Here is a 115,343-nt window from a genome sequence, read left to right on the forward strand (position 1 = left end):
AAATGGACATCCATTTCACCCTCAAGCATTTTCTCCAGTACTTGGGCATGCAACTGTTTAAGAAACTTGCTCACATCGGCTTCTGTTTTGAACTGGCTAAGGAACTCCTTGCTTAATACCTCATCAGGCACTACGTGATTCTTTTCTTTCATAATCTTCTTCATTTTGCAAATGTATAAAATAAAAAATACGAGACTCAAACTTGAATCCCGTATTTCCATTTACACAAAATATTTTATAGTGCCTTGAAAATGGAAACGTCTATTGGGAGGTAGAGTATCATCATTTCAATAGTTAATACTAAGCTTCTTGTATGTTAACAACCTATATCTCAAGTATTAATAGTCTATACGTTGGCTATTAATACTTGAGATATAGGTTGTTTGTATTTTTTCTATTAAGAAATCCATTTATTAAAACGGTTCTATATAAAGAAGTAATTATTGAATTACCAATTATCGGATTCGTTACCAACCAGGCCATTTTTTACAGCCTCTTCAATTTTATCCATGATAACATTTGAATATGCGTGAGCCATAACCAATGCCTTCGATGAAGTCTTTTTAGCTTTATGCGCATCTTTTTCTACGAAAGGATAGCATGTTTCAAGTGCCCATTGTTCGTTAGATAGTGTAGGTTTTGTGGAGCCATTGGAAAAAGCAGACATAACGCCACCACCAATTGATTTTTCGACATCATAGCACTGTACAGTATAGGTCACACGAATTTTTTTGTCCTTGATGTCAACTTTTATAATTGGATGCATGCTGACAATATATGCGTTCATTCCGCCTGTATGACCAGCAATACCAGCAACATATCCTTTGCCAATAATAACTCCAGCTTCTTTGTCATTAAGTTGAATGACAGAGTTTGCATCATTAAAAGACTCAACAAACCAATGATTAAGAGTAACATATAATTTCTCTTTTGTTTGTTCTCCACACTCAATGACTTGTGTGTACGTCAAAGAATTGTTTTTATCTAATGATAATTGAGAGCCTATATTGGCTGCTGCGTTTTCCCACTTATCACCAAACTTTTCTTTGGCGTACTTTTCAAGTTCTTCACTGCGCATAAGTTGTGCGCTTACACTAATTGCCATAAATCCAATTAGAATACTGAAAATAATTCTTTTCATACAAAATGTTTTTTTCTTTCCCAGTCCCAAAAAGAAAGATGTTAATAATTATAATGTGTTAGGTTGGAATTGTAAAATTGTAGTTCAAATCCGGAAGATTTGCTGTCATTGATATATGTGATTACATTATTATTTTTGGAATATGCTGTAATTGATACAGAAGAATCAATAGAAAAGAATACTTGTGCTTTCATAACGTTTGTTTTGCTTTTTTTATTTCGTACAAAGTTATTACAAAAAGAAGATAATCGCAAATTTTTGATGAGTATAATTTATGTATATAACTCTTTTTTATTATAGAGAACTAAATTTTCCGTAATACTTATCTTCTCATGTGAATACTAAATTATATAATTTCATATTGGTGTCTGAACTTACTATAATCTTTTGATAGCCGTATGGCTACAATTCTGGCTATAATTCTTTCAAATGACAAGATTGAAGAGTTTATTCAGTATTTTGGAATAGATGCATTTGAATCTGAATATGTTATTTGCCATGCCATTACTACTTCGACTGGATGAATCACGAGTTCTTCAAACGTTTGAGAATGTTTTAATTTTGAACTATTCTTTTTTGTAACGAATGGAAGCTTCGCCTCCACTGTATTCGTTACTTGGTATTCCTGAACTTTGAGGGACTATGCGTAGATATTTGTCTTCCATCCATATAGCTTGTTTTCTTCCATAAGTATACATCTTAGTTGTGATAATAAGAAACAGTTCACATTTTGTTGTGTTTTTGGCATAATCTTCGTTTTTTAGAATAGAATATGTACCTTCGTAAGTAAATTTGGGTGAATGTATATCTGTAAAAGTCCCATCGGAATTAAATATATACTCTTGATCCCAAGCACCATAAGGAATAGCTTCCCACTCGCCACTCCATGTCCTGTCGAAGCGTTGTGCTCCTTTCCAATGCCCTACGATATCCTTCTTCATAGCTTGGTACATCTCTTCTTGATGCGCGAGTGCTTTTTCTTCATCGGTTAGTTTTGATTCGTCATTTTTAGAGCAAGCTGTGAATAACATGGTGAATGTTATTGCTACGAGAAATAAAAGATTTTTCATATTTTATAGTCTTTAGTTGTTTATTGTTTGTTGGATGCAAGTGTACGGAATATTATTAAGATAGCTAGAGATCTGAGAGTAAATATATATATTTTTTTTTGTTTATACGCAGAATGCTGTGAAGCCATCTCTTCTTGTGTATATTTAAAGAAAGAATTCAATTAGATTGTTGCTTCCTGATTACATAATTGAGCAATATTAGTAAAACTATTTCGTAATTAGTTTCAACCCTATTTGAAACACTTCGTTTCAAGGCATGAAACAAAGTGTTTCCAGTAGTGAAACGAAGTGTTTCACGCCGAGAAACTAATAGTTTCATACGGTGAAACTATTTTTGAAACTAATCGCTGTAGGTGAAGAGGCGGTGAGCTTGTTGCCCTTCACCCGCAAACTCTTTATTCATCGAAGATACAGAGAAAAGGTGAAAGAGGAAGTGGAAAGATTGAAAATAAATATCCAGTGGCAAATTTTATTCGATTCTGTAATGATTCGGTACTGTATTAGAAATGTATATACTCACTGTATCGGATATGGAATGGAAAATGGCAATATATCTTACAAGGAAGTCTTGTTCCGGTGCTACACCGGCAAATAAAGCAATACGGCATCACTGACTTTTGATACCGTTTGTAGGATATATAGATCCAACGTATTGGGTATATAGCTCCAATAGTTCAAGGATTAGTGCTTGACAACTAGGATATTAACTCCTTGATAGTAGATATTGTATAAGTATATCCGGATTAGCTATAATGATATTGGTTTTAGTTCAAGGGATGTTTTACAAAGACAAGGTGAAACCGATAATGTTCTGTTTCACCTGCATTTCCCCCTTGCTTTCACCCGCTATTGCCTTATTCATCGGTATTTCGAGAATTAGGTGGAATTGATGAACCGCATTATATTATAGTTACATTTTTGATGCCTAATTTATAAGGAAGGTAAGTTGCACAGTATTTCGTTACCGAATGATTCCATGATTCTTCTATTTTATCAAATTCGTGACTCTAACGTAAGTGTCACGGATTCAAAGAAAGCTTTTCTTTTGAGTGTTGCCTTTGATTCTATCCGGTTGGCTGTGGATTTGAAGAACGATTATGCCGAGATAAAAGGGTTCACAGTGCGTAATATGCAATACATGGTGCAGTTCTTCAACGAATATAATCAAGAACTTACAATGGTGAAAGGGGCTGTTGCTATCGGCAAACTCAATTTCTATTGTTCTGCCGTGGATGATATTCTTTGCCGTGAGGGTGATAACCGGACTATCGGACTGCTACTTTGTAAGAGTGAAGACCGCATCAAGGCTGAATATGCCTTACGCGACATTCAGAAGCCTATCGGCATCTCTGACTATGAGTTAGGGCAAGCCTTGCCGAAAGACTTCCGGGGTAGCTTGCCCACGATTGAAGAAATTGAAAAAGAGTTGGAGGCAAAATGAAAAAAATACTTATCCTAATTTTATGTTGTGTATTGTGAGATGTAGACTCTGAAAATCGACCATTTTTAGAAAACGACACTAATGGAATTGCAAGAACCATTAAAGTTGACAAGAGAATTTAATACCAAATAATTTATAAAACAACGTTTATATACCAAATAATCATATGCAAATATCAGCCCCTAAATCAACAGAAAAAGCTTTAGAAAAATTGCTTGATAAAATGTATATCAGCAATGTAAGTAAACGCTTGAGAGAACTCAATCAACCCAATGATATTGATAGGAAAAGATGGATTTGGGAGTTGCTGTAAAATGCAAAAGATACAATAACAAACAACCCGAATAGAGATAACATTAAAGCTCGAATCCTTATTGATGGCGGCCTGGTTAAGTTTCAGCATGATGGCGACCCATACCACCAGACCACATATATCTATCATGTCAATTCAGAATCGGGGCGTCGTGCAGTATAATTAGGCAAGGAGAATTTCAAAGAAAACATTGCGCAAACTCTATTATTCTGCAAAGAATTGTCTTCTGTAGAGTTAATAGACAATGGCGAAAGAACATCAATTGAACGTATAACAGATACTCCAATTACAGACGAACTTCATCAAACTTAGTTTAGAATTATTGCTGGTGATACATTATAAAAATAGGTTGCGGTGCTTTTCATAAGTCAGGTATTGAACATATAGTCCTCCCAGATAAGCCTGGTATAATAATAGATGGTGGAGCATTTGACCAATGTCCAAATTTAAAAAAAACTTCATTCCGGAAGGTTATGATATAAGTATAACATCTGGGTTATTCAGTTCTTGTGAAGCTTTGATAGAAGTGACAATTGGAGAGGGAGTTACTACAATACCGTCAAGTTGTTTTGATAGGTGTATTGCTTTGAAAAAGGTTATATTACCATCTACCATATCTATGATCCAAACGAATATATTATTTAATGATTATTCAATGGAAACCCTTGCTGTTAAAGCTGTAGTACCTCCAACAGTAGAAGGTAGTGATTTTGGATATAACTTTAGTAATGCATGTAAGATATATGTGCCTGATACTTCCGTGAATATTTATAAAGACAATAGCTGGTGGTCTCAATATGCAAGTAGAATACATCCTTTGTCAATGTTGTCAAAAGATTAGAAATGTAGATACAAGAAAATCGCCCTGCTTTTATTAAGTGGGGCGATTATTTATTGGGCGTGGATGCACGCATTTTGATTTCCGCGTCCAACACGATTGAATGATTGGGAGATGCCGGATTCTTTATTTTTTCTAAAATAAGTTCGGCAGCTTTTTTCCCCATTTGGTACAAAGGCGGTTCTACTGTAGTTAATTTGGGATAGACTATGTTGGAAAGTTCAGTTCCTGAAAAACTGGCTACGGCGATTTCTTCGGGTATTTTTTTTCCAAGTTCCCTCAATCTGTTCATAGCTCCAATCGCCAATGTTTCCGTAAAAGCGAAAATTGCATTAAAAGGAATATTTCTTTCCACTAATATATCCGCTGCTTTTTTCCCTTCCTCAAAAGTCATACCCGTTTTTATCAACATATTATTCTTATCAAAAGGAATCCCGAATTTAGCCAAAGCGTCTTTGTATCCTCTGACACGTTCTATGGAGTTGTAAATATCGTCCGGTCCCTGTATATGAACAATCTGTTTGCGTCCGCTTCGGATCAGACTTTCTACGAGAAAGAATGACTTCATATAATCGTCCACTATTACTTGCGGGACTTCAAGTCCATAGGGAATGCGATCGTAAAACACCATGGGCATTCCCGCTTGCTGTAAACGAGCATATTCCTCCTTATTCCTTTTATAACTGCAAAGGCAGATGATGATGCCATCCACCATGAATCCTTCCATCAGTTGCAGGTTTTCTTTCTCTTTTTCCGGATCTCCTCCCGACTCTGCAATAATCACCTTTATATTCTTGGTGTGAAGCACTTCTTGTATTCCGTTTATTACTCGTGAAGCAAATGGCGTAACCATTTCAGGCACTATCACTCCCACGGTATTAGTATGTCCGTATTTAAGGTTGATTGCTACAGGGTTTGGTCTATATCCCAATCTTTTAGCCGCTTCTATTACCTTTTCTTTTGTTTCTTTACGGATATTCTTGTCATCCCCCAATGCACGAGATACAGTGGAGACGGATATTGACAAATGTCGAGCGATGTCTTTTATGGTTATATACTTCATGCTGAATGATTGTTTAAATCAAAGCAAAGATATTGATTTCAAACAATAAATCCTAATATTGGAGTAAAATACGAATCCCATTTGCTTTTGTGCAATGCTTTTGTAACGTTTGCAGATTTTGGGAACGTTCCCGCAATCGTTTGCAGGCAAAAGAGTTAGGAAAAAACTTTTTTTCAAGCTCTCATTCTTTATCTTTGCTACATCAACGTGATGTCGAACTAAAGAAAAAGAACTATGAAAACACACCTCTTTTCTTGTAAGTGCGGTCGAAAGCACATCAAAGTTTACTATCTATTTGAACCGGTAATAATTAAGATATATGAGTGATTTTAAGGCGATTCATTTTGAATTTAGCACCAACGTTTAAATGAAAGGATAAAAAAACGGTCATGGACAAGAATGTACGAAGTATAGAAATTTCGAAACGGGTTCCAATTGTGGGCAACTATGATGTAGTTGTCTGCGGTGGCGGACCTGCTGGTTTCATAGCGGCCATTGCGGCGGCTCGCAGTGGTGCGAAAACTGCTGTTGTGGAACAATATGGTTTTTTAGGTGGAATGGCTACAATGGGGCTTGTTACTCCTTTGAGTGTATTCACCTATAATAATGAAAAGGTGATAGGCGGTATTCCATGGGAGTTTATCGAACGGCTGGAGAAGATGGGAGGCTGTATCATTGAGAAACCTCTTGGCAACGTAGCTTTTGATCCGGAGCTTTACAAGCTTTTATGCCAGCAAATGATGCTGGAAGCCGGCGTGGATATGTATATGCATTCTTACTTAAGCGGTTGTCAGGCAAAAGACGGCAAAATATCCTGTATCCTCTTTGAGAATAAGAATGGGACAGAGGCCATCAGTGCCGATATGTATATCGACTGCACTGGGGATGGTGACCTTGCCGCTATGGCGGGTGTTCCGATGCAAACAGATGAGTGTAAACCTCTGCAACCTCTTTCTACCTATTTTATATTAGGAGGCGTGGATACAGATTCGCCCATGATAATTGATGCCATGCACCATAATAAACAAGGGCAGAATTGTCATTGCATTGCAGTTCGTGAGAAACTTTTGGCAATGAAAGAGGAGCTTGGCATCCCCGAGTTCGGAGGTCCTTGGTTTTGCACCACTCTTCGTCCGGGTGAAGTAACTGTTAATATGACCCGTACTGCAGGAAATGCCATCGATAATAGAAATTTTACTGCAGCGGAATGTCGCTTACGGGAAGATGTATTTAAAATAGCACGAATCTTTAAAGAGAACTTTGATGAGTTTAAAAACAGCTATGTGACGACAGTCGCCGTACATGCCGGTATTCGTGAGACACGCCGTATCAGAGGTGTACATACCATTACAGCAGAAGAATATGTGAATGCTTATAAATATCCTGATAGCATATCACGAGGCGCACATCCTATAGATATCCATGTCGCAGCAGGTGCGGAACAGAGCGTAACTTTCCTTAAAAAAGCGGCGTATGTACCTTATCGCGCTCTTATAGCTGAAGATTTTCCGAATCTGCTCGTAGCAGGACGCTGTATTAGTGCCGATAAGACTTCCTTTGCGTCACTTCGCGTTCAGGCAAGTTGTATGGGGGTAGGACAAGCCGCAGGAGTGGCAGCCGTACAATGTATAAAGGCAGGTGTGACAGTACAAAAGGCTGATATTCACAATCTCATAGAGGAATTAAAGAAACTTGGAGCAATTATATAAAGAATATGGAACGATTAGATTATATTATTATTTTACTCTACTTTCTCGGATTGATTGCCGTGAGTGTTGTGATGTCCCGGAAAATCAAAAACTCCGAAGATATGTTTATTGCCGGACGAAATTCTTCGTGGTGGCTGTCGGGAGTCTCTTCCTACATGACCATCTTTTCGGCAAGTACTTTTGTCGTTTGGGGAGGTGTCGCTTATAAATCGGGACTTGTTGCAGTAGTTGTTGCACTTTGTCTTGGTTTAGCATCGTTTATTGTCGGTAAATGGATCTCGGGCAAATGGCGGGAGCTACGTATTAAATCGCCGGGAGAGTTTCTCACCATCCGGTTCGGACACCGCACAGTGAGTTTTTACACGATTTCAGGAATTGTAGCCCGTGCGGTGCATACGGCAGTGTCTCTGTATGCGGTAGCGGTTGTGATGTGTGCGTTAATCAAAGTAGATGGTGGCAGTATTTTGGCAAGTACAGGTATGGTGGGCGATTCACCGATGGGGTACCTTAGTATTTGGTGGGCGCTTCTCATTCTTGGTGCCATCGCTCTTGGATACACCATTGCCGGAGGATTTCTTGCGGTACTAATGACTGATGTTATTCAGTTCGGAGTACTTCTGACCGTGGTTGTATTTATGATACCTCTTTCATTTAACGCAGTTGGAGGCGTAAGTGTATTTATCGATAAGGCAAATGAGATACCGGGATTCTTCTCGGGTACATCTCCAACCTATACATGGGGGTGGCTTTTACTGTGGGTATTTCTCAATGTGTCCATGATTGGCGGCGATTGGCCGTTTGTACAGCGATACATAAGCGTACCTACTACAAGAGACGCGAAAAAGAGTACTTATTTAATAGGAATTCTTTATCTCGCCACTCCTCTCATCTGGTATCTTCCTACCATGATTTATCGTGTGATGGAACCCGGACTTGCGCTTGATTTGGATGCAACTACAATGACTTTCAACGGTGAACACGCTTATGTGAATATGAGCAAACTCGTGCTCATGAAAGGAATGGTCGGCATGATGTTGGCAGCGATGCTATCGGCCACATTGAGCAATGTTTCGGGTATTTTGAATGTATATGCCAATGTATATACCTATGATATTTGGGGACACAAAGAGAAAAACCGTCAGGCAGATGAGAAAAAGCGTATAAAGGTAGGACGTCTCTTCACATTTGCCTTTGGACTTGTGATTATCGCTTTGTCAATGCTCATTCCGTTTGCCGGAGGTGCCGAAAAGGTGGTAGTAACCCTTCTTACTATGGTGATGTGTCCTTTATATATTCCGTCGATATGGGGACTGTTCTCAAAGCGGCTGACAGGCAACCAACTTATTACCGCAATGATTCTTACTTGGTTCGTTGGTATTATGGCTCGTATCATAATTCCCGCCTCCGTTATTAGTCCAAGCCTTATAGAGTCTGTTTCCGGTTGTGTACTTCCCGTACTTATCCTTGCAATAATGGAAGTTTGGTCGGCACATAAAAAGTATGAGGACAATGGTTATCAAGCCATTTGTGAATATACTGATCCTGAAGCTGATCGCGAACCGACATTAAAAGAGAAGAAAGCGGTATTAATTTATTCGCATTTGGCCGTTAACTGCTTCTGTATCACCATTGGTGTCGTTGCGCTTTTGCTGATTGGTCTGCTTATTGTTGGCGATCCGAAGACGCTTGCGGTCAAAGGAATCGTAATAGGAAGCATCGTACTGATGGTTGCCATGATACTTGCTTATGTGATATACAGAATTATATATGCAAGACGTCTGAAAAATGTCTAGCTAGTCAATTATTAATAACCCTAAATACTAATCAAATGAATCTAAAGATGTTATTGTTTGCAAGTGTGTCGCTTGTGCTTTTTGCATCTTGTCATACCTCGGATGATCCGTATATGACACTCGCGACAAAGACACTTGATGTAGAAGCAGAAGGTGGGCTTTTCACCGTTGATCTTTCATCAAATGTCTATTACAGAGTCAATAACGATTGCCAGATCGATGGAAGTGATAGCCATTGGGCAGTTGTTGATTCGTATGAGACACAAGGTGAGATTACTAAATTTACAATCAAAGTCTCTGAAAATTCGTCGACTAGTTCACGTGTCGGTGCCATTCGTTTCATTGGCGATGATGTAACTCCTCTAAAGCTGGTTATTACCCAAAAGATGATTGTTCCTAAAGGCATCAGTCCTATAACCGAATCGGTCGACGCAACTACAACGGAATCTTCGTTCAAAGTCTTCGGTGATAAGGAGTGGAATGCTGTATGTACAGATGCAGATGTGACCGTTTCTCCTGCAAATGGGTTAGGTGAATGTGATATTAAACTTACTTTCCCGGAGAACAAGACATTTGCCAAACGGACAATTAAAGTAACAGTAACCATCCAGGATGATACGGACTATACCTATACTCTTGTACAAGATGCTTTCTCGGGCATTTTGGCTGATTGGGACTTGAATAGTTTAACTGCCAACACAAGTGGAACATTTGTTGATGATGAGGCACAATCGGTATTCCCGGGAGCCAATGGCAAGTATCTTGCTCCAAGTGCCGGAAGTGGTAAAATTGAGTATTGGGCATGTGACCGGACTGGTTATGTAGCGCAGAATGCCGTATGCAGCCGTGCTGTAGGTAGTAAGGGTGACCCGTATGTATCAGGAGCTATTCCCGGTGATTATTGGTATGTCTATGGGGATATGAAAGGTACGACCATTCCTGCCGGTACCAAGATACACTTCTATTTTGTGACCAAATTAGGAACGATGTGTTCCAACTACTGGATGATCGAGTTCAAGGATGGAGAAGAATGGAAACCGGCTCTTCCGACTTCGACTCTTCAGGAAAGTGCGACAGAGACACTGTCGGGTGCACCTATTAATTACTCGGCAACTATTACCTACAACTTTGCGGGAATGTTGCTCGATACCAGCAACAATGGTGCATATATCCCTGCCGAAGGAATATTTACCACGACTAAAGATATGGACGAGATTGTGTTAAGATTTGGACAGGCAGGCCGTTTATGTCTTAATGGCGCCAAATTCGCTGGAAAGTATATAGACTGGACACATGCAAGCGGCCAGACACGTTTTTCAGCGCAACATCCGAGTAACCCTGAAACAGGTGAGGCAATCAAAGAGTATAACGAACATGTATTGCTTGAAATCGTAGAATAAATAGTATGAAAAAAAGTATATTAAGCCTGTTATTGGCATGTTTCCTGCAAATCAATCTGGCTTTTGCACAGAATGTAATGAAGGGTGTCGTTAGCGATGCCAATGGTCCTCTTGTCGGAGTGGTGATCCACGATAAAGACAATGGAAAAGGTACTACCTCCGATATGTCGGGAAAGTATGCGCTCAATGGCGCAGAATCAGGGCATACAATAGAATTCCGTTATCTTGGTTATGTGACCGAGACTGTGGTATGGGATGGTAAAAGTGTAGTAAATATGAAACTTAAAGAGGATGCTGTACAACTTGAAGAGACGGTTGTTATCGGCTATGGATCTGTAAAAAAGAAAGATCTTACAGGTGCGGTCGGGGTAATCAACAGTTCGCTTATCGAGAAACAGAGTACTTCTCAACTTTCACAATCTTTGCAAGGACTGATTCCGGGACTGACGGTTACCCGTTCGAGCAGTATGCCGGGAGCGAGTGCTACGGTTCAGGTACGTGGTGTGACAACAATGTCTGATTCGAGTCCGCTTATCCTTGTCGATGGTATGATGGTCAGTAGTCTCGATAATATAGCAAGCGAGGATGTACAGCAGATTACTGTACTTAAAGATGCGGCTTCTGCATCCATCTATGGTGCCCGTGCAGCTGCCGGTGTTATCTTGATAACAACGAAGGAGGCAACCGAGGGACAACTTTCGATCGGTTATAACGGAGAGATTTCGTTGTCTTCTCCTACCGAATTTCCGAAATTCCTGACCGACCCTTATCACTACATGACAATGTATAATGAATGGTCGTGGAATGATGCCGGTAATCCTGCGGGAGGCGAGTTTGCCAACTATTCACAGGATTACATCAACAACTATGCTAACAACAATAGGTATGATCCCATTCAATATCCTATCTATGATTGGAAAGACGCCATTCTTTCGAGTACCGCTATGCGCCATAAGCACAACTTGACAATGACGTATGGCAACAAGGTAATCAAGAGCCACACTTCCGCTACCTACGAAAATGCCGACGCTGTCTATAAAGGTTCAAACCACGAAAGAATCTCTATCCGTTCGCGTAATAATCTGAAGATTAGTGATAAACTTTCCGGTTCTATTGATTTCTCGGTACGTTATGCTACGAAAAATGACCCGACTTCCGGTAGTCCGATTCGTGCAGCTTATATGTATCCTTCCATTTATTTAGGACTTTATCCGGATGGTCGTGTTGGCCCCGGTAAAGACGGCAGCCTTAGCAATACGCTTGCCGCCTTATTGGAAGGCGGAGAGAAGAAGACCGTATCCAACACAATGACCGGTAAATTCTCGTTGAGCTATAAGCCCATAAAAGATTTGACCCTTACTGCCAATCTGACTCCTACCGTCGGAACTGTTTCGATCAAGGAGATGAAGAAAGCCATACCTGTTTACGATGCATACGAAACCGATGTTATGCTGGGATATGTTTCGGGGTATACTTCTAATTCGCTAAGTGAAGAACGCCGTAACATCAAATCATTAGAGAAACAATTCATCGCTACATACGACAAGACCTTCAGCAAGGTACATAACTTCAATGCCATGGTCGGTTATGAAGATTATAGTTATACGTATGAAACGATGTCGGGATCGACAAACGATATGTCTTTGTCTTCTTTCCCTTATCTTGATTTGGCGAACAAGAATGCCCTTGCCGTAGCCGGTAATTCTTATCAGAATGCATACCGTTCATTTTTTGGCCGTGTCATGTATAATTACGACAGCCGTTACTATCTCCAGATTAATGCTCGTGAAGACGGATCTTCACGTTTTCACAAGGATCACCGTTGGGGATTCTTTCCGTCCGCATCGGTGGGTTGGGTAATCTCTAATGAGAAATTCATGCAAAACATAACCCCGATAAGTTATCTGAAGTTCCGTGCTTCTATCGGTACTCTCGGTAACGAGCGGATTGGAAATTATCCTTATCAGACATACATTTCATTCAATAATGCCATTATGTATGACAGTGCAGGTTCTACGCCCCAATCCTCAATGTCCGCCGCGCAACAGGATTATGCGTATGAGAATATCCATTGGGAGAAAACACAGAGCTGGGATATAGGTGTGGATGCCGCTTTCTTTAACAATCGTCTTGACTTTAGCGCAGACTATTATTATAAGAAGACAACAGATATGCTCTTGTCGGTAGCAATCCCGTCGTTTACAGGTTATTCGGCACCTGACAGGAATGTCGGTAAAATGCACACTCGCGGTTGGGAAGTGAAACTCGGCTGGTCTGACCGTATCGGAGATGTAAGTTATGCGGTAAGTTTTAATGTCTCTGATTACAAGTCTATAATAGATAACCTTAACGGCAAGCAGCAGTTTAACAGTGATGGTACCATTATTACTGAAGGTGCAGAATATAACTCATGGTATGGATATAAGACTGCAGGTTTGTTCCAGACCGCAGAGGAAGTCAGTGAAAGTGCTTTGCTTTCGGCTTCTACCAAACCGGGTGATGTGAAATATGTAGATGTCAGCGGTCCGGATGGCACTCCTGAAGGAATTATCAATGAGACATACGACCGTGTAGTGCTTGGCAGCTCATTGCCACATTATCTATACGGAGGTTCTATTAGTTTGGGCTGGAAAGGTCTCTCTTTCTCCCTACTCTTCAATGGTGTCGGGAAACAACTTTCACGCCTCACCGAAAGTATGATTCGCCCCATGCAGGGACAATGGCTTCCGGCTCCGTCAGTCCTTCTGAACGACAATGGCAGCCGTAATTATTGGAGTGTGTACAACACTGCAGAGCAGAACGCAGCAGCCAGCTATCCCCGTTTGAGTCATCAGGGCGGTGAATACAACAACTACAAAATGTCGGATTACTGGCTCAAGAGTAGTGCCTATATGCGTATAAAGAATATCAACGTTGGCTATACAGTTCCTAAGAAAATCGTCTCTAAAGTCGGAATCAAGGGACTTCGGGTGTACGTCAATATCGATGATCCATACTGCTTTGATAGTTATCTTTCGGGATGGGACCCTGAAGCAGGCGCTTCTACCTATATCACACGCACTTATACGTTTGGAGTGGATATCAAATTCTAATGGAGTATGAAAAAATTACATAATATGAAAAAAATACATGTATTGATTTGCATGATAGCTCTTCTATCTGTAACTTCTTGTGTGAACCTCGATCTGAATCCTCCTTCAGCTGCATCCAGCGAAAACTGGTTCTCGTCACCGGAGGAAGTTCGAATCTCATTGAACGATTTTTATCGCAGTACTTTCTTTGTTATAGAAGAAGGTTGGACGCTGGACCGTAATACGGATGACTGGGCGCAACGAACCAACATTTATACTATTGCGGCAGGTTCACTGAATGCGTCTTCTACAAGTAATCCTAACATCAAGACTGTTTGGAGTTACACGTATAAGAACATTAGTCGTGCCAACCGGATTTTGGAGGCACTCGACAAACTTGAAGGCAAATATTCCACCACTGAACTGAATACACTTCGTGCCGAAGCCCGTTTTTTCAGGGCGTTTGCTTATTCACGTTTGATTACTCTTTGGGGAGATGTTCCTTTCTACCTGACTTCGATTACTCCGGAGGAAGCATTTGAGATGGGACGTACCGACAAAGCTGTCGTTCTGAAACAAATTTATGAAGATTATGACTATGCCGCAGAAAATTTGCCGGCCGCAAATAATAATAGCGGCGCCACCCGTGTGGACAAAGGAACGGCTTATGCTTACAAGGCTCGTACCGCTCTCTATCAACACGACTACGGGACTGCCGCAAAGGCTGCGCAAGACTGTATGGATCTGGAAGTATATGACTTAGCCCCTGATTATGGAGAACTTTTCCGCGACAAGACAAGAGGAAGCAAAGAAGTTATCTTCTCTGTTGCTCACTCAAGCGACCTTGAGTTGGATGAAGACGGTAAACCTACTACACAGGCTATCGGTTCCTTTATTGCCCGTTCGGCAGGCGGTACACATAATGCACAACCTTCGTGGGAACTTCTTGCTGTCTACGAAATGACGAATGGCAAGACGATTGATGAACCGGGCAGTGGCTTTGACCCTCACGATCCATTTGCCAACCGTGATCCCCGTTGCCTGGAAACATTTGCAGCTCCCGGCAGCCGTATCTATGGTATTGAGTGGAATCCTGCGCCAAACGCACTCGAAGTAATGGATTATACGCAAAATCGCATGATTACAAACAAAGATTCCAAAGGCGGTTTGGATGCATCCAACTGCGCTTACAATGGTTGTTGTCTGCGCAAAGGCGCACAAGAGTCATGGCGTACTACTTTGTATAACGACAACCCCGTCATTCTCATGCGTTATGCAGATGTCTTGTTGATGTATGCCGAAGCTAAGATTGAGTTGGGAGATATTGACGCTACTGTTCTTGCTTGCATCAACGATGTCCGCGCCCGTGCTTATGGCACCACCCGTACACAAACCAACGACTATCCGTCCATTACGACAACCGATCAGACAGCATTGCGCAAAGTGCTCCGTCGTGAGCGTCGTGTGGAGTTTGCATGGGAAAATCTGCGTTATTTCGACTTGCTTCGTTGGCATCAGTTTGAGAATGCTTTCGGACACAATATGTACGGATTTACCCGTACAGCCAACAGGGCAAAGGAATACTTTGCGGCAGGCAACTGGTTTTGGCCGGAGACTCCGACATTTGACAAAGACGGATTTCCTTCTTTTGAAGCGATGGCCGACGGAACCTATATCGTCCAGCATGGTGAACGTAAGTATGATGAGAAGATTTATTTATGGCCATTGCCAAGTGATGATGTATTGATAATGAATGGAAAACTTGTTCAAAATCCAGGGTACTAACTTTATTAAATAAATGATATTATGAGCATTGGAGAAATTTTATTGCACAGTCGCTATCAACCATTGAAAAGGGTGTTGAGCTATGATGTATTCAACACCGGCTTTAACGGCTGGATGACATTGATGCCTAACTTTACGGAATATCCCGATTTTGATGTTCCCAAGACATTGGTCAATAAAGACCAGTGGCCACCGGTCATGCTTAGTTCCGCTACTTTCAGGTATCCGGGCACTCACGGGGCAATGTCCGGCACTTACTCTCTTAAACTTTCGACAAGACCTGTTGCCGCTCCTTATACGGAGATTCCGGCGGAAGGCTGTCTGGGACATGCCATTAAGCGGCTGTCGTTCTCTCGTCCGGGCTGCAAATATTTGCAGATAGAATGTTGGTTTACATACACGGCGGAGCAGGATGTGGTGGATGGCGGTGACCGTCCACAACCGGGTTTGCATGAGAGTTCCATCCGCGATTTTGGTCTGGGATTCGATGTACAGGAGGGTGGAAAACGCTACCATGTAGGAGTCCGCTATCTCAATGCAGTAGATGGCAAATTAATGCAGAAGTGGCAGTATGAACATTCCAATGAAGACATTACCGACCGTGATTGGGCTTATGGACTTGACGGAGACTGGTGTAAGAGGGGAGTTGATCCCTGGTGGTTCGGCCGCCGTTATCCTAATGGCGACCACGATGGGTTTAAGGATTTGAAAGATGGTCATCAGAAACTCATTTACAATGAGACCGACTGTAAACTCAATTGGCAATACATGCGTCTGAAACTTGACACACAGCTTCGTGAATATGTCGAGTTCCAATGTCAGGATAGAATTTGGGATATGCGTGGCATTGCAGCCGATACCGTTGACGGATATGACCGCATCGACAATCTTATCAATCCTCTTTTCTGGGTGGGTACTGATACCAATCGTCGTGTATTCTTTTATATAGATTCTGTTGTTGTTTCACAAGAATAAAAGGAGGTATGTAATATATGAAAATGTTTAATGATTCCCACCTTGAGGTAAAAAAGTTCTTTAAAGGCACTTTCTTCACTCATCCTTACGAGGCTGGTTGGGCAGATGAGGCTATATTCTTTGTTATGGTTGAGAAAATAGAAGGAGATCCCGTATTCGAAGGTCGTGTACAACTATCGCAAGACGGTATACATTGGGCTGACGATGGTAGTGAGCCTGTAATCTTCAAAGGACTTGGCCAACATATTATAAAGGTAAATTCAAATTTTGGTAATTATATTCGTCTTGCCGTCAGCATTGAAGGCGGAGAGATGTTTTTAAATCTTCATATAGCATGCAAAGGTTAATATTTATACTTAGTCTGTTCATCCTTGCGATTGTAGGATGCAGCTCCAATGAGTCTCACTCATTTTTGATTCGTCCGGATGGAGGTGGAGAAGATGCTGTCACTGAAATAGAGGTAGGTAAAACAATTCCTGCCTGGCAAGAGGGTATGATGGATATTCATTTCATCAATACGACTACCGGTGAAAGCATGTTTGTAATATTCCCGGATGGTACGCAAATGCTTATCGATGCCGCAAGTTCGAGTGTTACGACCAACTCTAATAGTAATACGACCAACACCGGTATCCGTAGTCGTTGGGATCCGACTCTGACTTCTACCCGTGGTTCACAGATTATAACTGACTACATCCGTAAGTGTATGGTATGGACAGGTAACAGTACGATTGATTATGCAGTACTTACACACTTCCATAATGACCACTTCGGCGGTTATACTTCCTCCTTGCCGAAATCTTCCAACTCCAGCACTTATTCGTTGATAGGTTTTGCCGAGATTTTCGACAATTTCAAGATTGGTACGCTTCTCGATCGTGGCTATCCCGATTATAACTATCCGTTCGACATGGCAACCATGGCAGACAATGCTCCAAGTTGTAGTAACTATATCAATGCAGTGAAATGGCATGTCGCCAATAAAAAGTTTGATGCTGCGATATTCAAAGCAGGGGCGAATAATCAGATCGTTCAAAAGTATAATCCTGTGAAGTATCCTACTGCAAAGGTGCAAAACGTGGCAGTGAATGGAGAGATCTGGACTGGTTCGGGCACTACCACAAAGAAAACATTCCCTGAACTCTCGGAGATTTCATACGAAAACAGCAAGAACATTACCTCCAGTGACAATTGTCCGCCGGAGAACATAACCAGTTGTGTGATGAAAGTTTCGTATGGCAATTTTGATTTCTTTGCCGGAGGCGATCTTCAGTATAACGGACGTTCGAGTCATGCGTGGAAAGATGCCGAACTGCCTTGTGCAAAAGCGGTAGGTCAGGTGGAACTGATGAAAGCCGATCATCATGGAACGAGCAACACCAATCAGGCGGATGCTCTGAAAGCACTCAATCCACAAACGATTGTTGTCAATTCGTGGGTAGATTGTCATCCCCGTACCGATATACTGAATTTGATGGAGACAACACTCCCTGCATGTGATATATTTATCACTAACTTTTGGCAGGGCGATCGTCCCAGCGGAGTAGACGACCGGGTAACGGCGGAAGAGGCTGCGAGAGTAAAGGGATATGATGGACATATTGTAGTTCGTGTGACCGACGGAGGAAACAAATACAGAGTTGTGACGATCACCGATTCTGACGGAGCAATGACCGTTAAGACTATTTCCGGTCCATATACAAGCAGATAATGAATACAAAATACTATGATGTAATAGTAGCAGGTGCAGGTCCTGCCGGGATATGTGCGGCTGTAGCCGCCGCCCGGCAAGGAGCACGTGTTGCTCTTATCGAAAGATACGGAGTCATCGGAGGTAACCTGACCGCCGGGTATGTCGGCCCTATTCTCGGTAGTGTAAGCAAGAACACGATGCGCGATGAGGTTTGTGCTATTCTTGGCGTCAAAGACAATGACTGGATTGGCGAACATGGAAATGCTCACGATTTCGAAGAGGCAAAACTTACATTGGCAGAATTTGTCGCCAGGGAAAAGAACGTCGATGTCTTTTTGCAATGTTGTGTGTCGGATGTTATTCGTGACGGAAAGGTGGTAAAAGGCATTAAGTGTGCAAGTAACGAGGGGACGCTCTGTTTTGAAGCCGCGGTTACGATCGACTGTACCGGTGATGCCGTGGTATCTTTTCTTGCCGGTGCAAAAATAGAAAAAGGACGTGCTGACGGACTCATGCAACCTGTAACCCTTGAATACACCATTGACGGAGTAGATGAATCGAAAGGGATTATCTGTATAGGAGATGTAGACAATGTCCAACTGAATGGCGAGTGTTTTCTTGATTGGTGCAAAAAGAAAGCCGATGAGGGCAAACTTCCCCGGATGCTTGCTGCCGTGCGTTTGCATCCGTCAGTCAGACCGGGTTGCCGTCAGGTAAATACGACACAAGTCAATAGGGTGGATATTACTTCGGTAAGCTCTATTTTCGCCGCTGATCTTGAACTTAGGCAACAGATACGTCTCCTGACTCAATTCTTGAAAGAAAATTTGCCGGGTTACGAAAACTGTAGAGTGATCGGAAGTGGTACAACAACCGGAGTGCGCGAAAGCCGCAGAGTGATGGGGGACTATGTGATCGATGCCGATGAGATGGCGGAAGGCTGTCGTTTTGCCGATGTGGTAGTACATAAGGCATTGTTCATTGTCGATATACATAATCCTGACGGAGCCGGACAGGCAGAACCGACCATACAATATTGCAAACCATACGATTTGCCGTATCGTTGTTTTCTTCCGTTGGGCTTGGAAGGGCTTCTTGTGGCGGGACGGTGCATATCGGGTACTCACAGAGCTCACGCTTCATATCGTGTCATGAGTATTTGCATGGCGATGGGAGAGGCCGTTGGCATTGCCGCTGCCATGAGTGCGTTGCAGCATTGTACTCCGCGGGCTCTCGATGTAGGAGAGTTGCAGAAACGGCTTGAATCGTTAGGCGTAGAGCTGTTTGATTAACGTAAAACATAATCATACTTTAAATTTATAGAGCATACTTATGAAGAAAATATATTTGTCTGTCGTGTGCCTATTGATCTCTATTCCCCTTATCGCGCAGTTATATGTAGAGCCGGAGAAGGAGGTAGAATGCTCTGTCTTCCTGACAAAGGAAGGACGGGGGCGAGCACAGCAAGGACTTGAAATATGGGATGATTACATATTCTCGTGCGAGGATGGAGGACACGTGAATATCTATGATTTCAAAAGTGCTGATCCGAAACCTGTGGCAGGCTTTGAGTTGGCGTCCTCCCATCCGGACAACCATGTAAATAATGTATGCTTTGGCGTCGAGACAAAACGCGGAGCATCGTTTCCTCTCTTGTATATTACAAACGGGAAGGTAGGAAGCGAGTTGGAATGGTTGTGTTTTGTGGAGAGTATCACCCGTCGTGGAAAACGTTTTAGCAGCGAAATCGTACAGACAATTGAACTCGATGGTTCGAAGTGGGCGGAGAAAGGATATGTCTCTATCTTCGGCGCACCAAGTTGGCTGGTCGATCGGGAGCGAGGATTTATATGGATATTCTCGGCGCGTAAACGCACTGTGGCGAAGGTGACAAAGCATGCATGGGAAAACCAGTATGTTGCCACCAAATTCCGTATACCGTCATTGAGTGAGGGCGCAAAGGTGCGCCTCGACGAAAATGACATTCTCGATCAGGTGGTGTTCCCCTATGATGTGTGGTTCACACAAGCGGGCTGTATGCATGATGGCAAAATCTATTTTTGCTTCGGAGTTGGGAAACAGGATGACAACCGTCCTTCCTGCATTCGGGTGTACGATACTGATAGGCGGACAATTGCTGCCCGATACAATGTGCAGGAACAGGTTATTTACGAACCGGAAGATATTGTGGTCAAAGATGGAGTTATGTATGTCAATACCAATACAAATGCGAAAAAGACGTCCGATCTTCCTTGCATATTCAAACTCTCTCTTCCGAAAGAAAAGCCGATGGCCGAAAATCCTCTCGACGAGATACGCCGAGACCCGGAACGTGCGGGCGGAGTGTATTATGTGACCGATCTTTCACATCCGGTTACGCCGGCACCCAAAGGATATAAGCCTTTCTATATAAATGGCTATTTCCGTCACGGAGCGCGTCAGATAGACGATGCGGTGACTTATCCTGCCATATACGGCGTATTGGAGAAAGCTCATACCACAAACAACCTTACCAATTTTGGGAAAGCACTGTACGAACGTCTTGAACCGTTCAAGAAGAATGTGTTTTACAAAGAAGGCGATCTGACACAAATCGGTTATCGTCAGACAAGGGAAATAGGCCGGAGGATGGTACAAAACTATCCGGAAGTATTTGAAGGTCATCCCTATTTGAAGACTAACGCAACGAATGTGCTTCGGGTGGCGGCTACCATGCAATCTGTAAATTCGGGGATTTTGTCGTTGCGTCCCGGACTTGAATGGGCAGAGATAGACAACTCCCGTTCGTTCCTTACCATGCTGAATCCTTATGGCAACGTATGTCCCGACAGGAGTTCGCTTGATAAGTATATACTTGGTAAAGAAAACAGTTGGTATAAAAAATATCGTTCATATATAGATGAAAAGTTGGATGTGGATGCTTTTTTTACAAGACTGTTTATAGACATTGCACAAATAGAAAGTGAGTATGACAAGTACGACCTGATCCACCGCTTCTGGTTAATGGCGTCGCTTATGCAATGCCTTGATCGCCAAGTGCCTATATGGGACCTTTTTACAGAAGAGGAAATATTGGCTTGGGCGGAAATTGAGAACTATAAGTATTTTGCGCAGAAAGGTCCTGAACCGGTCTCTCACGGGCGTAGTTGGGGACTTGCGTCACGCACGTTACGCCATTTATTAGATGAGTCTGCCGAAGATCTGGTTCGCAAGCGTCATGGTATTAATCTCAACTTCGGACATGATGGCGTTCTTATGGCCATCTTGACAAATCTGCAAGCCGGGACGTGGGCGCGTGAAGCCAGTAATTCCAAAGAAGCGTTGCGGAGTTGGAAGTATTGGGATATTCCGATGGGTGCGAATCTTCAGATGGTATTTTATCAATCGGAAGATAATCCGGACGTTTTAGTTAAGTTTATGCTGAATGAAAAAGACCTCCGATTGCCGTTGGAAGCGGTTGAAGCATCTTATTACAAATGGAATGAGGTTTATAAATTCTATATAGAACATTGCGACAAGGTGGAAAAATCACTTGCCGAAACATTGAAATTATCGTATGAAGACTTTTAATTATAATCGTGCTGAAATAAAGGCTGGAATAGTACATTTCGGCGTTGGAAACTTCCATCGAGCACATCTTGAAGCTTACACAAATCTTTTACTTGAAGATCCGGCACAAAGATGCTGGGGAGTATTCGGAGCCATGATTATGCCTACGGACGGGGTATTGTTCAACGCCCTCAAGAAAGACGACGGCATATATCAGTTGACGACATGCAGCCCTTCCGGCGAACAGGATAGCATGCTGATTGGTTCGCTTGTAGAACTTGCATGGGGGGAAATAGATAGTGAGCCTATCATCGCAAAAATAGCATCGGAGGAGATAAAAATCATCTCTCTCACCATTACCGAAGGGGGATATAAGGTCGATTTTAACCAGTCGCGCAGTGTGTTTTGGTATGTAGCCGAAGGACTTAAACGTCGGATGGCGAAGGATCTACCGATCACTATTCTTTCGTGTGACAACATGCAAATGAACGGTAACGCTGCCAAATGTGCGTTTATGTCATACTTCGAAGCGAAATATCCTGAGGTGGCAGCGTGGGCGAAAAAGAAAGTGACGTTCCCGAATTCGATGGTGGACCGAATCACTCCCGTAACAAAACCGGGTAAGGGCACTGATGTGTGTTGTGAAGACTTTATACAATGGGTGATTGAAGATAATTTCATTGCAGGCCGTCCTGCATGGGAGAAAGTAGGAGTTACATTCACCCATGATGTGACTCCGTATGAAATCATGAAATTAAGTCTTCTCAATGCGTCACATACCCTTCTTTCTTATCCTGCCTATATGGAAGGATTCAGGAAGGTCGATGCTGTAATGGCAGACGAGAGGTATCGTGCAATGATAAAGCTGTTTATGAATAGGGACGTTACTCCTTATGTTCCGGTTCCTGAGGGCGTTGACCTTGAAGCGTATAAAGCCCAGCTTATCGAACGATTTTCAAACAAGGCGATCAGCGATCAGGTATCACGGCTTTGCGGCGATGGTATTGCTAAGTTTGCCGTTTATGTAGTACCCATACTCAAACAGATGTTGCAGGATGGGAAGGATATTTCGATAGAGGCTTTCCTGATAGCTGTTTATTGCAAATACTTGATAGGTGCGCGCACCGAGTCCGGTGAAAATATAGCTATCTCCGAACCTCACATCACCCCGGCGGACAGGAAGTTGATTTCCGGAGGATCACCGGCCGAGTTCTTGAAGATATCACCTTTTGTGTCATTGGGACTGGACAAATATCCTGTGTTTATGGAAAAGTATGAGCAGTTTTATGCCATGCGGGTAGCGGAAGGGTTGAAGGTCTTATTACAGTAAACAACTAAAAAAATACAGGCTATGAAGAAGTTTTTCATAACGGTTGTTCTATCGCTTTCGTGTGTATTGTCGGTTTCGGCACAAAAACAGATGGAGGCATCAACGCTTAACCTGATAGGTAAGCCGTTTGAATCGACTCCCAATCCGTATCATAGAGTCGATACATTGGTTTATAAAGGTTTTAACAGAACAGAGAATCGACAACTCCGTTGTTCTGCCGGTATGGCTGTATTGTTTAAAACGAACACACGTAATATACAGATTACGACAAAGTGGGGGTATGTATATTCGAGCCATTCAACCATGCCGATCTCTTATAAAGGATATGATCTTTATATCAAAAATGCAAACGGTAGATGGCAGTATGCGGCAAGCGGTTCATTGAAAGCGTATAAAGGCGAGAAAACTGAGACATTCACGCTCATTGAGAATATGGATGGTACGATGCACGAATGTATGATGTATATGCCAATGTATTCGGAGGTCATTTCTTGCAAGATAGGGATAGATGACGATGCTGTTATCGAACCGTTGAAGTCCGATTTTCGTCATAGGATAGTGGTATATGGCTCTTCATTTACGCAAGGAGTAAGCACGGATCGATCCGGCATGAGTTATCCCATGCAATTTATGCGAAATACAGGTCTTCAAGTCGTGTCGCTCGCAACAAGCGGACGTTGTCTGATGCAGCCTTATATGCTCGACGTTCTTGCGGAAGTCAAGGCTGATGCCTTTATATTCGATACATTTTCAAATCCTGACGCAGAACTGATAAGAGAGCGCCTGATGCCGTTTATAGATCGGCTTATAGCGGCACATCCGGCTACTCCGTTGATATTTCAGCGTACCATCTATCGCGAACGACGTTCATTCGATACAGTTCTTGATGCGAAAGAACGGGCTAAGGCGGCAACCGTAGAGGAGTTGTTTGCAAAAATCCTCACGAACCCGAAATATAAAGACGTTTATCTGATTGCGCCTGATGCTTCCGATGCGCATGAGACATCGGTCGATGGAACTCATCCAAGTAGTTATGGATATGCACTTTGGGCGAAGTCAATAGAGACTCCGGTAATAGAAATTTTAAGTAAATATGGTATAAAATGAGACAAGCGGTATTAGTAGAACCAAAACATATTGAATTTCGTGAGGTTGAGGCGCCTAAGGCGTCGGACCTGAAAGGACATCAGGTGCTTCTGAATATTAAGAGAATAGGTATTTGTGGAAGTGAGATACATTCTTATCACGGATGTCATCCGGCAACTTTCTATCCGGTAGTTCAGGGGCATGAATATTCGGCAGTGGTAGTCGCTACGGGGACGGAGGTTACGATCTGCAAGGCGGGTGACGTTGTCACCGCACGTCCGCAACTGGTGTGTGGGAAGTGCAAGCCTTGTCAGCGGGGAGAGTATAATATTTGTGAAGAACTAAGAGTGCAAGCCTTTCAGGCAAATGGAGCTGCGCAAGACTTTTTTGTGGTTGATGATGACAGGATTGCAGTGTTGCCTAAAGGTATGTCGCTTGATTATGGGGCTATGATAGAACCGGTGGCAGTGGCTGCGCACGCAACCATGCGTGGCGGGGACTTGAAAGGTAAGAATGTGGTTGTATCGGGTGCCGGAACGATCGGTAACCTCGTGGCGCAGTTCGCTAAGGCAAGAGGAGCCAAACGGGTTCTTATTACTGATGTAAGTGATTTCAGACTTGAAATCGCTCGTAAATGTGGTATAGTAGATACGCTCAATGTAGCTAAGACGCCGCTCAAAGAAGGAGCGAAGAGGCTTTTCGGGGATGAAGATTTTCAAGCTGCGTTTGAGGTTGCCGGAGTTGAGTCGAGCATTCGTTCGCTTATGGAGTGTATCGAAAAAGGGAGTACCATCGTTGTAGTGGCGGTATTTGGCAAGGATCCGTCGCTTAATATGTTCTATTTGGGAGAGCACGAACTGAAGGTGAACGGAACGATGATGTATCGCCATGAAGATTATCTTACGGCTATCGATCAGGTAAGTTCGGGAGCTATCCGTCTCGAACCGCTTATTTCAAATCATTTCCCGTTCGAGCAGTATGACGAGGCATATAAATTTATAGACGAGAATAGTGCAACATCCATGAAAATAATTATAAAACTATAAAACCATGAAAATAATAGGTATAGGAGAAGTTGTTTGGGATTGCTTCCCGGAAGGTAAGAGACTTGGCGGAGCGCCTATCAATTTCTGTTTTTTTGCGAAGGAATTGGGAGCAGAATCATATCCCGTTACGGCAATAGGTGACGATGAACTCGGCGATGAAACATTTGCGGTGCTTAAAGAGACCGGACTTGATTTAGGATATATTTCCCGTAATATTTTGCCGACAGGTAAAGTACTTGTGTCGTTGAATGAGGCTGGTGTACCGCAATATGACATTGTTGAGAATGTTGCTTGGGATGCTATCGAGTGTAGTCCTGCGACCATGAAATTTGTCGGCGATGCAGATGCTGTTTGTTGGGGCTCTTTGGCACAGCGAAGCGAAAAGTCACGTGCTGCAATCTTGAGGCTCATAGATGCCGTGCCGGATACCTCTTTGAAGGTGTTCGATATTAATATCAGGCAACATTTTTATTCGACAGACTTGATTGTGGAATCCTTGCAAAAAGCAAATGTCCTCAAATTGAATGAAGACGAATTGCCGTTATTGATCTCTCTTCTTTCCCTTTCTACTGATTTTGTGGAAGCTATCGCAGAACTCATTGCTCGTTTCTCGCTCAAGTATGTTATATTCACACAAGGGGCAGTACGTAGTGGCATATATGATGCAAGTGGGGAAGTGTCATCCATAAACACACCTAAAGTCGAGGTGGCCGATACTGTAGGTGCAGGCGACTCGTTTACTGCTACCTTTGTTGTGAACATACTTAGAGGGGCGTCGGTTGCTGAATCACACCGCAAAGCGGTGGATGTATCGGCATATACTTGTACACAAAGAGGGGCAATTAACCCGTTGCCGGACAGTAAAAAGTAATTTTTAAACGAAGTGTGGTGGGGAAACTTTATGCCCGGAAAGGTTTAGGTGAATCACGGAAAGTGTCGCTCGAAAAGCGGCTCATACTGTTGTGAAGCATCCGTTCCGGGTAGCTGATCATTCTTCGATAAAATTCTTAAAGTCACTCCAAAAAGGTGATAATCTATATGATGTAATAGATCCTTTGGGAACATATATTTTACAAATGGATTTATCTTTTATCTTTAGGGTACTTGAATCCTTTATAATTGGTGGTGTGACTCTTTTTACGTGTATTTCCACTATGGGACAATATTCAAAAGCTGACGATTGGATTTCACTAACACTGTTGGGAATTTCCACATATTCTAAGGATTCGCAATTTCCGAAAGCATTTGCTTCAATTTTAGTAGGTCCTTCCGGTATTATTATTTTTTTTACTTTTCTACTATAATTCAAAAATTGTACACTGATAGTAGACAAGTTTGGCGATAGCTCAACTTCATCAAAACTTGTATATTGGAATACGCCTTGTTCGGTAAAAGTTACTGTAGTAGGTATAGTTAGTTTCCCTTTCATGAATGTAGAACCGAATGCAAAAAAATCGATTCTGGTTAGCCCTTCCGGGAGTTTTATAGTATTAAGATTTATAGCTCTATTAAAAGCAAGTCTCTTTATAATTTTTACTGTAGAAGGCAGGGACACTTCTTTCAAGTTACGACATGATAAAAAGGTATATGCCGGTATGACTGTTAGTTCCTTAGGTAGTTTTACTTCCTCTAATATTGAATTCTCAAAGTTGCGTTCAAGTAATTCATCGGAGTTGAAGGTTAAATCATTGGTTTTAAACTCATGTATCTTGGTGTCATTTATATCTAAGGTAATAAGTTGACTCATTTCTTTTAAAGTCATTAAATCCCTGGCATCAAGATTTCCGGTGAGTGTTAAATCTGTGATGGTTGTTTTATTTGTTTCTAAGATACTTTCTAGACTTCCGGGTATTTCTATGTTATAACTGGCTTTAATGATTTTGCGAGTAATGGTAAGTTCACAACTAGCTTTTGCTTTTGATTCCTTTAGTTGTGCTGTGATGGTTGCATTCCCTTCTTTAACTGCAGTAATGTTTCCATTATATACTGTTGCAATTTTGTCATCTGACGATGTCCATATTATATCTTTGTATGTTGCGTTGTCCGGTTCGATAACAGCAGATAACTGATGGGTTTCTCCAGCAATTAATTTAACTGCGTTTTCTGATAATTTGATAGATGTAACTTCAATCGGAATAACATTTACCTGACAGGTGGAGAGAGGACCGAAATCTTTGGCTTTAGCAGTAATAATAGTAACACCGATAGACAGTGCTTTAATTTCTCCGTGGGCATTAATTGTGGCAACGTCTTTATTGGAGGATGTCCAAATATATTCAGGAACGGGCAAGTCTTCTGGAGAGTGTTTTATGGTGAGCGTGTGACTATCACCAATATTTAAAGTTACTTCTTCTTCGGTAATTTTTATTGCATCAATCGTTTGTTGTATAATTTTATCTTCTATGTCATTCTTGTCACTACAACCATTTATGAACAATGTTAAAACTAGTACGGAGAGTAAATTTAATGATTTCATATTAAAATTATGTTTGTTTTGTTGCTCTGTTGATAAAGCATTAAAATTATTTTGTTGCAAAGATAGATATAATGTGTAAGTCTCGAAAGCTTTTAATCGCATTTTTATGAATAACTCCGATTTAATAGTTATTTTTGCAGAAATAGTCAAGGCTATGTTCATTACAGAAAACTAGAATGAGCCGGAGTTGCTTGTATATCTCATTGAATAATAATTTTACGAAATAAAGGAATCCATGTTGAAAATATTAGTAACCTACGCCGTACAAGGCGAATTTGTAGAGATTAAATGGCCGGATATAGAACCTTACTACGTTCGTACAGGCATTGGTAAAGTGAAATCAGCTTTTCATCTGGCAGAAGCAATCCGCCAGGTACAACCGGATTTGGTGCTCAATATCGGAAGTGCCGGAACAGTCAATCATCAGGTAGGAGACATCTTTGTATGCCGCAAGTTCGTAGACCGTGATATGCAGAAAATGAAAGAGTTCGGATTGGAGTGTGAGATCGATTCATCAGCTTTGCTCGAAGAAAAAGGTTATTGCACGCATTGGACGGAACATGGAATCTGCAATACAGGAGATGGCTTCCTCACCGAGTTGACCCACGTTAGCGGAGATGTTGTAGATATGGAAGCATACGCACAGGCATTTGTCTGCCGTTCAAAAGAAATCCCGTTTATTTCCGTGAAATACGTGACTGACATAATTGGTCAGAACTCCGTGAAACATTGGGAAGATAAACTAGCCGATGCCCGGCAGGGACTATCACACTATTTCAATGTCTTGAAAGAAAGAATATGATAAGTGACTCCTGCGGCTATCAATCCCAGGAGAATCTTTACCCATATAAAAGGAATCAGGAAGAAAATGCAATAAAGCATCGTTCCCCACATTAATACGAGGGAAATTATTTTGGCGCGGAGAGGAATCGCCTTGTTTTCGCGGAAATTGCGGATATAAGGACCGAAGTGCCGATGATTGAGCAGCCAGTTATATAATTGGGGTGACCCTTTGAAATAAAGGGCGGCGGTGAGCAATAAAAAAGGGGTAGTGGGCAGTAGCGGCAGAAAGATGCCGAGAATGCCGAGCGCAAGGGAAATACTACCTAAAACAATATAAAGAGTTTTCATGCGGCAAAGATAGTGCAAAAAAAGGGAAAAAATAACACTCTTTGCTGAATGAAAACTCTATTTTGTATTACCTTTGCCGTTGCATCGAGGTGACATTAGATGCGTGTAACTATTAAAATACATACACTCATGTTTACAGTAATCAAACGCATGGAGATCTCGGCTTCTCATAAGCTGGTACTCCCGTATCGCAGTAAATGCGCCAGTTTACACGGTCACAACTGGATTATCACCGTCTATTGCCGTTCCGCACGGCTCAACTCCGAAGGGATGGTGGTAGATTTCACCCGCATCAAAGAAGTGGTCACGGAGAAACTCGACCATCAAAATCTGAATGAAGTACTTCCATTCAATCCCACAGCGGAGAATATCGCCCGGTGGGTATGCAAACAGATTCCTCAATGCTATAAAGTAGAAGTGCAGGAATCGGAAGGAAACATTGTCATCTACGAGAAAGATTCCAGCGGCGCAGAAGGACAAGAGTAGCAAACCAAACAAATTTTGATGATGAGAAAGATTAATGAAATCTTTTACAGTTTGCAGGGCGAAGGCTACCACACCGGAACCCCGGCTATCTTCGTACGTTTTTCCGGCTGCAACCTGAAATGTGACTTTTGCGACACACAACACGAAGAAGGAAAAATGATGACCGACGATGAAATTATCGCCGAAGTGAAAAAATATCCTGCCGTCACCGTTGTCCTCACAGGTGGCGAACCTTCCTTATGGATAGACGATGAATTGATCGACCGTTTGCACCAGGCAGGTAAATATGTGACTATCGAAACCAACGGTACACGCCCCCTGCCGGCAGCTATCGACTGGGTGACCTGCTCCCCCAAACAAGGGGTGAAACTTGCCATCGACCGGATGGATGAAGTGAAAGTGGTCTATGAAGGACAAGATATAAGTATTTTTGAACTACTTCCGGCCGAACATTTTTTCCTCCAGCCTTGTTCTTGTAATAACACTGCTTCAACAGTGGACTGTGTAATGCGACATCCCAAATGGAGACTCAGCCTGCAAACACACAAATTAATCGACATCCGTTGAACAAAATAGACGGGTGATACGGAAGAAGCTTAAATTATTACAAAATATAGTATGAAAGTAGGTTTGTTTATTCCTTGTTATATTAATGCTATTTACCCCAATGTGGGAGTGGCATCGTATAGACTGTTGAAAAGTTTGGGAGTAGACGTCGATTATCCGTTGGATCAGACTTGTTGCGGACAACCGATGGCAAATGCCGGTTTTGAAGATGAATCGATGAAATTGGCACTCCGTTTTGACGATTTATTCCGGAAGTACGATTACATCGTCGGTCCTTCCGCCAGTTGTGTGGCTTTTGTGAAAGAAAATCATCCGGGCATCTTGGAGAAAGAAGGACATGTTTGTCAGAGTGCGGGAAAGATTTATGATATTTGTGAGTTCATTCACGATGTCCTGAAACCTTCCAAAATTCCTGCACGCTTTCCTCATAAAGTCAGTATTCATAATAGCTGTCATGGGGTGCGCGAACTGTTGATTTCCGCTCCCACCGAACTGAACATTCCTTATTACAATAAATTGCGTGACCTGCTCGATCTGGTAGAAGGTATCGAAGTATTCGAGCCCAGCCATATTGACGAGTGTTGCGGCTTTGGCGGAATGTTTGCTGTGGAAGAACAGGCAGTCTCCGTTTGCATGGGGCGTGATAAGGTAAAAGATCACATGGCTACCGGAGCCGAGTATATTGTCGGAGCGGACAGTTCCTGCCTGATGCACATGCAAGGTGTCATCAAACGGGAGCATCTGCCTATTAAGATTATCCATATTGTAGAAATTCTAGCGTCACAATCATGAGTACAAAACATTCAAAGGCTGCCGAAAAGTTCTTGCAGGACAGCAAGATGGCAGCATGGCATAATGAAACCCTTTGGATGGTCCGTGCCAAAAGGGATAAGATGAGCAAGGAAGTTCCCGAATGGGAAGAGTTGCGCAACAAGGCTTGCGAGCTGAAACTATACTCCAACAGTCACCTCGAAGAACTTCTGTTGGAGTTTGAGAAGAATGCTACCGCCAACGGTGCCATCGTGCATTGGGCAAAAGATGCTGATGAATACTGCGCCATTGTCTACGAGATACTGAATGAGCATAACGTCCACCATTTCATCAAGAGCAAATCCATGCTCGCCGAAGAGTGTGGATTGAATCCTTTTCTGATGGAGCGGGGGATCGATGTCGTAGAGTCCGATTTGGGCGAACGCATCCTGCAACTGATGCATCTCGAACCGAGCCACATCGTATTGCCTGCCATCCACATCAAACGGGAACAGGTAGGCGAACTATTCGAAAAGGAGATGGGCACGGAAAAGGGAAACTTTGACCCTACCTACCTGACTCATGCCGCACGTAAGAACCTGCGCCATCTTTTCTTGAATGCTGAAGCTGCCATGACAGGCGCCAACTTTGCCGTCGCTTCAACCGGTGACATTGTGGTCTGCACCAATGAAGGAAATGCCGATATGGGTACCTCATACCCGAAACTGAACATTGCCGCTTTCGGTATGGAAAAGATCGTCCCGGATTTGGACGCGTTAGGTGTGTTCACCCGGTTACTCGCCCGTTCGGCTACCGGACAACCGGTGACAACATATACTTCTCATTACCGCCGTCCCCGCGAAGGCGGTGAATACCATATTATCATCGTAGACAACGGCCGGAGTGCCTTACTATCCAAGCCCGATCATATCAAGACATTGAACTGTATTCGTTGTGGTGCGTGCATGAATACCTGCCCGGTGTACCGCCGGAGTGGAGGTTACTCTTATACGTACTTCATCCCCGGACCTATTGGTATCAACTTGGGTATGGCTCACGCTCCGGAGAAGTATTATGATAATCTTTCAGCTTGTTCTCTGTGTATGTCCTGTTCCGATGTTTGTCCGGTGAAAGTAGATTTGGCCGAACAGATCTACAAGTGGCGTCAGGATTTGGATGGACTGGGGAAAGCCAATACGGGAAAGAAGATCATGTCCGGTGGTATGAAATTCCTGATGGAGCGTCCGGCATTGTTCAACGCAGCCTTGTGGGCAGCCCCGGTGGTAAATGGTCTGCCTCGTTTCATGAAATACAACGATCTTGATGATTGGGGAAAGGGGCGTGAACTGCCGGAATTTGCCAGCGAGTCGTTCAATGAAATGTGGAAGAAAAACAAAGTACAGGGAAAGGAGGAATCCAAATGAGCAGTAGAGAAGATATATTAGCCAGCATCCGCAAGAATACGCAGAAACGTTATGATAAACCGGATATTGCGGATATGAAACGATTGTCATATCCTGACAAGATAGAACAGTTCTGTGCAATCAGCCGTGCAGTGGGTGGTACGGCAGTTGTATTGGGCGAAGGGGAAGATGTGAATGCGGTCATACGCCGGACTTATCCGGAAGCCATGCGTATTGCTTCCGTATTGCCGGATATTTCCTGCGCTACGTTCAATCCCGATAATTTGGATGATCCGAAAGAGTTGGACGGCACAGATGTTGCCGTAGTGAAAGGAGAAATCGGAGTGGCCGAAAACGGAGCCATCTGGATACCGCAGACAGTGAAATATAAAGCGATCTATTTTATTTCGGAGAAGTTGGTCATTCTGCTCGACCGGAATAAAATTGTAGATACCATGTATGACGCCTATCGGAAACTGGACGGACAGGAATATCTGTTCGGAACGTTTATCTCCGGTCCTTCAAAGACAGCTGATATTGAGCAGGCTTTAGTGATGGGAGCGCATGGGGCACGAGACGTGTTAGTGATATTAACATAATGTTTCCCTGTTGATTATTCTAAAATAAATTTGGTTTCAAAACAATGGAGTTTTATATTTGTTAGTACAAACGAAATGGAGACTCCGTTGACGCTGTAAAAACAGAGGCTCTATTGGTAGGAAATAGAGCCTTTGTTTTATATAAACAGAGCTTCCGTTTGATGTAAATAGAGGCTCTGTTTCTGTTTGTCCATAGTAGATAAACGAGTTTGTAGAATAAGAGTAGTAAAATGTTTAATAATAAATCGTATGTATGCCAATAAAGTAAAGAAAATAGCCGCCGTCCATGACCTTTCGGGAATGGGGCGCGTATCTCTGACCGTCGTCATTCCTATTCTTTCATCCATGGGTTTTCAGGTCTGTCCGCTTCCTACGGCTGTATTATCCAATCATACGCAATATCCCGGTTTCTCCTTTCTCGACCTGACGGACGAAATGCCGAAGATTATTGCCCAATGGAAGAAGCTGGAGGTAGAATTCGACGCTATCTATACCGGCTACTTGGGTTCTCCGAGACAAATTCAGATTGTTTCTGATTTTATCAGGGATTTTCGTCGACCGGATAGTTTGATCGTTGCCGATCCGGTGTTGGGAGATAACGGACGATTATACACCAACTTTGATGGAGAGATGATAAAAGAGATGCGCCACTTAATCACGAAAGCAGATGTGATTACCCCCAATCTGACGGAACTGTTTTATTTATTGGATAAACCCTATAAAGCAGATAACACGGATGAAGAGCTGAAAGAATATCTTCGTCTTTTGTCCGACAAAGGTCCGCAAGTGGTTATCATCACCAGTGTTCCTGTACATGATGAGCCTCATAAAACGTCTGTTTATGCCTATAATCGTCAGGGAGATCGCTACTGGAAAGTGACTTGCCCTTATCTGCCCGCACATTATCCCGGCACGGGAGATACTTTTACAAGTGTCATAACCGGTTCTTTGATGCAGGGAGACAGTTTGCCGATGGCGTTGGACCGTGCCACACAGTTTATCCTGCAAGGAATCCGTGCCACTTTTGGATATGAATATGATAACCGCGAGGGCATTCTATTGGAGAAAGTGCTTCATAATTTGGATATGCCGATACAGATGGCTAGTTACGAACTGATTTAAGATAGGCTTTGTGTTGTTATTACTATGCCAATAGGTTGGCATAACAATGCCACCTTGTTTGCATGTCCGTGCCACTGTGTTGGCACAAATGTGCCTTCTTATTGGTATTTATTAAGTTCAGAATCGTACTGTTACTCTTGCCGGGAGTTTTCCATCTGTCCACTTAGGTCCTTCTTTGACAAGCCGGATGGCTTCTTTATCAGCGAATTCACATAATCCATGAATAACAGTGATATTTTGTGGCTTTCCTTCTTCATCAACAAAGAAAGAAAGGACTACCTCCCCTTTAATATCTTTACACTTTTCATCTGTCGGACGAACGAGATTCTCCTTTAGGTATTTCTGATAGCTACGTTTACCGATGACAGGTTGCGGAGTAATCTCTTTCTCTGCCTGTTCCTTAACCGTCACAACATTTCCGGCAGTGGTTGACTTCTTATTTTTCTTGGTTCCGTATCCCACTACCACCACTTCATTGAGTGCCTGTTTGTTTTCGTTCATGGCAATGAGCATCGTCCGGCTGGTATCTACCCGGATTTCTACCGGATCATATCCGATATATTCCGCTGTCAATCGTTTCTTATCATCCTTTTTGACTAACGAAAATTCTCCATTCATATTTGTGATGGTTCCGATATTCGTTCCTTTATATGTCACACTGGCTCCGATAAGCGGTTCTCCTTTTTCGTCGGTCACTCTCCCTTTAATCATGTTATTTTGAGGAAGGACAGCCGCTACCTTAGCCAACTTCATTTTCTTATCAGATTCAGATCCGAAAGTATCCATCGTTGCTACTACTTCTTGCAATGCAGCAGTCTCTTCCGAGATTTCCTCCATCACCGGCACAGTTGCCACAGGCGTACCTTGTTGTGGTTGGGAAGTCGCTTGGATTTTGGCAACCATATCTTTCTTATCCGCTTGTCTCGCAGTAATTTCGGAAACAGGAGTGGAATCCGTTTTTATTTTTGCGGTAGCCAATGCGATTTCCTTTTGTGGAGTTGCCGGAACTGTTGGAGTTGCGGGAATAGCCGGAGTGGGCGGAACTGCGGGTTCAGCCAACTTGGTGGAAACACTTTCTTTGGCGATGAACACTTCATCCGTCATACTCTTTTTCAGGAACAGGAAATAACTACTGATACCGAATCCGATAACCAGACAGGCAGCGATGCTCCAGATGATAGCACGGGTGTTCTTTTTCTTTGCCGAATGAGCTGAAACTTGCATTCGCAGTTTCTCGATCCGTTGTTCGTGATTTCCCTCCACCTGGTTGTAACCATCCATAGCATCGGCCAGAAAAGGATCCTGCATCGACTCTCGTTCCAGTCGGTGTGCCTCTTTTCCTTTGCGGGGTCCTCGTATGTAGTCCAATAGTTTCATAGGGCTTGTTTCTTGATACAAATTTTTAAATTTCGCTTTCCGTTCTGGATATAGCTTTTCACATTGTTCAGAGTAAATCCGGTTTGTTCCACAATGTCGGCATACGACATCTCTTCGAGGAAGAAACGCGTAATACTGGTCCGTTGTTCTTCGGGCAACTTTTCGAGACAGTGATGTAATGCCTTCAGTTGTTCCTCCGAACTTTCCTCTTCACTTAATAGATGCAGAAATTCGTCAGATTCCATAATATTAACCGTATAATCTAACGGAATTTCTTTATTTTCCTTCCGTAAAAGTTGCAGGCAATGATTCTTCGCCACCCGGTAGAGCCATGGCTTGAAAACTTTTATCTCATAATTTCCCAGTTTAGGCAATAAATCTTCAAACAACTGCATGACTGCTTCCTGTGCCCGGTCTTCATCATGCAAGTATTTCAGGCAAAGTCCGTACAGTAACGGGATATATCGGTTATATAGTTCACCGAAATATTCCGTATCGCCGGACTTCGTATAGTGTATCAGTAATTCCTCGTCCGATAGTTTCGATATGTTTCTTTTGAAAAACAGACTGTTTTTGTTGTCAAAGATAGGGATTGGAACTAAAAATAGCAATAAACAGAAGAAAAATAAAAAAAACTTCAATCGGTTTATGGAATCAGTGTGAAATCTGCATCTCTATAGTAAAAGCGAACTATTAGTAACATTTTAAATAATGAAGTTATGAAAACAAATCAATTCAGAGCAATGATGCTCGTACTGCTGATGGCAGTTGTTTCTTTAGGTATGGTGAACGCGCAAGTTATTACCGTGTCGGGTACTGTGACGGATGCAAAGGATGGAACTCCGCTTGTCGGCTGTTCGGTACAGATAAAGGGTACTACGAAAGGTACGGTAACGAATACGAATGGTCGGTACACGATACAGGCTAAGAAAGGGGAAACATTGCTGTTCCAGTATATCGGGTATAGGCAAGAGAAAAGGGTGGTAAAATCGGCCACGCTGGATGTGAAGATGAAAGCTGACGAACTGGTATTGGAAGAATGTGTGGTGGTAGGATATGGGCATGAGACAAGGGCTGCAAAATTAATGTCTACTGCTTATATGGCAGTATGTCCGACATCAGGAGTCATGTATGATGCTGCAAATGCGGAAGAATACGGGGAGTTTCAGGAGAACGGTTTCAAGAGTGTGTCGGATGCTCCGCTTTCTACTTTCTCTATTGATGTAGACGCCGCTTCTTATAGTAATATGCGTCGTTTTATAAATAAAGGTGAACTGCCTCCGGTTGATGCCATCCGTACGGAAGAATTAGTGAACTACTTTTCTTATGATTATCCGAAGCCGGCAGGAAATGATCCTGTGAAAATTACGATGGAATCCGGAGCCTGTCCCTGGAATAGCAATCATCGTCTTGTACGTATCGGCCTGAAAGCGAAAGAAATCCCGACGGATAATCTGCCTGCGTCTAATCTGGTATTCCTGATTGACGTCTCCGGTTCTATGTGGGGAGCCAACCGGTTGGATTTGGTGAAGTCATCTCTCAAATTATTGGTGAATAACTTACGTGATAAAGATAAAGTAGCGATTGTGACTTATTCTGGCAGTGCCGGTGTGAAACTGGAAGCAACTCCGGGCAGCGACAAACAGAAGATTCGCGAAGCGATAGATGAATTAACGGCTGGTGGTTCTACGGCAGGTGGCGCAGGTATCTTGCTAGCATATAAAATAGCCAAGAAGAATCTGATCTCTAACGGCAATAACCGTATCATACTTTGCTCCGATGGTGATTTTAATGTGGGCGTTTCTTCCGCTGAAGGATTGGAACAATTGATTGAAAAAGAACGAAAGAGTGGAGTGTTCCTTACTGTACTGGGCTATGGCATGGGTAATTATAAAGATAAGAAGATTCAAGTATTGGCTGAAAAGGGAAATGGCAATCATGCTTATATAGATAACTTGCAGGAAGCCAACCGTGTTTTGGTAGGCGAATTCGGTGCTACGCTGCATACAGTGGCAAAAGACGTCAAACTGCAAGTCGAATTTAATCCTTCCCAAGTGCAGGCATATCGTCTGATTGGTTACGAAAGCCGTCTGTTGAAAGACGAGGATTTTAATAATGACGCTAAAGATGCCGGAGATATGGGTGCGGGACATACGGTGACAGCCTTTTACGAGGTGGTTCCTACAGGAGCAAAGAATGAATATGTGGGTAAAATAGACGACTTGAAATATCAGAAGAAAGAGAAAGTGTCTGTGAAGCCGACAGGCTCTAATGAACTCCTGACTGTGAAGCTGCGTTATAAAGCTCCGGATAAAGATGTCAGCAAGAAAATGGAACTTCCTTTCGTAGATAATAATGGAAATAATGTTTCTTCCGATTTCCGCTTTGCTTCTGCAGTGGCTATGTTCGGACAGCTACTTCGGGAGTCTGACTTTAAAGGAAATGCCAGTTACGACAAAGTGATTGATCTGGCCAAACAGGGACTGAATAATGATGATAAAGGATATAGAAGAGAATTCATTCGTTTGGTTGAGGCTGCTAAAGGATTGGAAAGAACGAATAAGAACTAGGACAGCAGATCACTGATATGAATAAACGTAAAATTCCAGATAGATAATCTTAGAAAATAATAGTGACGGTATATGCTCGGGATAGTGACGCTATCACTGTTGTATACCGTCACTATCTTTGTCGGATACCGTCACTATAATTAATTTCGTCCGAAATTCGTCTGACCTAAAACGAAAAATAGCCATAAACTTTTCGTTTATAGCTATTTAACTCTGCACGGGAGGAGAGGCTCGAACTCCCGACACCCGGTTTTGGAGACCGGTGCTCTACCAACTGAGCTACTCCCGTGTTTGCGGCTGCAAAGGTAGTAGAAACTTCTGAATCTCCAAACATTCGGGTAAATAAGTTTTGAATTATTTTAATTTTTTCCACTCATCGGGCTTAAAACCGACCAGAACGAAGCTGTCTGTCACTACCAATGGGCGTTTTACCAATTTACCGTTCGTTGCCAAGAGTGCTATCTGCTCTTCCTCACTCATTGTAGGTAGTTTCTCGCTTAGTTTCAGCTCTTTATATACTAATCCACTCGTGTTGAAGAATTTCTTCACCGGTAGACCGCTGCGTGGAATCCATGCTTTTAATTCTTCAACCGTAGGATTTTCTTCTACAATTAATCGGTTTGTGAACTCAATGTTATTTTCTGTTAACCATTTCTTGGCTTTCTGGCATGTGCTGCATGCCGGGTACTGCAAAAATAATGTTGCCATATTCATTTATAATTTAATTCTTACTATGTAATACTTAATACTTAAACTTCACCTCAATATCTGCAAATCCTGAAACATAATCCGATAAGCGGCTGCTTTCTTATCCAATGCCAGTGGGTATGCTCTTGATGAGGAAGGCATACGGTAAAGCCGCATGGCGCGTCCTTCGAAAACAAACTCGGAGTAATCGCCTACTTTCGGCTCTTCTATATCGAATTGCTGTCGGAGAGTGTCCGTTGCTTTTTGCCCCGTAGTGACGATGGCTTTGCATTCGGGAAGTTGTAGCAGTAATGCTGCTACATCGGTAGCCTCCACTACTTCGAGAAACTTATCCGATGCGTTATCCTGCAACCGGCGGATGGATGAAGCGGTATCGAACAGGGCAATTCCCTTTTCGTTCAAAAAGTCTATGATTTGCTCACGACAGAACGATTTTAGTGTCGAATTCAGAAAGTGATTCTTATCATTAAAGAATAAGATTCCGTATATACGCCACATATCATTGTTTAGGTTCGGATAATAAAAGTCCATCGACCAACGTTTTTTCTGTGGCGGAAAACTTCCCAGCATAAGTAGCTTTGATTTCGCTGGGAGAAATGGTTCTAACGGATGTGTTTCGATTTCCATATTTCTTTCATTTTTAATTTAGCACAAAAATAGTGATAATGTTTATTTCCCTCAAAATCAATGAGAAAAAATGCTAGATTTAAAATATTTAGTTATTTTTGCGGCATAATGAACAAACAATATTTTATTATATCATTGAAAAAAGAAATTTTAGTAAGTTGTTTCTTGATGAGCTTGTTTTTCCTGGAGGGTGGGAATTGTTATGCTTCGGAGCAACAGGTGTTAAGAGGGACAGTAGAAGCTCTTTCTGACAATTATACCGTGAGAGGGCGTGTTATTGATATCTATGGTGAACCACTAATCGGTGCTACAATACGAGAAAAGGGGGGAGCTAATGGTACTGTGACCGATATTGATGGACGATTCTTTTTATCTGTTCCGGATAGTGCTGTCTTGCAGGTTTCTTTTGTAGGTTACAAGACTTTAGAAGTCAATGTGACAGGTCGGACTATGCTTGAAATACGTCTTCAGGAAGACGCGGTGATGCTTGATCATGTCATCGTAACAGCCTTGGGACTTGAGAAGGATGAAGCTACACTGGCTTATTCTGCGCAGAAAATCAAGGGAGAGGAACTGAATCGTGTGAAAGAAATAAATATGATTACTGCGTTGGCAGGAAAAGCTGCCGGTGTACAAATCAATAAGAACTCTTCCGGTATGGGAGGGTCTGCAAAAGTCAGTCTCCGGGGAATCCGTTCGGTGTCCGGTGATAATCAACCGCTTTATGTGATAGACGGAGTGCCGATGTCGAATACCTCTTCCGAGCAGGCTTATTCGGCTATTGGAGGTACGGCGAATGCCGGCAACCGTGACGGAGGAGATGGGATTTCTAATCTAAATCCGGAAGATGTGGAAAGCATCAGTATCCTGAAAGGTGCTCCAGCAGCAGCTTTATATGGTAGCATGGCTGCTAACGGGGTCATTCTTATCACTACTAAAAAAGGAAATTCTGCCGGGCAAAGGAATATTAATTTCTCTACGGGACTAACTTTCGAGAAAGCATTCAGCCTGCCTGAAATGCAGAACCGTTATGGTGTCAGTGATGTGGTGGACAGCTGGGGTGAGAAAGAGAATCTGACGCTTCATGATAATCTGAATGATTTTTTCCGTACCGGATTGACCTCAATGACTTCTGTATCCGTCAGCTATGGAAATGAAACTCTGCAAACTTATTTCTCCTATGCCAACACCACCGGGAAGGGGATTATGGATAAGAATAAGCTGAAGAAGCATAATATAAACCTACGCGAAACGGCTACCATGTTCAACAAACGTTTGAAACTGGATGGTAATGTGAATGTAATGAAACAAACTGTCGAAAATAAGCCGGTATCGGGAGGCTTTTATATGAATCCGTTGGTAGGGCTTTATCGTTTTCCTCGTGGTGAGAATCTGTCTTATTATAAAGATCATTTTGAAACTTATGACGAAGAGCGGAATTTGAATGTACAGAACTGGCATACGTTTACTGAAGATTTCGAACAGAATCCATATTGGATAGTGAATCGTATACAAAGTAAAGAAACACGTACGCGCGTTATCCTTTCCCTTTCGGCAAACTTTAAGATAAATGATTGGTTGACGATTCAAGCTCGTGGCAACATGGACTACTGGGCTGACAAGTTGCGTCAGAAATTCTATGCGTCTACCGCTACTGCCCTGTGTGGAGTGAACGGCCGATATATTGAAATGGATTATCAGGAAACACAGATGTATGGTGATGTGATGGCGATGTTTAAGAAAACCTGGGGAGATTTTACACTGGATGCGGCTATTGGCGGTAGTATAAATGACCGAATCAGAAATTCGACCCGTTATGATTCCAAAAATGCTTCTCTGAAGTTTGCTAATGTATTTAATATTGCCAATATCATCATGAACAGTTCTGCCAGTATTGATCAGAAAATAGATGAGCATCGTCAGTTGCAATCTATTTTCGGTACAGCACAGATTGGCTACAAGGAAAAATTATTTCTTGATTTGACAGCTCGTAATGACTGGGCATCAACCTTGGCTTATACTGAACATGAGAAAGCGGGATTTGCTTATCCTTCCGTTGGTCTTTCCATATTGCTTGATAAATGGGTGAAGCTGCCCGAATGGATTTCTTTTGCGAAACTGCGTGGTGCCTATAGTAAAGTGGGGAACGATATTCCTGTATTTGTCACTAATTCCACTTCTCATATCGGTGCCGGTGGCGAGATGCAGGCGAATGATGCCGCTCCTTTCAAAGATATGGAGCCGGAAATGACTCATGCCATGGAATTCGGAACGGAATGGAGATTCTTCCAACATCGGTTAGGAATCAATCTGACTTATTATCGTACCAATACTTATAATCAGTTTTTCAAACTTCCTGCACTTGCAGGTGATAAGTTTGCTTACCGATATGTAAATGCCGGGAATATTCAGAACCGTGGATGGGAAGTGACACTGAACGGAACTCCGATACTGACTTCTGATTTCACTTGGAAAACTTCCATTAATTTTTCTGCTAACAAGAATAAGATTGTGAAGCTGCACGACGAATTGAAAGAATTAGTCTACGGGCCTACGAGCTTTTCTTCCAGTTATGCAATGAAACTGGTGAAAGATGGTTCTATCGGTGATATCTATGGTAAAGCTTTTGTACGTGATGCCGCAGGAAATATTGTTTATGAAACAGAAGGAGATTACAAAGGACTTCCATTGGTGGAAGGTGACGGAAACACAGTGAAAGTAGGAAATGCCAATCCTGTCTTTATGATGGGATGGGATCACACATTCTCTTACAAAGGATTCAGCCTTTATTTCCTGCTTGACTGGCGTTACGGAGGCAAAGTCCTTTCGCAGACACAGGCGGAAATGGATCTCTATGGCGTATCGGAAATTACGGCTGATGCGCGTGACAGAGGATATGTAATGCTTGAAGGTCAGCAGATCGATAATGTGAAAGGATTCTATAAAAATGTAGTGGGCGGGCGTGCCGGAGTGACAGAATATTATATGTATGATGCTACTAATTTACGGTTGCGCGAAGTATCGTTGAGCTATAATTTCTCAAAGAAGTGGATACAGAAAACGAAGGTTTTGAAAGACGTGCAGCTTTCGTTTGTGGCACGCAATCTATGTTTCTTATATAAGAAAGCTCCTTTTGATCCGGATTTGGTACTTTCCACCGGGAATGATAACCAAGGTATTGAAGTATTCGGAATGCCTACAACCCGTAGTTTGGGCTTTACTCTGAAATGTGAATTTTAAAGGTAGGAGAGAGAAATGAAGAGAAAATATGTATATCTATACTTGCTGGGCTTACTGCTCTTTTCTGTAGCATGTACCGGTCATTTCCGTGATTACAATACCGACTTGTCCGGTATCACGGATGATGACTTAATAATTGATGACAATGGTTATGGAATCCGTTTGGGCATTATTCAGCAGGGGATTTATTTTAATTACGACTACGGAAAAGGGAAGAACTGGCCTTTTCAGCTGATACAGAATCTGAACGCAGACATGTTCGGTGGGTATATGCATGACGGCAAACCCTTGAACGGAGGTTCCCATAATTCCGACTATAATATGCAGGATGGTTGGAACAGCGCCATGTGGACGCATATGTATTCTTATATTTTCCCACAGATATACCAATCGGAGAATGCTACCCGGAATACACATCCTGCCTTGTTCGGGATCACGAAAATATTAAAGGTGGAAGCAATGCATCGTGTGACGGATTATTATGGTCCCATCATTTATAAGAATTTTGCGAATGCGGAAAACCATTACTGTCCTGATAAACAAAAAGATGTTTATTATGAGTTTTTCAATGAACTCGATTCTGCCGTGGTTGCTCTCACCGGTTATATAGAGGAGAAACCGGAATTCAATGGATTTGCGCGTTTTGATATTTTGTTGGATGGGAAATACCCCTCCTGGATAAAGTTTGCCAATTCGTTGCGTTTGCGGCTGGCAATGCGTATTGCTTCTGTTGTCCCCGATAAGGCACGTGCTGAAATACAGAAAATAAAGGAAAACGATTACGGCTTCTTTGAAGCGGAAACAGGCGGAGCTGTTGTTTCTGCCAAATCCGGATATACCAATCCATTGGGAGAACTTAATCGTGTGTGGAATGAAACTTACATGAGTGCTAATATGGAATCAATCTTGGCCGGATATAATGATCCCCGTCTTGGAATTTATTTCGAACACTGTACGGATGAAGCCTTGAAAGGACAATATCGTGGAATTCGTCAGGGGACATGTTTTGCTCATAGTCATTATTCCGGATTGTCGAAGCTGTTTGTCAAGCAAAGCACCGATGCGCCTCTGATGACTGCTTCGGAAGTCTGGTTTCTGCGTGCCGAAGCTGCTTTGCGCGGGTGGACGGATGAAGATGAAGAAACCTGTTATCAGAACGGTGTAACTACTTCTTTCCATCAATGGGGAATCTATGGTGTAGAAGATTATCTGCAAAGTGAACGTACAGCCTCTGACTTTATAGATACGTATGATGAGGAAAATAATATAGAGGCCCGCTGTAAAGTCTCTCCCAAATGGGATCCGTTGGATGATAAGGAAACGAAACTGGAGAAGATCATTACGCAGAAGTGGATTGCTATGTTTCCGGAAGGTTGTGAAGCCTGGGCTGAACAAAGACGGACAGGATATCCCCGTTTATTCCCCGTACGATTCAATCATAGCAGAAACGGATCTATCGACACGGAGATTATGGTGCGCCGTCTAAACTTCCCTGGTACCTTGCAGACAGAAGACCCGGAGCAATATTCCGCACTTGTGGAAGCTTTGGGAGGAGATGATCATGGGGGTATAAGACTTTGGTGGGACACGGGAAATAATAACCTGGAATAAAAAAAGATAAAAGTAGTGTGTTTATATGTGTTGCTTTAACTATTTTTGCATCTTCATTTAAACACATTTACTTATGAAACAGATTATCTCTGCTCTTTTCCTTTGTATGTTGCTTTCTGCCGTACCGGGATTGCAGGCGCAAAACATCCAGTTACATTATGATTTCGGACGTTCTTTGTATGACAAAGATTTGCAAGGTCGTCCGCTGTTAACCTCCACAGTAGAGAAGTTTCATCCTGATACTTGGGGAAGTACTTATTTCTTTGTCGATATGGATTATACCTCCGAAGGTGTCGCTTCCGCTTATTGGGAAATAGCCCGTGAACTAAAATTCTGGAAAGGTCCTTTTTCTGCGCATCTTGAATATAACGGTGGATTATCCAAAGGAATGTCTTATAAAAATGCTTATCTGGCAGGAGCTACTTATACCTTTAATAATGCCTCTTTTTCCAAAGGTTTCACACTGACCGCCATGTATAAGTATATCCAAAAACATCCATCACCCAACAACTTCCAGTTGACAGGTACGTGGTACGTGAACTTCTGCCGCAACCTGCTTACTTTCTCCGGCTTTGCCGACTGGTGGCGTGAAGAAACGAACTACGGAAAGACTATCTTCCTCTCCGAACCACAATTCTGGGTAAACCTGAATCAAATCAAGGGAGTAAATAAAAATTTCAATCTAAGTGTTGGCTCCGAAGTCGAATTGAGCAACAACTTTGGTGGCCGCGATGGCTTTTATGTGATTCCAACACTTGCTCTGAAATGGACACTGAATTAAAAAACAGATTAAAAGAAATTGAATTAAAAGAAGTCGGACTAAAAGAATCTGAACTTCAGAGGAATCTCTGTTTACCCCTTTGCGGAACTTACAAAAATATATAGACAACCTATTAAATGAAAACTGATTTAATCTACGGTGTAGAAGACCGTCCCCCTTTTAAAGATGCCCTGTTTGCGGCTTTACAACATCTTTTGGCTATTTTCGTAGCGATTATTACACCTCCGCTTATCATCGCAAGTGCTTTAAAGCTGGATGTAGAAAAGACAAGCTTTCTGGTTTCCATGTCCCTTTTTGCTTCGGGAGTATCTACCTTTATACAATGCCGCCGTTTGGGTGCGATAGGAGCAAAGATGCTCTGCATCCAGGGAACCAGTTTTTCTTTTATCGGCCCTATTATCGCTACAGGAATGGTCGGCGGATTGCCGTTAATCTTCGGTTCCTGTATGGCTGCCGCGCCTATCGAAATGATTGTCAGCCGCACATTCAAATATCTGCGTAATATCATCACTCCGCTGGTTTCCGGTATTGTCGTACTGCTTATCGGATTGAGTCTGATAAAAGTAGGTATCGTATCTTGCGGAGGCGGATATGCAGCTATGGATAACGGTACGTTTGCTACCTGGGAAAACCTGTCTATTGCAGCACTGGTACTTCTTAGCGTCTTGTTTTTTAACCGTTGTGGGAACAAATACCTGCGCATGAGTTCCATTGTACTCGGTCTTTGCTTTGGCTATGGCTTGGCATTTGTTTTGGGAAAAGTGGATATGAGTGCGTTGAATGTGGAAATGCTGATGAACTTTAATATTCCCCAACCTTTTAAATATGGTGTTGATTTTAATGTGTCTTCTTTCATAGCCATTGGTCTGGTCTACCTGATAACTGCCATTGAAGCAACAGGTGACGTGACTGCCAACTCTATGATTTCCGGACTTCCCATTGAAGGAGATTCCTATTTGAAACGAGTTTCCGGTGGAGTAATGGCAGATGGATTCAATTCTTTCCTTGCCGGTGTATTCAACTCTTTTCCCAACTCCATCTTTGCGCAGAATAACGGTATTATCCAATTGACCGGAGTAGCCAGCCGCTATGTCGGTTATTATATTGCGGTAATGCTCGTTCTTTTGGGATTATTCCCCATCGTAGGTGCCGTATTCTCCTTAATGCCCGATCCTGTATTGGGCGGTGCAACCTTACTAATGTTCGGCACAGTAGCAGCGGCAGGAATCCGTATCATCTCCTCACAAGAAATAGGGCGTAAAGAAACTTTAGTATTAGCAGTCAGCCTCTCTTTAGGCTTAGGAGTAGAACTAATGCCGGACGTATTACAACAAGCCCCGGAAGCAATTCGAAGTATCTTCTCTTCAGGGATCACCACCGGAGGTCTTACTGCAATTATTGCAAATATAGTAATACGTGTAAAAGTTGTCGATTAATACTTGACACCTAATACTTGATACTTAAATTACTCATTTTATCGGTAGTGCGGAAGGGGAAATCAGGATACTCGTAAAGACTGAAGCGAGGTTCGGTTTCTCCTTTCGTATAATTCCAGATAGAAGCATAATCTTCCGGATCTTCTCCCATCTTGGCTAATTGGCGCAGATAAGCAGCCAGTGATTTATTTTCTACAATATAAATCTGTCCCATCTGGTCGATAATCGGGCTATGATGACGAGTGCCGTCATGTTCGAAGCGCAGAATACGTTTTCCTTCCTCCGTTAGTCCCACCACCTGAAAAGTCATACTCTTACCGATAGCCGGTAAATTCAGCACACTGCGATCCGTAGCAAGGAAAAGTAAATGATGCTTTCTCATGAAACGTCTTAATTGTTTGGCAACATCTTCTTTCGGCTCCTCTTCCGTTCCAACCTTCGTTTCTAATATCTTATATAATTCTTTTTCCTGTTCCGGCGTCATCCAGCCATAGATCTTTTCCTCTTGTTGTTCCTGCATCGAACGACTATTAGGAGCAAATACCGCATAATTTTCATTGAATCCCTTCACCGAGAAAGTATAATAACACATGACTCCCAATGAATTAAGCACCTGGCGAAGCCGCGTCGTATGTCCCCGGCGTGAAGCCGCCACGGTATATACCAACTGATTCGTGATAATCCATCCGGCAGAAAGAACTTTCCTGATTGCTTCTTTAGCTTCAGGCGTAACCTCCAACGGTGTCTGAAAATGAGTCTGGATAATAAACTGTTTCACCCCGATAGCCGAAGCCTTCTCCTTGAATTCCCGCAGAATATCCACCAATCCGTCATTGATACGCATCGGCAAATAAGCCAATAACCGTGACCCCAGCCGTACCCGTTGCAATTCCGCATATTTCTCTCCTTCCGGGCGTTCGAGATTCGCCCTCTGTTTGCGTGCCGCCATCCGATACACCGCATCCAGAATATTCTGAAGCGTCTTATTCTGACTCATCAGCGCATCGCCCCCTGTAATCAGGATATCCCGCAACTGCGTATCCTCTTCAAAATAAGTCATCAACCGGCGCAACTTACGATCCCATGATTCCTTCGGACGTAAAGACTCAAACTCGAAATTCAACCGTTCGCTTTGGAAATCATACATCCGCTGACAAGAAGCACAAAGTCCCCCGCAAGCTCGTCCCATCGTGTCAGGAATGAGAATAGCCACCTCCGGATACCGACGATGAATATTATGCCCGTCCGGCAGGAGCCATCCCGCAGCATTAGGCTTACCAGCCTCTACAATATCCTCCTTTTCCCACGCGCGAATATTTCCATACGTCTCCACCAACCGTGGCGAATAAAGAATATAACTCCGAATAGCATCGTCATTATACCCATATCCCGTGATATTGAGTAACGACAAATAATAAGGAGTCGCAAAAAATGGCATCCCCTTTTTTCGTGCCCGATAAAGCAAATACATAGTCTCCGAAGAAAGAGAATTCCCCAGGAACCGATTCAGTTCTCCCGGACTCTTCACGGCCATCGCCAAATGAAAGCGGAAATCATTCCACCATTCACTCACCAACCTGTATTTCTCCTCATAACTCATTCCCTCCTCAAAGTGGAAACGCACTGAAGGCTTCGACTTCCTGTTCTCAATCTTCTGAATCAGCAAGTGCAACATCCGTTCCTTATTTTCATCCCGTATCTCCCGTACCTCTTCATCCAGTCCGGTTTCCCACCGGTCATTCCGGCTTTTGATACGCTGCGGTGACGGCAAAGGCGTAACTTCTCCCTTCAACCGTTTAAACATCTGGTAAATTTCAATAAACAAATCCGTCGGCATCTCCATATTCTCCAACGTCCCCGTCAGAAACTCATAAAGCAGCCGAATAGTCTGTACTGACATATCCTGTCCCGTAGACAGTTCATGGACATTCTGCCCATCATAATGGAGTAAGAGTCGAATTTGCTCCCTTGCCTCCTCCGCAGCTTCGTTTTCTATCCTGCAAGTTTCCAACAACCGCAGTATTCCAGCCTTGAAATCCTCAACAGTAGAGCTCTTATCCGCTATCTCCACTATCTCCGGAATTTCCTGACCATAGATTTGTTTCAACTGTGAAAAAGTAAGTGTAAGCATTTTCTTTTGTTTCATAAGCAATCTATCAATTTTTAAATTATATAATAAGTATTTTAAGTTTGAACTACCCCGCGCCGCATGGTCTTCCGGCCTAGTCTGCCCTTCTTAACGCCGGGGATGAGACCGAAGTAGCCCGGCAGAAGCAGCCTTGTTTTTTTCTTTTTTGGTACTTTTTCTTTTGTATCAAGACAAAAGAAAAAAGTACATAAAGATAACAAAAAAAGCGGAAGTACAAAACCCCCGCTTTCTCTATCGTATTAATCTTTACGCTTTTCTAACATTTAACGCGACTCATTTTTTCGTTTCCGTGTCGTCATCCTTCCGTTTCGGCTCCTTCTTGGCAAGGAGAACGATATTATACACATAATCCGTCATCCACTGTTCCGAGTACCCCAGACGCTCTTTGTATTGACGGACAGCCGCAGCCGTTTTATGCACATCATCCGCCTTCCACACCATCTTGGTACAAACATCATGTACCGTTTTCTGCGTCATACCATACAAAGCCTTTTTAAAGATCGACGGCATACGGAACTTCCACTGCATCAGATTTCCCATCAACATCATCAGATCATTAGAAAATCCCTGATACATGAATAAATAAGATTGAATATCATTTTGAGTGCGGCAGTTACGTTTCACGGAAGCGTCGATTTCCTTGAAGAAATTCTCGTTCAACCCATAATCCTGCATCAGCATTTTGCGTGAGGCAGACTTTTCGGCCAATCCCAGTTTGCCGTTTTGAGTAGGCACTTTAAACAAACGTTTGAAGTTAGCTACGTCCGGCAGGAATCGGATATTGGTGATACCTAGGTTTGTGGCGATCACTGACTGGAAATACACCCGGGTCAGTGATATGAAATCTTCTACATTGCCGACTTTCGTTTCATCGGATTTTTTCTTGAATAAACCAAATAAGCCCATTGTTATCTCTACAATTTTATTATTTACAATTTACTATTTGAGCGCATGGAAGGTATATAACATAACTACCATCTGTCAATTTCCGTGCAAAGGTACAAAAACAGTTGGTTTTCACCAACATTCCAAGTCCTTTTCGATGTCCGGCATAGACTCTTTCTTAAAAACAGGACTTTGAATGCCGGCTTTCTTTTGTGCCCGGTAATCATTTAAATATTGTTTGTGGTTATTCGTTTTTTATTCGGAAGTAGAATTTATGATTTTCGAATACGGGTTCCACAATATCATAACGGACAAATTTGGCGAGCAGATGTTCAGCGGCACGTCGTGAAAGTCCGGTTTGGCGACAGTAGCGGTTGAGTGAGAGTAAAGTGCCATGTTCCAGTTGTTCGAGCAGTAGCTGTTCACGTTCGGTGTAACGGATCAGTTCGCCACGGGGGCTGTCGCTTTGTTGCCATACACGGAGATGTATAGGTGTTGCCAGAATGTTTTCATCCTTGATACGGAGATAGGCTAGAGGTTTCCCTGTTTCGTCTTTGGCGTAAACTGGTTTATGCGGAGTCTCTTCGATGGTCGCTACCAACACTTGCCGTCCCTCCACTATATATGTTTGTAATGTGTATTCCACTTCCGGTACGCAATAAAGTTGTGCGGCGGCCTCAATCATATATTTTTCTTCTTCGGAGCGTACTCCCGCAATTTTGCCATTGTCTTTTACGCCAATAAGTAATCTTCCTCCGTCCGTGTTGGCAAAAGCCGAGAGTGTTTTGGCAATTTTGCGTGCGTCGGAAATTTCGAATTTAAAGTCCTGTTGCTGGTGCTCTCCTTCAGCAATCAATGCATGTATATAATCGGTATCTGTAAGCAGTTTCATGGCTACAAAGGTAGGTAAAAATGGTGAAAAGCCCCTTTTTTAGATATTTTTCGAAGATTATTTCAAAAAAAATATTGATTTTATGCTTTTATTTCGGGAAACAGTGTATTTTTGCGGCACATTATTAACGAAAAAAATAAAAGGATTATGAAAGAATTGGTAGAAAAAGTAGCAGCTCTTTATGCTGACTTCTCAAAAGATGCTAACGCGCAGATCGAAAACGGTAACAAAGCAGCAGGAACTCGTGCTCGTAAAGCTTCTTTGGAAATCGAAAAAGCAATGAAAGAATTCCGTAAAGCATCTTTGGAAGCTTCTAAGAAATAATTAGAAGACTACTAAGATATCGAAAAAGAGGGCATATCGTGAAGCGATATGCCCTCTTTCTATTTTTATGCGAAATGACTTTTTAGTTGTTTTAGCACGGATAGTGATGATGATTTAGATAGAAAGGTGTATGTTTGTATGTGGCACCCCAAAAATATATGAGTAGTATTAAGCTTCTGCTTCCTTTTTATGTTAATGCTAAATACGGTGGAGTCTTCATTTGCAATATTGTTGTTTGTTGGGCTTGCAAAACTTTTTTCCTCTATGCGCATCTCAAATTAAATCGTATATTTGCGAAAAGAATCAAGATTGGGAATTATGAACGAAAACGTCTTAGCTAAACTGAAGATACTTGCGGAATCTGCCAAGTACGACGTTTCCTGTTCTTCCAGTGGTACGGTGCGCTCCAATAAGCCGGGCACGCTGGGAAACACTGTCGGAGGATGGGGAATCTGCCACAGCTTTGCCGAGGACGGACGGTGTATCTCGCTATTGAAAATCATGCTTACCAATTATTGTATCTACGACTGTGCTTACTGTATCAACCGTCGTAGCAACGATCTTCCCCGCGCTACATTTTCCGTTTCGGAATTGGTGGAACTGACGATGGAATTCTATCGTCGTAACTACATTGAAGGGCTGTTTCTTAGTTCCGGAGTGGTCCGCAATCCGGATTATACGATGGAGAGACTGGTGCGTGTAGCTAAAGATTTGCGGCAAGTGTACCGGTTTAACGGTTATATTCATCTCAAGAGTATTCCCGGTGCCAGTCGTGAATTGGTGAATGAGGCCGGGCTGTATGCCGACCGTTTGAGTGTCAACGTCGAAATTCCCAAAGAAGAAAACCTGAAACTCCTTGCGCCGGAGAAAGATCATAAAAGTGTATTTGCTCCGATGAAATATATTCAGCAAGGTGTATTGGAGAGTAAGGAAGAACGGCAGAAGTTTCGCCATGCACCCCGTTTCGCGCCTGCGGGACAAAGTACCCAAGTGATTGTGGGAGCTACCTCCGAGTCGGATAAAGATATTCTTTTCCTTTCGTCGGCTCTTTACGGCCGGCCGACCATGAAGCGTGTCTATTACTCGGGCTACGTTTCTGTGAATACGTATGATAAACGTCTTCCGGCATTGAAGCAACCGCCTTTGGTACGTGAAAACCGGCTCTATCAGGCTGACTGGTTATTGCGTTTTTACCAATTCAAGGTGGACGAAATTGTGGATGATGCCTATCCGGATCTCGACCTCGAGATAGACCCGAAACTCTCGTGGGCTTTGCGTCATCCCGAGCAGTTTCCTGTCGACATCAACAAAGCGGACTACGAAATGTTGCTCCGTGTGCCGGGAGTGGGAGTGAAGTCGGCGAAGCTGATTGTCGCTTCCCGCCGTTTTTCGCGACTGGGTTTTTATGAACTAAAGAAGATAGGAGTGGTGATGAAGAAGGCGCAATATTTCATCACCTGCAAAGAGCTGCCTCTCCAAATGCAGACCGTGAACGAACTTTCACCGCAACGGGTACGTAGCTTATTGCTGCCGAAACCGAAAAAGAAAGTGGATGAACGCCAATTGTTACTTGATTTTGGCGAATCGTAAATTATCAAATAGTAAATATAACAAGTGAATATTTATATCTACGATAAAACCTTTGATGGTCTGCTGACTGCCGTGTTCGACGCCTATTTCCGCAAGACCTTTCCTGATGACTTATTGTCGGAAGGAGATGCTTTACCCTTATTTTATGATGAGTTACATACCGTAGTCACCGATGAAGAAAAGGCCGGGCGTGTGTGGCGGGGATTGCAGAAGAAAGTCTCTGTTTCTGCTTTGGGCTGCCTCACACAAAGTTGGCTGTCGGAGCTTCCGGAGGTAGGGATGCTTATTTTTCGTTATATCCGTAAAGCGATCGACTCACCCCGTTCCATCGAAACCAATTTTGGCGATCCGGACGTTTTGCAATTGGCGCAAATATGGAAGAAAGTGGATGGCGAACGTGTGCACCTGATGCAGTTTGTCCGTTTTCAGAAAGCTGCGGATGGTACATTCTTTGCGGCTTTCGAACCGCAGTATAATGCGCTTCCTCTTACCGTCCACCATTTCAAAGACCGTTTTGCCGATCAGAAGTGGATTATTTACGACATGAAACGCCGTTATGGTTTTTATTATGACTTGCAAGAAGTGACGACCATCTCGTTTGATGATGACAGCCGTGAATCCCATCTGATTACGGGGATGCTGGATGAAAGTCTGATGGACAAGGATGAGAAGCTTTTCCAACAACTCTGGAAAACTTATTTCAAGGCCATTTGTATCAAAGAACGTATCAATCCAAGAAAGCATAGGCAAGATATGCCTGTACGTTATTGGAAGTATCTGACGGAAAAGCAGAAATAGAGTTCCATCCTTTCCAAATAGAAAAGACTCGGCGTGCGTTTATATAGACCATCGAATGAGGAGACAATATCCCCCTCAAAAAAGAACTGGAAAGTAATACCTTTCCCTTCATTATAGAAAAACAGCCTTTACGGATTAGATAGAGTTTTTCCGCAACTTTTTCTTCCTCCAAAAGAATTGCTTTGGAAGGAACAGACAGATATTCAAATTTTATCTGTGATTCAATAAAATGATTTAAATGGCTGTTTTCTATCATAATGCGATGTTGTTAGGGAACTCTTTCAGAAACGACGATAATCTTATATTGCTCCAAAGAACAATGGATTGATATAAAAACTGTCGCAGAGATGAAGAGATGGAGTTTATCTGCGCTTGTAAACAACCTCAATCACTCCATTATAATTTAATGTATTAACTAGCCTCAAATTTATCATACCACCTGTTTCTTCAAATAACTTTGTGCCTCCACCAAGAATAACAGGTATGATTGAGATATGGAATATATCTATTAAATCTTCTTTCATCAATTGATTTATAATATCAGCTCCTCCGCAAATCCAGATATTCTTTCCTGTTTCTTTCCTAAGTTTATTGACAAGTTGGCATGGATCGGCATTTGTAAATTTTATATCCATTGTGTCAGTCATCGATGCATCATGAGTAAAGACATAGGTTATAGTTCCCGAATACGGCCATCTGCTGGGTGATAGCTCCGTTGTTATTTGTTCATAGGTTTTTTTTCCCATGATGACAGTGTCTACATTGTCGAAAAAAGCCGAATAGGTATCCTGCATTTCTACGGAATCATCTTGTCCTTTTATCCAATTCACGGATTTTTTGCAATCTGCGATATATCCATCAAGACTCATTGCAATATATAACACAACCTTTTTCATGCTATCCAAAATGAATGTTTACTTGTTTTTTATACTTTTTCTTTTAATCGCCGCAAAGATACATAAAACGATTATAATTTCATTCCTTTGCTTTTCTTTGCTTCTTCTGTTTTTGTTTCTCTTTTATCTTTCTGTAAAGGGGCTTTTTGAGTTTTTCGATTCTTTATTTCTTCAATTATTCAATTCGCTGCACTGTTACCTCCGGAAACTCCTGTATCAATGAAAGCAAATGTCCTTCATCGTTATTTCGTTTCGACTTGATGACCATACTCACCTGATAAAACTCTGCTTCACCCTTATGCAATGTTTCCATTTCGTAAGAGACTATCAGGTAGTCTTTAGAGTTGAATTTGTCCGCTATTTGTTTCAGAGTGTCTTTGTTGGTAGTAGAGAAAGAAACCATCGAGCTTTTCATTCCGATGCTTTTAAACAGGTAAGTAAGTAATTCCAGTCCGATGAGGGTCAATACCATGGCAGCAATGCCGATGGTGTACATTCCTGCGCCTACTGCCAGTCCGATACCGGCTGTTGCCCAGATTCCTGCGGCGGTAGTCAGTCCGCGTACAATCTGCTTTTGGAAGATGATGGTTCCCGCACCGATAAATCCGATACCACTGACGACTTGTGCCGCCACACGACTGGGATCAAGCGTGACACTGCTTTCTTTTATAATCTCCTGAAATCCGTATTGAGAAACAATCATAATCAGGGCACTGCCTAGCGATACGAGGAAATGAGTACGGTATCCGGCCTCTTTGGCACGGTATTCACGATCCAGTCCGATGATCGCCCCCAGTATTCCGGCGACCAATAAACGAATTACGAAATCTATGTTCAACATCATGTGTTCAATCTCCTTTCTACTTTTTTATTGTTTGTGGAAAAATACTTGGAACTATAAATATACAATTATTTCTCCTTTAGGGGTCATTAATTTAGTAATATTTGAATGTATCCGTTTCATTTTATCGTATATTCGCAGACTCAAATGAATGTTTAATCCTGTGATTGAGTGAATAATGAAGAAAAGATTTTTTTATATAATCAGCTTTTTGCTGATCTTTTGTATAGAGGTGCTGATAGCTTTGTATGTACGTGATAATTTCATACGTCCTTATGTCGGAGATATGCTGGTGGTAGTCCTGGTGTATAGTTTTGTGAGAATATTTCTCCCGACAGGAATTCCTCGGATGCCGTTTTATGTCTTTCTTTTTGCTTGTTTTGTAGAAGTGTTGCAATACTTCCAGTTGGTAGAGATGTTGGGCATTACCAACCATGCAGCCAGAATCATTTTGGGCTCTACGTTCGATTGGGCGGATATAGCTTGTTATGCGGCGGGATGTGTATTTATTGTTTTATTCGAGCGTTTGTTTCAGCATAAGTCATAAAATTTATTTCTTTTCCACGTCTGTTTCGGATGGATTCAGATGATGTCCGCAATATTTGCAAAACTCGGCATTGTCTTCGTGTCCCGAACGATGGCAGTGGGGACATTCTTTGTCTCTTCTGCGTTTGTAGTCTTTCATCATGGAGGCGGATACAATCCCTGTCGGTACGGCAATAATCGTGTAACCGATTAGCATGACACAGGCGGAAAGGAACTTCCCGAGACCGGTGACGGGGGTAATGTCTCCATAGCCTACGGTAGTCATGGTGACGATAGCCCAGTAAATGCTGTTCGGAATGTTGTTGAACTGTGAGTTGGGTTGTGTTCCTTCAATCATATACATCAGTGTGCCGATGGAAGTCACCAGGATGACGACAAATAAGAAAAATACCGCAATCTTCTTGCTGCTTTCGCGTAAGGCGGTGAGCAGTCGTTCGCCCTCATTCAGAAAGTTGAAGAGCTTGAAGACACGGAATACCCGTATCAGGCGGAAAGCACGGATGATGAGCAGATAGCGTGCACCGGGGAAGAGCAGTCCGATGTAGAGAGGAAGGGTGGCCAGCAAGTCTACGATTCCGAAGAAGCTGAATATGTATTTCCGGGGACGGGGCGAGCAGTAGATTCTCGTCAAGTACTCGAAAGTAAAGAAGGCGGTGAAAAGATATTCCATAATAACGAACGGAGTCGTCAGAAAGCTGGGAAGTCCTTTCAGGCTTTCGATGATGACAAGCAGTACGCTGACCAGAATACAACCGATAAGAATCACGTCGAACAGTTTCCCGGCGGGAGTGTCCGATTCGAAGATGATGACATACAACTTTCGTTTCAGTTTTTCGTCATGTAAAAAACGATGGATTCTTTCTTTCAGTTTCATACTAAATGAAATTTTTGGAGAAGAGGTTAAGGAGAGGCTTTTCAGTCAATGACCCATTGTTTATTGTAAGCCTCTGTTTTTTTCGGATCGTAATACATTCCTTCTTGTGTAGGAATATAGAGGGTGTATGTCTTTCCGGTCCTGTTTTTTAATGAGGTGTCGCGCAGCCAGGGGTTGGCATCACGGAGTTGTGCATAAGTGATACCTTGTGATTTGGCATAATCATTCAAATCATCGATGGAAGTGGTGACAGTCACCTTTTTGTAAGGAATAGGCGGATATAGATGTTCCCGCTTCAGCAGAAATCCGTAACGTTGCGGGTTGTTGAGTATCTCTTTGGCTGCCAATAGGCGGAACATATAGCGGGAAGTTTCTTCTACCAGCCATAAGTCCATGGCATGACTTGCCAATTGCTTGTCGAGTTGGGAGGAGATACGTCCCTGTCCGGCATTGTAGGCGGCGGAGACAGCCATCCAGTCTCCATATTTGGCATACGCTTGTTTGAAATATTTGCAGGCGGCTACGGTTGCTTTTTCAATGTGGTAGCGTTCGTCTATGTTGTCGTTCACTTCCAGTCCGAATTCCCGTCCGGTGGCGGGCATAAACTGCCACAACCCTGCTGCTCCTGCCGGAGAGCGGGCGATGTTGTTCAGGTTACTTTCGATTACCATCAGGTATTTGAAGTCGTCGGGGATGCCGTTGGCTTTCAGTATCGGTTCTATGAGGGGGAAATACCGGTTGGCACGTTTTATCAGTAGCATGGTGGTGGAATGCATATAGGTGAAAGCCATCATTTCACGATCCATCCGTTCGCGGCGGTCATAGCGGCGGAGGTCAATGGTTTCCCCGTCAAAGGTAACCTGGGCGGGAACGGTGGGCGAGGTGACGCAATAAGGTACTTCCGATTTAGCGGAATGTTGTTCGGTCACCTGGCTGCTGCCTGTCAATATAGGCATGGATGCGCCGATGCAAAATACTAATATAAGTGTAAGAATATAGTTGATTTTAGTTTGTTTCTTCATTTATTTATTTCATTATTTCAGTTGATATAATTCAGTTTCTTGTTCAGACTTTGTTGGACTGTTCACATACTTGCCATTCTCGCCAAGCAGATCGCTTTCTGTATTCCGTCCGCCCTGTTTGTAGATGTCGTTCATCATCTCCTTTATTTGATAGAACAAATTTTCTCTCTCTTTGTCAGTCAGTTCAGAGATTTTTTTCTTTCAGTGCTAAAGTCTATCTTGCAAAGATAATCCCATTTTGTTTTTTTCAAAGAACTTTTCTTGCATTTTATACGTTTTTCTAATAGAGTTAAAATAAATAATGAATCAAGATGAATATAGCAATGACCGGAGCTACCGGATATATAGGTAAACATCTTTCCAACTATCTCACAGAAAAGGGCGGACACCGGATTATTCCCTTGGGAAGATCGATGTTCCGCGAAGGTATGTCCGGACATTTGATTCAGACATTGACGCATTGCGACGTAATCATCAACCTGGCTGGCGCACCCATTAATAAGCGTTGGACACCGGAGTACAAACAGGAATTGTTCAACAGCCGCATTGTGGTGACGCATCGTATTATCCGTGCATTAAATGCTGTCAAGACAAAACCGAAACTGATGATTTCAGCTTCCGCTGTGGGCTATTATCCTCCGGAAGTAGAAGCGGACGAATATACCCGTACCCGCGGCGACAGTTTTCTTTCCGATCTTTGTTATGCATGGGAGAAAGAAGCTAAACATTGTCCCGAACCTACCCGGCTCGTCATTACACGCTTTGGTGTAGTGCTTTCTCCGGATGGAGGGGCGATGCAGCAGATGCTTCGCCCTTTGCAAACCACAAAGGTAGCTACCACCATCGGTCCTGGTACTCAGGCTTTTCCGTGGATAGCCATGCACGACCTTTGTCGCGCCATGGAGTTTTTTATCACTCACGAAGAAACGCGAGGTGTGTATAATCTGGTAGCTCCGCAACAGATTTCACAATATTCTTTTACCCGTGAGATGGGAAAAGCTTATCAGGCATGGACAACGATTATTGCTCCGCAACGGGCTTTCCGTATATTTTACGGTGAAGCGGCCTCCTTCCTGACAGCCGGTCAGAAAGTCCGCCCGACACGTCTGACAGAAGCCGGGTTTCGTTTTTCCATCCCTACTGTCGAACGTCTTTTTAAAGGTACGGACCACAGTACGGTTACCTCTCTCGACTTGAACCGATATATGGGACTTTGGTACGAAATAGCCCGCTACGAGAACCGTTTTGAACACGGACTGGTAGATGTCACAGCCACTTACACGCTTCGTTCTGACGGCACGATTCGTGTGGAGAACCGAGGGTGCAAGCGCAATTCCCCTTACGATATCTGCAAGACTGCCAACGGACACGCCAAGATATCCGATCCCGCGCAACCGGGTAAACTGAAAGTCTCTTTTTTCCTTAATTTCTACTCTGATTATTACATATTGGAGCTGGATGAAGAGAATTACAACTATGCCCTTGTAGGTAGCAGTACCGATAAATATCTCTGGATACTAAGCCGCACGCCGCAGCTGCCCGAGGAAATCAAAAAGAAACTTGTCACTGCTGCCGAACGTCGTGGTTACGATACAAACCGGTTGCAATGGATAGAGCAACTTTGAAAACTTTTGAACAATATAGATTATGGATTACGAAATTATTCATCAACCCGAACAGAAACTGTTCAAGACTGAAGTAGACGGTCGCACCGCCTTTGTACAATATCGCCTCTTAGGTGATTCTCTCGACATTATTCATACCGTCGTGCCCCGTCCGATAGAAGGGCGCGGAATAGCCGCTGCGCTGGTAAAAGCTGCGTACGACTATGCAATAACCAATGAGATGAAACCAAAAGCCACTTGTTCCTACGCGGTAAAGTGGTTGGAACGCCATCCGGAACTGGGGTAAACCGTTGTCCGAATGGCGTCAACAGAATTGTTTGTGTTTTTATTGATATTTGGTAGAAAAAAGTCCTAATAATTGGCTTTTGCTTAATGGTTTGGTGAGGAATGCGTTGCAACCTGCTTCCATGGCACTCGCTCTGTCAGAATCGAATGCGTAAGCTGTCAGGGCGATAATCGGAACTGTGGTATTGAATTCCCTGATTTTTCGTACTGCTTCGAGTCCGCCCATAATCGGCATCTTCATATCCATAAGGATGATGTCATACTGTTCGTTGCGCAACTTCTCAAGCGCTTCCACTCCATTTTTTACTCGTGTGAGATTGTATTTGAAGAGAATGTGCTGCACTAAAGAAAAGTTACTGTCGTTATCTTCAGCAATCAGTACTTTGAAATCTTTCTTGTTGATTTCGCTCAATGAAGGTATTTGCTGTGCGGGAGCCGGTGTCGCAGACGTATTTTTACTATCTTGTATTTCACCATTCTCCTGTGTATCTATTTTACAGGGAACCCATGCCCAGAAAGTGGAACCGATACCTGGATTGGAAGTAAAGCCGATTTCTCCTCCTGCGCCCTCTATGATTGCTCTGGAAATGGCCAGTCCGAGCCCTGTGCCTTGTGCAAATTCGTTGAGCTTCTGGAAACGACCGAATACTCTATCCTGCAATTCCACCGGGATACCGACACCCGAATCCTGTACATAGAATCGTATTCCTTCGTTTTCTATACTATATCCCATTTTGATAAATCCTGCGTGGGTACATTTCACCGCATTGGTAAGGAAATTCATCCATACCTGTTTCAGGCGGTTGACATCGAGAAATATCCAGCAGTCCGAACAAGGATTGTCAACAAAGAGTTTCACGTCGGGATTAGTCATTTTCTGTTGAATCATCATATACAGCTCGTTGCAGACTTTCGACAGATTGAATTTCTCCCTTTTACGTTCGAGAATTCCCGATTCTATTTTGGAAAGGTCGAGGATATCATTAATGAGCCGTAGCAACAATTCGTTGTTCGATTCGATGATATTCATGTATTCTTCTTTTTCGGACGGGTCATCGCAGTGCACCATCAGACCGGAGAAGCCTACAATGGCGTTCAGAGGCGTACGTATTTCATGGCTCATATTGGCGAGGAAGGCAGATTTGAGCCGGTCGGAAAGTTCCGCTTTTTCTTTCAGCTCTTTCAGTTCCTGCGCCATCTTTTCCCATTTTGTATTGTTGAACTTGATACCGGTATAGCGGGTGACGTTTCCTTTTTTATCTCTTTCCACGGGGATTCCCGTTACAATCAGAGTTTGCCATTCATTCTCCCATTTACTTTTGGAACGGTACTGGAAACTGAATTCTTTGTCTGTTCGCCGAATCATATATTCGATATGTTTGCAAACACAGTCCCAATCTTCCGGATGGGTAACTTCCATGTAATCGTTCGGCGTGATGGTCCTTTCCGGGTGATAGTCGTTGACGGGGTCGTTGAATGCTTTGAACTGCCTGGTCAGGACATCAAAATCCCAGTAAGACATTCCGATAGTCTTGAAAGTGAGCTCCATTTTGTAGTTTCTTTCTTTTACTTCCTCGTCCAGTTGGTGAAGTTTGGATATGTTTTGGCGGAAACCGGTGAAGCGTATGTTGTTGCCGTCTTCATCCTTCTCAAAAGGTACGCCCAGGATGTTGCAGTACTGCCATGAATCGTCGTATTTTGTTTGTATGCGACAGGTGAAATTGATAGTGATCTCTTTTCCCGAAAGCATAGATTGCATGGCGTCATAGGCGGCAGAACGGTCATCGGGATGGATGACTTCCATATATTCTGTGATGGAGAGCAGTTTGTTGCTTGCGTAATCGTTGATAGGGTCGTGGTAGGACTCGAATTTCTGGCTACGTACATCGAAATCCCAGTGAATGATATTGCTCACCTGCATGGCAAGTTCGCGTTTGGTCATCAGTTCCTGCGTTTTCTTTACCATTTGTAATCTTTCGGTAATGTCCAGCTGGGTTCCGATAATCAATAATTTCCCCATGTGCTCGGCCGATAGACGCATTCTGCTTTCATAGTGGCGATATTGTTTTTCGGCTTCATCGAAGAAGCGTAAGGTGATTTGTCCGTTTTCGATTTCCTTATTTATTAGCTGTGAAAACACGAGGCGCAACTGTTCACAGTCCTGTGGATGCAATATATCCAATAATTCGTCCAATGTCATTTTTTCTTTCACAATGGACGTACCATGTAATGAACTGAATGTTTTTTTGCGGACATCATATACCCAGGAAGACATATTTGCGGCCTCCATCGCCATCTCCAGATTTTTCTTGTTTTCTTCTGTCCGGAATTCCGTTTCTTTTACCACTGTTTTGTCGTTGGAGAGCAGCATATGTCCGATGATGTCTCCTGCTTTATTCCATAAGGGGATTACCTGGACTTCGAAAATCATGCTGTTCTTGTTATGAGTCGTAAAATACTCGTCTTCATTGATGCGGTTGAAATCATACTCAAATTCCAGCATTATATTTTCTTCCCCACCTTGTATTCTGGCTTTGAGCTGCTCATCCATATAAGGACTGGAAAACAGGTTGACTGTGCCTACTACGCTATTCCGGTCATTCACTCCATACATTTTCAATGCGTGGTCATTGATGAAACGTAAAACGCCGTCCGTGTCATACATCTCTATGCTTATTGGCAGGCGGGCATATATACTTTCCGCAAACAGAACTTTCTCGTGTATTAATTCGGTTATTTCTTGTTCGAAGATTGTTTGGTTGTTTTCACTGGGAAGAGTTTCCTTTTCATTCATTTTAGTTGTTGTTTATTTTCGTCTGTCGGGTTAAATGGGAAATTTAGTTGCAGAGTGTACGTACATTGTTTTTTATCACTGCAATATACTCCTTACTTACAAATGTAATAAAAACAATAGAGAAAAGGAAATAATGAACGAAAAAACTGAAATAAGGGATAATTACGGTTTTGCTCAAATTCACAGGAATGTATCCTGATTGCTAACATATCTCTTGAATTACTGCATAATAGTGAAAAAAAGAAAGGTAATCTGTGATTGAATGCTTTTTGTGAATAAACGATTAGTAATGGGAAATTTAAGGATTTTGACTTGAACGCAGATGTCTATACGTGGAATATAGAATTTTAGCGAACCGGTGTATGACCGGAAGAGAAAAAACGCTTCGTTTTTTTTATATAAACTTTCAGAGATACGCTTCTCTCTGAAAGTTTATATTTATTACATATTATTTCCATCTCTTCAACTGTGGAAAGAACTCTTTCATCGTTTTACGTGCTTCTTCCACCGTGTATTTCACTTCCGAGTCTTTATTGAACTCATCCAGATAATTCAGGTTGAGTTCGATCATTTCGTCCATTGTACACTCTTTTGTGAAATGTCCGTCCGCATAGCAATAGTGGCAATAATCCTGATTCTTGCTACCGTCTGCTTCTTTTCCAAAAGTTGAGTCGTCTATCGGCATACCGCAACTTTGACAAATTTTTTGTTCCATCTTTTTGTTAGATTATAAATTTATGTTACAGGACAAATATAGGTAGAATTGTTGGAATAGGAGTTGTCCGATCTTGCTAATTACCTGTTCATTTCCTGGCTTGTTCACTTTTGGGGTTAATTTGTTTTCACCGGCAGGCGTTTCCACATCCAGCGGGGAATCATTTTCCAGAAAAACACCAGAATCCGGTAGCGCCAGTCGATTACTGCCACCCGTTGTTTCCGCTTCAGCGACCAGGAGATATGACGGCCCACTTTGGCGGCGTCCATCAGCAGTGGATAATGCGTTCCGTCATTCAGTAAATCGGTGGCAACAAATCCGGGACGAATATCGGTAAAACGGATATGTAGTTTTTGCAGGTATGACAGTTGTTCGAGCGCATCTATATAAGTGTTTTGAAAACGTTTGGTGGCAGAATAGGCAGGAGCAACTCCGAGGCCTTTCGTTCCGGCAATGGAACTGATAACGGCCAGGTGTCCGCCTCCGTTTTTCTTGAAGTACATGAAAGCGGTATCTACCATCCGGATAAAGCCTTCTACATTGGTACGTGCTGTATTCAGTTCTACTTCCATATTCATGTCCATATTCTGGAAACCGATGCCGGAACTAAGAAGAAACAAATCCATGCCGCCTAGTTTGTCGATGAGCAGATTCAGCTTTTCGCTTGCGTCCTCTTGGGTTACGTCCAATGCTTGGATTTGAATTTGATCCGGTGCTGCCCGTTGCAAATTTTCGAGAGAAGATTGCCGTCTGCCGGCTACTCCGATTTTCCAGCCTTCCAGTAACAGGCATTTTGCAACTTCTTGTCCGATACCGGAGGTGGCCCCTATGATAATGGCTTTTCTCATTACTGATTTTTTAGTAAGTTATAGGTTCAATAAATGTCGTATGGTTTGCCAGGGTGCATAGAACAACATTCTCGGTCCGGAAAAACGCATTACCTGTCGCATTCGTTCGCGCAGGACGGGCTTGTAACAATGTACCGTGCACTCTTTGCATGCACCCTTTTTCTCTCCAAACGGACAACGGTCGAGACGGGCATGCGCATAGCGAAGCAACTCTTCACAGTCGGTACAAAGAATGTTGTTTTTTTCTTTTTTCCGACAATAGAGGCGGATCATTAACTCTACTGTTTTCTTTTCGTGTGCGATGCGTGATTCCTTCATCTCTTTCTTCTTTACACTTTGGATTGACAAAGATAGCGAAGATTATGCAGAAACACAGGCGTATTCTGTTAAAATGTACCTTCTTTCTTTTTCTATTGGTTTTTTGAAACATCTTTCGAAGAGCTTGTTGTTGACGGAAACAATCTGTATCTTTGCGGAATGAAAAAGTTATTGTGTCCGCAATGTAAGATTGCGGCTATGTATGTGAAGAATGAGCAGGGTGAAAGGCTACTGGTCTATGTGCTCGAAAATGGTGAAGTTGTTCCCAAGTATCCGGAAGATTCGATGGAGGGTTTCGACTTGACAGAAGTTTTCTGTCTGGGTTGTTCGTGGCATGGCTCACCTAAACGACTGATGAAATGATTAACAGTCTGGTGATTAGTGATTGACAGTTTAGTGATTAATGATTAACGTACTACGCAATATTGAATTGTAGCACATACGCCGCATGGCATTATCACTAAACCGTTAATCACAATTATTTGATTTATGTCAACTAAAAGAGGAATGGAAATCGAGAACAAGTTCGTTTGATTTTCCGTATCTTTGCGCCCGATTTTAGAACATAGACGTATGGCAACTTCTAAAGAAATGACGGCAGGGCCGGCATTACCTCTCATTTTAAAGTTTACACTGCCGCTTTTACTCGGCAATCTGTTGCAACAAACGTATTCGCTTGTTGATGCTGCAATTGTAGGAAAGTTCTTGGGAATTAACGCGTTAGCTTCTGTCGGAGCCAGCACGTCAGTGGTGTTTCTCATTCTCGGGTTCTGCAATGGATGTTGCGGAGGGTTCGGGATACCTGTTGCGCAGAAGTTTGGGGCGCGGGATTACAGTACGATGCGTAGTTATGTGGCCGTCAGTTTGAAACTGGCTGCGGGAATGTCTGTGGTGATTGCTCTTCTCACCAGTATTTTATGTGAGGATATTCTTCGGATCATGCGTACACCGGAGAATATATTTGAAGGGGCTTATGCTTATCTGCTTGTCACTTTCATCGGTGTGCCGTGTACGTTCTTCTATAATCTTCTTTCGAGCATTATCCGTGCGCTGGGAGACAGTAAGACGCCTTTTTGGTTTCTGTTGTTTGCGGCTGTTTTGAATATCATTCTCGACTTGTTCTGTATTCTGGTACTTGACTGGGGAGTGGCGGGAGCTGCTGTCGCTACTGTCTTTTCGCAAGGATTGTCGGCTGTTCTCTGCTATATTTATATGTATCGGAAGTTTGAAATATTGCAGGGCACTCCGAAAGAACGCCGGTTTCAGTCGAAACTGGCTAAGACGCTGCTCTATATCGGTGTGCCTATGGGATTGCAGTTTTCTATCACGGCTATCGGCAGCATTATGCTCCAGAGTGCGAATAATGCATTGGGAACGGCGTGTGTGGCAGCCTTTACGTCTGCTATGCGCATCAAGATGTTCTTTATCTGCACGTTCGAAAGTTTGGGCATTTCGATGGCTACATATAGCGGACAGAATTACGGAGCGGGTAAACCGGAACGTATTTGGTTGGGAATCAAGGCTAGTGCTCTGATGATGATTATTTATGCGGCATTCACGTTCCTTCTTCTGATGGTAGGGGCTAAATATTTCGCGCTGATCTTCGTAGACCCGTCGGAAACGGAAATTCTGCTGGATACGGAGTTGTTCCTGCATATCTCCTGTATGTTCTTCCCGATGCTTGGTTTGTTGTGCATCTTGCGTTATACTATTCAGGGAGTAGGCTTTACCAATCTTGCTATGTTCTCCGGAGTGGCGGAGATGATTGCGCGTATTCTTGTCAGTCTCTATGCCGTACCGGCATACGGCTTTATTGCTGTCTGCTACGGTGATCCGATGGCTTGGATAGCAGCAGACTTATTCCTGGTGCCGGCCTTTATCTACGTTTATCGCAGGTTGAAGAAGCAGGTGTTTGTAAATTCGACTGTACAGCAGACTGTTGCATAATTATCTTTTCTCAGGCTAAGAATATTCCTTTGTTTGAATTTAGAAATCGGCCTCTTTCTGTATACGGAGAATGTCTCCGTATATGGGATGACGGAATTCTATATATTCGGCATGGAGGTATAGTCTGTCCGCTTTCTTTCCGTAGAGCTCGTCTCCAAGTATGGGGCATCCCAAGCCTTCCGGATGGGCGGCGTGTACTCTTAACTGATGTGTTCGTCCGGTCAATGGATAGAAGATTATCCGGGTGTGTTTTCTTGATTCATTGAAAGTGCTTCCTGATTCACTGATGATCCTATATTCTGTAATTGCCTCTTTTCCGTATTCTTTATTAACGATTTGTCGGGGACGGTCAAGGGGATTTAAACAGAGAGGGAGTTCGATCCTTCCTGTTCTTTCTGATAGTACTATTCCATCCAGCACAGCCACATAGCGTTTCTTGATACTTCTGTTTGCAAATTGTGCCTGTAAATCCTGATGTACCTCTTTTATTTTGGCAACGAGCAATAATCCTGAAGTAGCCATATCGAGCCGGTGTACAATCATGGGTCCGGTAGCTTCGGGATATTTCTTCTTCAAACGATGATAGACTGAATCTCTGTCCTCCGCTTTTCCCGGAACGGACAACATTCCTGCCGGTTTATTGACTACCAGCAACCATTCGTCTTCAAACACGATTTCCAGTTCTTTATCTTCATGAACAGGATTCAGCAGTGGATTTTCGTCTACCTCCAATCCTTGCAACATGTGTTGCAGAATCGGTTCACACTTCCCTTTACAGGAAGGATAATAATATCCGTGATGCCGGATTTCATTTTTAGGAGAGTCGCCCCACCAGAATTCAGCCATAGCCAATGGCTTTAATTGATGAAGATACGCATATTGCAATAACTTGGGCAAAGCACATTCACCTGCACCGGCAGGGGGAACTTTCTGAACCGTTTGCTCGAAAATAGTATACAAGTCTTTCACCTCTCCTTGGGCGTTTAGCAGCCGGAACTGCTCGAATAACTTTCTTTGTAAAGCTGCCGAACGTTCTTTTCGTTCGGTTTTCAGTCGCTCTATTTCAATATCGAAGTGCCTGACTTCCGTTTCGAGCTCTTCCAATCGTTTTTTCCATTCCTTTTCCAGTCGTTTGTATTCCGCCTTTTGGTATTGGCTTTCCCGAATCAGGGAGGCTTGTTCTTCTTCGGAAATCTCGGGGGGAGACTGGCGACGAATCTCTCTCGCTTTCTTTGCCATTTTAAGCTCCGCTTTTGCTTGATTCAAAACAGCGTTAGCCTGTTCCGTTTCTATCTTCCATTTTTCTTTTGAATCGAGATAAGAACTACTGTTTTCCAATTCACGAATACGGATATTAATGGCAGAAATCTGTTCTTCTTCAATTTTGAAGAATCCCTCCGGTTGTAATAAGTCATAAACGGGAGGAACGAAATAAGGATGCAGATTCTTTCCGGCCAGATTGCCGGAGAAAGCTGCAAGATAACCAATCTGATTTTCTTCGTTTGGATTTTCTTCGTTGTTTGTTATTCCGTTGTCCGTTTGTACAATCAACACTCCAAACATCTTTCCGGAAGCCAATTCTTCTTGCCATTCTTTCCGGCTTGCGATATATTTTTTCACTTCTTCCGCAGCCAACACACACAATGGATGAGGTGTATAATGGAAAGGATAAGTGAATTTCTCCGGCAGCGCAAGGTGAGAAACGGGTTTCTTGAAAAAATGTATCATCGGTTTATATATGAATGAATGTGATTACCTTTGCAAAAGTAACGTAAATCCGCGAATTTTATTCTATATTTGTTTGAGAGTTTGAGTGAGATAACGTGGACGCTTGAATGAAATTGTATGGATAGGATGGAAGAAAAAACAAAATTTGCCTTTCTTGGCAACAGTCACATGGCATTTTGGGCACTGGATATCTATTTCCCCCAATGGGAATGTCTGAACTATGGTGCTCCCGGTGAAGGACTGGCCTATGTGGAGTCTTTTGCGGTAGACACTTCCGATTGTCAGGTCGTCGTTCAATTCGGAACCAATGATATTTATCAGTTGAACGATGAAAATATAGATGAATATGTAGAGCGTTATGTAAAAGCGGTTCTTGCCGTCCCTTCATTGAAAACATATCTTTTCTGTATTTTTCCGCGTAATGATTACGATGATTACAGTACGGCTGTGAATAAATTTATCCGGATCCTTAACCGGAAGATACACGAGAAATTGCAGGGAACAGATATTGTCTATCTGGACGTATTCGATCGTTTATTGCAGGATGGCAGGCTGAATCCGGAGTTGACTCTCGACGATTTGCATTTGAATGGTAAGGGCTACAGTATTCTGACAGAAGCACTGAAACAGGCTTCCGGTTTGTAAAGTATACACAAATTCTTCATTCCTTGCTTTTATTTACGAATTTGGTGGCATATCGGTTTATTTTTCCTATTTTTGTCCCCAATTAAAAAATAAATAACCCCCATAAAAACGATAAGACTTATGGAACAAGTAATTATCAATTCGTACGAAGAATTCGAAAAACTAGTAGGCCAACAGATAGGTGTTTCCGATTATGTGGAACTCTCGCAGGAACGTATCAATCTTTTTGCTGATGCAACGCTGGATCATCAATGGATTCATGTAGATACGGAACGTGCTAAAGTAGACAGCCCTTATCATAGCACGATTGCTCACGGCTACCTGACATTATCCATGCTTCCTTATTTGTGGAATCAGATTATCCAGGTGAATAACCTGAAAATGATGATTAACTACGGTATGGACAAAATGAAATTCGGTCAGGCTGTATTGGCAGGACAGAGCATCCGTCTAGTGACTACTTTACACTCGCTGACTAATCTGCGTGGTGTGGCAAAAGCGGAAATCAAGTTTGCTATCGAAATAAAAGACCAACCGAAAAAGGCACTTGAAGGAATCGCTGTGTTCCTTTATTATTTCAATTAATAATAAGCTGAAAAGACACAGATTCTATCTATTTGTGATAGTGACGGTATCCGATAAGAATAGTGACGGTATATGACAACGATACCGTCACTATCGCAAGCAGATACCGTCACTATTTTTTTTCTGCATCAATCTCTTCTATATCAGTCTTTTCTGTATTATTTTTCTCTACGTCAATCAGGGGCTGACGTTTACTTATCGTGAGTACTAACAACAATTTTTATTTGGGTTATCAGTAAGCATAAATTTATGTATATTTCCGTTTACCCCTTTACTCCCATGAATCTGAACGGCTGTGCCGGTTTAAAGTCTTTGGTTGCATTTCCGTGATAGGTTTCGCCATTGGCGATAGATAATTTGAGTACCGGAGCTCCTTCTGACAAGTCGATTTCCCGGAGATTTACCCAGAATGTATTGGGAGTCAGGCTCGATTCGAAGAAATAGAGCAAGTTCTTGCTGTCCGACACCGTTCTCCATTGTGTGGTGGAAATTTCCGGAAATTCGGGTGTAGAGATGCCATAAGGAACAGAAGTGTTTCGGATAACGCTGAATACGCTTGCTATGGCTATTCTCACATCATCTGTTTGGGGTAGGGCATTAATATAAAAACTGGCTCTTGCAAAACGGTCGGACGGACGGTTGGTTCCGGGCAGGAAACTCAATCCGCCTATTGATTTCCAGTACTCGTTTAGTGCCAGTTGCTTGTTGTAGGTTGGAGAGTTGGTCATCACTTTGTATTCTTTGCTGTGGTAGACAGTCAGCTTTCCGTCCGTATATTCGAATATCGCACAATCACTCGTTGCGTCGGAAACGGACAAGTGTAAGGTTGCCAGACGGGAGCCATCCGGCATCATATCCGATACTACTTGAAAAGTGTTCTCATCAATGAAAGCTACAGCCTCATCTACGGTGGCGAAGTTGTCCAGCATATATTGCACCCATGCAGTAATGGCAAGTCCCGGTTTACTTTGATCCCTGACCGGATATTTTGCTTCGGGCAACCATAATAGATTGGCAACCAATCCTTTTTCATTCATCCCGTCTGTGCTGGCAATCTCGAAAGCCGAAGTTACTACGCTGCCATACTTGGAAGTCCATTTCAAAGAGTTGGTTCCCGTTTCTCCATTTCTCTCCATACCTTTGGGAAACACCCAAAGATTACTGTGCATTTCTGTTTTCCAATCCATAGACCGGCCGGTTGCCACCATTCCATTCTTTCCCGAATAAACGACTCTTGTACACATAATTTAATTTCTAGTTAAAGGTTTATTATAAGCTGCTTTATGGGGAATAATCCGACGGATGCGAATTCCTTCCGCAAAAACATATTCTCAAAACAATAACGTTCCATTTATGTTTTACATAAGTACCAGATATTAATAAAGTATCAAAAACAGGGATTATGTCATTAAGCAATCAGTTTTTCTTAGCTTTCATAGCCTTTAGGGTATTTCTTCGTACAGAGCGGATGGCAGGAACCAGTAAGTCGGGTTCCATGATTTCCAGCATGGTACGTAATTCCTGTTGTAGTTCCGGGATGGAGCGCGTCAGTTGATAAGCCAGTTTCATGCAGAGAGATTGCACACCGGCTGGTTCTTCACGCGATATCATGCGTTCCATGCAGAAATCGAGGAAATCCACTCGTGGCGGGTCGGCGGCAGGTTGCTGGCATATCAGGTTCAGGAGCATTCTCCGCTTTCCCGAATGTGGGCAGGTCATGGCGGCGTCAATCAACTCGTCCTGTCGCCGGCTCAACCATTCCACATCTGCTTTGGAGAAATGAGTACATACCCACAATGCCTGATAGGAAATAATGCGGTCTTCATCGAATATCAGCTGGTAGATTTCTTCCCTAAGACGCTCGTCGTCCTGTATGAAATGGAGTATTTCTCTGATATCTTCAATGTGTACACGTTCGGATAATCTGGCACGTAGGTTCATGTAGTTTTGTTTTTTGAGGGTTAATCTCTGTTACCGGTATTCGCTTCCGGCAGTTGTAAATGAAGAATGGGGAAAGGTTTACCCATACTGTCCGTTTCATCTCTGCCGATAATCTGGAATCCTAGATGGAGATAGAATTGGAGTGCCTTTTCATTCTGCTCGTTGACGTCTATTTTATCCATCTGTTTTTTGTCTCTTGCGTATTCTATTAATCGTTTGCCATATCCTTTTCCCTGTTCGTCAGGGTGTACGAACAACATTTCGATCAGTTCGTCGCTTAGTCCCATGAAAGCGGCAATCTTTCCGTTGGCATTGCGGATAACAAAAAGTTCAACGACCGGTAGATAATGTTCCCGCATCAGTGGTTTGTAAAACTGGATATCTTCTTCCGTCAGGAAATCATGCGTGTGACGGACGGACGTTTCCCATACATGGAGGATTTCTTCATAATCTTCCGGAGTAGGTTGGGAGATGCCGGGGAGATAATAACACTGGTGGTCGTAGGTATTTCCGTTGTAAGTCAGTTCCGCTTGGTGGAGGGTGCCTTCATAGATGAAACCGTTCTTTTTCAGGACTTTCTGTGAACGTTTGTTGTGTGGATAGCAAGTGGCGGTGATGAGGCTTAGTTTCAATTCCTCAAAGCCATATTTGAGAACGCTTTGCACTGCTTCAGTCATATATCCTTTGCCCCAATAGGTCTCGTCGAGCCAGTAACCCAACATTCTTACTTGTGGGTTTTCCCGTTTGGGATCGGGGATGATTCCTACGGAACCGATCAGTTGTTGCGTATCTTTTAGTATCATCGCCCATATACCTTCCTGATTGATAAATGTGGAATGGAGTATATGGCGAGACTCTTCCAATGTCCGGTGGGGCGGCCATCCGGCATTGTTTCCCAAATTCGGGTTTTGGCAACAGGCGAAAAATGCTTCTGCATCTTTTTCTTCAAAAGGGCGGAGGAGCAAGCGTTCTGTGTCGAGTGTTACGGAGGGAATATTTTCAGTCTTGGTGTCCGTTCCTGCTCGATATACACATTCAATCCGATTTCCATCAGGATCGAGCACAACACTTTCAAAGTATCCGTCTCCCGAAGTACGCGGTTCACCGGCGATGGTATATCCTTCCGAACGCATCTGTTCGGTGAAACGTAATACTTCTTCTTGGCTGGGAAAGGTGAAAGCAAAGTGTGTCAGTCCAACTCTGTTTTCTTCAATGGGGGTGTCTTGTACGTCTGTACGACTCATGAGTTCCAAGTCAGTTCCCTCACCGAAAGAGACAAAATATGACTCAAATCCTTTCTTGGGATTGATGTATTTCTCATTGCTTTTTCCTCCGAAGAAACGGACATAAAATTCTTTTAATTCTTCCAGCCGGAAGGTCCAAATGGCAATATGATGCAGTTTCATATAAATGTTTTTTTAATTCCTATTACTTTTTACTTTGTTTCAATCCTAATTCGTACCGAACGTGATTTGTGTCGCTCTTAATGCTGTATTACGTATTTGTAAACGATGCGGGAAATATCAGCGATAATCTGACTGTTCGCCTGACTGTTTTCTTCAGAATCCTTCACGAAGACAGCTATGCTATAAATACGTCCATCGGGTAAAAGAACGAAACCGATGTCATTACAACCAATCTGCTGTCCTTTCGCATTAAGGTCTCCCGTTCCGGTTTTGTGACCTACGGTTACTTTTTTATCAAGCAACGGAGCAACCAAACGATCTTTCCCGGTTTGACATTCCACCATTGTCTGATATATAAAGTCTTTGTACACTTTTGCAAACAAAGGTTTCTTGCAGAATATCTCCAATAATTCGGCAGCAGCTAACGGAGTGGTCCAGTTTTGATAACACAGATTCAAGTCTTCGTGCATCGCTGTTTCTGTTCCGACGATGACACATTCCTGAACTCCTAATGAATGGATATACCTATTCACAGCTTCCGGACCACCTTGATAGTTGAAAAGAATATCGCAAGCATTGTTATCGCTCTGCTGAAGTGTGTATCTTAACAGGTCGGCGATACTCATTTCAATTCCCCCTTGCGGATATTTATCTCGCAGCGGACTGTAAGTGTTCGGCTTTAAATCTGATTTTTTGATTGGCAACCGGGTGTCCAGTGATTGTTTTTTCTTTCCCATATAATCGGCCAATGCCAACGCCTGATGAAACTTGAATACGCTCATTAACGGGTAGTGAATGTCATTATTGACAGTTACCGTATCTTTTCCGTTAATGATAACGGCAATCCCTATTTCAGCTTTTTTATCTTTGATTGCCTGTTTCAACTGTGTTTCAAGTTTGTTTTGTTGGGCAAGCAGGAGGGTGGGTACTAAACAAAGAAGCACTATGAATGAACGCATAATCAATTTCCTCTTTTAACGGGTTACTAATTCTCTATTGAAGTCACATTCTCTATTGAAGTCACAAAGGTATAAATAGTAATTGCCTTTGCAAATTCTCATCCCAAAATAGTGATGTCGGATAAGAAATTCCTACTTTTGTGAATTAATCAATTAATGAGTAAGTGTTATGATAAGATGTCAGTCGGAATTATTTCAATCATCGGTAAAATTAGTAGATGGTTTGAAAATGAACACAAAAGAGGACTTAAAGCAGATGGCGAAAATTTTGCTTTTATCTGTTCCCACAAAACTACGTAAAGATGAATATGCGAAATTTTTAGCAGGAGCAGTTTTGGCTTGCCCGGATATGTGGCTTCCCCGATTGACACAGTATGAGCTGACTTTGCTTGATAAGTTGGTGAAAGCGGGAACTGATATGTATGTAGAAACGACCAATTCATTTATGGTGAGTACGTTGGAAATTCTGTCTTTCGTAGCGACGGATACTTGTCACTTGGAAGAAAGTAAAGTCCGCTATATGATTTGTGATGAATTGCGTGAAGCCGTAGCTCCTTATTTAAATAATTATTTGACTTCGGAAAAGCAAGCAATCCGTTTTATGGTAGAGCAGTATGCTTATGGAATCATAAATTTATATGGTTATCTGTCTTATTTCGATCTGTTAAGTATGCTAATTGATTATTTGCCAGATTCGGTGACAAGAAGTGAAATCACTGATAGCTTGACTAATTCGGCATTGATACAGCGGCTAACCTTTGAGGCAGTGGATGGTTGTAACTCTACTATTTGTATACAGTCTCCATTTTTGGACGATTTAGATGATTTGGAAGAAAAAATGTATGCTCGTCGTGAAATAACAAATAGGAAGAAGTTTTCTAAAGAAGAAGTCTTTGCCGCAGGAATGATGCCGTTAGTCGTTATTCCTAATCCATGTTGGGATGAATTGAAGGAGTATATGATGAAGAAACTGCGATATACGGAAGAAAAGGCGGATAGTAGTTTGGCATATTTGTGGTTTACTGCTCAAACGGAAGAAAATTCAATGTCTATTATTACTTCAATGATTAGCCACAAACTTTCTTCCATGCAGGAACTGCAAGAGGCTATTGAACTATTTATGGATTATGTGAATCATTGTCCCCGTTGGTTTCTGAAAGGCTATTCTTCGAATGAAGCATTCGTTTTATTTGAAAAAGACAAATTAAAAAAGAATCCTCCTCGCATTGTTGCAGGTCCGAATATGGAAGCTGCCGGTATGGACATTACTCCGGAAATGCAGGCAAGGATAGACAATCTGTTTCGTGGCATGCCTTCCAAACACACGGTCGGAAGGAACGATCCTTGTCCCTGTGGAAGCGGGAAAAAGTATAAAAAGTGTTGTGGCAGAAATAATTAAGAAAAGGACGATTGCGGAAGAATATGTAACATAAATACAGAAGGAGATACGAACAAGAGGGTTATATAAAAGAGTAAAATATTCATTATGATTACATTAGATAATTTTGAGAGCTGTGTGCCATATAGAATATTAGTGCGCGGAGAAGAGTATTATGAAACAGGGGCTGTTTCTGAATTGGAAGAAGATTCGCCCGGTGAATGGACTGCGACAGTAGAGGGTACGGAGAATTATAACGTAGAGATATCTATGGACGGAAAAGAAATAGAGTCTTGGTACTGTGACTGTCCGTATGATGGGGAGATTTGTAAACATGTAGTAGCCACCTTACTGGCAATTCGTGATAATGAGAAAAAGGTGAATCGCAGTGCCTTTTCCAAGATGAAAGTAGAGGTAGAGGAAGCCGTCGTTATAGATGAAACTGTGGACATACAACAATTGCTGTCATTCGTTAACCCACAAGAACTTTCACAATTTATATATGAATATGCCACTATGCATCCTGAGTTTAAAACAGTCCTTTTGAATCGTTTTATGGCTAAAGAGTTGTCTGCAACATCAAAAGAAAAGGATTACAGAGTAGAGATTCAGAAAGTGTTTAATGACTCTTATTATAACAAAAAGCCTCGTTATCATAATCGTTATGATGATTTCGCCTGTGATTGGGAAACTGTTTTCAATCGGATGGACACTTTTTTGGAGAAAGCAGACTTCTTTTTGAATGTGGGAAACATAGATACTGCTATTGATATAGCTCTTCAAACTCTTCGTTCAATCGGTGAGAATTATGAGGATGAACTTTTGTATAATAATGATCTCTATCCTTATGATTATTGTGAGCAGGCAGGAGATTTGCTGATAAAAGTAATTGAGCACCCTAAGACCCCCCAAAAGCAAAAGACAGCGATTCTTCAGGAACTAGGTCAGCTGGCTAAACTATCTACTTATCGTGATTATGACCTTTATGATATAGACGAATTGCTGATGCAAATAAATCTTTCCATTCAACCGGCAGAAAAAGCGTTGGAATTGATTGACAAACTCTTGGAAGAAAGAAAAGATACTTACGACTTATATCAAATCGTTCTTCGGAAAGTCAATCTGTTAACCGAACTGCATGAAGAGCAAAAAGCAGCTGATACGATTCGTCAATACCTTTATTTAACTGAAATTCGAGAAATGGAGGTGGATAAATTGATTGCCAGTTGTCAATATGATGAAGCTATCCGTTTGCTGAATGAAGGAATAGAGATTGCGGAAAAAGAAGAACATATCGGAACCATAGAGGAATGGTTGAAAACTAAATTGAGGATTTACGAGATGACTCATCGAACTTCCGATGTCATCGATACATGTCGTTTATTGTTTGTGTCAGGTGGGGATAAGTTAGAATATTATAGGAAACTTAAAACTCTTGTTCCGAAAGAAGAATGGAAGAGCTTTCTGGATGCAATGATGGAAGAGACTCATTTTAGTGAATATTTTTCTTTTGGCGCGAATGATGAGGCTGAAATTTATGTGAATGAAAGGGATAATGAGCATTTGTTCAAATTGCTATCATCAACCAGGTATCATCAACTGGAAGCATTGATGAAGTATTCTTATTATCTGAAAGACACTCATTCGGAGCAATTGATTGCTATATATACCTCTTTGTTGAATGATTACGCAGAACAAAATGTGGGGCGGACTCATTATGAATTGATAGCACAAGCGTTGTTGTGTGCAAAGAAACTTAATGGGGGACAGGCGGCAGTGAAAACGTTGGTTGCAGAGTTCCGGATAAAATATAAACGTCGTCCGGCAATGATGGAAGTATTGGCAAGGTTTTAAAAATACTTTATTTAAGTTTTTCTGTATCTCTGTTGTTTGGAGATAGCAAAGTTCGTACCTTTGTAAGGTTATCAAATAAGCTTGATTATGAAAAAGTCTATAAAACGTTTACCTAAACGTACACAGGAAGAATTGACAGTCTTGCTGGATTTAGTGTGTAAAAACATCGAGAATTGTCAGATGGTTATCCTGTTCGGAAGTTATGCAAGGGGAAACTATGTTTTATGGGACAGTAATATCGAATTTGGTGTTCATACTTCCTATCAGAGCGATTACGATATTCTTGTCGTCGTGACCGGACAGACTAAATATGTGGAAAGAAAATTGCACCGTATTACGAATCAATATCATGATTTGTTTGCAGGTCGTCGTCATGCTTTTCCACAATTTGTTGTAGAACATATTAATACCGTAAACCGTAATCTGGAAATCAGCCAATATTTCTTTACGGATATAGTAAAGGAGGGTATTATGCTTTATAATAGTGGCAAACACGAATTGGCTAAACCACGGAAGTTGAGTTTTAAGGAGATTCGGGATATTGCGCAGAGTGAATTTGATAAACTGTTCCCTTATGCCTGTGACTTTTTAGGTAGTGTGAAGGAGTATTTTGTGCCTAAAGGACAATATAACTTATCTGCTTTCATGCTTCATCAAGCTTGTGAGAAACTTTATAATTGTATCCTGATGGTCTTTACGAACTATCGTCCGAAGAGTCATAAAATCAAAGAACTTGGTGGGATGGTAAAGCGTTTTTCTATGGAATTAACTACTGTCTTTCCTCAAAATACGGATACAGAGAAAGAATGTTTTGATTTATTATGCCGTTCTTACATAGAAGCTCGCTATAACAAAGATTTCAGTATCTCACAAGAACAACTAGAATACCTTATTTCCCGTGTAGATATTCTGAAAGATATTACTGAACGCTTGTGTAAGGAGAAGATTGCGGAATATGATACAATGACTGGATAATTGTTCCCTGTGAAATAAGTCGGTGTCACATTTATAACTTGAACTCAGAATTCAGCTCTCTATGAAATGAAAAACAAAATATATCTGTCATCTGTCACAGACTATAATCTAACTTGCAGAGTATAAGTACTTAATGTTGTGATAGCACAAGGTGACAGCAGTGTGATAGCAATAATGCTATCACCTAAAAAACAAAGACAAAATAAAGACGCTGTTCGAAAATAAATGGTATTAGCCATAAATGGATAAGTCGTTCATTTTATTACCCCCGTACTTATGAATTGTGTCCTGCCTTGAAACCAACAGTTTCAAGGTGCGAAACTGTTGGTTCTGCGGTTTGAAACTTTAGTTTCATACGCTTGAAACTCTAGTTCCAATTACTTGAAACCATTGGTTTCTCACCGATGAAACTATAGTTTCCCTTCGCTGGAACTGTAGTTTCAAGCGGAGAAAACTAATTTGCCCCGTAATTAGGTGGTGACAATCCCGTTTCTTTCAGCTAAAGAGATGCTTGATATATCAATAATTTTCTGTATTAAAAACTTGTTTTCTTTGCTGGTTTCGGATATTATGACTAATTTAGCAGTCTCAACGATCACAAAGACGCTGACAAAACAAATTATTATCAAATTAATGAAAATTACTCAATTTCGTAAGAATGAAGATACGATAGCGCTCAGCGTAATGGATCTTGATATACTGGTAAATAAGATAAAGACAGAAATAAAATCCCGTCCTGTTTCTACATTCAGAGAACATCTGCGATATACCCTTTCCGATGAACGGTGTATGTTTGCCGACAAACTTCCCCAAATAATTCCTGCCGCCGAATTCCGAAAAGTAAACGGCCAGAAACAGATGAAAAACTACAACGGTATTGTAGAACTGACCATTGGCCCTTTATCCAATAAATCGGAAATCGCTTTGGTGAAACAAAAAGCCTGCGAGCAACCGCAAACCCGTTGTGTTTTCATGGGTTCAAGTGGAAAAACGGTGAAAATATGGACTACCTTTACCCGACCGGACAACTCCCTTCCCAAAACACGGGAAGAAGCGGAACTATTCCACGCCCACGCCTATCGACTGGCCGTGAAATGTTATCAGCCCCAAATCCCGTTCGATATACTTCCCAAAGAACCGACCCTGGAACAATATTCGCGCTTATCCTACGACCCGAACATCATATATCGTCCGGATTCAGTCCAATTTTATCTCTCTCAACCATCATCAATGCCCGAAGAAACCACTTTCCGTGAAGCGGTTCAGGCGGAGAAATCTCCATTGACTCGTGCCGTACCGGGATATGATGCGGAAAATGCCTTCCTGATGCTTTTCGAAGCCGCTTTTCGGAAAGCGTATGCCGATCTTCGGGAAGCGGGACTTGAATTGCGTGAAGGCACATGGCATCCTTTAGTCGTTCAACTGGCTAAAAACTGTTTTGCTTCGGGACTTCCGCAAGAAGAAGTCGTGAAACGTACCGTTTTCCACTTCTATATGTATAAACAAGAAGAGCTTATCCGGCAAATGATTGGCAATATATATACCGAGTGCAAAGGCTTCGGCAAGAATATCAGCCTAAGCAAAGAGCAGCAACTCGCCTTGCAGACTGAAGAATTCATGAAACGCCGCTATGAATTCCGCCATAATACCCAAATTGGTGAGGTAGAATATCGTGAAAGGCTTTCTTTCCGTTTCCGCTTCAATCCTCTCGACAAACGTGCGCTGAACAGCATTGCTTTGGATGCGCAAATGGAAGGTATTCCGTTGTGGGACAGGGATATTAGTCGTTATATTTACTCCAATCGCGTGCCTGTATTCAACCCGTTGGAAGATTTTCTCTACCGGCTTCCCGCGTGGGACGGTAAAGACCGTATTCGTGCATTGGCAGCCACCGTCCCTTGTAAGAATCCGTATTGGATGGATTTGTTCCACCGTTGGTTCCTCAATATGGTTTCTCATTGGAAAGGAAGCAATAAAAAGTATGCAAACAGTGTTTCGCCCTTACTTGTCGGACCGCAAGGAACACGTAAATCCACCTTTTGCCGGAGCATAATGCCGCCTTCTGAGCGTTCCTACTATACCGACAGTATTGATTTTTCCCGAAAGAAAGATGCCGAACTTTACCTCAATCGTTTTGCGCTTATCAACATCGATGAATTTGACCAGGTGAGTTCGACACAGCAAGGCTTTTTGAAACATATTTTGCAAAAGCCTGTATTGAATGTGAAGAAACCTCATGGCAGTGCCGTGCTAGAGATGCGTCGTTACGCCTCATTCATAGCTACGAGTAACCAAAAAGACTTGTTGACCGATCCTTCCGGCAGCCGTCGTTTTATTTGTATCGAAGTGACCGGAGTGATTGACACCAACCGTCCGATAGACTATGAGCAGCTTTACGCACAAGCTATGTATGAACTGGAACATGGCGAACGTTACTGGTTCGATCAGGAGGAAGAAAAGATCATGGTGGAAAACAATCGTGAATTTGAACAAGTCCCGCCGGAAGAGCAACTTTTCTTCCGTTATTTCCGTGCCGCACAGCCTGAAGAAGGGGAGTGGCTGTCTCCAGCGGAGATTATGGAAGATATTCAAAAAGGCAGTTCAATCCCGATGTCTGTCAAGAGGGTTAATTCCTTTGGAAGAATACTGAAAAAGCAAGAAATACCTTCCAAACATACGCGTAGCGGTACACTCTATCATGTCGTAAGACTAATAACCAGGTGACGGCAAAAATGCCATCACCCTGCCGTCACCTCTTGCTGTCACAGTCTTATCGGTTCATTACTAAACTATTAACCACTAAACTGTGACAGATGACAGCAACTTACCAAATATATTCTTCTGTGTAACGTTGGTAAGTTGGTTCTTCTTTTATCCCTTTATTACGGAATAGTTGTCTGATGTAGGCTTGGTCTTTAGGCATAAGCCCCCGTTCTCCACGATAGAATCGATAATATCCCGTTTTTCCATAGTGTCCGATCATTTGTATTCTGATACTGACCGCATCCTCATAGGGAATTCTGTTAAGCAACTGCTTAAGTCCCCATGCCACATGGACTTTTACAGTAGTTTTGAAACATTCGCACTGATTCCCATCTGCAGGATAACGTGCCGGATTAACGATGGAGATATAAAGGTAATCGGCTGTTTCACTTTGTGCAGCTACGTAGCGTAAGCATTTCAAGGCTTGTGGGCATTGGTCGTTGAAACAACGGGAGAAATTGTAGGGGACAGACGGGCTGTCGGATTCTTCTTTCATCTTGTAGGGTTTATTTTATTTGTGAAATACTGCTGTTAATACGTTAATATACGGGAAAATATTCTTCACAAAAGTAGGGCTTTATTTTGGGAATGGGAAGTGTTTGGACAAATATTACTGATATGCAAAGAATCTTTTATAGAGAAATTGTGTTGTGATGTATCAAAAAATCTCCATTTCTTTCTCAAATAATATCTTGAAATGAAATTAGTGCAAATAAATCACCTTTGTTACATTGTGTTTCAAAGGTGATTTTTCTGTTTAGATTCAATTCTTTAAAATATCAGTCATTTTATCTTAGGTGATATATAATGTGCATTTGCTATAAGAATAATGCTTGGTGCTTTGGTTTTTTCGGATTTTATGTTCACCTTTGTATTGCATTACAATATTTAAGTCGTTTATATGTCTTAGGAGATCCTTAGTTGTCGTCAGTTGCAGGTATATATATACTTTGCAGTTAATGATAGTACGGCTTTGTGTTCCTCGTGTGGTAGGTTAATTACCCCACTCATATCCTAGGCTGCGGCTAATAGATATGTAATGCAACGGGTCAGCAGGACCGTATTTTCTTATAATTGATTTAGAAAACTTGACTCTGTAAAGACTCTGTAAATGGCCCTGTAAATGGGAAAATTTAGCAATATAAATATTATTTTATGTATCGCTTATCGTATTGATTGAGTAATGAAACGTACGATATAGTTTAGTGATTATGTAGAGTACAATTCTCAAAGTTATGTTTTGACGTTCGGGATAAAACTCTTTTTCCTCTTACTGAACTATCTGAATTTTTCAGATAGTTGCATCTTCTTGTACTTCTTCTGATTCGTAATAATGGAAGTCTTTTTATCTTTTTGTATATTAATCTGAATATTGATTTGGGTAAGAGAGTGTACGTTAAATATAATTATGGTTTGAGATGGTTATTCTAATGTAAATGTAATACTTCGCTTAACTTATCCTCAATAATTTTCTTCTCATTACTACCAATAGTAGACAATCTCACTAACGGAATTCCGTACAACTCTAAAATATGATTCTTTTTAATATCACGTTCTGATTGACTTGTCCCCGATTTGTGGAGTGTATAACCATCTGTTTCAATAGCCAATACCGGTTGTTTGCTCACACGATTATAAATTAGAAAATCAATATGAGTATTTATATTTGCAGCATATTTGCTTTCCTCTTTATTCAATAGAGAATAATCCTGAATCAACATATAGAGTGGTAAATGGCAAATGATATTCAAATGACGCATATTGATATTTTCTTTCAGGATATCTTCAAGTAATGCAAATGTAAGATTCTCGGAATCGTATTCGGATATTTTCTTGTGTTTCTTCAAATAGGCAATTCGGGCATCTGTATATTGCTCATATAGATAATCGAATATAGAATGAATCTTACTGGTGGAAACAGTACCATTGTTATATTCGATATAAGCGATCAAATCGCTGATATTGCAGTCTTTGGGTTGTTCGTTTCCCGATACGACTAAATAGAATTGTGACTTAGCCCGCGAAACAGCAACATTGAGCAGGTTGGGATCGTCGGAAAAGGAAGTGATGACATCGTCGACAGTGGTCATAATGATAGCATCCTTTTCTCTTCCTTGAAACTTATGGACTGTTGCGACATCAATATCCTCTTCAAGTGCGGATTTTACTGCATCTACTTGTTTGTTATATGGAGCTATGACGCCAATTTCATCTGTTTCATAAGATAGATTCGGTAGTACTTCCTCTTTGATAACATCTATTTCCCGTTGATTCATGTGGCTGCGGGAGTGGTTACCTTTGGCTGTCCGTACAGCACAAATGACATCCTCTTCTCCTTTATCACGTGTCATGATGACGAGATCGCCACCATAAAATTTCTGATTACAGAAGTTGATGATTCGAGGATGGCATCGATAATGTTCCCGTAACAAGGTCTGTGGTACATTCGGAATAACTTTGCAGACGGATTGCAGAAAACTCATATTGGCACAATCATATTCCGGCTTAATCAGGCAGGCATTAGCGATAAAGTTTAGCTTTTCCTTATTTTCTTCCGTGACCACATTGGGAAGTTGCATGGTGTCGCCGACAATGATTGCATTTTTAGCACATGACAAGGCTAAAGCTCCGGTTTCAACGGAAACCTGTGACGCTTCGTCCATAATGATATAATCATATACGGCATCTCGTTGCAGACTGCTTAATGATGAAAAGGTCGTACTTAAGATAATAGGGTATTCTTTCTGTACCTCTCGCCAATTATTTTTTAGATCAGGGAGCGTAAAGATGGGCTTGTCATGGTTATTGCCATGGGTATGAAATAACTGATTCTTTAGATATTTCATTGATGTATCGGCCATTTGTCTAGCCATTTCTGCTGCATCTTTGTTGGCAAGCTCCTTTTCTAATGTGTCTATTTCGACTTCCAGCTCTGCATACTTTGTTTGGTAGAATAAGATTTGGAAGTCAGCGATAATCAAACTCATCTCCCGTTTATAAAAAACTTTATCGGGGATTTTACAAATCGCTTTGCTCCTGAATTTAAAGAAGAACCATTTCAACCGTTGAATAAAAGCTGCTATTCCCCGAAGACTTGATGATTGTTCTTTTTCTGCAAATTGCTGACATTCATTCCATAAATTCAGAAGGTCTGCCGAGCTGGAATTTTTCCGTTGTTGGAGAGTAAATTCTTTTGTTCCGAACTCTTGCAGATAATGTTGGCACTCTATTTTTAAAGCTTGTATTTCCTGTCTTGCCATGGCAAGGCGTTCCTGTTTGGAAAATATGCTTTTTAGTTCTTCTGTCTGATGATGTATCTGATTGAGAAATTGAGGTTGGTCGGCATCCGTATCATGCCATGACTCAAAGTTCTCCGGATATTGTTTTTCCTCTTCTTGAGTCTCGATGAATTTCTCTTTGTTAGCTGTGCTGCCAAGCAATGCAACAATGAATCCCATATCGTATTTGGATAACTTCTCAAGTACATTGACGATGGCGGAGTTATTATTAGATACTACCTGAACAGTCTTACCACGCACAAGGATATTGGCAATGATGTTCAGAATCGTTTGTGTCTTTCCGGTTCCCGGAGGTCCTTGCACAACACTGATTTGATTCTCAAAAGCTGCCTGGACTGCTTTTTGCTGGCTTGCATTACAACCAAAAGGAAAAATCAAGGTTGAGGCAGTCCGGGTCTGCATTTTATATTTTTGAGGATTCAGATATACAGCAATAGCTCTGTTGTTTGCGATGAAATGAATCTTTTCATATTGTTTTGCCAATAGCTTCGTTCCGTCATCAGTTTTCAATTCGTTCGCATCGGCAACTTTCTTCAAATATTCGAATATGCTTTTCGAACGACTCTCTCCCAAGCATGATTCGATAATTTCTAAGTCCTTTTCTCTGTAATCATACTCTTTACCATTTTGAAAACAAATGTGCCAATAGTTGTGTGATCCGGCTTTAAAAATAGATAAGGCTTTAATGTTTGATAAAGTTCTCCCTTTACTGATTATTTGATAATTATTGGGGTCCGGTTTGTCCGGATCAGTCAGCCAAAGGACATTTTCTTCTTTATAAGTATACGTACTAGGAACATTTCGGAATACTATCTTATAGCTGCCATCATAATTCTGGCAGCTTTCTATTTCGGGAGTCCTGATTTGACCTTTTATAATAATCAGATTTTCGGAAGTATCTATCATAGGCTTGTGGGTAAATATAATAAGTCGTGCTGCTGTTTTTATTTATTATTTGGGATATAAAAGTAAGAATATTTTCCAGAATATCAAAACTGAAGTAAAAAAAATGTAATGACTTTATTCAGTTTTTGCATCGTTCTAAATATAGAGTGGATTCGGTTTGAGAGCTTCGAACGTGATAAAAGAGATTTGTTTTGCCAATGAAATCATTATCTTTGCAAGGTATATATTAATGAACAAGGAGGATATTATGCTTGCATACACATATATTGAACACGGAAAGTTTGAGTTGCAGGAGAAAGCGAGACCGGAAATAAAGGATTCACGGGATGCAATCGTACGTGTGACACTTGGTAGTATTTGTACGAGTGATCTTCATATTAAACATGGTAGTGTGCCGCGTGCTGTACCCGGAATAACTGTCGGGCATGAAATGGTAGGTGTGGTAGAACAAGTGGGACCTAATGTCACTTCGGTGAAGCCTGGTGACAGGGTGACTGTGAATGTTGAAACTTTCTGTGGTGAGTGTTTTTTCTGCAAGCATGGATATGTGAACAACTGTACTGATCCCAATGGTGGTTGGGCTTTAGGATGTCGAATTGACGGCGGACAGGCGGAGTATGTCAGAGTCCCTTATGCAGATCAAGGTTTGAACCGTATTCCTGATACTGTGAGTGATGAGCAAGCCTTGTTTGTTGGTGATGTGCTTGCGACAGGCTTTTGGGCAGCACGTATCTCGGAGATTACCGAGGAGGATACTGTTCTGATTATCGGTGCCGGACCTACCGGAGTTTGTACTTTGTTATGTGCGATGTTGAAGCACCCTAAACGTATTATTGTCTGTGAAAAGTCTCCTGAAAGAATTCGCTTTGTTTGCGAGCATTATCCTGATGTGTTAGTAACGGAGCCTGAAAACTGCAAGGATTTTGTGATTCAAAACAGTGACCATGGTGGCGCAGATGTTGTTTTGGAAGTAGCGGGGAGTGATGATTCTTTCCATTTGGCATGGGCTTGTGCTCGTCCTAATGCTGTTGTCACCATAGTAGCCCTCTATGACCAGCCGCAACTTCTTCCTTTACCTGATATGTATGGAAAGAATCTGATCTTTAAAACAGGGGGAGTGGATGGTTGTGATTGTGCCGAGATTCTCAACCTGATTGAGGAAGGGAAAATAGATACTACTTCTCTTATTACACATCGATTTCCGTTGAATGAGATTGAGGAGGCTTATCGTGTCTTTGAAAACAAGTTGGATGGGGTTATTAAAGTAGCTATATCAGGAAATAAATGAAAATTAAATAGAAGTCACATATGAAGAATATACTGATAGTGAGCAATAGTGATACGTGCCGCAGTCGTATGGCGCAGGAAATTTTAAACTCGTTCGGTAGAGGGATGAAGATTAGTACTGCCGGTGTTTTGGTTGGAAATTCTGTCTCGGATGTTGTTTGCCAGGTGATGGAACAGAATGGATATGACTTTTCACGTAGAAAGCCTTGTGATGTTGCGACGTATGCCCAACAGACATGGGATTATGTCATTACCCTTTGCCCGGAAGCGGAAGAAGTGCAAAAGGAAATGCAGGGGGTAGTGAGAAAATATGTTTCTTTTGATTTTGCAGATCCTTTTCGGGGAGGTATTCATACCGAAGATGAACAGGAAGAACGGGTGGTGGCACTATATGACGCTATGCATAAAGAACTGTACGAGTTTTTTCGGAGTGAATTAATGGAGAAACTCTTGCCTCGCTGTTCTTGTGGGGCGAATACATATTGTAGGTGCGAGTAGGAATATGAATAGAATCATATATGTGCCTCGTCCGGTGATGATGGCAGAGTTGATTAATCTTTAACACGAAGTTGCCAGAAAGCGATAGCGGATGCGGCAGCTACATTGAGTGAATCTACTCCGTTTGCCATAGGGATGCGAACCACATAGTCCGCCTCGGTAATTGTTTCGTTTCGAAGACCGTCACCTTCGGTTCCCATCACAATGGCTAACTTGGGTTCGGTCGCTAGGATGGGACTATCAATCGAGATCGATTTCTTTGTAAGTGCCATAGCGACTGTGCGGAATCCCAGTTTATGCAATTTATTGGGAGAACCATCCAACCAAGCCCATGGCATCAGGAAAACAGATCCCATTGAAACTCTGACTGCACGTCGGTTCAACGGGTCGCAAGAATTGCGTGTCAGTAATATGGCATCTATCCCAAGAGCGGCTGCAGAACGGAAAATAGCTCCAATGTTGGTAGTGTCTACCACACCTTCAATGACTGCGATACGCTGTGCGCCTCTACATATTTCTTCTACACTTTTCGGTGTCGGGCGGTGCATGGCACAGAGGACGCCGCGTGTGAGTGTATATCCGGTCAATGTGGCAAGCAGTTCTCTTGCACCCGTATAGACAGGTATATCACCACAACGTTCAATGATATCAGCAGCATCACCAGTGATATGCTTCTGCTCGCATAAAAGAGCTAAAGGTTCATAACCGGCATTTAGAGCTACATTAATAACTTTCGGACTTTCTGCAATAAACAGCCCCTTATCAGACTCGATACGATTACGTAATTGAGCTTCAGTGAGAGTACTGAATATTTCTATTCTGGGATCAGTTAAGGAATGTATTTCTATAATGGGCATAGGATTTCTTACAACTATCTACTTTATTATATCAAATTATACCAATGATTGCATCTACTTTTTACTTTCCGATGCAGCATATTAGACTAGTTGATTACCAATAGTTTGAAACTTAAATGGTATAAAAGTCTGATTTTGCTCCTTTTTCTGCGCTGAACTTTTGCAAAGATAATGCGTTTTTCCGGTACAAGAAAACAAATGAAAAGACTTTGATAAAAAAGGTGGTTTTTGGTGCAAATTTGCCAGTCGTGCTATGAGGTTTTCGGGAGATTTTGCATAGCATTTCATCTGGTGTTATGCCTATGTCTATATTGCTGGTTGCTCCTCCAAGATTGAACACGGAGTGACTGATATTGATTGCTGGCGAAAAGAAAAAATACCCAGTAGGCTAATTTTCTTCTCTCCCTCTATTTGACTTAACTTTATTGCCCGTATATATAATAACGGTCATTAAAGTCAAGTTGAGAGTGGAGGTGTCTTTGTCTTTTGGCAAGCAAAATAGTTCTTTGATATGATGAGTGTATGATGAACAATTTGCATTGTTTGTAACGAATAACATATTGTTTGTTGATAGGTGTATATGGTGCTTACAAACAACATTATAGCATTTAGTTTTTGGAAGTTTTTGCTCAAAATAGATTATGTATATGGTTAATTATGCCAAGACGTGCATTTTACTATGTGTAATACATCATTAAATAAATAAAAAGTATTACTTTTGCATATTATATGATAGGTTGATTATAGCAAAGTCATCAACATAGTTGCTTTGCACCTTAAATTGATGTAGTAATGGCAAAGAATACAATGGGGACCAAGCTTCCCCGAAAATTGGAGCAGAAGATGCAGATTGTAGGTGAGCAGATTAAGTTGGCTCGCTTACGTCGGAATCTGAGTGTGGCTCAGGTTGCTGAACGTGCCACCTGTTCACCGCTTACTGTGTCCCGAATAGAAAAAGGGATTCCTACTGTTGCAATAGGGATCTATCTACGTGTTTTGTACGCATTGCAACTTGACGATGATATTCTATTGCTTGCCAAAGAAGATAAAATGGGAAAAGCTTTGCAGGATTTGAGTTTGAAAACAAGAGAACGTGCTTCTAAAAAGGAATAAGCGATGAGAAAGTTGTACGTATATGCCGATTTCGATTGGCTCAAAGAAGTGGAACTCATAGGCGAATTGGGCTATGAGTCTCTCCGTGGCACGGATAGCTATAGCTTTACATTCAATAATGAGTGGTTGAAAAAGCACAGCGGTCTGTTTTTGAGTGACGACCTGAACAATTATCCCGGTCAGCAATATACACAACCGGACAAGGATATATTCGGATGTTTTTCTGATGCTTTGCCGGATCGTTGGGGACGAACTTTGTTGTTGCGTCGTGAGCAAATTGCGGCAGCGGAAGAAAAGCGACCTGTAAGGAGATTGTCATCTTTCGATTTCTTGACTGGTATCGATGATTTCTCTCGAATGGGTGGATTCCGTTTTAAAGAAACCCCTGATGGTGAATTTATAAATGTAAGTGAATCGTTGAAAATCCCACCTCTGACAGATATTCGGGAGTTGATTGCTGCCAGTGCTGAGATTGAGAAAAGCGAAGAAAACAATATGCTTCCTGATAGGAAATGGATTGCACAACTTGTGCAACCTGGGACATCATTAGGAGGAGCACGTCCTAAAGCCAATGTTGTAGATACGGATAAAACTCTTTATGTGGCTAAGTTCCCGTCGCGCAAGGATGACTATGATGTCGGACTTTGGGAGCATTTCAGCCACTTGCTTGCTACAAAAGCAGGAGTAAACGTAGCAAAAACCAAAGTGCTGGCAACTGGAGAAAAATATCATACATTGCTGTCACAACGTTTCGATAGAACAAACGATAGCAAACGTATTCATTTTGCATCCGCAATGACCTTGTTGGGATTAAGTGATGGAGATAATGCAACTACTGGACACGGCTATTTGGATATAGTTGACTTCATTATTCAGAACTGTACCGATGTAGAGCGAAACCTGCAGGAACTCTTCCGTCGTGTAGCCTTCAATATCTGCATTGGTAACAGCGATGACCATTTCCGCAATCATGGTTTCCTGTTGACTGCAAAAGGGTGGATATTGTCTCCAGCTTACGATATGAACCCTACTTTGAGTGAATTTCAAAGCCTGCTTATCTCGGCTACTTCCAATAAGGCGGGTTTAAGCATATTGCTTGATGCCTGCGAGGATTATATGCTTAATCGAAACACTGCGGAGAAGATTATTTCAGAGGTGATTGAAGTTGTGAAAGGATGGCGCGAATTGGCAACACGATTAGGAATTTCCAAGAGAGAGATGGATATGTTTGCCGGAGTGTTGGATGCAAGGTGGAACGATTGCGTTTGATTTACAGAAATAGAATATTGTTGGTAAATTGTTGCTGTCCATGCTTTTGTAGGGCGGTGATGGATAAATTTTATTTATATGAAAAAATCAGATATATTTTGGCAGACATATTTGAGTCTCGAAAAAGAGTTTATTAATGTTTCTAATTTCATATTTATAACGGATGAAATTACGACTCATGAGCATGGTAAAGAAATTACTAAACCATGTAATTCCCAATTGGAGACGTTTTCACCCTATATAGCAGATTTGCTTATACGATGCTGCGTCCAGATAGAAGCAATTTCCAAGGAATTGTATTATGACAATGGCGGGACAAAACCACGTGGAGATAAAAGTTTGTTTTTTGATGAGGATTGCTTAAAACTTATTGATATAAAATGGGCGACACATGATAAACGAGTTTTGGTTGTTGCTCCATTCTTCAATTTGATCAAAGAAGAGAATCGAGTTCTAAGACCATTAAAGAATGCCCATAAAAGATCTGGTACATTTTGGGAAAAGGCATATCAAGCTGTAAAACATGATAGATTTGCTTCTCTCAAAGATGGCAATATAAAAGCTCTTTTACATTCAATGGCTGCGCTTTATCTATTGAACTTATATTATAGAAACGACTCTTGGATCGTTAAATATCAAGAATTATCCAGGAGTGATTTTAGTATGGGGTCTTCAATCTTTGCAGTGAAACAACCAGAGGTTGGTCAATTATGGTATGGCAATACTCCGACCATAAGTGAAAGCCCTTATGTCGTAAGATACCAAGTAGAAGATTACAAGCGAATCGAGGCAATGCAAAAAGCCGATAATGAAGCATTAAATCATTATTGGCAGCAACAGCCAGAGATCAGGGAACCTGAGTTTTTGGCAATACTTGAAAAAGAAAGGAGAAAACAGGAATTGGATCCTACTTATAGAATCTTGTATCTTTGGGAGTTGGGCATTTATCGATTGAAAAAAATGTTACCCACAAATCTGCCATTTGAGGAAAGAAAAGAAAAATTTATCAAGAGCGAGGCTTGGAATTGTTGGATAAATCAACATAACACTCATTTAAATCCTGAAGAAATAACGGAAAATAATATTGATGAGGAGATTGAGAATGTTGGTAGGCGATGGGGTATGGATATAGAAAAGAAGTATAATACCATGAGTTGGATTCATTTAGCGATGAATGGTGCTATATGTAAAGTATATATACCATGATTCATTTTAAATTGAACGCTACATGTTAAAGTTCCTGTGTCGTGAGTTGTCGGCATTGGGTGTTAAAGAACCGCAATACCATTTCGTTGCCTTTATCATGAAAGCAATTGTTTGTGTGAAGGTTTTGGAGAAGGGGCAAGAAACTAACATTCCGACCAAAAGAGACCAGCAAACGACCAGTTAGGGCATGACAAGGGCATAACTGGGGCGCAATAGGGGCATAACAAGATACTTTCTCTATAGCAGAAAACCCTCATTTGTATTTCTACATTAGCGAAGCAATGCAAAGTTTCGGAGAAAGCAATGAGGATAACACTGGAGCGCATGAAAGCAGGGAATGTTATAAAACGAGTTGTGGCAAGTTTTTTGGGGGCATTGGGAAATCCTTTTATCAACATCTAAGGAAACAAAATAATATGAATTATGGCAAAGAAAGCAACAAATAAGAAAGATGGCAACACGATTTGGAATTTCCAAGAGAGATGAATCTTTTGCCGGAGTGTTGGAGGGGCGATGTAAGGTGGAATAATTGTTATGGTGTGCCAAATCACCAAGTAAAAATGCGCCAAATTGCCAAGCGACACGAGGTAGAGGGCTGATTTGTATGTAGTTGAGCTATAGGGTGTGAGCGAACTTTGTATTATGCTGCGCGAACATAATGTTTGTGCAGCATAATTTATTTGAAAGGTGAAATTCATTGATGGAATGGATAAAAACGATACATGTGTTCTTTTGCATATCTTTATGCCAACTGTAGTCATTCCTTTAAACGATGTTTTTGTTGCTTATCTACTTGGCTATATGGGAAATTAAATGTATCTTTGTTTACAATATAACACGAGTATAATTTGAATACTGATGTCGAACAATCAACAAATAATGATGAATAGGATTAAGGCAGTACTGGCTGAAAGGCAACGAACCAATAGATGGTTGGCAACTCAAATGGGCAAATCAGAGAACACAATTTCAAGATGGTGTTCTAATAAATCGCAACCATCTATTATTCAATTGCAAGAAATAGCGAATTTGTTGGATGTTGACATTCGACAGTTGCTAACTACAACAAAAGATAATAATGCCTTATGATGCTCAGCTTATGAAAAAAATCGGTATAGACATATTTTCAGGAGCAGGCGGATTAAGTCTGGGGGGGGCAATGGCGGGAATTAAGGTTCGCTATGCTATTGAGGTTAATCCTCACGCAGCCAAATCTTTTGAACTTAATCACAAAGGAGCAAAAGTAATATGTGGCGATATTCGGGATGTCAAAGCTACAGATTTCTTAAATAAAGACGAGGAAGTATTTATAATCATGGGAGGCCCTCCTTGTCAGGGATTTTCTATGTCAAATACGATGTCTCGCAATATGGACAATCCTAATAATTTATTGTTCAAAGAGTTTGTTCGTTTGGTCTCAGAAATAAAGCCTAGATGGTTTGTCCTTGAAAATGTTTGGGGAATGACTAAAATGAACAATGGAGAGACAATAGAAATGATAAAACATTGTTTTGAGGAGATAGAGCCAGGCTATAAGGTCAAATGGAAGGTTCTATGGGCTGATGAATATGGTGTTCCACAAAGACGGATGAGAATGTTTATGGTCGGAAACAACCAAGAAATTGACTTTGAGTTTCCAAAGCCTTTTGATTATAAAGTGAGTGTAGAAGAAGCTATTGGAGATTTACCTGTTTTACATAATGGTGATATGATAGATTCATTGCCTTACACTAAGTCAGTAAAGGAATCTAGCCCTTATGCGCAACAGATGAGAAAAGGTTCAATAGAATCAAAGCAGAATTTTGTGTCAAAGAGTAACGACCTTGTGATGCAACGTTACAAATATATCGGTCAAGGTGAGAATTGGAGAGCTATTCCGGAGTCCTTGATGCAAAATTATTCAGACAAGACTCGTTGTCATAGTGGAATATATAAACGTCTGAAAGCAAATTGCCCTTCTGTTGTCATTTCAAACTATAGGAAGAGTATGCTAATTCATCCATATCAAGACAGAGGTTTATCGGTGAGGGAAGCGGCACGTTTACAAAGTTTTCCTGATACGTTTATCTTTCAAGGACCTCATATGAGCATACAGCAGCAGATAGGTAATGCGGTTCCTCCGTTATTGTCTAAAGCTGTGATGGCGCAGATTCTGGAATACGATTCATCATACAATAAGGAATAACTATGGGTACTTATAGACAAAGCATTCCACAAGCTGATACTCTTATGGGGTCTATGCGTTCAATGGGGTATTCTTTCGAAGCTGCTATTGCTGATATTATTGACAATGGTATTAGTGCAAATTGCAGCGTAGTCAAACTATTCTTCCCTTCAGAACCTGCTGATGATCTTGTTGTGGGAATCTTAGATGATGGAGAAGGAATGTCTGCAGGCGTCCTTTTTGAAGCTATGAGGTATGGAAGTACAGACCCTGAACTTGAAAGAAATGCAAATGATTTGGGACGATTCGGTTTAGGAATGAAATCTGCCTCTTTGTCTCAATGTAGAATTTTGACGGTTGTCAGTTTGCAGGAAGAAAAGATTAGTAGCTATTCTTGGGATTATAATTATATTCAAAATAGAAAAGAGTGGGTGGTGAAGGAGCTGTCACAAAATGAAATAAAAGCACTTCCTTATATTCACTCTCTCCTCGAATTGCCACATGGCACGCTTGTACTATGGCAGGATTTCGATGTGTTGGAGAAATCAAGTGGTGGAATGGTTTATGATGCTCTTGTTGAACTTAAAGAATCTGTAGCCAATAATATTGCTCTGATTTTCCATAACTTTCTTTCAGCAAAAGGTAAGGAGCAGATCAAGATGTACTTGAATAAAGGGAGGATAAAACCAATGGATCCTTTCCTTGAATCACATTCTAAGACAACAACGAAGAAAGCACGTTCTATTGCTATTCGGGACAGTAAGGGTCAAGAACGGCAAATCTGGGTTAAACCATATATCTTGCCATTTGCAACAGATTTAAACGATGAACACAGAAAACTCATAGGAGGAGTAGAGACATTAAGAATCAAACAAGGTTTCTATGTTTATCGAAATAAGCGTTTGATAATTTGGGGAACTTGGTTCGGGATGAAACCGCGTGGTGAACTCACAAAAAATGCTAGAGTTAGAGTAGATATTCCGAATTCACTTGATGACATATGGAGTATTGATATAAAGAAACAAACAGCTTCTATTCCAAAGCAGATTCAGCGTCAATTGCGCCAAACAGTTATTGAAGCGATGGATATTTCTGTTAGGAAGCAGACCCATCGTGGTCGAAAAGAAAATGTTGAGGATATTGACTATATTTGGGATAGAATGGAAGGCAGAGGAAAGACTTTTTATTATCAAATTAATCGTGAGAGCAAAGTGTTCCAGATGGTGAGGGATAGAATGTCAGAAGAAGACTATACTCTGCTTGAGATGCTTTTGAAAGAAATTGAGCAAAACGTTCCGACTCAGCAGATTTACATTGACAAGTCTAATGATGCAATCAGTCAAGATGAACCAGATAATCGTGTCGATGAGATTTTCCAACTTGGGATTTATATGGTAAACTTGGCAAAATCTTTTAACAAGAAATCTATAATAGAGATTGTTTCTGATCTGATGAAATCAGAGCCATTCTGCAAATATAAAGTTGTTGAGGAAAAACTTTTAGATAACTACAAGGATGAAATTAACAAACGAAGCATATAATAAGATTCTACTCATAATTTCCGCACGTTTGGAACTTATGAAGGAACTGTCGGGCTTTGTTCCATCTTTGGAAAATATTAAGCCTGCGATTGAAGACGCAATAGCCTTCTCTGGTATTGATTGTGATGAGGAAGACAAAAATAAATTGTTGGAAGAAATAGAATACCGAGAGAAAATCACTCATGTATTGGGCGATATTATTTATGATGATTATGAACAAAAGAAGTGGTATTTCAATGATAAAGTAGATGACAGCTATTTTTGGGAGAGATATTATCGTTATTTAAAAGAACACACTTCAATTGACGACAAGAGTATTAATCTTTTGCACGAAAAGACATTGCCTGACATAATGAATTGTTTATACAATCCAAAGGAAGAATTTGAAGGTAAACGTTTGAAGAGGGGCTTAATAATTGGTGATGTACAGTCTGGTAAAACCGCTACATATTCAGGTCTGATTTGTAAAGCTGCTGATGCAGGATATAAAGTTGTTATTCTTTTAGCTGGTATAACAGAAAGTCTTCGTCAGCAAACACAAGAACGTATTGATGAAAGTGTTGTTGGGTACACTATTCGTAAGGTTGAAAAACATATTCGCGAGGGGAAGGTAGGAGTTGGTAAAGACAACAAGCAACGTAGAGCAACTTCTTTTACTACATGTGTAAAAGATTTTGTTAAAGGGAGTAATTTGATTTCAACGACTTTATCGGAGCATAATTCTCTGGTCCTTTTTGTCGTTAAAAAAAATGTATCAGTTCTGACAAAATTGCATGATTGGTTGAAAAACCAGAATATGGATGTTCGTACAAATAGTATAAACCATCCAATGCTTCTTATTGACGATGAGGCAGACAATGCATCGGTTAATACAAAAAAAGATAATACAGATCCAACTAAGACAAACGCTATAATTCGTAAGATTTGCAATCTTTTTCAGACTGCGAATTATATTGGTTTTACTGCTACTCCATTTGCAAATGTTTTTATAGATCCGGATTCGGTGGACAGTATGAAGAATGCAGATTTGTTTCCAGAGCATTTCATATATACGTTACCGACCCCTTCCTCATATATTGGTGCCGATAAAATTTTTTATGAGGATAAAGAGTACTATCGCAATTTACGTTTTATAACTGATGTTGAAGAACCAGACTACACTTCAGATGAATATAGGACTGATTTACACGAAAATATAGAAGAACTTAATTCTGGGACATTCTACTCTCGTCACAAAAAAGAATGGAATGGAGTCTTGCCAGATTCGCTGAAGGAGTCCATCTATTGTTATTATCTGGCAAATGTTATTCGAGATTTAAGAGGACATGCCTCTAAACCAAGAAGTATGTTGGTTAATATGTCTCGTTTCATAAGGGTGCAACAGGTGATTAAGGAACATATTGAAGAAATACAGAACAACTTTATTCAAATACTAAAATACAACTTTGACGAAGATACCTCAAAGAATACTCATCTGTCACTGTATAAAGAACTGGAACGACTTTGGAATAAACATTTTGATAATATTACTGATATCAGTTTTATTAATGTTATAAAAAAGAAGAATTTATTAGGTGCTGTGTTCGATATTGAAGCAGATGTTCCAAAGATGGAAATTATCGTTGTTAATGGTAGTAGCGCAAGCAAATTAGATTACAAATCTAATCCTTCGTTGAGAGTAATTGCTATTGGAGGACTTGCTCTCTCGCGAGGTCTCACATTAGAGGGCTTGCTTGTAAGCTATTTCTATCGAAACACTGCAACATTTGATGTGTTGATGCAGATGGGGCGTTGGTTTGGTTATCGACCTGGTTATGCTGATTTGTTCCAAATATGGACAAGTCAAGCAAGTGCAACTTGGTATAGAGAAATAGCGACAGCCGCCACCGAATTGAAAGCAGATATTAAGAAAATGTTTGAGCAACATCTTACTCCTAAAGATTTCGGTATTAAAGTTCGTGACTATTGCGACGAATTACAGATAACAGCTAACAATAAGATGCGGACCGCGTACGAATTGTTGATGATGGAATCCTACTATGGAAATATCTGTGATACCCCTTACCTTAGTGTCAAGGCGGAACATAATGAAGAGAACTGGAATCAAGTAAAATGTTTTACTGCCCACCTGTTTGAAAATGATTATAAATTTGGTTTCGCGAATGTCGACAAATACAAAGATGAGGATGTATGTTCAGATATTGATAAATCTAGATATTTTTCTGATGTGTCCAAAGAATTGGTGGTAGACTTCCTGTCTAATATAAAATGTTCATTAGTTAACATGAAATTTAACCGGCAAAACTTAATTGATTTTATTTGCGACAAAGAAACAGAAGGAGTAGATAAATGGGATATTGTTTTCGAAGGTGGTGATGGGCAGACCTTTTATGATATACCAGGACTTGAAATGATACGTTGTCCGAAACGTCAGATTGAGGAACATGATCATGTAATTCAAATTTCGAGTCGTCGTAGGATTCTTGGTTTACGAGAAGGAAAGTTCTGCTTAAGTCAAGATGAGATAGATTTGGCAGAAAAACGATGCAGAGAAGTTTGGGCGAGAGAAGGTTCTGAGTTTGAAGGACGGCATATTCCTATTAAAGCATATTTTGAGCATCTTCCACACAGAAAACCTGTATTGATAATTATGCTCATCGAACCGGTAGAGCCAGAAAATATTGAAGCCAACAAGAATGCCTTAAAATTCATAGAGAAACTTAATGGCAATAAAATGATAGCTTTTGCTATTGGTTTCCCTGGATTAAAAGAAACAGGTAAAACTAAGAAATATAAAGTTAATAAAACATATTATCAGCTTAACATGCTTGATGAACCAGACGAAATAGAAGAGGATGAAGGATAAATTATCTACAACATTCTCGCAAGGATTCCAAAGCGGAGCTTTTATCCGTGTTGGTGAAAACCGCGACCTCAGTCTTTTTGTAGGAAAGGATGAGAAAGGAAACTATGCCTTTGATTTTAGAGGTACATACGTTCCAGTTAGAATAGCTCAGTCGGATGTGATTACAGTACTGCAGGGAAAGAGTGGCGAGAATTATATTCTTCGCTTTTCACTCTGTAATTCAGAGCTACTGGAATATTTTAGTACGTTTTGCCAGGATTTGCTCGATTCTACGGAAGCTATTAAGGACGATGAAGATGCTTATAAAACACTTTGTTCAAGATATTTCTCATGGAAAAAATTGTTCCGACCAAATAATGGTGGAATGAATGACAATGAGGTAATGGGGTTGATAGGCGAACTGCTTTTTATGCAGGATTATATGATTCCTCACTATGGTGTGGATATGGCATTAGATAGCTGGATGGGTCCAGAAAAGACCCATAAGGATTATTCTACAGAGAGTGTTTGGTATGAGATAAAGGCAATAAGTGTAGGCAAAGATTCTGTAAAGATTTCATCACTTGAGCAACTGGATGGAGATGACGAGGGCTATCTTGCTATTTATTGTTTGGAAAAGATGAGTCCAACATTCAGTGGTATAAAATTGAATGTACTGGTTCAAAACCTAATGGCAAAAATGGGGACAGCTCAAAATAGAGAGACTTTCATGTCTAAACTGAGTATGTACGCATTCGATTTCTCTCCAGAATACGACAAATTCGTATTTACGAATGTGGGATTCTCAATGTACAATGTAAGCAACGATTTCCCTCGCTTATGCAGAAAAAACATACCGAATGCAATAAACAGAATTCAGTACGAGATTTTTCTTTCTGAATTAGAAGAATATAAACTTTAAATCCGTTACACTATGGAGATTGAAGAATATAGAGCGCAATTTATTGATCAGCTTAGATTTGATGCCGATCACGAAGGAACAGAACCGGAAACTCAGTTTATTCTAAAAACATTAGAAGAACTGGAATCTATCGGGGAATTTAATGATCCGATGCCGATGTCTATTGAAATGAGAGGCAAGCGTGGTCGTATCATGGCTTTTGATGCTTATGCTTACGACGAAGCTGACAGTGCACTCATATTGATTGCAAGTGATTTTACCAATGAGCGTGATGCCGTAAACACGTTGACCAACACCCGCATCATGGATTTGTATACTCACATGTGCAATTTCCTTGACGAAGTTGTCAACGGCAAGATGAGTGACTATTGTGACGATTCCGATCCTGCCATTATTTTAGCAAAAGAATTTCGAAAGAAAATTGGCAAAGGAATGTTGGACACAGAGATTCTTCGCTTCAAGTTTTATATTATTTCTAACTCGATTCTTAGTAAGCAGGTGAAGAGCGTCTCTCAAGAAGATTTTCTTGAGAGACCGGTAGAGTTAAATATCTGGACGCTGGAACGGCTGTTCCAAACATTTATGTCCGATGCAAGTGAGATTGTTGAGTTTGATACAAAAGATTTTGATTGCGAGGGGATTCAATATCTAAAAGCAGATTTAGGAGATAGTAGCGACTATGATGCATATCTTGGAATTGTTCCAGGAAAGTTCTTGGCAGATATCTATTTGAAATATGGGAGTAAATTATTGCAAGGCAATGTGCGGGCTTTCCTGAGTGTTCGTGGTAAGGTAAACAAGGGTATCCGAAATACTATCATTAATAGTCCAGAGAATTTCTTTACCTATAATAACGGCATTGCTATTGTTGCCCGTTCAATAGGTTTTTCTGCAGATAACACTCGAATTACTCATTTTAAGGATTTACAAATTATAAATGGTGGTCAGACAACCGCTTCGTTAGCTAATGCAATTATTCGCAAAGAGGACAAAAAAGGCATGGACAATTTGTTTGTTCCGATGAAGCTGACTGTGCTGAATGTGGACAACGATATGTCGGAGGAAGAGGTTGAACGTTATAACAATATTACTAAAACAATCTCAAAATGCGCTAATTGCCAGAATCCTGTTTCGGATGCCGATTTTTTCTCTAATCACCCATTCCATGTAATGATGGAGAAACTATCGCAAAAGGTTCTTGCTCCTCCTGTTGCAGGCAAACCATATCAGACTCGTTGGTTCTACGAGCGTTCTCGTGGAAAATGGGAACAGGAACAAATGAAACTTACACAAGCGCAGCGAAAAAACTTCTGCGAGAAAAGTCCGAAAAATCAGGTTGTCAAGAAGGAAAAGCTGGCGAAATGTTTGAATACTATTCGTATGAATCCTCACCAGGTTTGTCAAAGCTCTGCCATCAACTTCAATCGTTTTGCGGATTATGTTGAAGAACTTTATGATAAATCAAAGGATAGTATTAATGAGGTGTTCTTTAAGAAAGGAATCTGCTCCGTCATTATGTTTGATGAATTGGACGTAATGATCAATAAGTCCGAATGGTATCCTAAAGGAGGAGATAAAGCTCAGATTGTGCCATACACAATTGCAAAACTGATATCAATTTTGCCAAAGGATGCCGATCTTGACTGGGTTACGATTTGGAATAAACAGACACTGTATCCGGCTCTTGCAAATGAGTTGATTCGTTTAGCTTTTGATACACAGAAGTTTTTGACAAAACAAGCTGGTGGAGGCCTTGTTAGAACGATATCCAGAACGCTTGCAGTTTGGGATGACTATAAGAAAGTTCCGTTTGAACTCTCTGACGAATTTATTAAATCCCTTGTTTCCCAAAAGGAGATTAAAACAACAGAAGCTGCTGCTAAACGAGCGCACAAATTCAATTCAAACATTGAAGCAAGCGTTGAGATATTTAATTTGGGTGCTGACTATTGGATGAGGGTTTGTAACGAACTTTCAAAAGAAAATGTTCTCTCGTACGGAGACCTTGATTTTATTAAGTCTATCGCAACTAGATTTATAGCTAAAATGGTTCTTCCTTCGTCTGCCCAATGTAAGCGACTCTTGAAGATTGTCAACAATGTTGAGGATAAGGGATATGTAATGCCGTAAATTGTATGTGCAAAATCTGCGTATACATGAAAATATAGTTTCATATAATTGTATGCTTATGACAAAATATGGTAATACAAAATAGTACAACTGAGTTTCTCATCTTTATGCTTGAAGTTAGATTTATAGGACAGCCGTCGTACCCCGATATACTGCATTAAAATGTAGCCAGGAGAATTGATTTCCAATAATTTGATGGTGGAATTATGCGAACAAAGGATTTAATAATTAAATATGCTCAGGTATTGATATGGACAAACTGACCAGAGAACAGCGTCATCGTTGCATGTCTGCAATAAAGGGCAAGAACACAAAGCCGGAATTATTGGTGAGAAAGTTCTTGTTCAGCCGTGGTTTTCGATATAGACTAAATCACCCAAGGCTTCCCGGACATCCTGATTTGGTTTTGCGCAAATACAGAACTGTTATTTTCGTAAATGGCTGTTTTTGGCATGGTCACGAAGGATGCAAATATTATGTTCTTCCGAAAACAAATGTCGAATTTTGGCAGAATAAGATTGAACGCAATCGGAGCAGGGATATAGAGGAACGGCAGCAGCTAACTTCAATGGGATGGCATTGCCTTACCGTTTGGGAATGTCAGTTGAAACCAAAAGTTCGCCAACAGACTTTAGATGCTTTGGAATATACGCTTTGCCATATTTATCTTGAGGATAGAAGGATCAAATCATATGAGACAACTGAGGAAGAATATAGCATGGTGGCAGAACCCGTAGAAAGTTATGGCAAATCGAAATGAATAATCGTAAAGATGATAATTTAAGATATGACAAAGAACATAGAAATACGAAATAGCACAGCAGAGTTTCTCATCTTTATGCTCGAAGGCAAAGAGGATGGAATTCATGTGATGTATAAGGATGAAACTATATGGGCAACGCAAAAGGCTATATCACAGCTCTTTGATGTTGATAGAACAGTTGTATCTAAGCATCTTAAAAATATATTTGAGTCCTCTGAATTACGACAAGATTCAGTATGTGCAAAATTTGCACATACTGCTGAGGATGGTAAAACCTATAATACGCAGTTCTATAACCTCGATGCTATCATCAGTGTTGGGTATCGTGTTAATTCTGTTCGTGCCACTCAGTTCCGGCAGTGGTGTACGTTTGTACTCCGCCAGTTTGCCATCCGTGGATATGTACTTGATCATAAGCGAATGGAGAACGGGGCTTTCTTAGGTGTAGATTACTTTGAACATTTGCTTGCCGAAATAAGGGAGATAAGGCTGAGTGAGCGTCGTTTTTATCAGAAGCTCACGGATATCTATGCTACGGCAATAGACTATAACAAGGATGCTCCGACAACCTATCTTTTCTTTAAGAAGATACAGAACAAAATGCACTATGCTGTGCATGGGCATACCGCTGCGGAGTTGATAGTTGAACGAGCCGATGCGAATAAGGAACACATGGGATTGACCACTTGGGAGAACGCTCCGAATGGAAAAATTGTCAAAACTGACGTCTCTGTTGTAAAGAATTATTTGCGAGAAAAAGAATTGGAAGAAATGGGCAGGATAGTCAATGCATCGCTTGATATGGCGGAAAGTATGGCTATGCGTCATATACCTATGACAATGGAAGATTGGGCAAAGCGAATAGACAAATTCATTAATTTATTTGATAGCCCGATATTGCAGGATAGCGGAAAAGTTTCTGCCGAATATGCCAAAGAGTTTGCTGAATCTGAGTTTGAAAAGTACAGGATCATTCAAGACCGTCTTTTCCAATCTGATTTTGATAGATTTGAGAATGATAGTCTTCCTGCATTGGATATTGAATAATTATAATGTCATTTTGAGGTTGGCAAAATCGCCTTTGGGATATGGCAGATTCATGTCGTTAAATTGGCAAGCGTTTGGACAATAGTCCTGTATTCATGTTCATCATCGAGTATCTTCACTTATGGGGCGGCATTGCTCCGGAATACCGACATTGGAATTTGAATTATGAAAAATGATTCCAAAGAGTTCGCGAAAGAGCAAAAAACAGTTCCTAAAAGGTGATGACGTGTTCCTAAAAGAACCTACGGAGTTCACAAAAGAGTTCATAAAAGAACAGTTGGGTTCATAAAAAAAAGTTCGTAAAAGAACTACTGAAATGCGCTTCTACGTGGTTGCTGTCAGATAGCCAAACGCTCCTTTGGATTGAACTTGCGTAGAGCGAGAAAATAGAAACGGTCACAATCCTCATTAGCCGGCAACTCTGCCAGTTTCATTATACGATGCATTACAATCATGCAATGGTTCTAACTCTGTTCGGTGTCAATGTAAAGGATGCGGTTTTTCCCGTCAGGAAAATCCGTTGTGTAGTTAAGGATTTTTTTTCCGGACAAAGCTGCTGCCACCATAGCCGACACATTGAAAGTCTTTTTGCTTTTAGCCTTGCCTATAGATGCACTGAAATTTCCCAATGTCCCGATAGCCACTTCGCCTATTTTCAGAACTTCCGGCTCCTGTTCGTATTCCTTTTCCAAGCTGAGCATTGTATCTTGCCATCTTGTAGCGACCTGAGCAAGATCTTCAATGGGTGCTACCGTTTCCATACTCACTAGCTTTTAGGATTGGCTTTGCGACGTGTAGTTGCAAGCATTCGGGTATGTTCTTCCTCTATGCTTATAGGCGATTCTCCTTTCCTTCCGCTTTCCAACCATTTGTCCAGTTCATCACGGTAAACAAATAGGTGCTTGCCTTGTTTAATGATTGGAATACCGCTATGTTTGGCTTTGTAATAAAAGGATGATTTCGAGATGCCTAGATATTCGCAGACTTCATCAACGGTCATTGGAACATGGGTATCTTTTTTTACCTCGCTATGCTGCTGATGAAGTTTTTCTTTCAGCAGATTTTCCATACTTGAGATTCTCTCGCAGAGTTCGCCTACCACTTCCGGTAGGTCATTGAAGGTTAATTTGTTTCTTTGCATGATATAACACTGTTTTGTTTAACATGCTGCAAACCAACACAATGATGTAACGCTGACAAACCTCAGAAAGCGATAATATTTCTGTCTGCGTTGAATAACCCTAATTGGTTGAATCTACGTTCAATTCTGGGTCGTTCTTCATACATTTGAAGTGGTAATCCCCAGTTTTAGGAATATCAAGGGCTATTTTGCAAATTCCGCATGTCCGGAGATTTTTAGCCAGATATTTAATCGAAGCATCTTTTAGTTCATGTGGGAATATAGTATGTATGAATGTTGCTCTATCTAAAAGAGAAATGCCCAATCTCTCCCCGATGTTCCATACGAAATGCATCAGGTCAATAGAACGGAGGGAATTATCTACTTTTGAACGGATTGGCTTGTATAAATCAGACTGTCCGTGCGCAAAATACTCTATGTTTTCATGTAGAATTTCAAGATCTTCTTTTGAGAGAAATTCCGTCATTACAAATGTGGTATATTCATGAATGACACGCTTAATGTCTGCCTGTCTTTCGGATTTTTTACGTTCAATCTCAGCCACACGTACTTCATAATTATCCATATAATCTTGTTTTACAACACTTTCTGCAACTAAATTTACCGGATTTATGTCCTTGTCGTTTGGACACTCCGGTTCAATCTCCTTAATTTGTTCAGTTAGTTCAACAGGAAGAGGTTTTACTTGCTTGCCAAAAGACAAACTCAATTCATTCTTTGTAATGAATCGGAAGAAGAAATGCTTAAGTACTCCACAGGCGAGTATTATTGCCGTAATATATAGAATAACTGGAGTGGAATACTCCATCAGGTCAATATGGCAATTGAGATATAAGTAGGAGTCTGTTGCCCAGTAAAGGATGACACTTACTGAAAGTATGAAACTGGTTCTTTGAGGAGAGATTTTAATACTATTCGTCATAAACTGATACTGTTTGGGTTTTACAATAAGACAAATGTATATGCAGATTTCCAAATAGTTGCTGTTTGTAATGGATAATCGTTCAGAATTTAAGAAAAAAATATGCTCAGAGTATGATTTGATGCAAAATATCATACTCTGAGCAATAAAAACGGGATTATTTGAGCATTAATTCTTACTTGCGGATTAAAGAGATTCTGTTGCTGGCTTCACGCTTGTTGCTGTCCACAACTTTCATGTACCGTTGTGTCGTGGTAATACTTTTATGTGCCATGTTACTTTGAATGGTACGTATGTCTGTGCCGGCTGCTCCTTGAAGTGTTGCGTATGTTCTTCGGTAGGAGTGGAAAGTGATATTCTTGGTAATACCGGCTTCGCGAATCCACTCTTTCATGGGTTGCTGTGTCCAACTTCGTTTCAATTCTTTAAATACTAATCCGGTTTTTTCCGGAGAATAGCCGATTAATTGCAGGGCTTCGTCACTGATTGGAATGATGTCCTCTGTTTTGGTCTTTTGGGTAATTGTATGGACACATTTTCCTCCAGCTGCAAAGTCAATGATTTCATGCCATTGCAACGATAGTATGTCGCTGATTCTAAGACTGGTCAGACATGAGAACAATGCCGCTGTTTTCAGAATCGGCTTTTTGCAAGGTGTTTCTGCCAATTTGTATAGTTCTTCCACGCTTAGATAATCTTTTGGAGTATCTTCTGTTTCGATTTTATCCAAAAAGTCATTGATATTGGTTTTGATTAGCCGATTGCGATAAAGGATTTTCAAAAGTCCCCTGAATGTTGACCAATAGCCGGAAGCAGAGTTCTTTGAAATGCGACCGTCACGCCTAAGTTGCTTGGCATTTAGCAGATACTCACGAAACTTATTACAAAGGTCAATATCAATTTCTTCAAAAGTACATTTGCCATGAACGAAGTTGTAGAAATGGTGGTACACAAATTCCCATTTTTGGTCATGCTTACGAAGCTGCCTGCGATAGTATTCCAGAAAATCCGCTTTGAGTTTGTGCCTGTCAAAGAAATCATACCTGTCATTTACGATAGATTCAAAGCGTCTGCATCGGATGGCTTCTGCCTTTTCAGACATAGTGGCATTGAAGTTACGTTCGCGCTCGTTCTTGGGATTGGCATAAATATAAATGTTCAATCCTTCGTGGCGGATGGTTTTCATTGTTTCCTGGTCACGATAGCCTGGATAATAATCCAGATAGTAAGAAAGCATTCCGTTTTTCAAAGGACGTGTTCTCAATGTTACTGTTTTACATTCTAACATGGTTACAATTATTATTAGTTTATACTTGATTTGCTGCAAATGTCCGTAATGACTTGACACAGACAATGCTCATTTTTAGAATCATTTTCTGGTCTGCCTAAATTCAGACTTAGGCTTATTTTCTGACACCCATTACATGATCGAATTCCACTTTCAGGAATCTCACGAAACGACCTTTTTTCTCACGTTTGATTTCGTGGAACTGCAGAATGCCATAGACAGAATCCCGTGTGAGATTGTATCTCTTCATGGCTTCCTGCACGGTGTAGTATTCCGAAGAATTATCTTCGGCAGTCTGCTTGGATATATCAAAATGTAGCTTTGAGTAGAATATCTGACCGTGTTCTTTTTTGGACGGGATGTTGTTACGATAGACATGGGAGCGGATGGCAACTCGACTCATCCCATACTTTTGTTCAATCTCATCAGGAGTGTACCACTCGGTCAGTGCATCGTCTGTCTTGTATTTGGCAAACGCAGTATCAATATGCTTTTTGCTGTAATAGTTGAACTGGCGAATACGGATTTTGGGGATATTGTTCTCTCTTGTATATGCCCAAATCCATTTTTGCGATACTTTGTACTTTTCGGAAATTTGCTCGGCAGTGTAGTACTCAGTTATATCAAGATCATCTTTTATTCTTCTTCGTTCATAGGGGCGGGTTTTGAGCATCAGTTCAATATCGGCTCTGCGAATGATTGACATCCTTGCACTGATTCTTGATGCTCTCAACTTATCCTCTTTGACGAGTTTGTAAATGTATTGGCGAGAAACGCCCATCAACTGTGTGGCTTGTGCAAAAGTAAAGTAATCTTGATGGTCTAACTTACTTTTGACTTCTATCAATTCTTGTAATTCACGAAGTTCGATTCTTCGTTCTTTCATTCGGTGTTTGTAGCCTTGACTGGCACATTGGTGGCAACAATAATTAGTGGTTGTTTTCTTCGCAATGAATGGTTTTCCACACCATTGGCAAATTCTTTTTACTTCCATGTTGTTTTCTCCATATTTTTAGTGAAACCATATAATTTTAATTTCGCTTTTTGTCTACCTATGTAAACCATTGTCAACACATGTTGTTGACTACCTCAGTGTGACATCGGGGACAAACCCCAATTTGTTTCGCGGTAGAAATACGGTAGAAAAATAAGGCGAACAACACTCTCCAACCACTATCAACTGGATTTTTGGCAAATAAAAAAGCCGCTGAATTTCAGCGACTTCATTATTGTTAGTTCTAATTCGTTGCAGTTAATTGCGATATATCATTTCCCGATGCAAAAATGTTGAAAGATATTCTGAAGCACCATATCATTCGTAACCTCGCCAGCTATGTCTGAAATGAAGAAGATGCATTCCCGTATGTCTTGCGAAAGAAAATCTCCGGAAATTTGTGAATCAAGCCCACTCTGTACTCTATGAATAGCTTCCAAAGCTTTGTTTAAAGCCTCATAATGTCTTACATTTGTCACAATAATATCATTTTGTGTTACTGTTGGTAAATGTGCTGCATCAATAAGCATTTTTTGTAGCTCACTTGTATTTTCCCGTTGTTTGGCCGAGATAAAAATACATTCTGTAGACTCTTTAGGAAAGTCTTTTAATAGAGACTGTAAATTCTCTTTTTGCTTGTCTTCGATCAAATCAGCCTTATTGAACACAACAATCAAATGCTTTCCTTCACAACGCGGAATGATCTTCTCTGATAACTGTTCGATTTGAGAGGCAGCATTCACAGCATCTACCATCCAAAGAACAATCTCTGCCTGATCTAACTTTTGGAAAGTACGTTCGATACCGAGACTTTCGATCGTATCATTGGTTTCCCGGATCCCGGCAGTATCAATGAACCGGAAAGTGATTCCTCCGATGTTGATAGTATCTTCGATCACATCACGCGTTGTCCCGTGGATATCACTGACAATCGCCTTATCTTCATTTAATAATACATTCAGTAAAGTCGATTTTCCGGCATTCGTTTCACCGATAATAGCTACAGGGACACCGTTCTTAATAGCATTACCAACACTAAAAGAATGAGCCAACCGCGAAATGACCTGTTCAATTTCATCTGCCAGCTTCTTTAATGCCGAACGATCGGCAAATTCAACATCCTCTTCGCTGAAGTCCAACTCCAGTTCGATCATAGAGGTGAAATTCAGCAATTTGTTACGTAATTCCGTCAGTTCCTTGCTGAAACCACCTCGCATCTGGCTCATAGCCAAACGATGAGTGGCAGCAGATGAAGACGCGATCAAGTCCGCCACAGCCTCTGCCTGACTTAAATCCATCTTTCCGTTAAGGAAAGCGCGTTGCGTATACTCTCCCGGTTGGGCCATGCGGCAACCGTTTTTGATAAGCAACTGCATCACCTGTTGAAGAATGTAAGAAGAACCGTGACACGTGATTTCCGTACTGTCTTCTCCCGTGTATGAATGAGGAGCACGGAAAAGACTGACGAGCACTTCGTCAATAATCTCGTCTCCGTCATAAATACGTCCGAATGTCAAAGTATATGGTTTTTGCTCACTCAATAATTTGCCAGTCTTGGCGGGCTTGAATATGCTGCCAGTGATAGAAATAGCTTCCGGTCCGGAAACGCGGATGCTTCCGATAGCACCGCCCTGGGCGGTAGCGATAGCGCAGATTGTATCTTGATTCATTGTTTTTTCTTTTTGGATGAGCAAAGATAATTGTTTCTAAGTAAAAAATAGAAAATTGAGCACAACTTGTGCTTTATTTGTTTATATTTGCTGCCGTGCAGTGGTACACCAAACAAAATAAAACAATAATGCTATGGAACCAGCGATCAATTTATATTCTCCGAATGAGAAAAGCGAACTCATACGGGAAAATTATCAGGAAATACTTTCTGTACTTGCAGCTCATCAAATAGCTTTGTGGGAGTATGATATCATTACGGGCAAATGCTCCTTTTCAGACGATTATTTTTCTACACTCGGATTGAAGGATACCGGAATCATTTTTGAGGACATCGATGATTTCTATCGGTTTATTCATCCGGAAGATGCCGAATCCTATAAACAAGCCTTTGCAGAAATGCTTTCATCAGACTCTAAAACCTCACAAATAAGAGTTCGTTGTATGGGCGAACAAGGGAAAGTGATTTGGCTGGAAGATCATTTTCTGTCTTACAAAGAGAGTTGCAAAAGTCATCCGGGCAAACTGCTGGTATATACGGTGAACGTCACTTCACAGTGCGAAAAGGAGCAACATATCAAATATCTGGAAGAATACAACCGTAAAATTATTGAAGCACTGCCGGAATTCATTTTTATCTTTGATGATAACTTCTTCATTACCGATGTCCTGATGGCGCCGGGGACGATTTTGCTTCATCCTGTGGAAGTGTTGCGTGGAGCGGATGGACGATCTATTTATTCACCGGAGGTCAGTGACCTGTTTCTTTGTAACATTCGGGAATGTTTGCATGACGGTAAGTTGAAGGAGATAGAATATCCGCTTGAAGTGGATGGAAGTCTGCATTATTTTCAGGCACGTATCGCCCCCTTCGAAGGAAACAGGGTACTTGCACTGATACATGATATTGGAGACCGGATTCAGCGTTCGCAGGAATTGATCGAAGCTAAACGTCGTGCGGAAGATGCCGATAAGATGAAGTCTGTCTTTCTGGCAAATATGAGCCATGAGATTCGTACTCCGTTGAATGCTATTGTTGGTTTCTCGGAGATTATCGCGGTGACAGAGAGTGAAGAAGAGAAAATGGAGTATCTGGAAATTATTCAGAGAAACAGTAACTTGTTGTTACAGTTAATCAATGATATCTTGGACTTGTCCCGTATTGAATCCGGAAAGTCGGAGATGCATTTCCAGCAGGTAGAGATTGTAGGATTGGTGGAAGAAGTGGAGAAAGTGCACCAGCTGAAGATGAAGTCGAGCGTAGAGTTGAATGTGATTCGTCCGGAAGGAGAATTCTGGACCTCTACCGACCGAAACCGGGTGATGCAGGTCTTGTTCAACTTCCTGTCGAATGCCATTAAAAATACGGAAAAGGGAACTATTACATTAGGGCTGAAACATGAAGGCCCCTGGCTGAAACTATTTGTCAGCGATACAGGTTGTGGAATATCCAAAGAGAAGCTCCCGCAGATTTTCACCCGTTTTGAGAAGCTGGATGACTTCGTGCAAGGTACCGGGCTGGGACTCTCAATCTGTAAAAGTATCGTAGAACGTCTGGGTGGACGCATTGAGGTAACTTCTGAATTGGGGCAGGGGAGTACGTTTGCACTCTATTTGCCTTATCAGGAAATACCGAAAGAAGTTGTTGAAAGAAGACTTCCGCATAAAAAGGATGTTGAAGCAGATAAACGTAAAAAGATATTGGTAGTGGAAGATATAGAGTCGAACTTTGCTCAACTGAACATTCTTCTGAATAAAGAATATATTATCTCATGGGTACGCAATGGACAGGAGGCTATCAATAGTTTCATCCGTGAAAGTCCGGATTTGATTCTGATGGATATTCGTATGCCGGTGATGGACGGTATTCAAGCTACTGAAAAGATTCGTACGATCTCTCTGACCGTGCCTATTATTGCAGTGACTGCGTATGCTTTCTATACCGAACAGCAGCAGGCCATTCAAGCGGGATGTAACGCCGTTATCTCAAAACCCTATTCTTTGGAGAGGCTAAGAGAGACGATAGAATCTTACATCGGATAATTAATTTTCTAAAAGAGAACCAACATTCTGTATATTGTAGTGTTACTATTACAATAGTAGTAACATTATAATAAATTTGAATATGGAGAAAGTAAAAAGGATAGTCCTTATCGGAGCAAGCGGCTTTGTAGGTTCCGCTCTTCTGAACGAGGCTTTGAATCGTGGTTTCGAAGTTACAGCAGTGGTTCGTCATCCGGAAAAGATAAAGATAGAGAATGAAAATCTGAAAGTGGTGAAGGCCGATGTAGCTGTGCTTGATGAAGTGGCCGACGTTTGTAAAGGTGCAGATGCCGTTATTAGTGCGTTCAATCCGGGATGGAATAATCCTGATATATATGATGAAACCATTAAAGTTTATCTGACTATTATTGATGGAGTGAAGAAGGCTGGTATCAATCGTTTTCTGATGGTTGGCGGTGCCGGTTCTTTGTTTATCGCTCCGGGCTTGCGTTTGATGGATTCCGGCGAGGTGCCCGAAAATATATTGCCGGGAGTGAAAGCCTTAGGAGAGTTTTATCTGAACTTCTTGAAGAAAGAGAAAGAAATAGACTGGGTGTTCTTCTCTCCGGCAGCGGATATGCGTCCGGGAGTACGTACAGGACGTTACCGGTTGGGAAAAGATGATATGATTGTAGACATCGTAGGAAACAGCCATATCTCTGTCGAAGATTACGCTGCCGCAATGATTGATGAATTGGAGTATCCGAAACATCATCAGGAGAGATTTACGATTGGTTATTGATAGAAAAGCTAAAGTAGAGCCTGAATGATAAAATAATGGCTTGAATCCATACATTGCAAATGTAAGATTCAAGCCATTATTTTATTCTAACGATTACAATTTTATTCTTTTAGAAGAGCGTACTTCTATATTCTGTCAAGTACAGTCTTAATCAGTGTATCAATTGTATTTTTATATCCTGTATTGGCCTCTTTAATAAGTCGGTTGGCTATCACCATGCAGACGGTCATTGCCTTGTGCCCCATCAACCGGCTAAGTCCTGCCAAAGCCGAACTTTCCATTTCGAAGTTGGTTATCTTGTAGCCTTTATATTCGAAAGCTTCAATCTTATCATTCTGTTTCGGGTCTGCCAATGGAACACGAAGTTCACGTCCCTGCGGACCAAAGAAACCTCCGGCGGCGATTGTTACTCCGCGTACCATGTCATCTTTGGCAATCCGGTCAATCAGTTCTTCGCTGGCATCAATAACATAAGGAGCAGGCGCGCACATATTTCCCGACCAACCCATGTGATTGAGGAATGCACGTTCAAAAGGTAAGTCGCATACAGCATTTCGTCCGGCATAGAAATTCAACAATCCGTCGAATCCGATAGATTTTTGCGAACACACAAATGTTCCGACAGGAGTGTTGGGCTGTAAGCCGCCACATGTGCCGATACGTACTAATTCCAGTTGGCGGAACTGATCCTTTTCTTCACGGGTATTAAAATCGATATTGGCGAGCGCGTCCAGTTCATTCATTACGATATCGATGTTGTCGCAACCGATTCCTGTAGAAACCACTGTAATCCGTTTACCTTTATAAGTACCCGTAATGGTTTTGAATTCGCGGCTTTCCACTTCACATTCTTTGTTTTCGAAATGAGAAGCTACGAGTGCTACACGTCCGGGGTCACCTACCAGAATTACTTTGTCTGCCAACCATTCGGGCTTTACGTGAAGATGGAATACTGAACCGTCTTCATTGATAATCAATTCAGAGGATGGAAAGTACTTTTTCATGTTATTGAAGGGTTTTAGTTTTATAATAGGATTTGTATCTATAAATAGAAACGCCGGAACCAGATTTAAGTTCAGAAGAAGCCACTATCTTTTTCCTTTAGAAAAGTGGAGTGTGTCTTAATACTGAAATGAAATCGGATTCCGGCGTTTGTGAACGATTATTTGCTCAACGGCTGATTGCCTGTGTTGCCTGTTGTCGGCTTGGCGATATTCTCACGCATGGAGGTATCAGCTTCAATATTTTTCATACGATAATAATCCATGATACCTAAGTTGCCGCTGCGGAAAGCTTCAGCCATCGCTTTAGGAACTTCAGCTTCTGCTTCGATCACTTTGGCACGGGCTTCCTGTGCTTTTGCTTTCATTTCCTGTTCGGAAGCAACTGCCATAGCACGGCGCTCTTCGGCTTTTGCCTGTGCGATGTTCTTATCTGCGTTAGCCTGATCGATTTGCAGAGCCGCACCGATGTTTTTACCTATATCGATGTCCGCAATATCAATAGACAAGATCTCGAAAGCCGTTCCTGCGTCCAAACCTTTACGAAGTACAAGTTTAGAGATTGAATCCGGATTCTCAAGTACCGATTTATGGTTTTCAGACGAACCGATAGACGAAACGATACCTTCGCCTACACGGGCGAGAATCGTATCTTCACCTGCACCACCGACCAGCTGTTTGATGCTGGCACGTACTGTTACTCTGGCTTTGGCTATCAACTGAATACCATCTTTGGCAACAGCCGTAACAGGAGGAGTGTCAATCACTTTAGGATTTACCGACATCTGCACAGCTTCAAATACATCACGTCCTGCAAGGTCGATAGCAGTTGCCATTTGAAACGATAATTCGATATTCGCCTTTGATGCAGATACTAAGGCGTGGACTACTTTTTCCACATGTCCTCCCGCCAGATAATGGGCTTCCAGTTCGTCACGGGTAATGTTTTTTAATCCGGCTTTGTGAGCCTCGATCATTCCCGGCACGATGATATAAGGCGGAACATTACGTATACGCATCAGGAATAGCTGTATCAACGAGATGTTGACACCTGATACTTTGGCCGACAACCATAAGAAGAACGGCACATAATGGAAAAATAGTATTAGGAAAATAATACCTCCAACAATCAGAAGGATAGGTAAGTACAGAGATGTTTCCATTGATAATTTGTATTAAGTGAATATTATTTGAGGTGTCTTTCAACCATGATTGTACCATCGGTAATACGGTTTACGATAATCGGTGTCTTCTCATTGAGGAAGCCATCCATAGACTTTACTTCCACAATTTTTCCGTTTATCTCAGCATAACCGATTTGCGCCAGACGTGTAGTACTGATTCCCGTATCACCCACTTTAATGCTGTCTTCTGCGCTACGGTCTACTTTCGAATCAATATCCTTTTTCAATGCCAGTTTGTCCAGCATCTTCGATCGCATGAACCAAACCAGTGATCCGATGCAGGCAATCGCTGATATACCAAGAGTGATAAATCCTCCTGCCATACCTAAATTGGCAAACGCATAGTAGTTGGCATAAAGGATGCAAACCAATGCAGAAATTCCGGCCAGGCTAATGCCCGGGATGACGAACAGTTCTACCAGAAACAGTATGACTGCGGCAATAATGAGAATGGTGATAATGAGTATATCCATAGTTCGGAGTTATTATTTATTTTGTTTTTTCTGCATTACGTACATTCACTTCAAGAGTATCCAGTTCTTCGGACATTTGCAATACCCGCTTTTCGAGGTCGAGGATGGCAGGAGCCATTTTTTCTTTTCCTTGTTGGTTGGCACCGGCGTATTGTTGACGCAGGCTATTCAGTTTTTCTTCTTGTTGATAATAGTCTTTCTCCATCTGCTGGTAACGCTGGAAAAGTGATTTTGCTTTTGCGGATTTAAAATCGCTCATCAGATAGTAAGTCGTATGATCGTCAATGACAAACTCAAAGTCCATCGCACGACGTTCTTTGGGCTTATGACTGATGGCAGCTTCCAGACGTTGCAATGCTTCGGTAACAGCTTGTTTGTCTTTCCAGGTTTCTTTCAGTGAATGAATCTGTGCCAGACGAATAATCTGTTGCTGTTCCATTGCCTCATAATTATAAGTCTGCTTGGAAGTATTAGGAATGAATACATAAATACATACCTTTCCTTCGGGCTGGAAACGGTCGGAAGCAAACCATCCGAGGTTGTTGTATTCGTCAATGACATACATATAATCATTGTATGGCGAATTGAACGGCATACCTACATTGTCCGGAACAAGATAAGTGTCGGTATTCGTGTTGTAACGGGTGACAAAGATATCATAGCCTCCCAGTCCTTCGCCATCGCTGGCATAGTAAACGGTGACTCCGTCCGATAGAACAAACGGATAATTCGCGTTTCCGGAAGCGTTAATACTGCCCGGTAATGGGCGTCCGTCACTCCATTCATTCAGCAACTTGTTTTTTGAGAAGATGTCAAGATATCCCTTTTCACCCTTTTCGCTATAATAGATTTTATTTCCGATTTCTGTTTCGTAAACAGTTCCCGGATGATCTCCTTCTGTTTTGAAAAAATCATTGAAGGTAAACAACTTACCCGATTCTTCACTAATCTTGTATGCCTGGAGGAAAGTCGCCTTGTCTACGACGAAGCTGTCAACGATGCATACATCTTCCACTCCCTTCAACATTCGAAGGTCGGATTTGCTCTTTTCCAGAAGCTTTTCCGCTTCTTCCGTCGATTTCCTGCGTTTACTTAAATCTGCGATATATTCCTCAAAACAGTTTACAGCGTCTTCGAAACGATAAGTCTCGTTATATGCTTGTCCCAAATAGAGTTGTCCACCGGTAACACGTTTCTTCACTGCTATCTCGAGAGGTTTTACAGCTTCTTCCGCTTCTCCGGTTTTCAGGCAACATACGCCATACCAATAATTATAGTTCCCGTTCGACGGTTGTGATTTAGCATACTTTTCGAAGACAGGCTTGGCTTTTTCATAGTCACCTTTAGTGAATAAGGTGCGTGCCTGTTCCAACGTTTGTGCAGATACTTCGCAAAGGAAGAGGCTGCAAATTAAAAATAGAATATATTTTCCTTTCATCGTTTTGAGCGTTTATGAGTGACGGGTGGATTGAAAACATTGCTGCTTTCGGGCACCGGTCCATTTATCAATTGTTCAAAAGTACAAATTTATTAGAAATAAACCCTTTTTCAGTGATTCTATTATGTTAATTCTTCTTTAAATCATTCTTTTCGCTTACTTTTGCAGCCGATTTTCAAAGATATGACACAATTTACGGAAGAAGAGAAAACCATTCGCCGCATTGAACGGCGGTTTAGCAAAGGGGTGGTGCAATATGGATTGATAGAAGAAGGAGACAAAATCCTTATCGGACTGTCGGGAGGAAAAGATTCGTTGGCACTTGTTGAGCTGTTGGGTAAACGCGCGCGTATCTATAAACCTCGCTTTTCTGTTGTTGCCGTTCATATAGTGATGAAGAATATTCCTTATCAGAGCGATATGGAATATTTGAAAGCACACTGCGAGGCGTATGGGGTACCCTTCGTGCAGTATGAGACTGCTTTTGATCCTGCTACCGATACACGCAAATCTCCTTGTTTCCTTTGTTCATGGAACCGCCGGAAAGCCCTGTTCACTGTTGCCAAGGAGCACGGATGCAATAAAATCGCTCTCGGTCACCATATGGATGATATTTTGGAAACTTTATTGATGAATATCACTTATCAGGGGGCGTTCGGTACAATGCCGCCCCGATTGGTGATGAAGAAGTTTGATATGACAATTATTCGTCCGATGTGTCTGGTTCACGAAGCCGATTTGATAGAATTGGCGGCTTTGCGTCATTATCAGAAGCAAGTGAAGAATTGTCCCTATGAATCGCAGTCCAGCCGTAGTGACATGAAAGGAGTTT

At 41.5% G+C, this 115,343-nt stretch carries 98 protein-coding genes, 1 tRNA gene and 2 pseudogenes (1 of these 101 running past the window's edge); 60 read left to right on the forward strand and 41 right to left on the reverse strand.

Features of this window, described 5'->3' with window-relative positions; translation table 11 throughout:
* The 3 genes and pseudogenes from I2I04_RS23500 to I2I04_RS09340 all read right to left on the reverse strand — a co-directional run.
* Positions 1-164 (reverse strand): annotated as a pseudogene (locus tag I2I04_RS23500) (IS256 family transposase); the annotation flags it as partial.
* 284 nt (positions 165-448) lie between these two features.
* Complete coding sequence (locus I2I04_RS09335; RefSeq protein WP_195654873.1) at positions 449-1,141, reverse strand: DUF4468 domain-containing protein; 693 nt, start codon at positions 1,139-1,141, stop codon at positions 449-451.
* Between the two features lie 566 nt (positions 1,142-1,707).
* Complete coding sequence (locus tag I2I04_RS09340; protein ID WP_195654874.1) at positions 1,708-2,211, reverse strand: hypothetical protein; 504 nt, start codon at positions 2,209-2,211, stop codon at positions 1,708-1,710.
* 322 nt (positions 2,212-2,533) lie between these two features.
* Here I2I04_RS09340 and I2I04_RS09345 point away from each other — a divergent pair, with 322 nt between their 5' ends.
* The 3 genes from I2I04_RS09345 (at position 2,534) to I2I04_RS09355 (ending at position 4,806) form a co-directional block, all read left to right on the forward strand.
* On the forward strand, positions 2,534-2,806 hold the full coding sequence (locus I2I04_RS09345; protein ID WP_143258215.1) for a hypothetical protein: 273 nt from the start codon (positions 2,534-2,536) through the stop codon (positions 2,804-2,806).
* A 381-nt stretch (positions 2,807-3,187) separates the two neighbouring features.
* Positions 3,188-3,652, forward strand: a complete 465-nt coding sequence (locus tag I2I04_RS09350; RefSeq protein ID WP_195654875.1) for a PDDEXK nuclease domain-containing protein — start codon at positions 3,188-3,190, stop codon at positions 3,650-3,652.
* A 749-nt stretch (positions 3,653-4,401) separates the two neighbouring features.
* Positions 4,402-4,806 carry a leucine-rich repeat protein gene (locus I2I04_RS09355; protein WP_195654876.1) on the forward strand — a complete coding sequence of 135 codons (405 nt, stop codon included), beginning with the start codon at positions 4,402-4,404 and terminating at the stop codon, positions 4,804-4,806.
* Positions 4,807-4,852: 46 nt separating this feature from the next.
* On the opposite strand, the gene I2I04_RS09360 is transcribed toward I2I04_RS09355, so the two are convergent.
* On the reverse strand, positions 4,853-5,866 hold the full coding sequence (locus tag I2I04_RS09360) for a LacI family DNA-binding transcriptional regulator (RefSeq protein WP_143258221.1): 1,014 nt from the start codon (positions 5,864-5,866) through the stop codon (positions 4,853-4,855).
* 389 nt (positions 5,867-6,255) lie between these two features.
* Here I2I04_RS09360 and I2I04_RS09365 point away from each other — a divergent pair, with 389 nt between their 5' ends.
* The 14 genes from I2I04_RS09365 to I2I04_RS09430 are packed head-to-tail and all read left to right on the forward strand — an operon-like array spanning position 6,256 to position 26,174.
* A complete protein-coding gene (locus I2I04_RS09365) occupies positions 6,256-7,575 on the forward strand; it encodes an FAD-dependent oxidoreductase (RefSeq protein ID WP_195654877.1) in 1,320 nt (439 codons plus the stop codon).
* Positions 7,576-7,580: 5 nt separating this feature from the next.
* Complete coding sequence (locus I2I04_RS09370; protein WP_143258223.1) at positions 7,581-9,368, forward strand: sodium:solute symporter family protein; 1,788 nt, start codon at positions 7,581-7,583, stop codon at positions 9,366-9,368.
* 35 nt (positions 9,369-9,403) lie between these two features.
* Entirely contained in the window at positions 9,404-10,768 is a 1,365-nt protein-coding gene (locus I2I04_RS09375; RefSeq protein ID WP_195654878.1) for a BACON domain-containing protein, read from the forward strand.
* A gap of 5 nt (positions 10,769-10,773) precedes the next feature.
* Complete coding sequence (locus I2I04_RS09380; RefSeq protein WP_195471562.1) at positions 10,774-13,860, forward strand: SusC/RagA family TonB-linked outer membrane protein; 3,087 nt, start codon at positions 10,774-10,776, stop codon at positions 13,858-13,860.
* 24 nt (positions 13,861-13,884) lie between these two features.
* On the forward strand, positions 13,885-15,624 hold the full coding sequence (locus tag I2I04_RS09385; RefSeq protein ID WP_195654879.1) for a RagB/SusD family nutrient uptake outer membrane protein: 1,740 nt from the start codon (positions 13,885-13,887) through the stop codon (positions 15,622-15,624).
* 21 nt (positions 15,625-15,645) lie between these two features.
* Complete coding sequence (locus I2I04_RS09390; protein ID WP_143258227.1) at positions 15,646-16,599, forward strand: DUF6772 family protein; 954 nt, start codon at positions 15,646-15,648, stop codon at positions 16,597-16,599.
* 17 nt (positions 16,600-16,616) lie between these two features.
* Entirely contained in the window at positions 16,617-16,946 is a 330-nt protein-coding gene (locus tag I2I04_RS09395; protein ID WP_004304776.1) for a hypothetical protein, read from the forward strand.
* Positions 16,934-18,310, forward strand: a complete 1,377-nt coding sequence (locus I2I04_RS09400) for a ComEC/Rec2 family competence protein (protein ID WP_195654880.1) — start codon at positions 16,934-16,936, stop codon at positions 18,308-18,310. The genes I2I04_RS09395 and I2I04_RS09400 overlap by 13 nt, the downstream gene beginning before the upstream one ends.
* Positions 18,310-19,584 carry an FAD-dependent oxidoreductase gene (locus I2I04_RS09405; protein WP_195654881.1) on the forward strand — a complete coding sequence of 425 codons (1,275 nt, stop codon included), beginning with the start codon at positions 18,310-18,312 and terminating at the stop codon, positions 19,582-19,584. Before I2I04_RS09400 ends, I2I04_RS09405 begins: the two co-directional genes overlap by 1 nt.
* Positions 19,585-19,624: 40 nt before the next feature.
* The gene (locus tag I2I04_RS09410; RefSeq protein WP_143258230.1) at positions 19,625-21,862 is read left to right on the forward strand and encodes a histidine phosphatase family protein; all 2,238 of its coding nucleotides are present in this window, start codon (positions 19,625-19,627) and stop codon (positions 21,860-21,862) included.
* The gene (locus I2I04_RS09415) at positions 21,849-23,171 is read left to right on the forward strand and encodes a mannitol dehydrogenase family protein (protein WP_143258231.1); all 1,323 of its coding nucleotides are present in this window, start codon (positions 21,849-21,851) and stop codon (positions 23,169-23,171) included. The genes I2I04_RS09410 and I2I04_RS09415 overlap by 14 nt, the downstream gene beginning before the upstream one ends.
* Before the next feature lie 21 nt (positions 23,172-23,192).
* Positions 23,193-24,278 carry an SGNH/GDSL hydrolase family protein gene (locus I2I04_RS09420; protein ID WP_195654882.1) on the forward strand — a complete coding sequence of 362 codons (1,086 nt, stop codon included), beginning with the start codon at positions 23,193-23,195 and terminating at the stop codon, positions 24,276-24,278.
* The gene (locus I2I04_RS09425; protein ID WP_143258233.1) at positions 24,275-25,303 is read left to right on the forward strand and encodes a zinc-dependent alcohol dehydrogenase; all 1,029 of its coding nucleotides are present in this window, start codon (positions 24,275-24,277) and stop codon (positions 25,301-25,303) included. The genes I2I04_RS09420 and I2I04_RS09425 overlap by 4 nt, the downstream gene beginning before the upstream one ends.
* 4 nt (positions 25,304-25,307) lie before the next feature.
* On the forward strand, positions 25,308-26,174 hold the full coding sequence (locus I2I04_RS09430) for a carbohydrate kinase family protein (RefSeq protein WP_195654883.1): 867 nt from the start codon (positions 25,308-25,310) through the stop codon (positions 26,172-26,174).
* A gap of 117 nt (positions 26,175-26,291) precedes the next feature.
* Here I2I04_RS09430 and I2I04_RS09435 read toward each other — a convergent pair whose 3' ends face one another.
* On the reverse strand, positions 26,292-27,779 hold the full coding sequence (locus tag I2I04_RS09435; RefSeq protein WP_229126963.1) for a leucine-rich repeat protein: 1,488 nt from the start codon (positions 27,777-27,779) through the stop codon (positions 26,292-26,294).
* A gap of 235 nt (positions 27,780-28,014) precedes the next feature.
* Here I2I04_RS09435 and I2I04_RS09440 point away from each other — a divergent pair, with 235 nt between their 5' ends.
* Complete coding sequence (locus I2I04_RS09440; RefSeq protein WP_143258236.1) at positions 28,015-28,581, forward strand: 5'-methylthioadenosine/S-adenosylhomocysteine nucleosidase; 567 nt, start codon at positions 28,015-28,017, stop codon at positions 28,579-28,581.
* On the opposite strand, the gene I2I04_RS09445 is transcribed toward I2I04_RS09440, so the two are convergent.
* Complete coding sequence (locus I2I04_RS09445; RefSeq protein WP_195654885.1) at positions 28,551-28,910, reverse strand: YbaN family protein; 360 nt, start codon at positions 28,908-28,910, stop codon at positions 28,551-28,553. The two genes, I2I04_RS09440 and I2I04_RS09445, sit on opposite strands and share 31 nt — an antisense overlap.
* 129 nt (positions 28,911-29,039) lie before the next feature.
* Here I2I04_RS09445 and I2I04_RS09450 point away from each other — a divergent pair, with 129 nt between their 5' ends.
* The 6 genes from I2I04_RS09450 (at position 29,040) to I2I04_RS09475 (ending at position 33,837) form a co-directional block, all read left to right on the forward strand.
* Positions 29,040-29,396 carry a 6-pyruvoyl trahydropterin synthase family protein gene (locus I2I04_RS09450; RefSeq protein WP_143258237.1) on the forward strand — a complete coding sequence of 119 codons (357 nt, stop codon included), beginning with the start codon at positions 29,040-29,042 and terminating at the stop codon, positions 29,394-29,396.
* A 21-nt stretch (positions 29,397-29,417) separates the two neighbouring features.
* Positions 29,418-29,963, forward strand: a complete 546-nt coding sequence (locus tag I2I04_RS09455; RefSeq protein WP_004304788.1) for a 7-carboxy-7-deazaguanine synthase QueE — start codon at positions 29,418-29,420, stop codon at positions 29,961-29,963.
* Positions 29,964-30,014: 51 nt separating this feature from the next.
* On the forward strand, positions 30,015-30,755 hold the full coding sequence (locus I2I04_RS09460; RefSeq protein WP_143258238.1) for a (Fe-S)-binding protein: 741 nt from the start codon (positions 30,015-30,017) through the stop codon (positions 30,753-30,755).
* Positions 30,752-32,137 carry a lactate utilization protein B gene (locus I2I04_RS09465; RefSeq protein WP_004304790.1) on the forward strand — a complete coding sequence of 462 codons (1,386 nt, stop codon included), beginning with the start codon at positions 30,752-30,754 and terminating at the stop codon, positions 32,135-32,137. Before I2I04_RS09460 ends, I2I04_RS09465 begins: the two co-directional genes overlap by 4 nt.
* Positions 32,134-32,715 (forward strand): lactate utilization protein C, encoded by a 582-nt coding sequence (locus I2I04_RS09470; RefSeq protein WP_195654886.1) that lies wholly within the window; start codon positions 32,134-32,136, stop codon positions 32,713-32,715. The genes I2I04_RS09465 and I2I04_RS09470 overlap by 4 nt, the downstream gene beginning before the upstream one ends.
* A 249-nt stretch (positions 32,716-32,964) precedes the next feature.
* Positions 32,965-33,837 (forward strand): pyridoxamine kinase, encoded by an 873-nt coding sequence (locus I2I04_RS09475; RefSeq protein WP_143258242.1) that lies wholly within the window; start codon positions 32,965-32,967, stop codon positions 33,835-33,837.
* A 117-nt stretch (positions 33,838-33,954) separates the two neighbouring features.
* Here I2I04_RS09475 and I2I04_RS09480 read toward each other — a convergent pair whose 3' ends face one another.
* Together I2I04_RS09480 and I2I04_RS09485 are read right to left on the reverse strand one after the other, a co-directional pair.
* A complete protein-coding gene (locus I2I04_RS09480) occupies positions 33,955-35,214 on the reverse strand; it encodes an energy transducer TonB (protein ID WP_195654887.1) in 1,260 nt (419 codons plus the stop codon).
* Positions 35,211-35,780, reverse strand: a complete 570-nt coding sequence (locus I2I04_RS09485) for an RNA polymerase sigma factor (RefSeq protein ID WP_195471659.1) — start codon at positions 35,778-35,780, stop codon at positions 35,211-35,213. The genes I2I04_RS09480 and I2I04_RS09485 overlap by 4 nt, the downstream gene beginning before the upstream one ends.
* A gap of 153 nt (positions 35,781-35,933) precedes the next feature.
* On the opposite strand from I2I04_RS09485, the gene I2I04_RS09490 reads away from it, so the two are divergent.
* The gene (locus I2I04_RS09490; RefSeq protein ID WP_195654888.1) at positions 35,934-37,784 is read left to right on the forward strand and encodes a vWA domain-containing protein; all 1,851 of its coding nucleotides are present in this window, start codon (positions 35,934-35,936) and stop codon (positions 37,782-37,784) included.
* A 216-nt stretch (positions 37,785-38,000) separates the two neighbouring features.
* Here the strand turns inward: I2I04_RS09490 and I2I04_RS09495 are convergent.
* The 3 genes from I2I04_RS09495 to I2I04_RS09505 all read right to left on the reverse strand — a co-directional run bounded on the left by I2I04_RS09495 (position 38,001) and on the right by I2I04_RS09505 (position 39,119).
* Positions 38,001-38,073 (reverse strand) — tRNA-Trp (locus tag I2I04_RS09495).
* 65 nt (positions 38,074-38,138) lie between these two features.
* A complete protein-coding gene (locus I2I04_RS09500) occupies positions 38,139-38,492 on the reverse strand; it encodes an arsenate reductase family protein (protein WP_195654889.1) in 354 nt (117 codons plus the stop codon).
* Positions 38,493-38,540: 48 nt separating this feature from the next.
* Positions 38,541-39,119, reverse strand: a complete 579-nt coding sequence (locus tag I2I04_RS09505; RefSeq protein WP_195471585.1) for a uracil-DNA glycosylase family protein — start codon at positions 39,117-39,119, stop codon at positions 38,541-38,543.
* Between the two features lie 108 nt (positions 39,120-39,227).
* On the opposite strand from I2I04_RS09505, the gene I2I04_RS09510 reads away from it, so the two are divergent.
* The 4 genes from I2I04_RS09510 (at position 39,228) to I2I04_RS09525 (ending at position 46,187) form a co-directional block, all read left to right on the forward strand.
* Positions 39,228-42,359: a SusC/RagA family TonB-linked outer membrane protein gene (locus I2I04_RS09510; RefSeq protein WP_195471588.1), complete on the forward strand. Its 3,132-nt coding sequence runs from the start codon at positions 39,228-39,230 to the stop codon at positions 42,357-42,359.
* 15 nt (positions 42,360-42,374) lie between these two features.
* Positions 42,375-43,970: a SusD/RagB family nutrient-binding outer membrane lipoprotein gene (locus I2I04_RS09515; RefSeq protein ID WP_195654890.1), complete on the forward strand. Its 1,596-nt coding sequence runs from the start codon at positions 42,375-42,377 to the stop codon at positions 43,968-43,970.
* A 73-nt stretch (positions 43,971-44,043) separates the two neighbouring features.
* Positions 44,044-44,751 carry a DUF5020 family protein gene (locus I2I04_RS09520; RefSeq protein WP_143258275.1) on the forward strand — a complete coding sequence of 236 codons (708 nt, stop codon included), beginning with the start codon at positions 44,044-44,046 and terminating at the stop codon, positions 44,749-44,751.
* Between the two features lie 116 nt (positions 44,752-44,867).
* A complete protein-coding gene (locus I2I04_RS09525) occupies positions 44,868-46,187 on the forward strand; it encodes a nucleobase:cation symporter-2 family protein (protein ID WP_195654891.1) in 1,320 nt (439 codons plus the stop codon).
* A gap of 10 nt (positions 46,188-46,197) precedes the next feature.
* On the opposite strand, the gene I2I04_RS09530 is transcribed toward I2I04_RS09525, so the two are convergent.
* The 3 genes from I2I04_RS09530 to I2I04_RS09540 form a co-directional block, all read right to left on the reverse strand.
* Positions 46,198-48,333 carry a KamA family radical SAM protein gene (locus tag I2I04_RS09530; protein ID WP_195654892.1) on the reverse strand — a complete coding sequence of 712 codons (2,136 nt, stop codon included), beginning with the start codon at positions 48,331-48,333 and terminating at the stop codon, positions 46,198-46,200.
* 276 nt (positions 48,334-48,609) lie between these two features.
* The gene (locus tag I2I04_RS09535; RefSeq protein ID WP_143258286.1) at positions 48,610-49,242 is read right to left on the reverse strand and encodes a hypothetical protein; all 633 of its coding nucleotides are present in this window, start codon (positions 49,240-49,242) and stop codon (positions 48,610-48,612) included.
* A 223-nt stretch (positions 49,243-49,465) separates the two neighbouring features.
* The gene (locus I2I04_RS09540) at positions 49,466-50,113 is read right to left on the reverse strand and encodes a helix-turn-helix domain-containing protein (protein WP_004314088.1); all 648 of its coding nucleotides are present in this window, start codon (positions 50,111-50,113) and stop codon (positions 49,466-49,468) included.
* A 147-nt stretch (positions 50,114-50,260) separates the two neighbouring features.
* Between I2I04_RS09540 and I2I04_RS09545 the strand changes: the two genes are divergently transcribed.
* The 3 genes from I2I04_RS09545 (at position 50,261) to I2I04_RS09555 (ending at position 52,825) form a co-directional block, all read left to right on the forward strand.
* Positions 50,261-50,437 (forward strand): histone H1, encoded by a 177-nt coding sequence (locus tag I2I04_RS09545; RefSeq protein WP_004301965.1) that lies wholly within the window; start codon positions 50,261-50,263, stop codon positions 50,435-50,437.
* Between the two features lie 318 nt (positions 50,438-50,755).
* Positions 50,756-52,027: a putative DNA modification/repair radical SAM protein gene (locus I2I04_RS09550; RefSeq protein WP_143258289.1), complete on the forward strand. Its 1,272-nt coding sequence runs from the start codon at positions 50,756-50,758 to the stop codon at positions 52,025-52,027.
* A gap of 24 nt (positions 52,028-52,051) precedes the next feature.
* Positions 52,052-52,825, forward strand: coding sequence for a TIGR03915 family putative DNA repair protein (locus tag I2I04_RS09555; protein WP_143258290.1), 774 nt, complete (start codon positions 52,052-52,054; stop codon positions 52,823-52,825).
* 362 nt (positions 52,826-53,187) lie between these two features.
* Here the strand turns inward: I2I04_RS09555 and I2I04_RS09560 are convergent, their stop codons facing one another.
* Together I2I04_RS09560 and I2I04_RS09565 are read right to left on the reverse strand one after the other, a co-directional pair.
* Positions 53,188-53,721: a dihydrofolate reductase family protein gene (locus tag I2I04_RS09560; RefSeq protein WP_195471596.1), complete on the reverse strand. Its 534-nt coding sequence runs from the start codon at positions 53,719-53,721 to the stop codon at positions 53,188-53,190.
* A gap of 175 nt (positions 53,722-53,896) precedes the next feature.
* The gene (locus tag I2I04_RS09565; protein WP_143258293.1) at positions 53,897-54,565 is read right to left on the reverse strand and encodes an MgtC/SapB family protein; all 669 of its coding nucleotides are present in this window, start codon (positions 54,563-54,565) and stop codon (positions 53,897-53,899) included.
* A gap of 175 nt (positions 54,566-54,740) precedes the next feature.
* On the opposite strand from I2I04_RS09565, the gene I2I04_RS09570 reads away from it, so the two are divergent.
* Positions 54,741-55,109, forward strand: coding sequence for a DUF2809 domain-containing protein (locus tag I2I04_RS09570; protein WP_143258298.1), 369 nt, complete (start codon positions 54,741-54,743; stop codon positions 55,107-55,109).
* Between the two features lie 3 nt (positions 55,110-55,112).
* Here I2I04_RS09570 and I2I04_RS09575 read toward each other — a convergent pair whose 3' ends face one another.
* Genes I2I04_RS09575 through I2I04_RS23410 form a run of 3 tightly spaced genes read right to left on the reverse strand, consistent with a single transcriptional unit; the run spans position 55,113 to position 57,142 of the window.
* On the reverse strand, positions 55,113-55,982 hold the full coding sequence (locus tag I2I04_RS09575; RefSeq protein WP_195471608.1) for an ion transporter: 870 nt from the start codon (positions 55,980-55,982) through the stop codon (positions 55,113-55,115).
* A gap of 41 nt (positions 55,983-56,023) precedes the next feature.
* Positions 56,024-57,004 (reverse strand): lytic transglycosylase domain-containing protein, encoded by a 981-nt coding sequence (locus tag I2I04_RS09580; protein WP_143258306.1) that lies wholly within the window; start codon positions 57,002-57,004, stop codon positions 56,024-56,026.
* A gap of 12 nt (positions 57,005-57,016) precedes the next feature.
* Positions 57,017-57,142, reverse strand: coding sequence for a hypothetical protein (locus tag I2I04_RS23410; protein WP_255436032.1), 126 nt, complete (start codon positions 57,140-57,142; stop codon positions 57,017-57,019).
* 173 nt (positions 57,143-57,315) lie between these two features.
* On the opposite strand from I2I04_RS23410, the gene I2I04_RS09590 reads away from it, so the two are divergent.
* Together I2I04_RS09590 and I2I04_RS09595 are read left to right on the forward strand one after the other, a co-directional pair.
* Positions 57,316-58,629 carry a TIGR01777 family oxidoreductase gene (locus tag I2I04_RS09590; protein ID WP_195654893.1) on the forward strand — a complete coding sequence of 438 codons (1,314 nt, stop codon included), beginning with the start codon at positions 57,316-57,318 and terminating at the stop codon, positions 58,627-58,629.
* Between the two features lie 22 nt (positions 58,630-58,651).
* Entirely contained in the window at positions 58,652-58,915 is a 264-nt protein-coding gene (locus I2I04_RS09595) for a GNAT family N-acetyltransferase (protein ID WP_143258314.1), read from the forward strand.
* 39 nt (positions 58,916-58,954) lie between these two features.
* Here I2I04_RS09595 and I2I04_RS09600 read toward each other — a convergent pair whose 3' ends face one another.
* The 4 genes from I2I04_RS09600 to I2I04_RS09615 form a co-directional block, all read right to left on the reverse strand.
* Positions 58,955-61,708: a PAS domain-containing hybrid sensor histidine kinase/response regulator gene (locus I2I04_RS09600; RefSeq protein ID WP_195654894.1), complete on the reverse strand. Its 2,754-nt coding sequence runs from the start codon at positions 61,706-61,708 to the stop codon at positions 58,955-58,957.
* 448 nt (positions 61,709-62,156) lie between these two features.
* Positions 62,157-62,423, reverse strand: a complete 267-nt coding sequence (locus I2I04_RS09605) for a zinc ribbon domain-containing protein (RefSeq protein ID WP_004314772.1) — start codon at positions 62,421-62,423, stop codon at positions 62,157-62,159.
* A 116-nt stretch (positions 62,424-62,539) separates the two neighbouring features.
* Positions 62,540-63,271 (reverse strand): SDR family NAD(P)-dependent oxidoreductase, encoded by a 732-nt coding sequence (locus tag I2I04_RS09610; protein WP_143258321.1) that lies wholly within the window; start codon positions 63,269-63,271, stop codon positions 62,540-62,542.
* Between the two features lie 18 nt (positions 63,272-63,289).
* Complete coding sequence (locus tag I2I04_RS09615) at positions 63,290-63,589, reverse strand: nitrous oxide-stimulated promoter family protein (RefSeq protein WP_143258326.1); 300 nt, start codon at positions 63,587-63,589, stop codon at positions 63,290-63,292.
* A 159-nt stretch (positions 63,590-63,748) separates the two neighbouring features.
* On the opposite strand from I2I04_RS09615, the gene I2I04_RS09620 reads away from it, so the two are divergent.
* Entirely contained in the window at positions 63,749-63,952 is a 204-nt protein-coding gene (locus tag I2I04_RS09620) for a hypothetical protein (RefSeq protein WP_195654895.1), read from the forward strand.
* A gap of 210 nt (positions 63,953-64,162) precedes the next feature.
* Positions 64,163-65,536, forward strand: coding sequence for an MATE family efflux transporter (locus tag I2I04_RS09625; protein WP_195654896.1), 1,374 nt, complete (start codon positions 64,163-64,165; stop codon positions 65,534-65,536).
* Between the two features lie 39 nt (positions 65,537-65,575).
* Here the strand turns inward: I2I04_RS09625 and I2I04_RS09630 are convergent, their stop codons facing one another.
* Entirely contained in the window at positions 65,576-67,264 is a 1,689-nt protein-coding gene (locus tag I2I04_RS09630) for an RluA family pseudouridine synthase (RefSeq protein ID WP_195654897.1), read from the reverse strand.
* Between the two features lie 117 nt (positions 67,265-67,381).
* On the opposite strand from I2I04_RS09630, the gene I2I04_RS09635 reads away from it, so the two are divergent.
* Together I2I04_RS09635 and I2I04_RS09640 are read left to right on the forward strand one after the other, a co-directional pair.
* Positions 67,382-67,909 (forward strand): SGNH/GDSL hydrolase family protein, encoded by a 528-nt coding sequence (locus tag I2I04_RS09635; RefSeq protein WP_143258337.1) that lies wholly within the window; start codon positions 67,382-67,384, stop codon positions 67,907-67,909.
* 120 nt (positions 67,910-68,029) lie between these two features.
* Positions 68,030-68,494 carry a MaoC family dehydratase gene (locus I2I04_RS09640; protein ID WP_143258338.1) on the forward strand — a complete coding sequence of 155 codons (465 nt, stop codon included), beginning with the start codon at positions 68,030-68,032 and terminating at the stop codon, positions 68,492-68,494.
* Between the two features lie 263 nt (positions 68,495-68,757).
* On the opposite strand, the gene I2I04_RS09645 is transcribed toward I2I04_RS09640, so the two are convergent.
* From I2I04_RS09645 to bla, 4 genes are all read right to left on the reverse strand, one after another.
* The gene (locus I2I04_RS09645; protein ID WP_143258339.1) at positions 68,758-69,738 is read right to left on the reverse strand and encodes a linear amide C-N hydrolase; all 981 of its coding nucleotides are present in this window, start codon (positions 69,736-69,738) and stop codon (positions 68,758-68,760) included.
* 172 nt (positions 69,739-69,910) lie between these two features.
* Positions 69,911-70,435, reverse strand: a complete 525-nt coding sequence (locus I2I04_RS09650) for a hypothetical protein (protein ID WP_195654898.1) — start codon at positions 70,433-70,435, stop codon at positions 69,911-69,913.
* Positions 70,436-70,455: 20 nt separating this feature from the next.
* Positions 70,456-71,841 (reverse strand): GNAT family N-acetyltransferase, encoded by a 1,386-nt coding sequence (locus tag I2I04_RS09655; RefSeq protein ID WP_143258341.1) that lies wholly within the window; start codon positions 71,839-71,841, stop codon positions 70,456-70,458.
* A gap of 77 nt (positions 71,842-71,918) precedes the next feature.
* Entirely contained in the window at positions 71,919-72,800 is an 882-nt protein-coding gene (bla, locus tag I2I04_RS09660) for a class A beta-lactamase, subclass A2 (RefSeq protein ID WP_195654899.1), read from the reverse strand.
* 169 nt (positions 72,801-72,969) lie between these two features.
* Here bla and I2I04_RS09665 point away from each other — a divergent pair, with 169 nt between their 5' ends.
* From I2I04_RS09665 to I2I04_RS09680, 4 genes are all read left to right on the forward strand, one after another.
* On the forward strand, positions 72,970-74,199 hold the full coding sequence (locus I2I04_RS09665; RefSeq protein WP_195471629.1) for a YecA family protein: 1,230 nt from the start codon (positions 72,970-72,972) through the stop codon (positions 74,197-74,199).
* Between the two features lie 87 nt (positions 74,200-74,286).
* The gene (locus tag I2I04_RS09670) at positions 74,287-76,032 is read left to right on the forward strand and encodes an SWIM zinc finger domain-containing protein (protein ID WP_195654900.1); all 1,746 of its coding nucleotides are present in this window, start codon (positions 74,287-74,289) and stop codon (positions 76,030-76,032) included.
* 87 nt (positions 76,033-76,119) lie between these two features.
* Positions 76,120-77,007: a HEPN domain-containing protein gene (locus I2I04_RS09675; RefSeq protein WP_195654901.1), complete on the forward strand. Its 888-nt coding sequence runs from the start codon at positions 76,120-76,122 to the stop codon at positions 77,005-77,007.
* Positions 77,008-77,640: 633 nt separating this feature from the next.
* Positions 77,641-79,731, forward strand: a complete 2,091-nt coding sequence (locus tag I2I04_RS09680) for a BT4734/BF3469 family protein (RefSeq protein WP_195471635.1) — start codon at positions 77,641-77,643, stop codon at positions 79,729-79,731.
* Between the two features lie 100 nt (positions 79,732-79,831).
* On the opposite strand, the gene I2I04_RS09685 is transcribed toward I2I04_RS09680, so the two are convergent.
* Positions 79,832-80,266, reverse strand: a complete 435-nt coding sequence (locus I2I04_RS09685) for a DUF6078 family protein (RefSeq protein ID WP_195471637.1) — start codon at positions 80,264-80,266, stop codon at positions 79,832-79,834.
* Positions 80,267-81,197: 931 nt separating this feature from the next.
* Positions 81,198-83,975 (reverse strand): AAA domain-containing protein, encoded by a 2,778-nt coding sequence (locus I2I04_RS09690; protein WP_195654902.1) that lies wholly within the window; start codon positions 83,973-83,975, stop codon positions 81,198-81,200.
* A gap of 247 nt (positions 83,976-84,222) precedes the next feature.
* On the opposite strand from I2I04_RS09690, the gene I2I04_RS09695 reads away from it, so the two are divergent.
* Both I2I04_RS09695 and I2I04_RS09700 read left to right on the forward strand, forming a co-directional pair.
* Complete coding sequence (locus I2I04_RS09695) at positions 84,223-85,263, forward strand: alcohol dehydrogenase (RefSeq protein ID WP_410489771.1); 1,041 nt, start codon at positions 84,223-84,225, stop codon at positions 85,261-85,263.
* A gap of 20 nt (positions 85,264-85,283) precedes the next feature.
* A complete protein-coding gene (locus tag I2I04_RS09700) occupies positions 85,284-85,760 on the forward strand; it encodes a low molecular weight phosphatase family protein (protein ID WP_195654904.1) in 477 nt (158 codons plus the stop codon).
* Positions 85,761-85,813: 53 nt separating this feature from the next.
* Here the strand turns inward: I2I04_RS09700 and I2I04_RS09705 are convergent, their stop codons facing one another.
* Positions 85,814-86,617 carry a TrmH family RNA methyltransferase gene (locus tag I2I04_RS09705; protein ID WP_195654905.1) on the reverse strand — a complete coding sequence of 268 codons (804 nt, stop codon included), beginning with the start codon at positions 86,615-86,617 and terminating at the stop codon, positions 85,814-85,816.
* A 792-nt stretch (positions 86,618-87,409) separates the two neighbouring features.
* Between I2I04_RS09705 and I2I04_RS09710 the strand changes: the two genes are divergently transcribed.
* The 12 genes from I2I04_RS09710 (at position 87,410) to I2I04_RS09765 (ending at position 101,617) form a co-directional block, all read left to right on the forward strand.
* Positions 87,410-87,730 (forward strand): helix-turn-helix domain-containing protein, encoded by a 321-nt coding sequence (locus I2I04_RS09710; protein ID WP_009036646.1) that lies wholly within the window; start codon positions 87,410-87,412, stop codon positions 87,728-87,730.
* 3 nt (positions 87,731-87,733) lie between these two features.
* The gene (locus I2I04_RS09715) at positions 87,734-88,999 is read left to right on the forward strand and encodes a type II toxin-antitoxin system HipA family toxin (RefSeq protein WP_195654906.1); all 1,266 of its coding nucleotides are present in this window, start codon (positions 87,734-87,736) and stop codon (positions 88,997-88,999) included.
* Positions 89,000-89,077: 78 nt separating this feature from the next.
* The gene (locus I2I04_RS09720) at positions 89,078-90,205 is read left to right on the forward strand and encodes a hypothetical protein (protein ID WP_195654907.1); all 1,128 of its coding nucleotides are present in this window, start codon (positions 89,078-89,080) and stop codon (positions 90,203-90,205) included.
* A gap of 22 nt (positions 90,206-90,227) precedes the next feature.
* The gene (locus I2I04_RS23215; RefSeq protein WP_009291753.1) at positions 90,228-90,389 is read left to right on the forward strand and encodes a hypothetical protein; all 162 of its coding nucleotides are present in this window, start codon (positions 90,228-90,230) and stop codon (positions 90,387-90,389) included.
* Positions 90,390-91,063: 674 nt separating this feature from the next.
* Positions 91,064-91,294, forward strand: coding sequence for a helix-turn-helix domain-containing protein (locus tag I2I04_RS09730; protein WP_195654908.1), 231 nt, complete (start codon positions 91,064-91,066; stop codon positions 91,292-91,294).
* Positions 91,295-91,304: 10 nt separating this feature from the next.
* Positions 91,305-92,390, forward strand: coding sequence for a DNA cytosine methyltransferase (locus I2I04_RS09735; protein ID WP_229126964.1), 1,086 nt, complete (start codon positions 91,305-91,307; stop codon positions 92,388-92,390).
* Between the two features lie 2 nt (positions 92,391-92,392).
* Positions 92,393-93,910, forward strand: a complete 1,518-nt coding sequence (locus I2I04_RS09740) for an ATP-binding protein (RefSeq protein WP_195654910.1) — start codon at positions 92,393-92,395, stop codon at positions 93,908-93,910.
* Positions 93,885-96,776, forward strand: a complete 2,892-nt coding sequence (locus I2I04_RS09745) for a Z1 domain-containing protein (RefSeq protein WP_195654911.1) — start codon at positions 93,885-93,887, stop codon at positions 96,774-96,776. Before I2I04_RS09740 ends, I2I04_RS09745 begins: the two co-directional genes overlap by 26 nt.
* Entirely contained in the window at positions 96,766-97,677 is a 912-nt protein-coding gene (locus I2I04_RS09750; protein ID WP_195654912.1) for a PD-(D/E)XK motif protein, read from the forward strand. Before I2I04_RS09745 ends, I2I04_RS09750 begins: the two co-directional genes overlap by 11 nt.
* Positions 97,678-97,689: 12 nt before the next feature.
* Positions 97,690-99,807, forward strand: a complete 2,118-nt coding sequence (locus tag I2I04_RS09755; protein WP_195654913.1) for an AIPR family protein — start codon at positions 97,690-97,692, stop codon at positions 99,805-99,807.
* 250 nt (positions 99,808-100,057) lie between these two features.
* Positions 100,058-100,567: a very short patch repair endonuclease gene (locus I2I04_RS09760; RefSeq protein ID WP_195654914.1), complete on the forward strand. Its 510-nt coding sequence runs from the start codon at positions 100,058-100,060 to the stop codon at positions 100,565-100,567.
* Between the two features lie 27 nt (positions 100,568-100,594).
* Positions 100,595-101,617, forward strand: coding sequence for a virulence RhuM family protein (locus I2I04_RS09765; RefSeq protein WP_195654915.1), 1,023 nt, complete (start codon positions 100,595-100,597; stop codon positions 101,615-101,617).
* A 341-nt stretch (positions 101,618-101,958) separates the two neighbouring features.
* Here I2I04_RS09765 and I2I04_RS09770 read toward each other — a convergent pair.
* The 6 genes and pseudogenes from I2I04_RS09770 to mnmE all read right to left on the reverse strand — a co-directional run.
* Positions 101,959-102,378: pseudogene (locus I2I04_RS09770) on the reverse strand (mobilization protein); the annotation flags it as partial.
* A gap of 5 nt (positions 102,379-102,383) precedes the next feature.
* A complete protein-coding gene (locus I2I04_RS09775) occupies positions 102,384-102,758 on the reverse strand; it encodes a helix-turn-helix domain-containing protein (RefSeq protein ID WP_195654916.1) in 375 nt (124 codons plus the stop codon).
* 100 nt (positions 102,759-102,858) lie between these two features.
* The gene (locus tag I2I04_RS09780) at positions 102,859-103,680 is read right to left on the reverse strand and encodes a hypothetical protein (RefSeq protein ID WP_195654917.1); all 822 of its coding nucleotides are present in this window, start codon (positions 103,678-103,680) and stop codon (positions 102,859-102,861) included.
* Between the two features lie 175 nt (positions 103,681-103,855).
* Positions 103,856-104,968, reverse strand: coding sequence for a tyrosine-type recombinase/integrase (locus I2I04_RS09785; RefSeq protein ID WP_195654918.1), 1,113 nt, complete (start codon positions 104,966-104,968; stop codon positions 103,856-103,858).
* A 115-nt stretch (positions 104,969-105,083) separates the two neighbouring features.
* Positions 105,084-105,962 carry a helix-turn-helix domain-containing protein gene (locus I2I04_RS09790; protein WP_195654919.1) on the reverse strand — a complete coding sequence of 293 codons (879 nt, stop codon included), beginning with the start codon at positions 105,960-105,962 and terminating at the stop codon, positions 105,084-105,086.
* A gap of 272 nt (positions 105,963-106,234) precedes the next feature.
* Positions 106,235-107,632, reverse strand: a complete 1,398-nt coding sequence (mnmE, locus tag I2I04_RS09795) for a tRNA uridine-5-carboxymethylaminomethyl(34) synthesis GTPase MnmE (RefSeq protein WP_195654920.1) — start codon at positions 107,630-107,632, stop codon at positions 106,235-106,237.
* A gap of 133 nt (positions 107,633-107,765) precedes the next feature.
* Between mnmE and I2I04_RS09800 the strand changes: the two genes are divergently transcribed.
* The gene (locus I2I04_RS09800) at positions 107,766-109,673 is read left to right on the forward strand and encodes a PAS domain-containing hybrid sensor histidine kinase/response regulator (RefSeq protein WP_143258393.1); all 1,908 of its coding nucleotides are present in this window, start codon (positions 107,766-107,768) and stop codon (positions 109,671-109,673) included.
* A gap of 82 nt (positions 109,674-109,755) precedes the next feature.
* Positions 109,756-110,415, forward strand: coding sequence for an NAD(P)-dependent oxidoreductase (locus I2I04_RS09805; RefSeq protein ID WP_143258395.1), 660 nt, complete (start codon positions 109,756-109,758; stop codon positions 110,413-110,415).
* A gap of 125 nt (positions 110,416-110,540) precedes the next feature.
* Here I2I04_RS09805 and I2I04_RS09810 read toward each other — a convergent pair whose 3' ends face one another.
* The 4 genes from I2I04_RS09810 to I2I04_RS09825 form a co-directional block, all read right to left on the reverse strand.
* A complete protein-coding gene (locus I2I04_RS09810) occupies positions 110,541-111,419 on the reverse strand; it encodes a nucleoside phosphorylase (RefSeq protein WP_143258397.1) in 879 nt (292 codons plus the stop codon).
* Positions 111,420-111,577: 158 nt separating this feature from the next.
* The gene (floA, locus tag I2I04_RS09815) at positions 111,578-112,579 is read right to left on the reverse strand and encodes a flotillin-like protein FloA (protein ID WP_143258399.1); all 1,002 of its coding nucleotides are present in this window, start codon (positions 112,577-112,579) and stop codon (positions 111,578-111,580) included.
* Between the two features lie 23 nt (positions 112,580-112,602).
* Positions 112,603-113,073 (reverse strand): NfeD family protein, encoded by a 471-nt coding sequence (locus I2I04_RS09820; RefSeq protein WP_143258402.1) that lies wholly within the window; start codon positions 113,071-113,073, stop codon positions 112,603-112,605.
* A 16-nt stretch (positions 113,074-113,089) separates the two neighbouring features.
* The gene (locus I2I04_RS09825) at positions 113,090-114,511 is read right to left on the reverse strand and encodes a tetratricopeptide repeat protein (RefSeq protein ID WP_143258406.1); all 1,422 of its coding nucleotides are present in this window, start codon (positions 114,509-114,511) and stop codon (positions 113,090-113,092) included.
* Positions 114,512-114,694: 183 nt separating this feature from the next.
* On the opposite strand from I2I04_RS09825, the gene I2I04_RS09830 reads away from it, so the two are divergent.
* A protein-coding gene (locus I2I04_RS09830; RefSeq protein ID WP_143258408.1) for an ATP-binding protein crosses the window boundary here: on the forward strand, positions 114,695-115,343 show its 5' portion. The gene runs 98 nt beyond the window's last position; 649 of the gene's 747 nt are visible here — the first part of the coding sequence; its start codon is at positions 114,695-114,697; its stop codon lies beyond the right edge, outside the window.

The organism is Bacteroides sp. 1001136B_160425_E2 (assembly GCF_015559655.1).
GTDB classification, from domain to species: Bacteria; Bacteroidota; Bacteroidia; order Bacteroidales; family Bacteroidaceae; genus Bacteroides; species Bacteroides luhongzhouii.

Coding starts and splice junctions, on each gene's coding strand:
- I2I04_RS09720 (WP_195654907.1), top strand. CDS start 89,078: ATGAAAAAATCAGATATATTTTGGCAGACATATTTGAGTCTCGAAAAA.
- I2I04_RS09410 (WP_143258230.1), top strand. CDS start 19,625: ATGAAGAAAATATATTTGTCTGTCGTGTGCCTATTGATCTCTATTCCC.
- I2I04_RS09790 (WP_195654919.1), bottom strand. CDS start 105,962: ATGGAAGTAAAAAGAATTTGCCAATGGTGTGGAAAACCATTCATTGCG.
- I2I04_RS09580 (WP_143258306.1), bottom strand. CDS start 57,004: ATGAAGAAACAAACTAAAATCAACTATATTCTTACACTTATATTAGTA.
- I2I04_RS09690 (WP_195654902.1), bottom strand. CDS start 83,975: ATGATAGATACTTCCGAAAATCTGATTATTATAAAAGGTCAAATCAGG.
- I2I04_RS09650 (WP_195654898.1), bottom strand. CDS start 70,435: ATGAACCTACGTGCCAGATTATCCGAACGTGTACACATTGAAGATATC.
- I2I04_RS09475 (WP_143258242.1), top strand. CDS start 32,965: ATGTATGCCAATAAAGTAAAGAAAATAGCCGCCGTCCATGACCTTTCG.
- I2I04_RS09560 (WP_195471596.1), bottom strand. CDS start 53,721: ATGAAAAAGGTTGTGTTATATATTGCAATGAGTCTTGATGGATATATC.
- I2I04_RS09530 (WP_195654892.1), bottom strand. CDS start 48,333: ATGAAACAAAAGAAAATGCTTACACTTACTTTTTCACAGTTGAAACAA.
- I2I04_RS09610 (WP_143258321.1), bottom strand. CDS start 63,271: ATGAGAAAAGCCATTATCATAGGGGCCACCTCCGGTATCGGACAAGAA.
- I2I04_RS09335 (WP_195654873.1), bottom strand. CDS start 1,141: ATGAAAAGAATTATTTTCAGTATTCTAATTGGATTTATGGCAATTAGT.
- I2I04_RS09480 (WP_195654887.1), bottom strand. CDS start 35,214: ATGAAACTATTGGACTACATACGAGGACCCCGCAAAGGAAAAGAGGCA.
- I2I04_RS09735 (WP_229126964.1), top strand. CDS start 91,305: ATGAAAAAAATCGGTATAGACATATTTTCAGGAGCAGGCGGATTAAGT.
- I2I04_RS09500 (WP_195654889.1), bottom strand. CDS start 38,492: ATGGCAACATTATTTTTGCAGTACCCGGCATGCAGCACATGCCAGAAA.
- I2I04_RS09800 (WP_143258393.1), top strand. CDS start 107,766: ATGGAACCAGCGATCAATTTATATTCTCCGAATGAGAAAAGCGAACTC.
- I2I04_RS09715 (WP_195654906.1), top strand. CDS start 87,734: ATGAGAAAGTTGTACGTATATGCCGATTTCGATTGGCTCAAAGAAGTG.
- I2I04_RS09370 (WP_143258223.1), top strand. CDS start 7,581: ATGGAACGATTAGATTATATTATTATTTTACTCTACTTTCTCGGATTG.
- I2I04_RS09825 (WP_143258406.1), bottom strand. CDS start 114,511: ATGAAAGGAAAATATATTCTATTTTTAATTTGCAGCCTCTTCCTTTGC.
- I2I04_RS09380 (WP_195471562.1), top strand. CDS start 10,774: ATGAAAAAAAGTATATTAAGCCTGTTATTGGCATGTTTCCTGCAAATC.
- I2I04_RS09625 (WP_195654896.1), top strand. CDS start 64,163: ATGGCAACTTCTAAAGAAATGACGGCAGGGCCGGCATTACCTCTCATT.
- I2I04_RS09430 (WP_195654883.1), top strand. CDS start 25,308: ATGAAAATAATAGGTATAGGAGAAGTTGTTTGGGATTGCTTCCCGGAA.
- bla (WP_195654899.1), bottom strand. CDS start 72,800: ATGCGTTCATTCATAGTGCTTCTTTGTTTAGTACCCACCCTCCTGCTT.
- I2I04_RS09620 (WP_195654895.1), top strand. CDS start 63,749: ATGAAAAAGTTATTGTGTCCGCAATGTAAGATTGCGGCTATGTATGTG.
- I2I04_RS09460 (WP_143258238.1), top strand. CDS start 30,015: ATGAAAGTAGGTTTGTTTATTCCTTGTTATATTAATGCTATTTACCCC.
- I2I04_RS09780 (WP_195654917.1), bottom strand. CDS start 103,680: ATGACGAATAGTATTAAAATCTCTCCTCAAAGAACCAGTTTCATACTT.
- I2I04_RS09565 (WP_143258293.1), bottom strand. CDS start 54,565: ATGATGTTGAACATAGATTTCGTAATTCGTTTATTGGTCGCCGGAATA.
- I2I04_RS09355 (WP_195654876.1), top strand. CDS start 4,402: ATGTCCAAATTTAAAAAAAACTTCATTCCGGAAGGTTATGATATAAGT.
- I2I04_RS09470 (WP_195654886.1), top strand. CDS start 32,134: ATGAGCAGTAGAGAAGATATATTAGCCAGCATCCGCAAGAATACGCAG.
- I2I04_RS09810 (WP_143258397.1), bottom strand. CDS start 111,419: ATGAAAAAGTACTTTCCATCCTCTGAATTGATTATCAATGAAGACGGT.
- I2I04_RS09350 (WP_195654875.1), top strand. CDS start 3,188: ATGATTCTTCTATTTTATCAAATTCGTGACTCTAACGTAAGTGTCACG.
- I2I04_RS09760 (WP_195654914.1), top strand. CDS start 100,058: ATGGACAAACTGACCAGAGAACAGCGTCATCGTTGCATGTCTGCAATA.
- I2I04_RS09535 (WP_143258286.1), bottom strand. CDS start 49,242: ATGGGCTTATTTGGTTTATTCAAGAAAAAATCCGATGAAACGAAAGTC.
- I2I04_RS09455 (WP_004304788.1), top strand. CDS start 29,418: ATGAGAAAGATTAATGAAATCTTTTACAGTTTGCAGGGCGAAGGCTAC.
- I2I04_RS09820 (WP_143258402.1), bottom strand. CDS start 113,073: ATGGATATACTCATTATCACCATTCTCATTATTGCCGCAGTCATACTG.
- I2I04_RS09390 (WP_143258227.1), top strand. CDS start 15,646: ATGAGCATTGGAGAAATTTTATTGCACAGTCGCTATCAACCATTGAAA.
- I2I04_RS09710 (WP_009036646.1), top strand. CDS start 87,410: ATGGCAAAGAATACAATGGGGACCAAGCTTCCCCGAAAATTGGAGCAG.
- I2I04_RS09805 (WP_143258395.1), top strand. CDS start 109,756: ATGGAGAAAGTAAAAAGGATAGTCCTTATCGGAGCAAGCGGCTTTGTA.
- I2I04_RS09365 (WP_195654877.1), top strand. CDS start 6,256: ATGGACAAGAATGTACGAAGTATAGAAATTTCGAAACGGGTTCCAATT.
- I2I04_RS09340 (WP_195654874.1), bottom strand. CDS start 2,211: ATGAAAAATCTTTTATTTCTCGTAGCAATAACATTCACCATGTTATTC.
- I2I04_RS09655 (WP_143258341.1), bottom strand. CDS start 71,841: ATGAAACTGCATCATATTGCCATTTGGACCTTCCGGCTGGAAGAATTA.
- I2I04_RS09575 (WP_195471608.1), bottom strand. CDS start 55,982: ATGAAACTGAAAGAAAGAATCCATCGTTTTTTACATGACGAAAAACTG.
- I2I04_RS09465 (WP_004304790.1), top strand. CDS start 30,752: ATGAGTACAAAACATTCAAAGGCTGCCGAAAAGTTCTTGCAGGACAGC.
- I2I04_RS09425 (WP_143258233.1), top strand. CDS start 24,275: ATGAGACAAGCGGTATTAGTAGAACCAAAACATATTGAATTTCGTGAG.
- I2I04_RS09395 (WP_004304776.1), top strand. CDS start 16,617: ATGAAAATGTTTAATGATTCCCACCTTGAGGTAAAAAAGTTCTTTAAA.
- I2I04_RS09630 (WP_195654897.1), bottom strand. CDS start 67,264: ATGATACATTTTTTCAAGAAACCCGTTTCTCACCTTGCGCTGCCGGAG.
- I2I04_RS09615 (WP_143258326.1), bottom strand. CDS start 63,589: ATGAAGGAATCACGCATCGCACACGAAAAGAAAACAGTAGAGTTAATG.
- I2I04_RS09600 (WP_195654894.1), bottom strand. CDS start 61,708: ATGAATGAAAAGGAAACTCTTCCCAGTGAAAACAACCAAACAATCTTC.
- I2I04_RS09665 (WP_195471629.1), top strand. CDS start 72,970: ATGATAAGATGTCAGTCGGAATTATTTCAATCATCGGTAAAATTAGTA.
- I2I04_RS09510 (WP_195471588.1), top strand. CDS start 39,228: ATGAACAAACAATATTTTATTATATCATTGAAAAAAGAAATTTTAGTA.
- I2I04_RS09680 (WP_195471635.1), top strand. CDS start 77,641: ATGAAAATTACTCAATTTCGTAAGAATGAAGATACGATAGCGCTCAGC.
- I2I04_RS09450 (WP_143258237.1), top strand. CDS start 29,040: ATGTTTACAGTAATCAAACGCATGGAGATCTCGGCTTCTCATAAGCTG.
- I2I04_RS09375 (WP_195654878.1), top strand. CDS start 9,404: ATGAATCTAAAGATGTTATTGTTTGCAAGTGTGTCGCTTGTGCTTTTT.
- I2I04_RS09490 (WP_195654888.1), top strand. CDS start 35,934: ATGAAAACAAATCAATTCAGAGCAATGATGCTCGTACTGCTGATGGCA.
- I2I04_RS09400 (WP_195654880.1), top strand. CDS start 16,934: ATGCAAAGGTTAATATTTATACTTAGTCTGTTCATCCTTGCGATTGTA.
- I2I04_RS09420 (WP_195654882.1), top strand. CDS start 23,193: ATGAAGAAGTTTTTCATAACGGTTGTTCTATCGCTTTCGTGTGTATTG.
- I2I04_RS09775 (WP_195654916.1), bottom strand. CDS start 102,758: ATGCAAAGAAACAAATTAACCTTCAATGACCTACCGGAAGTGGTAGGC.
- I2I04_RS09445 (WP_195654885.1), bottom strand. CDS start 28,910: ATGAAAACTCTTTATATTGTTTTAGGTAGTATTTCCCTTGCGCTCGGC.
- I2I04_RS09570 (WP_143258298.1), top strand. CDS start 54,741: ATGAAGAAAAGATTTTTTTATATAATCAGCTTTTTGCTGATCTTTTGT.
- I2I04_RS09545 (WP_004301965.1), top strand. CDS start 50,261: ATGAAAGAATTGGTAGAAAAAGTAGCAGCTCTTTATGCTGACTTCTCA.
- I2I04_RS09590 (WP_195654893.1), top strand. CDS start 57,316: ATGAATATAGCAATGACCGGAGCTACCGGATATATAGGTAAACATCTT.
- I2I04_RS09540 (WP_004314088.1), bottom strand. CDS start 50,113: ATGAAACTGCTTACAGATACCGATTATATACATGCATTGATTGCTGAA.
- I2I04_RS09700 (WP_195654904.1), top strand. CDS start 85,284: ATGAAGAATATACTGATAGTGAGCAATAGTGATACGTGCCGCAGTCGT.
- I2I04_RS09550 (WP_143258289.1), top strand. CDS start 50,756: ATGAACGAAAACGTCTTAGCTAAACTGAAGATACTTGCGGAATCTGCC.
- I2I04_RS09520 (WP_143258275.1), top strand. CDS start 44,044: ATGAAACAGATTATCTCTGCTCTTTTCCTTTGTATGTTGCTTTCTGCC.
- I2I04_RS09675 (WP_195654901.1), top strand. CDS start 76,120: ATGAAAAAGTCTATAAAACGTTTACCTAAACGTACACAGGAAGAATTG.
- I2I04_RS09745 (WP_195654911.1), top strand. CDS start 93,885: ATGAAATTAACAAACGAAGCATATAATAAGATTCTACTCATAATTTCC.
- I2I04_RS09640 (WP_143258338.1), top strand. CDS start 68,030: ATGGAACAAGTAATTATCAATTCGTACGAAGAATTCGAAAAACTAGTA.
- I2I04_RS09765 (WP_195654915.1), top strand. CDS start 100,595: ATGACAAAGAACATAGAAATACGAAATAGCACAGCAGAGTTTCTCATC.
- I2I04_RS09730 (WP_195654908.1), top strand. CDS start 91,064: ATGTCGAACAATCAACAAATAATGATGAATAGGATTAAGGCAGTACTG.
- I2I04_RS09785 (WP_195654918.1), bottom strand. CDS start 104,968: ATGTTAGAATGTAAAACAGTAACATTGAGAACACGTCCTTTGAAAAAC.
- I2I04_RS09415 (WP_143258231.1), top strand. CDS start 21,849: ATGAAGACTTTTAATTATAATCGTGCTGAAATAAAGGCTGGAATAGTA.
- I2I04_RS23410 (WP_255436032.1), bottom strand. CDS start 57,142: ATGATGAACGACATCTACAAACAGGGCGGACGGAATACAGAAAGCGAT.
- I2I04_RS09635 (WP_143258337.1), top strand. CDS start 67,382: ATGGATAGGATGGAAGAAAAAACAAAATTTGCCTTTCTTGGCAACAGT.
- I2I04_RS09705 (WP_195654905.1), bottom strand. CDS start 86,617: ATGCCCATTATAGAAATACATTCCTTAACTGATCCCAGAATAGAAATA.
- I2I04_RS09435 (WP_229126963.1), bottom strand. CDS start 27,779: ATGAAATCATTAAATTTACTCTCCGTACTAGTTTTAACATTGTTCATA.
- floA (WP_143258399.1), bottom strand. CDS start 112,579: ATGGAAACATCTCTGTACTTACCTATCCTTCTGATTGTTGGAGGTATT.
- I2I04_RS09440 (WP_143258236.1), top strand. CDS start 28,015: ATGTTGAAAATATTAGTAACCTACGCCGTACAAGGCGAATTTGTAGAG.
- I2I04_RS09515 (WP_195654890.1), top strand. CDS start 42,375: ATGAAGAGAAAATATGTATATCTATACTTGCTGGGCTTACTGCTCTTT.
- I2I04_RS09670 (WP_195654900.1), top strand. CDS start 74,287: ATGATTACATTAGATAATTTTGAGAGCTGTGTGCCATATAGAATATTA.
- I2I04_RS09605 (WP_004314772.1), bottom strand. CDS start 62,423: ATGGAACAAAAAATTTGTCAAAGTTGCGGTATGCCGATAGACGACTCA.
- I2I04_RS09740 (WP_195654910.1), top strand. CDS start 92,393: ATGGGTACTTATAGACAAAGCATTCCACAAGCTGATACTCTTATGGGG.
- I2I04_RS09360 (WP_143258221.1), bottom strand. CDS start 5,866: ATGAAGTATATAACCATAAAAGACATCGCTCGACATTTGTCAATATCC.
- I2I04_RS09385 (WP_195654879.1), top strand. CDS start 13,885: ATGAAAAAAATACATGTATTGATTTGCATGATAGCTCTTCTATCTGTA.
- I2I04_RS23215 (WP_009291753.1), top strand. CDS start 90,228: ATGTTAAAGTTCCTGTGTCGTGAGTTGTCGGCATTGGGTGTTAAAGAA.
- I2I04_RS09685 (WP_195471637.1), bottom strand. CDS start 80,266: ATGAAAGAAGAATCCGACAGCCCGTCTGTCCCCTACAATTTCTCCCGT.
- I2I04_RS09755 (WP_195654913.1), top strand. CDS start 97,690: ATGGAGATTGAAGAATATAGAGCGCAATTTATTGATCAGCTTAGATTT.
- I2I04_RS09595 (WP_143258314.1), top strand. CDS start 58,652: ATGGATTACGAAATTATTCATCAACCCGAACAGAAACTGTTCAAGACT.
- I2I04_RS09645 (WP_143258339.1), bottom strand. CDS start 69,738: ATGTGTACAAGAGTCGTTTATTCGGGAAAGAATGGAATGGTGGCAACC.
- I2I04_RS09695 (WP_410489771.1), top strand. CDS start 84,223: ATGCTTGCATACACATATATTGAACACGGAAAGTTTGAGTTGCAGGAG.
- I2I04_RS09525 (WP_195654891.1), top strand. CDS start 44,868: ATGAAAACTGATTTAATCTACGGTGTAGAAGACCGTCCCCCTTTTAAA.
- I2I04_RS09750 (WP_195654912.1), top strand. CDS start 96,766: ATGAAGGATAAATTATCTACAACATTCTCGCAAGGATTCCAAAGCGGA.
- I2I04_RS09505 (WP_195471585.1), bottom strand. CDS start 39,119: ATGGAAATCGAAACACATCCGTTAGAACCATTTCTCCCAGCGAAATCA.
- I2I04_RS09405 (WP_195654881.1), top strand. CDS start 18,310: ATGAATACAAAATACTATGATGTAATAGTAGCAGGTGCAGGTCCTGCC.
- mnmE (WP_195654920.1), bottom strand. CDS start 107,632: ATGAATCAAGATACAATCTGCGCTATCGCTACCGCCCAGGGCGGTGCT.